Raw genomic sequence first — 115,343 nt, 5'->3', positions numbered from 1 at the left:
CCGATATCTCAAAATATGATAAAATAATTTTATCTCCGGGCCCGGGAATTCCTTCTGAATCAGGACTATTACTTTCTTTAATTGAACACTATGCTCCCACTAAATCAATATTAGGGGTATGTTTAGGAGAACAAGCTATTGGAGAGGCTTTTGATGCAGAATTATCCAATTTGCAAGATGTATATCATGGGGTAGCTACCCAAATAAAAATAATAGAGGACGATTATATATTTAAAGATCTTGGTCCCGAAATAGAGGTAGGAAGATATCATTCTTGGATTGTAAACAGTAACAATTTTCCGGACGATCTTGTTATAACAGCTATAGACGAAGATAAACAAATTATGGCATTGAAGCATAAACAGTACGATGTTCATGGAGTTCAGTTCCATCCGGAATCTATACTAACTCCTAACGGAAAAACCATTATAAAAAATTTTTTAGAAAATTAAGTTGATATGAAACAACTATTAAATAGACTGTTCGAACATCAATATCTTAACAGAGAAGAAGCAAAGGAGGTATTGACCAAAATGGCTGCTGACGAATATAATGAATCACAAATTGCAGCTTTCATCAGTGTATTTCTTATGAGGAATATTAGCATAGATGAGTTTTTTGGCTTTAGAGATGCTCTTATGGATCTATGTGCAGATGTTTCACCATTAGCCAAGTATGATCCTATAGATATTGTTGGTACCGGAGGAGACAATAAAAATACATTTAATATATCGACGCTTTCTTGTTTCGTTGTAGCCGGTGCAGGATATAAAGTGGCAAAACATGGAAATTATGGAGCTACCTCCGTAAGCGGAGCATCCAACGTAATGGAGCAACATGGAGTTCAGTTTACTTCAAATATCGATAAGCTTGAACGTTCTTTAGATGAAACGAATATAGCCTACTTACATGCTCCTTTATTTAACAATGCTATGAAAGTGGTTACACCGGTTAGAAAAGCATTAGGGGTACGAACCTTTTTTAATATGTTAGGTCCTGTAGTCAATCCTATCAAGCCTAAAAGAAATGTATTAGGAGTTTTTAACCTCAAAATGTCTCGCTTATATTATTACTTATATCAAAATACGGATTGTAATTATACTGTTGTACATAGTTTAGACGGGTATGACGAAATATCTTTAACCGATAATTTTAAAGTGGTAACTCAATACGGTGAACATATATATTCTCCGGAAGACATCGGGTTGGAAAAGTGTATACAAATTGAATTAGATGGTGGAAATACACCGGAAGAAGCCTCAAAAATTTTTGATAATGTAATCAGTAATCAGGCTACTCGAGCCCAAAAGAATGCAGTAATAGCAAATTCGGCATTTGCTATAAACAATATAAACCCAAGATTATCAATTGAAGAATGTATTAATCAAGCTCGAGAATCATTGGAAAGCGGAAAAACAAAGCAAACTTTTCAGAAATTTCTTGATATTAATAAATAGCAACATAAATTAAAAAACGCGAAAAAGTGAAAAAATTAATTCTTTTGAGTTTCATATGGTTCAGCATATTTTCTTATACACAAACTAAAGAAAGAGATAATAGATTAGTAGGTTCTTGGCAAGGATCGGAAAAAGGAAATCAAGAAGGAGTAGCCAAATATTGGGTACAGCAACGATATAACGATGGAACATTCCTTCTCTTATTTGTAGCTGTACCTGATGGGGAAGAAGGAAGTGCCGTTGTCGATAAAGGTGAATGGTGGACGGAAGACGGAAAGTATTATGAGCTACATTATAATACAAAATTTATAGATACCTATTTTTATGAAATTCTTGATGATCAACATGTAAAATTCAGACTTGTTCAATCGAGTAGAGATTTTAATAATTCGGAGTATGAATTTATAGATACTAAGCTCATAGATGGACTTGATTACCACAATTCACGAGATTAATTCACTATATAAAAACACTATTATGCCTACCATATTAGATAAAATTATTGCTTGTAAAAAGAAAGAATTAGAGAATTCAAAGCAGATAGTAACTATAGAAGGCCTTGAAAATAAAATTCAGCATATAAAAAATAGAAATTCATTAAAAAAATCCATACAAAATTCTTCTACCGGTATTATTGCAGAATTTAAACGCAGATCTCCTTCCAAAGACTGGATTTTTAAGGAAGCAAAAGTTAATGAAATTATCCCATTTTATTCTGAAAATGGTGCCAGTGCTATTTCAGTGCTTACAGATCTAGATTTTTTCGGCGGAACTTTACAAGATTTGGCATTTGCAGAAAAATTAACTCAAACGCCACTACTTCGTAAAGATTTTATGATTGATGAATATCAATTATACCAAGCAAAGGCTTATGGAGCTAGCGCAATTTTATTGATTGCTGCTGCTTTAACTGTAGAAAAAACCAAAGAGCTGGCAATGAAAGCAAAAAAATTGGGATTAGAAGTACTTTTGGAATTACATAATGAGAATGAACTGGATTATATTAATGAATGGGTAGACGTGGTAGGAATAAATAACCGTAATTTAAAAACATTTGTTACGGATGTACAAGTTTCTTTCGAGTTGAGTGAGAAAATACCTTTAGAATTTTTAAAAATTTCTGAAAGTGGTATTTCTTCTACACAAACAGTAAAAGAACTAATGCAAATCGGATATAAAGGTTTTTTAATGGGGGAAAATTTTATGAAAACTGAAGATCCCGGTAAAGCATTAAAAGAATTTATAAGCGAACTCAAATAATATAACTTTAAATAAATGAAAGTTAAAGTTTGCGGGATGAAACATCCTGATAATATAGAAAATTTGTCGTTATTGCCTGTGGATTATATGGGATTTATATTTTACCCTAAATCTTTACGATATGTTGGAGAATTATCTCCTAAACTAATACATTCAAGTACTACTCATATGATGAAAGTAGGAGTCTTTGTAAATGAGAATCAAGAGAACCTTTTCAATATTGTCGAAAAATATGATCTTAATGCAATTCAACTTCATGGAAATGAAACCCAGATGTATTGCAAAAATATTGTAAAAAATTTTCCGAAAATCAACGTAATTAAAGCTTTTAGTATACTAGGGGTTAATGATTTAAATCTAACAAAAGAATACGAAGAGTTCTGTGATTTCTTTCTTTTTGATACTAAAAGTCAGCAATATGGTGGTACAGGAAAAAAGTTTGATTGGTCAATATTAAATTCCTATAAAGGAGAAAAGCGTTTTTTTCTAAGTGGAGGAATTTCAATAGAAGATGTAGAAAAAATTAAAGAAATACAACACCCTAAATTATACGGTCTCGATATAAATAGCAATTTTGAAATAGAGCCCGGTAGAAAAGATATAGAATTAGTTAAGCAATTTATACAGCAAATAAAGTTATGAATAGAATAAAACAATTATTTAATAAAAAGCAAAAAAACATTCTTTCCATTTATTTTACTGCCGGTTATCCGAATCTTAATGATACAGGTAAAATAATAAAAGAACTCGAAAAAAACGGAATTGACTTAATCGAAGTAGGCATACCTTTTTCAGATCCTATGGCAGATGGACCTACCATTCAAGAAAGTGGTACTCAGTCCTTGAAAAACGGAATGAACCTAAAATTACTTTTCGAGCAAATTAAAGAAGTTAGGAAAGAAGCTGAATTACCATTAATAATGATGGGATACCTTAACCCGATTATGCAATACGGATTTGAAAAATTTTGTAAAAAATGTAAAGAAGTAGGAGTAGACGGGGCGATTATTCCCGATTTACCTTTTAATGACTATATTTCTGAATACAAGCCGATTTGTGATGCTTACGATCTAAAAGTTGTAATGCTGGTTACACCCGAAACCTCTGAGGAAAGAATACGTTTGATTGATGAAAATACAGACGGATTTATCTATATGGTTTCGTCTGCATCTACAACAGGAGCACAAAAAAACTTTGACGATAAAAAGTTGGAATATTTTAAAAAGATAAATTCCATGAAGTTGCGTAATCCTCGTTTAATCGGGTTTGGAATATCCAATAAAGAGACATTAGAGGCTGCGCAATCTAATGCCAACGGGGCTATTATAGGGAGTAAATTTATCTCTCTGTTGAAAACTAATGACTCAGTGGAAAAGGCAATTCAAGAGTTAAAGACATCTCTAAAAAGTTGATCAAATTTTAGTTATAAAAAATAGTTGTTAATTTTTCGGTTGTAGCATAAATAACAAATAGGATATTTTTGTATAAAAATTATATGATATGGAATCTTTTCAATTTGTAAAATCAGAATAATTTCTATAAAAGATGATGTATAGGTTCTTATAGTTAAGAAAAAAGCTTAATCTTTTTTTAAATGAAAATTATTATTTGTAAAAACTGATGATTCAAATCCTATTGATTTAAAAATACCCAGAAAAATGCTTCCTATGATGAACAGGATATATCGTTTTATAATTAATTATTGATAAAGATAGTGCGTTTGAAGGAACTTTTATCGTGGAAATATAAATTACAGGGACATTTTGTCGCCCTACTTGTTCTGTTCGAGAGCTTAGATTTGAAAATGTAGAATTTTTTTCATCAACCAAATAAACTATTGCTAACAGATGACCGCAAATGTAAAATTTGCCGTCTTGTGGAAAAAAATGGAGAGACATCTCAGTATGTACGTATTTTTATTGGAATTTCTGTAAGATCATATGAATATTAAATTAAAAGGTTATAATTTAAGAAAGAAAGGAATTGATTCTTAATAAAATAAGAAATGGTTTTCGAAAAAAAATCATGGAATAATTTTTCATATGTATCAGAAAATTTATAGGATTAATCAGGCGCTTCAAAATCATAAAGAAGGTGAATTTGTAGTCTATGCTGAATTTGATTCCGGATATGAGTTATTAAGTGGATTTATGGATTCATTAAAAAAATAACAGTAAATTCACCTAAAATGAGCAAAGATAAACAGTTGATTACACTTACTCGAATAAAAACTCCTCTAGGCACAATGATCGCTTGTGCTTCAGAAAATGGTATTTGTTTATTGGAATTTTCAGATTGTAAAATATTGGAAACAAAACTTAGAATGATTACTCAGGCTTTCAACTCACCCATAATACAAAGAGAAAGTAAATTTTTTAAACCCTTAAAACAACAATTGGATTCTTATTTCAAAGGAAATTTAAAAGAATTTGCAATTCCTCTGGATTGGGTTGGTTCAGATTTTCAAAAAGATGTATGGAAAATACTTCTTCAAATACCTTACGGTAAAACTTCCACCTATGCGATTCAAGCTCAGAAGATGGGCAAACCCTCATCAATTCGAGCTGTGGCTAAAGCTAACGGAATGAATAAAATATCGCTCTTGATACCTTGCCATAGAGTAATAGGTTCCGATGGGTCTTTAACAGGCTATAGCGGAGGGCTTTGGAGAAAGAAAAAGTTACTGGAATTAGAGTCAAGTTTTCCGTTACAATTAAAATTGTTATAAATAATAGATAAACCCTATATCGATAAATGGCTATATATCAATTTTTACATTTAAATTATGGGGCATAAATCTTTTCAATTATCAATTAATTCAAAATCTAATTGCTTTTTCTCCAGATTGGCTTTGATTACTTTTATGTAAACGGTATCTCCCAGTTGATATTGGTTACCTGTTCTTTGGCCAATAATTGAATATGATTTTTCATCATATCGATAATCATCTTCCCGAATATCTCTTATTTTTATCATTCCTTCTGTACCAAATTCCTTAATTTCCACATAAATTCCATATTCGGTAACTCCGGAAATAACTCCTTCAAAAGATTCTCCAATATGTTTTTCCATAAATTTTACCTGCATGTATTTAATACTATCTCGTTCTGCATCAGCAGCTAATTTTTCCATATTGCTGCAATGCTTAGCCTGCTCTTCGATGATCTCTTTATTGGCAGAAGGTTTTTTGTCTAGATAATCCTGTAAAAGGCGATGAGCTATAACATCGGGATACCGTCGTATAGGAGAGGTAAAATGACTATAATAATCAAAAGCTAGCCCATAATGGCCAACATTCTCAGTTGAATATTTAGCTTTTGACATGGTTCGGATAGCCAATGTTTCAATCATGTTTTCTTCACCTTTTCCTTTTACTTCGGTAAGTAGTTTGTTAATAGATTGATACGTTTTTTTCTTATTAGTAATATTTATGTCGTAACCAAGGGTATTTACAAACTGCTTAAGAGATAATAGCTTTATCGGATCTGGATCTTCATGAATCCTGTAAATAAAAGTTCTATCGGTTGGATTTCCTGTCTTATTGGTGCTCACGAATTCGGATACTTTTTTATTAGCCAAAAGCATAAATTCCTCAATAAGATGATTGCTGTCTTTTCCTATTTTAAAATAAACTCCAACGGGATTTTTATTTTCATCCAAATTAAATTTTACTTCAATTTTATCAAATGATATAGCCCCTTTTTTCATTCTATCTTCCCTTAGAAGTTTAGCTAGATTATTAAGGATATGGATTTCTTCTTCAAAATCCCCCTTCTTTCCTTCAATAATTTCTTGTGCTTCTTCATAGGTAAATCTTCTGTCAGAATGGATTACAGTTCGTCCGAACCATTGCTTTTTTACCATTGCTTTTTCATCCAACTCAAATAGGGCCGAGAAAGTATACTTATCTTCATTAGGGCGTAAGGAACACACATTATTACTTAAAACTTCTGGAAGCATAGGAACTACTCGATCCACTAAATATACAGATGTACTTCTTTCATACGCTTCTTTATCTAGCAAGGTTCCAGGTTTCACATAGTGCGAAACGTCTGCAATATGGATACCTATTTCCCAATTTCCATTATCTAATTTTTCAATGGAAAGAGCATCGTCGAAATCTTTTGCATCCACCGGATCAATGGTAAAGGTGGTTATTGTACGCATATCTCTTCTTTTGGAAATTTCTTCCTCAGAAATTCGAGTATCGAGTTTCTGTGCCTCATTTTCTACGTAATAGGGAAATTCATAAGGTAGTCCATAATCACTTAAAATGGCATGAATTTCAGTCTCATTTTCTCCAGGATCTCCCAATACTTCAATGATCTTACCGGTTGGACTATCTTCTTTATCTTGCCATTCTAGAAGTTCAACTACTACTATTTGGCCATTTTTAGCTCCGTTAAATTTTTCTTTCGGAATGAAAAAATCTGTATGTATTGAAGATTTGTTTACTACAGCAAAACCAAAATTTTTATTTGAAGAATATTCAAATTTTGCAACAAATTTAGTTTTGAAACGCTCAATAATTTCTATAACTTCTCCTTCTGGTTTCCTATTCTTAAATTGGTGTACAATAGCTTTTACTGTATCATTTTGTAATGCTTTTCCTGTTTTTCCTTTAGGAATAAAAATATCCTTTTCAAGTCCTTCAATAATTAGATAAGCATTGCCATTTTGACTGAAATCAATTTTACCTATCACATATTCTTTTTGAGAATTAATTTGATATTTTCCAATTTTGATCTCCAACAGTTGTTTTTCAGATACCAGGCTGTGAAGCACTTGTATTACAAATTCTCTTTGTCTGGGATTTTTATAATCAAGTATGGTGGCAATTTGTTTATAATTATATTGTTTATTTGGGTTTTTAATAAAAATATTAAGTATATTTCTTTTTAAATTTCGTAGTTTTTCTTTATGTTTAGAAGAAAATATTTTCTTTTTTTTAGTCATACTATTTAAATTTTAATTAAATATTCGCAGAGATAAATAATAACACGCTACACAAAAATGTGAAATGAGCTAGTTATTTTACGTAACAAAAAGTTAACCACAACGAATATTTATCCGATCCAATTCAAGAGATGAACAAGATACGGTGTTAATAAAGGAGCAAATATTGCAGTCAAAACTCCGTTTAGAGCCATTCCAAGTGCGCCATACGCACCAAATTTTTCTCCATTTTTCACAATTTCTGCTGTACCGATAGCATGTGCAGCTGTACCCATGGCTATTCCTATGGCCTTATGATCTTTAATTCCTAATTTCGTCAGGAAGCTCCAGCCGAATAAAGCTCCAATAAATCCGGTTATAAAAACGGTGGCAATAGTAAGAGAGGGAATTCCTCCCAACCCTTTCGATACTTCCATAGCTATGGGAGTAGTAACAGATTTGGGAGATAAAGAATAGGCGATAATATCTGAAGCTCCCAAAATTTTGGCTATAATTACAACGGAAATAATCCCGGAAAGACTTCCTGCAATCATAGCAAGGAACACTCTTACATAGCTTCCTTTTAAATGTTTTATATATAAATATAGAGGCAATCCTAAGGTGACTACAGAAGGCCCTAACCAAAATGAAATTAAGGAAGTGTTCTTATTGTAATCCTCATATGGGGTTTGGGTAATTTTTAAATAAACTATTAATAAGGCTATAGAAGTAATTCCCGGATGAAGAATTTTATATTTAAATTTATTATATAATAAATTACATAGCCAAAATATTAGTAAAGTTAAAGTTAAATGGAAAAGAGGAGTGTCTAAAAATTCCTTCATTCTTTCTTATTTCTTATAAGTAAACTCACTATTAACAGCACAATAAAGGTACTTAATATTATAGAGATAATAATTGCCAACCATTCTTTTGAAATGAGATCCCATTCAGAAGCTAGTCCAACGCCTAATGGGATGAATAAAATCAACATATTATTTAAAAAGAAGGTAGCAACTTCTTTTATATCTTCTACTTTTAGAATATTTAATTGTAAAGATACAAGTAATAGAAGCATTCCTATTATGCTTCCCGGAATCTTTATTTGTAGAATAAATACTATTAATTCACCGATAAAATATAATAGTAATATAATTCCTAATTGAGAAATCAATTTCATATAACAAAATTACTATATTTAAAACTAAATCAAATATTATTTTTCATAAGATATTATTTTGAAAAATTTTCAATTAATATTTTATTTATTGAAAATATAATAATTCATAGGCAAAAGCTATATAAACTTATACATTTTTCTCTAGCTTAATAGCTTTTTCTATAAAATCTATGGTATTGATTGCATTCTCAGCATCTATACGAGAAGGTTTCGAATTTTTTAATGATTGAACAATTTCTGTATACATTAGAGTATGTAGCGATTCTTTATTTAATGCTATATTTTCGGCAGGAAAATCAGCAACGTTATGAAATACTAATTGATCCATATATTGTCCTCCTATTTTAATAGTTCCTTTTTCAGCGATAAGGGTAATGGAAGAATCAAAATTTTTTTCAAAGGTGGATATAGTGTAAAACATGTTTCCTAAGGTTTTATCTGATTTGAATTCGATAATTCCACTATCGTTAAATTCAATAACTTTCTTATGAGTAAAGTTTGTTGCCAAGTTGGTTATTAATTCCAACTTTCCTAATAAATAATGTAAGACATCTATAAAATGTGAAAATTGTGTAAATAATACTCCACCATCTAAACTTTTTGTACCACGCCACAATGAATTTTCATAATAAGCATTATTTCTGTTCCAAAAACATTCAACTCTTATAAGGAAAATTTCACCTAAAAAATTTTTTTCAATTAAATTTTTCACATGATTGATTAGGTCAGAAAAACGTAGTTGTAATGAGGTAAATAATCGAACATTATTTTTTTTTGCCAAATTGATTAATTTTTCCGTTTGATCTTTGTATAAGGTTATTGGTTTTTCCACCAAAACATTTTTAGATAAATCTAAAATTTCTTTTGCCTGATCATAATGAAGTCCATTGGGAGAGGCAATTATATACAGATCTATATCCGGGAAATTAGTATGACATTCTGATATAGTTGAGAAGATGGAAACACTGTTATCTTCTACTACGATATCATTGGTATCTACTAATGCTACTAATTTTAAACTTTCATTTTGAGAGATGTTCTCAAAATGTATTTTTCCTATATGACCAAACCCTATAATTGCTGTTTTAAGAATGTTTTTTTTTAAAATCATTTAGATATTTTACAAATCCTATCAGGAAAATTATAGATAAAGATAATAAAAATCCATAAAAAGCATAAGCGTAGGTATTTTTTTTGACAAATAAAAATTTATTTTCATCCACAAGTTGTGGTTGTGAAAGTACTGATATAACCTGAGATTTTTTAACTTTTTCAATTTCTATTTCAGATAAATATCTTGTTCGATTCATTGCTGCAGTTAGTAAATCCATTTCAACATTATTTTTTGTGTTTCCATTTAAAAAAAGAGAAGTGGAAGTGGCAGATATTGGACTTTTAGTTCTTGATAATAGCAAAGAATCAATTATTTTTAGTTCATAAGTATATATTTTACTTCTAATATCTAATGACCTCAGATAAGATTCCTTCATTCTTGAACAATAAGGATCATTTTCAATGGGCTGTAAAATTTCACTTTTAATTTCTTCAGAAGATAGTTTCCTTTTAGACTTAATAGATATAGTATGTGTAGGGTAGTCAGTATCAACAAGTTTTTTTATAAAATTACTTATTTTGAATTGACTGGATAAGATGGTATCTCTATTGTTATCTTCATTATCATCTAAAATTTTATAGTAAATTTCAATTTCGTTAGTGAATGATTTTATAGGAAATATAGATATGGATTTTAAATCTTTATAAAATTCATTTTCTTTACTTCCTGAAAGCTTTTCATACGAATTAATTTGTTGGTATATTGTTTTTGTACTTTTAAAATTAGGCTCTATGATCATTTCATAATTGTATAAAGCCGGAGAAATCTCATCATTATAATAACCTATAGCACCTGAAATAATTACAAAAGCTACAATTAAAACAAAAAATCTTTTTAATAATATAAAAAAATTTATTAGAGCATTAAAAATGTTTGTAAAAAAATTACCAATACAAGTAAAAATTTTAATTATTCCATTTTTAAAATAATTTAATAAATCTAATATGTTAATTTCTTGTCTAGAGGTTGAATCTTGTCTTTCCATAACTCATAATTAGGTATTAATTCTTTAATTTTAAAATTTGTTCAAGAATTTTCTGAGTAATTAAGTATGTGGGTTTTACACCGGTCAAACCTAGACCTCCGGAGGCTAATGTACTTCCGGTTTCTAAAGGATTATCCGATGCATAATAGGCGTATCTTAGCTTTACATTTTCACCTATGTGATTACGTATTTTAGAAGCCACTTGAATTGCTTTTTGATAATGTGCTCCTTCCATCTCTAAACCGATTGCTTTCCAAGAAGTTTGCATAAAATAGGTTAAAACATTTTTGTTTTGTAAAGATGTACCTAATACAGTAATCATAGCACCTTTATATGCGTTGATATTATATCCTTCAAAATCTTTTAATGACAGTTCATTTTGAAATGGATAATTATCTGCTGTACCTTCAAATATATGAGCATCGGGTATCATGATATCTCCCTTATTGCCGACTAATATTCCGGCTTTTCCTAAGATAGAAATTGAGTCTACATTTAGATTTGCTTTTTCTTTTACTGTATTCAAAGGCCTTAATAATTCATCCATGATTTCAAAAGCTTGTTCACCAAAAGCATAATCGAAAACAATTAAAATATCTTCTTTATTTATATTCTTTATATCTTTAAATGGAGTGTTATCAAAATTTATCTTTGATAAATCAAAAATTTGAACATCAATATTCGAACCGCTGGTATCTTTTAAATATATCATACCGTTTTTGAGAGCATAACTTTTTACAGATTCTACCAAATCTAAATTTTTACTCAACTCTTCATATATTTTTAAGCCTTCATCTTTGTGATAGGTTTTATTTAAAGATTCAAATGCATACAGCATATTTTTAACACTATGCATATTAGAGCTGATAATGTGCAGTTTTTTATTGAGTAATTTATTTTTGACTAAAGTTTTTTTAACATTTTCCGCCCATTTTTCCCCAAAGAGATGATGACCTACTCTTTCTTTTAAGATAGAGCTAAAAAAAATTTCCCTTCTTCTTATCCCTAAAATATCTTCTTTACTTACTTTTCCTAAATTGTAAATAATTTTTATGAATCTATCCGGCTCATTGGCTTCCTGAAAATTTTTATAGGCAGTAATTACTTCATCAAAACTTCTTCCCAGCATAGTGGCAATATGAGCCAAAATAACTTCTCGTTCTTTTCTTTTTAACGGCTCTGAACTTAATGCAGCGTTTTCTACCGATATCCAAATTCTTCCTACTTTTCCATTAAAGTCATGTGTTCGTTTTCTAATTTTATCTGCTTCGTTATATAGAAAGGTGAGATGAGTAAGAATGTCATAAATTTCAGATCTACCTAATAAAACTTCAATGTTCATTTGATGATCATCTACTCTATAACAAGTTCTTCTTCTTTTTTTAGGATATATCGGGGCAAAAGAAGATTTGTCCAATCCCTCATTGGAAGTCAAATTTATGAAAGAACATTCCTCGATACCTTGAGGAAGCCTATCTAAAACATAATTCAGTCCATTTAGCTCAACTTTATCAGGATCAGCTATCGAGCCATATATTTCGGGATTTAACTTTAAAAGATAATTTCTTAATTCAAGACCAGATGTTCCTGTTGGTTTAAAACCGCCTCTATTAAAAAGATGCCTCATAGTTATGTATAATCTTTCTATGACATCTGTAGATTCTCTTGCTTTATATATTGTCATCTAGATAATTTTTAACAAAGATAAGACATTCTTCTATTGAGTATTTATTTGATGAATTAATGATGTTTGTTTTACGAAAGACTTAAACTAACATTAGCAAAATCCTAATTAAAATAAAGTTTTTTAATATTCAATTTTATATTATGGTTTAATAATATAAAAAAACACCAGTTAATATTCAAAGAATAAAAATAGGTTTTTAATAGCAAAAATTAAGCCAAACTGGTTAGAGGTGTATTATTTTCAGATTTAGGCAAAATGAAATATTTTAATTTAAGATTATCTAAAGATAAATAATATATAGTAATTTATTTTAAACTTACCATTTCAATTGAAAATTTCCTTACTTATCCAGTTTATTAAACGATTACTATAATTAAATTAAAGATTTGATTTTATGTAATTAGTCATTTTCTGATATAGATGAAATCTAGTATTTCCACCATATATACCATGATTTTTATCAGGATAAATGGCCATATCGAATTCTTTTCCCTCTTCAATTAAAGCATTAATCATTTCTGCGGAATTTTGAAAATGCACATTATCATCAGCCGTTCCATGTATTATCAAAAAATTGCCTTCTAAATTATGTGCAAAATTTATAGGAGAATTTTCATCATATCCTTTAGAATTTTCTTGCGGAGTTTGTAAAAAACTTTCCGTATAAATTGTATCGTAAAATTTCCAATTGGTAACCGGAGCAACGGCAATTCCCATTTTAAACAAACCATTAGATTTAGTCATACATAATGAAGTCAAATAACCACCAAAGCTCCATCCCCATATGCCAATTCTGTGGGGATCGACAAATGATTGTAGCTGTAACCATTTTACAGCTGCAATTTGATCTTCAAGTTCTAACTTTCCAAGTTGTTTATAGATTAATTTTTTAAAAATTTCTCCTCTACCTCCAGTTCCTCTACCATCGACAGATACAATAATGTATCCCTCTTGTGCAAGCATTTGATGCCACCAATAATTAAAGGAATCCCAAGAATTATTTACAGTTTGAGATCCTGGTCCACCATATACGTACATTAATACGGGATATTTTTTTTCAGGATTGAAATTTTTAGGTTTTATGATATAAGATTTTAAAGATATTCCATTTTCGGTAGGGATATCGATAAATTCTATTTTATCTATTTCTTTTTGCTTGCTATAAGAAATTAAAGTAGAATTATCTTCTAATGTTTTTAGTATGTTTCCTAAATTATTTCTTAAGGTATATAAAGGAGGGATTTCTGTAGTACTGAATTTATCAATGAAAAAAGAAAAATCGCTACTAAAAGCTGCTTCATGCGTTCCTAATTCGGATGTTAAAATTTTATGTTTACCGTTTTTTATGTTAACAGTAGCTATTACTCTGTTATTAGGACCTTTTTCATTAGATTGAAAATACACTATACCATTTTTTTCATCGATTCCATATACTTTAGTAACTTCCCAATCTCCTTTTGTAAGTTGTTTGATTGGTTGCCCATTCTTATTATACAGATATAAATGATTATATTCGTTTTTTTCGGAATTTAAAATAAAGCTTCCGTCTTCTAAAAAATTAATAAAAAGATTGTGAGTATCAATCCATGTTTTAGAAGATTCTGTAACTAATATTTTAGTACTAAGTTTTATAGGGTTTATATTTAAATAATTTATTTTATTTTGTAATCGGTTGGAAGTTATAGCTATTAAATCGCCGGTTGAAGAAAATGCAATTTTAATAATATAATAGTTATCTATTTCATTTAACGGAATATTATGAGCATCTTTCTTATCTAAATTATAAAGGTATAAACTTACTTTCGAATTATTTTCACCAGCCTTAGGGTATTTATAAGAGAATGTTTTAGGATAAAGATTATTTTCGTAAAGTGAAATATTAATATTTTTTACATTGGATTCATCAAATTGAATAAAAGCAATGAATTTTCCATCAGGAGACCATTCAAAATTTCGAACATTTCCGAATTCTTCTTCATATACCCAATCTGAAATTCCATTGATAATTTTATTTATTTTTCCATCGTGGGTCACTTGCGTTATTTTTAAAGAAGGAAACTCCTGATAATAAATATTATTTTCGTAAACAAAAGATACTTTTGTACCATCGGGAGAAAATACAGGTTCTTGTATAGGTTTTTTATTAAAAACCTCATATAAAGTTTGTTTTTTTATATCATATAAAGTATATATACCGGTTTTAGAATGTCGATAAATTGATGAAGATTCTGATTCTAATAGCAAAAGATTTTCATTAGGGCTAAATTGATAATCGGTGTAATTCCCTGAAATTATGTTGCTTATCTTATTAAAGCTTTCATAAGAATATTTTTCAATTCCGTTTTTTGTTAAAATAGTGTATTGTTTTCCATTTTTCAAAGAATTTATTCCTGAAATACTTTTAGGATAAAATTTACCGCTCCATATTTCTTCTAATGTAATTTTTTGTGTATATAAATTTATTACTAATGTAAATGAAAATATAAACGGAAATAATTTTTTCTTTGAAATCATGTAGAATTTTTTATAAATTAAAATTTTTTCATAAAAATTACACCTTTTTATGAAACTTAAAATTGTCAACAAATATTGTTTACATTATATTTATATGATATGAAAAATTTTACAACAATGTTAATTTAGCGGGATAAATATTGTTAATTAATTATATGTATTTGGATCAAGGGCTTTAGGTGACCAATTTAATAAAAATTTTTCAACCTTTTTCAGGTCATAGCCTGAATTATTATCTTCTAAAAAATCGGATTGTTGAGTGTGGATTCTTTCACCATTTTCGTTTAAAATCACAAAAACGGGAAAACCAAAACGCTGAGGGAATCCTAGTTTAGCTAAAATTGCTTCATTTTTATTTTCTTTGGAATAATTTAAGTGATAAACAATAAAATTATTCATTAGACTGTTCCTTATATCATAATTATCTTGAGTTAGTTTATGGAAGCGAATACACCAAATGCACCAGTTTCCTCCTATTTGAAGTAAAATAAATTTCTTTTCTTTTTTAGCCTCTACAATGCAAGAATCTATTTTTTTTTGAGCATCGTCAGTAGGATTGTATATTGTCTTTTTATCTTGTGAATTAACATAAGAGATAATGAATAAAAATAGTAGTAAAAATTTGATTTTCATATTAATTAGTTTCAGAGAGTTCTTCCATTTTTAATTGGTTTTGCTGTTCTTTAGATAATTTGTTTTTTAAATGATTGATTACTCCATCATAAATATGCTGTAAAGCATTCGCATCAGCATAATAATAAACATAACTATCTTGAAAAATTTCTTTGGTTGTATGGTGCGCTTTAAATATTGAAACATACGTTTCGAAAGCAATTTCTTTACTTAAAGGTATATTGGATGGAGTTTGATTGTAAAGATATATATCGCTTAAGATAGCTATCATATCTGTTTTAGATAATAGTTTATCTGGTTTCTTAAGTGCATGTTGGCAAGAAAACAATGACAAAAACAAGAAAAAGAATATATAAAAGTAAAGTTTCATAATCTCCCTAATAAAGACATAAATTTCATTTTAATAACTCCAAATACAGCTTCACTGATGATGGCTCCACTCATTTTTGAGTGTCCCTTAGTTCTATCAGTAAATATAATAGGAATTTCTACAATTTTGAATTTTTTACAATAAGCTCGAAATTTCATTTCTATTTGAAAACCATACCCCACTAATTTAACTTTATCTAAAGGCAATTCTTTTAGTACCTTACTAGTAAAACAAACGAAACCTGCTGTAGAATCATTAATGGGTAGACCGGTTATTAAGCGCACATATTTAGAAGCAAAAAAAGAGAGTAAGACACGATTCATTGGCCAATTTACTACATTAACGCCTTGACAATAACGAGACCCTATAGATAGGTCGGCACCATTTTTACAAGCCCAATAAAGTTGTATCAAATCTTTCGGATTATGCGAAAAGTCTGCATCCATTTCAAAAATATAATCATATCCGTTTTTTAGAGCCCATTTAAAGCCATGAATATAGGCTCTTCCTAATCCGTCTTTATTAGCTCTTACCTCTAAAAAAAGTCTGTCTGCATAAGAATTATTAATTAATTCCTCTACCACAGAGCCTGTGCCGTCAGGAGAAGAATCGTCCACAATTAAAACATCAAATTTCTCTTCTAAACTAAATACATTTGAGATAATATCATTGATATTTTCAATTTCATTGTAAGTAGGAATTATAACTAATTTTTTGTCAGGCACAGCATGCTATATTTTAATAAAGTAAATTTATGTTTGTAATCACAAAGATAATTTAAAATTACAAGTTAGTTGGATAAAAAATATGAAAACATAAGTTCATTATCAGTTTCTTTTTCAGCTTCTTGAAAAAGAGTTATTAAATGTTTAAATTTTTCAAGTTTTTCTAAGTTTAAATTTTTAAAATTTATTCTTACAGGTAATCCTATGATGCCCGTAAGTGTATCCCAAAGTCCATCTAAATTATTTGCCATGTAAGCATCTAGCCCAAATTTTTTTTGAAATGCTTGATAAAAATTATTCAAATCGGAAATTGAATTAAAATCAAAAGAAATAGTTTTCATCTTTCTTGAAAAGTTTTATAATGATCATAGGTAACAAAAATTAGTCCATCATTGGAAAAAACGATACGATCAGTTCCTCTCATTCCGCATTTGTAATTTAAGTCAGCTTCCCACCATTGTCTGCCTTTTTTAGTGGGAATTTTATTTTCTCTGTTTTTGAAATTATCCCCTCCAATTATTTTTCCAGGAAGAATTTTGCACAAATTGCCTTTTTCGGGTTTCCATCCAGCTTTACGTGCCTCTGTTCTAGTGATATAATAATTGGGTAAAGAATGATGTTTTTTTATATAATTTAATACAATAGCTTCCGAACTTAATCGTTCTGTATTAAATTGATCAATGTTTAAACTTTTTGTTGATATGTTATAACTGAGAATTAATGCAATTATTAACAAAATACCAAATAAAAGGCTATAAAAAAAGGATTGTTTTTTAATTTTCATTCTAATATATTAAATATAATTAATAAAATTATCTAAATAATGAATAAGTTTTTTTACTTTTGCCAAATTTCATTTAAAAATGTTAATCGAAAGTAATAGAAACCCAAAGATAAAGAATTTAGTAAAGTTGTTAGAAAAAAGTAAAGAAAGGAAAAGTCAAAAAAGGTTTATTGTTGAAGGCAAAAATGAAAATTTTTTTGCTTTAAAAAATGGTTTTATTCCTCTTGAGTTTTATATACAACCGGATATCTTTCAGAATTCAATATCGTTGCCTTCTTCCATAATTTCCTATGAAGTTTCTCAAACTGTATATGAAAAGATAGCATACAGAAAGATGTCAGGAGGAATACTTGGAGTTTACGAATATAAAAATTATGAAATTAACCAAATTAAATTGCCGAATAATCCTTTTATTTTGATTATAGAAGCATTAGAAAAACCGGGAAATCTCGGTGCTATATGTAGATCTGCAGACGCATTTGGAGTAGACATGGTAGTGGTATGTGAGGAAAAAGCGGATCTATATAATCCAAATGTGCTTCGATCGTCGGTGGGAAGTTTTTTTAATATTCCTATTATATCGACATCTAACCAAAATATATATGATTTTGTGATAAAAAAAGAAATACCGATTTATGCTACTTATATGAATGAATCTTCTATTTCTATACAAAATGTTGATTTTACACAATCAGCAGCAGTTATTTTTGGTACAGAACATTCAGGAATATCAGAATTTTGGAAAAGTAAAATAACACAAAATGTATTAATTCCGATGCAAGGACAGATAGATTCTTTAAATGTAAGCAATGCTGTAGCAATTGTTTGTTATGAAGTAGAAAGACAAAAAATAATGTTTAACAATCTCTGATTAAAAATAATATTTGCAAACTTTATGTGTATTATAATATAAATATATTGTATTCTTGTTCTTTATTAATTAGAACTTATATCTTTGTATGAAATTTTTTACAAATAATAGAACATTATTACCTTATTATTTGTTAAAAATAATAAGTATAATGTAATTAGTTGGATAAATAACACTAAAAAACTAGCTAAAGTAAAACTAAAATTTGTACAACTATGTTTGAAATTTTTAAAGACAAATCAGGTGCTTTTCGATTTAGACTGAAAGCAAAAAATGGGCAAATTATCCTTGTAAGTGAAGGATATACCCAAAAGACAAACTGTCAAAAAGGCGTTAGTTCTGTAAAAAGAAATTCTAAAAACGAAGATCGTTTTGAATTGAAACAGTCAGCTAACAAAAAGTGGTTTTTTAACTTGAAAGCCGGTAATGGACAAATAGTAGGAACCAGTGAGCTTTATGACAATGAAACAAATGCTAAAAATGGTGTAAAATCAGTTATGAATAATGCGCCAACAGCAGAAACCTTTGATCTATCTAAATAGATAGATTAACTTAAGCCTAAATAAATTAGGTTTGAATATTTACTAAAAATAAAAGCTGTGAATTTTCGCAGCTTTTATTTTTATAATTATTATATAAACTATTTTAAGATAAAGTATTTTTAATTCTTTTCAAGGCCTCTATAAGATCTTCTTCTGAAGCAGCATATGATAATCTTATACAATTGCTGTCGCCAAAACATACTCCCCCCACTGTAGCAACATGTGCTTTTTCTAATAACATTAAAGCAAAGTCGTCAGAATTATTGATTGCATGACCTTGAATGGTTTTTCCAAAATAAAAAGAAACATCAGGAAAGAAATAAAAAGCGCCGGCGGGTTTATTTACTTTAAATCCGGGAATTTCATGTACTAAATTATAGACAAGTTCACGTCTTTTTTTAAAGCCGTCTATCATATAATTAATAGCTGAAGGATCAGCTTCTATTGCGGTTATAGATGCCATTTGCGCGATACAGTTAGCTCCTGAAGTCATCTGACCTTGAATTTTATCACAAGCATCCGAAAGCCATTTAGGACCTCCTAAATATCCAATTCTCCAACCCGTCATTGCATAAGATTTTGATACTCCGTTAATGGTAACTGTTTGTTCAAAAACTTCAGGAAACTGTGCTATGCTTTCATGCTTTCCTTCATAATTAATATATTCATAAATTTCATCGGAAATAATAATTATATTAGGATGCTTTGCAAATACTTTAGCTAGGGCATGCAATTCGTCCTTAGTATAAACTGTTCCTGATGGATTGCAAGGAGAACTAAATAAAAATGCCTTGGTTTTAGGTGTAATCGCTTTTTCAAGTTGCTCAGGGGTAATTTTAAAATCTGTGTCAATAGTAGTATTTACAACAATATTTTTACCCCCTGCAAGTTTTACCATTTCATAATAGCTAACCCAATAGGGAGCAGGGACGATCACCTCGTCTCCATCATTAATAATAGAAAGCAGCACATTAATTATGGATTGTTTACCGCCGTTGGACACAACAATTTGATCTGGCTTATACTCTAAATTATTGTCTCTTTTAAATTTATTGGCAATAGCTTTTCTTAATTCTAAATATCCGGGAACAGGAGTATAGGATTTTACTCCATTTTTAATCGCCTTAATGGCAGCTTCCCTTACAAATTCAGGAATTTCGAAATCAGGCTCCCCCAAAGTTAAACTAATAACATTGATTCCTTGAGCTTTTAATTCCCTAGCTTTATTAGACATTACAAAGGTTTGAGAATAGCTAAGACGATTAACACGTTCTGATAATAGATTCATTTTGGACTAATTATTATTTTTTATTTTTCTAAAATCAAAAATACAGATTTTTTTTATATAAAAATAGTTTTCATTAAGATAAAGGTATGGATTATGCAGTTCATTTTCAGTCTATACAGACTCTTTTTTATAAATACATTTTTTGTGTATTTTTGTAATCTTATTTTATATTCAGTAGTTTGAGAAGAAAAAAAAATATACAAATATCCAATTTGGTACTGATTTCTGCCGGTGCTAAGGGAGTTGCTATAGGAAAAACTGAAGAAGGAAAAACCGTATTAGTAGGTAATGCAGTTCCTGGAGATGTAGTTGATGTTCAGGTAATAAAGTCTAAAAAAAATTATTATGAAGCAAAAGTTTTAGACTTTATTAAATATTCTTCCGATAGGGAAAACCCAGAGTGTATACATTTCGGAATATGTGGAGGATGTAAATGGCAAAATCTTTCTTATGAAAAACAATTAGAGTATAAAGAAAAAGAAGTCTATAATAATATAAAGAGAATCGGGAAAATTGATAATTTTCAGGAATTGAGCATTATTCCTTCATCAGATAAATATAATTATCGGAATAAAATGGAATTTTCGTTTTCTAATGCACGTTGGCTAACCTCTGAAGAAATACAGTCAGAAATAAATGTAATTGATAAAGACGCCTTAGGTTTCCATATACCTCAGCAATGGAATAAAGTATTAGATATTCAAGAATGTTTTTTACAAAAAGAACCTTCTAATAAAATTAGAAATTCCATCAAAAGGTTTGCAATAAAGCAAAATATGGAATTTTACGACTTTAAAGAGAAAAACGGATTTCTAAGAACTTTAATGATTCGCTCAAATTCTAAAAATGAAATAATGATTTTACTTCAGTTTTTTAAGGAGGATAGTGAAAACATTGAAAAGATGTTGAACTATGTAAGAGATGAATTTCCTGAAGTTAAGACAATTCTTTATGCAGTCAATCCTAAAGGTAATGATAGCTTATATGATTTGGATATAAAAACATTCCATGGTACCGGGTTCTTGATGGAAGAAATAGGTAATTTAAAATTTAAAATAGGGCCAAAGTCATTCTTTCAAACTAACTATAAGCAAGCAGTTAAATTATATGAAATAACTCGAAATTTTGCCGAATTAAATGGAGAGGAAATAGTTTATGATCTCTATACAGGGACCGGTACTATAGCTCAATTTATTTCATGTAAAGCAAAATTGGTGGTGGGAGTTGAATCTGTACCCGAAGCAATAAGAGCTGCAAAGGAAAACGCAGAATACAATAATATTTCAAATTGTCGTTTTTATTGTGGTGATATGAAAGATATATTTACAGAAGAATTTATCTATGAAAACGGTTATCCGGATGTAATTATTACTGATCCGCCAAGGGAAGGCATGCATAAAAATGTGGTAAACACTATTTTACGTATAGCTCCGAAGAAAGTAGTTTATGTAAGTTGTAATTCAGCTACACAAGCTAGAGATTTGGAGATCATAAAAGAAAAATATGAAGTGATTAAAGTTCAGGCTGTAGATATGTTTCCACAGACTTATCATGTAGAAAGCGTAGCGCTTCTTAAACTAAAATAAAAAATGTTCCAGAAAAAATTAAATCTATTATTTGTTCTATTCTTTATGTGCATACTTGTATTTTCTTGTTTGGATGATGATGTATGTGATAAAGTAACCACTCCAAGATTGACGATTGAATTAGATAGTCTAGGAATTAAGTATAAGAAAAAGCGATTAATTGTAGATAGGAAAAAGTCGGATGGAAGTATTCAGTCAGAGGGAATTTTCGAAGGGAAAGACAGCATACAATTACCATTAAATTCTTTATCGGATGAAACAGTTTTTTATTTATATGATACCCCCCATACTCCGGATTCATGTAAAAATATTATTACTATAAAATATACTACTGAACAGCAATTTGTCTCCAAAGCATGTGGATTTAAAGTTGTATACAATGGCATAACCTATGATCCAACAGTACTCAAAAATATAAAATCCATATCAGGTCAAACCAACCAAATATATAATGAATCCTCGACGAATTTACATATTGCTTATTAGTATATTTTTGGGAATATTTGCTAATTCCCAAACAAAAAGCAAAGATTCTTTATCCGTGAATATTCCCAAACATCAAATGTTCATAGGAATAGATTTATTAAACCCTATTGTAGGATGTTTTGCAGATAAAAAAAATTATAGTAGCTTTATCACTTATAAAATTAAAAATAGATGGTTGGCAGTTTTTGAAATAGGTTATGAAAAAAATACCTATAATAAAAATAATTGGAATATTGATGCAAAGGGAGTTTTTGGTGAAATAGGAGTAAATTACATACTGACTAATAACTATGAAAAATCAGGAGAAGGATTTTATTTAGGAGCAAGATTTGGCTTCTCTCCATATAAGCAAAATATAAAAAAATATCCTATTAAAGGTATGAACTCCGAAGGACAAATACAACTAATAGGAGAAGGTTCTTTATCAGAAGCAAATGTAAATTCCGGCTGGTTAGAAGCAGTAGCTGGAGCAAAAGTACAAATTGGTAACTCACCGTTTTATATTGATTTCATGGTTCGCCCAAAATTTATTGTATATTCTAGTAAGCAACAGGATGTTAGTAACTTAGTTGTTCCTGGGTATGGAAAAGATAAGGGGGCAGCAAATATTTCTCTTTTCTGGGGATTAACCTATCGGTTATTTTAAATATATTGAAAGAAACTATTTTTACAATAAATAATAATAGATAAGAAAATAAATAAATTTTAAATTATATTTTTGTAAAATATTTAAATATATGAATATTACAATTGTAGGAACGGGATATGTTGGGCTGGTATCTGGAACCTGTCTTGCTGATTTAGGGCATAGTGTACATTGTGTTGATATAAATGAAGAGAAGGTATCCATGATGAAAAATGGTCGAGTACCCATTTATGAGCCGCAATTAGAGGAAGTATTTCTAAGAAATATAAAAGGGGGGCGTTTATTCTTCACAACTGATTTGAGTGAAGCCATGAAAGTTTCAAGCGTTATTTTTCTGGCATTGCCTACTCCTCCTGGTGAAGATGGTTCCGCCGATTTGTCTTATGTTTTAGACGTGGCCGGTAAGATAGGGAATCTTATGACAGATTATACACTAATTGTAAATAAAAGTACGGTTCCGGTAGGTACATCCGAGAAAGTTAAAAATCTAATAAAATCAAAAACACAAAAACCATTCGATGTTGTTTCAAATCCTGAATTTTTACGTGAAGGATATGCAGTTGAAGATTTTATGAATCCGGAAAGAGTAATAGTAGGAGCTAGTTCACAAAAAGCCTTTGAAATAATGGATAAAATTTATTTACCATTGACAAATGCCGGAGCTAAATTGATAAAAATGGATGAAAAATCTTCCGAGCTGACTAAATATGCTTCCAATTCTTTCTTGGCAACTAAAATTACGTTTATGAATGAAGTTGCTAATTATTGCGAGAAAGTGGGAGCAGACGTGGATAAAGTAAGATTAGGTATGGGATCAGATGAAAGAATTGGCAATAGGTTTTTATTCCCAGGTGTGGGCTATGGAGGAAGTTGTTTTCCCAAAGATGTAAAAGCTCTATTAAAAAGTGGTAAGGAAGTTGGGTATACATTTGAAATTCTTGAATCTGTAGAAGAAGTTAATCAAAGACAAAAAACTATTTTAGTTCCAGAAGTAGAAAAATATTTAGGCACCTTAAAAAATAAACAAATAGCAATATGGGGGCTGGCTTTTAAAGAGAATACTGATGATATACGTGAAGCGTCTTCTCTTGAAATAATCGAGATGTTGTTGGATAAGGGAGCTAAAGTAAGAGCGTATGACTCAATTGCATCGAAAAATGTGAAAAAAATTTTAGGCGATAAAATAGAATATGCGGAAAACATGTATGAATGTGTAGAAGGATCAGATGCTTTAATTATAGTAACAGAATGGGGAGAATTTAGAAATCCGCATTTCGATATTTTAGAGAAAAAAATGATTAATAAGGCAATTTTCGACGGACGAAATCTTTATAATTTAGATGAATTACAAGCTCAAGGTTTTTATTATAAAAGTATAGGAAGAAAATTAATTAAAGGATAGATAATTTTTAAAAATAAATGAAAAAATTAGTAATTACAGGTGGTGCTGGGTTTATCGGCTCGCATGTAGTAAGAAGATTTGTAAATCAATATCCGGAATATATGATTCTAAATCTTGATGCATTGACATATGCGGGGAATTTAGAAAATTTAAAAGATATAGAAGACAAACCTAATTATCAGTTTATAAAAGCCGATATCACTGATGAAAAGCAAATAACAGAAATATTTTCAGAATTTGATCCGGATGGAGTTATTCATTTAGCAGCCGAGTCCCATGTTGACAGGTCTATAACCACACCGTTGGAATTTGTAAAATCAAATGTTATTGGAACTGTTATTCTTTTAGATGCAGCAAAAAAAATATGGAATAAAAATTATGAAGGTAAAAGATTTCATCATGTTTCTACTGATGAAGTGTATGGAACTTTAAATGAAACCGGTTTTTTTACAGAAGAAACTAAATATAATCCTCATTCTCCGTATTCTGCCTCAAAAGCATCTTCAGATCATTTTGTAAGAGCCTACGCAGATACCTATAACTTGCCGGTTGTTATTACTAATTGTTCAAATAATTATGGTCCTAACCATTTTCCTGAGAAATTTATTCCCTTATTGATTCATAATATATTAAACAATAAGAATTTGCCAGTATATGGCGATGGGAATTATACCAGAGATTGGCTTTATGTAGTTGACCATGCTATTGCAATTGATTTGGTATTCCACAAAGGAAGGAACAAAGATAATTATAATATAGGAGGATTTAATGAATGGAAAAATATTGATTTGGTTCATTTAGTCTGCAAGTTGATGGATAAAAAATTGGGTAGAAGTGAGGGAGAAAGTGCAAAATTAATTACATTTGTCAAAGACCGTCCTGGACATGATTTACGTTATGCTATTGATGCGAGTAAAATAAATAAGGAGTTAGGGTGGAAGCCTTCAGTAAATTTTGAAGAAGGGTTAACAAGAACTATTGATTGGTATATGGATAATCAAGATTGGTTGAACCATGTAACGAGCGGCTCTTACAGAAAATATTATGATGAGCAATATGATTTAATTTAGGTATGACTATAAATAAAATAAAAATATTTATATTCTCATTATTAATTATAATTATTTCCTGTACAAAAAATAAAGAAAATAACACCAAAGCTACGCAAGCTTACCAAAAAGAAGGTTTATCAATTGATTTACCTTTTTATTGGAAGGTAAAAGATGATTACTTAAAAGAGGGTAACAGATATATAGAATTAGACAAATACGCTAATTACAGCGTAGAAAGCACAATGGCTATAAGTATTTTTAAGCAAAAGTTATCTGTGGATTCAATATTGAACAATCAAATCAACCAACTTCGAACGTTTTATCAGAAAGTAAATTTTAAAGTTACAAATGAAAATAAGTTTATACGTTTAGGTAAATTTGATTGTATATCAACCTTTTATGAGGCTGATGATACTAAGAATAAAATATATGGACAAGTGGGTGTCATACAATATGAAAATAAAACAATTACGGTACAAATAATAGAAAATAAAAACAATGCCGATATGTCCGATTATAATTTTATGTTTAATACATTTATAATAAAATAATTATATGAAAGGAATAATATTAGCCGGGGGGTCAGGGACCCGATTATACCCACTTACTATAGCTGTAAGTAAGCAACTAATGCCTGTATATGATAAACCAATGATCTATTATCCATTATCAGTCTTAATGGATGCAGAGATTAAAGATATTTTAATAATTACTACCCCTCATGATCAAGAAGCATTTAAAAAATTACTGGGAGATGGTTCTGACTTTGGATGTAATTTAACTTATGAAATTCAACACACTCCTAATGGTTTAGCTCAAGCATTTATAATAGGTGAAAAATTTATAGGTGATGATTCGGTAGCATTAATCTTAGGAGATAATATTTTTTATGGATCAGGATTAGGTAAATTATTAAGATCTAAAACTAATCCAAAAGGAGCCATAGTTTTTGCTTATCATGTAAATGATCCTGAAAGATATGGAGTAGTAGAATTTAATGGAGATATGAAAGCTATTTCAATCGAAGAAAAACCATTAATTCCTAAATCCAATTATGCAGTACCCGGCTTGTATTTTTATGATAATCAGGTAGTAGAAATAGCTAAACAATTAAAGCCGTCAGCTAGGGGAGAATACGAAATAACAGATGTAAATAAAGTATATCTAGAAAAAGGAGAATTAGAAGTAGGAGTTATGGACCGAGGTACCGCATGGTTAGATACAGGAACTTTTGATTCTTTGCACGATGCGACAGAGTATATACGTGTTATAGAAAAAAGACAAGGTATAAAAATTGGGTGTATAGAGGAAACTGCATATAAAAGAGGGTTTATTACAATTGAAAAATTATACGAAATTGCTAATAAATATGGAAAAAGTGGTTATGGAGAATACCTTAAAAATATTACCTATTATAAACGTTAGTATCTAAAATTAAATGGAAGAAAAGCAAAAATGGACTGAACAAATTAGTGCAAAACATTCCCTATTCGATTTTAAGCTAAAAGAAGTTTGGAATTATAGGGATTTATTATTTCTTATGGTTAGACGAAATTTTGTTGCCAATTATAAGCAGACCATCCTAGGACCTCTTTGGTTTTTTTTTAATCCAATACTAACATCTTTGATGTTTACAGTTGTTTTTGGTAGTATTGCCGGTATAAAGACAAATGGAATACCAGGAATTTTATTTTATTTATCAGGATTAACTCTTTGGAACTATTTTCAAGATTGTTTAATTGGTACCTCTTCAGTATTTAGAGATAATGCAAGTATTTTTGGAAAAGTTTATTTTCCCCGTTTAATTATGCCATTATCAATAGTTATTGGCAACTTGCTGAAATTTGGAATTCAATTTATCTTATTTATAATTTTTTTATTATATTATTTAGTTATAGGGGTACAAATAAATAGTACTATATATATTATTTTACTTCCTTTTTTACTTATACTTATGGCTGGAATTGGATTAGGTCTCGGTATGCTCATTAGCTCACTAACTACAAAATATAGGGATTTATCTTATTTGTTATCATTTGGAATATCATTACTTATGTATGCTACCCCAATTATCTATCCTATAACTATGATTTATAATAAATTACCGGAAAAATTTCATTGGATAGCTATGATAAATCCAATTTCTCCTATTATTGAAGCTTTCAAATATGGATTTTTGGGAGAAGGAGTCTTAAGTTGGGGCGGATTATTATATAGTACAGTATTTGCTTTTTTAAGCATATTTTTTGGTATTTTAATATTTAATAAAGTGGAAAGAAGCTTTATGGACACCGTGTAAGTATCTCTCAGAGAAACATAGTAGTCTTAATTATAGTTCTTTTAAAAATCATGAATTAAAATATGAATAACATAGCAATAAAAATAGAAAATATATCAAAGCTATATAGATTAGGCCAAGTAGGCACAGGAACCTTACAACAGGATATAAAAAGATGGTGGTGGAAAACCATGGGAAAAGGTGATCCTTTTACTAAGATTGGTGAAACCAATGATAGAACAACAAAAGGTTCTTCAGATTATGTATGGGCATTAAAAGATATAAATTTTGAAGTAAAACAAGGTGAAGTATTAGGTATTATAGGAAGGAATGGAGCAGGAAAATCAACCTTATTAAAAATATTATCTAAAACGACTTCGCCCACTTCAGGTTGTATAAAAATTAATGGAAGAATAGCTTCCTTATTAGAAGTTGGAACAGGGTTTCATCCCGAATTGACAGGAAGAGAAAACATATTTTTAAATGGAGCCATTTTGGGGATGACAAAAAAAGAAATACGTTCTAAATTTGATGAAATAGTAAATTTTTCCGGTGTTGAAAGATACATTGATACCCCTGTAAAAAGATATTCTTCCGGTATGTATGTTCGCCTTGCGTTTGCCGTAGCGGCACATTTAGAACCCGATATTCTTATAGTAGATGAAGTTCTAGCAGTTGGAGACGCAGAATTTCAAAAAAAATGTTTAGGTAAAATGAAGGATGTAAGTGTTAATGATGGAAGAACCGTACTATTCGTGAGTCATAATATGGCAGCTATTAAAACTCTTTGTAATGAAGGGGTAGTTATGCAACATGGAGGAATTTCTTACATAGGTAGAGCGTTAGATTCTGTAGAATATTATCAAAAATTAACTAATATTTCTTCTTATCTTATACATGAAGGCGATATTGAAACTGCTCCAGGGAATGGAAATATAAGAATAATAAAATTTTTGACTAAGCCTATTAAAGGAAATTATTTAACAATTTCCTCTGGGGTAGAGTTTGAATTAATTTTTTATAACAATAAAATTGGTATAAATTTAGATGTTACTTTTGAATTGAGAAATTCTGATGAAATAACCATCTTTCATACAGGAGAACTAATAACAATAAATAAAGATTCAAAAAGGGGGATATATAAAGTAATAGGACAAATTGAGCCTAATTTATTAAATGCTGGGATTTATAAATTTAATTTGATTTTTGGTGAAGAGCAAAAGTATCCTCTATATATTCAGAATGAAGTAATTCAATTTGAAATATTAAACGAATCTTTAGGATCTAATAGTAACTTACTTCCAGGAGTAATACGACCGGAACTTAATTTTTCGAATAAATTTTATGGATAATATTGGGAAACCACATATAGTTATACTATCAAAGATAGGGTCTTCAGCTTTAGGGTATATAACTGTTGCGGAAGAAAATCTGAATATACCTTTTGAAATAAAAAGAGTTTATTGGACTTATTTTACTCCTCAGGATATACAAAGAGGTGGTCATGCCCACAAAGAGCTTAAACAAATGATATTTGCTGTTTCGGGAACAATTGAATTTAAAACAGAAGACATATATGGAAATAAAGAAACGTTTATTTTAGATTCTCCTGAAAAAGGATTATTTATTCCTAGTAAAATTTGGAGAGATATTAAATTTTCTCATAATGCTGTATTATTGTGCTTAGCCTCTGAATTTTATTTAGAAAATGATTACATAAGAGACTATGACGAATTTAAAAAATTAAGCAAATGATTAGAATTCATCCTACCTCTGATGTACAAACTCAAAATATAGGGGATAATACATTAATTTGGCAATTTTGTGTAATTTTAAAAAATGCTGTAATTGGAAAAAATTGTAATATTAATTTTAATGTATTTATTGAAAATGAAGTTACAATAGGAAATAATGTTACTATAAAGTCAGGAGTTCAGATTTGGGATGGGGTAATTATAGAAGATAATGTATTTATTGGTCCTAATGTTACTTTTACAAATGATTTAATTCCACGTTCTAAATGCTATCCAAGTGCTTTTGAAAAAACAATTATAAAAAAAGGAGCCTCTATAGGAGCTAATTCAACGATAATAGCAGGCCATACTATAGGCGAATATAGCCTAATCGGAGCAGGAAGTGTAATAACAAAAAATATACCGCCCTTTACAGTATGGTATGGAAATCCTGCAATTCAAAAAGGGATAATCACTAAAGAAGGAAAGATTCAAAAACTATGATAAAGTTTTTAGATTTACAAAAAATAAATCTCCAATATCAACAAGAAATAGAAGAAGAATTAATTAATGTTTTTCGATCAGGTTGGTACCTCCTTGGAGATAGAGTAAAAACGTTTGAAAATAATCTTTCAAATTATATAAAATCAAAATATGTAATTGGGGTAAGTAATGGCTTAGAGGCATTACGCTTGATTCTAAAAGGGTATTTAGAGCTAGGAGTTATGGAGCATGGAGATGAAGTAATAGTTCCTGCAAATACCTATATAGCTTCGGTATTATCAATTTCAGAAAATGGTTTAATTCCTGTTTTTGTAGAACCGGATCCATATACTTTTAATATCGATATTTCAAAAATTCAAGAAAAGATTACATCAAAAACTAAAGCAATTATGATTGTTCATCTATATGGGCAAGTAGTTTTTTCTGAGGAATTAAAATCATTAGCTAAAAAATATAAACTAAAAATTATTGAGGATAATGCTCAAGCTATAGGAGCAGAATGGAAAGAAAATAAGACAGGTAATTTAGGAGATGCCGCGGGGTTTAGTTTTTATCCTGGAAAGAATTTAGGGGCTTTAGGAGATGCCGGAGCAGTAAGCACTAATGATGCTGAATTAGCGCAAGCAATAAAAGCTTTAGCAAATTATGGGTCACAAAAAAAATATATAAATAAATATCGAGGAGTAAACAGTAGATTAGATGAAATCCAGGCAGCTGTGTTAAATATTAAATTAAAATATATAGATCAGGATAATCAAAAAAGAAGAGAAGTTGCCAATTACTATTTACAAAATATAAAAAATTCAAAAATTGAATTACCAAAAATTGAAGATTGCTTGAAAAATAAAGAGCATGTTTGGCATTTGTTTGTTATAAGATCGAAATATAGAGATAATTTACAAGGATATTTACAAAACAATAATATACAAACCTTAATTCATTATCCTATCCCTCCTCATAAACAAGAAGCCTATTCAATATACAGTCAATTACAACTTCCGATTACAGAAACATTAAGTAGAGAAGTATTAAGTTTACCAATAAGTTCACAAATAACACAAGAAGAACTTACTAAAGTAATTATTCATTTAAATCAATTTTAAGGCAGATTTGAAAAAAAAATTTCCATTGGTGAGTATTGTAGCTATTAATTATAATAATAGTAAATATGTTATAGAAACATTAGATAGTATAGCTCAACAAACTTATGAAAATATAGAGCTAATAATTGTAGATGATTGTTCTACTGATGATAGTATTGAAAAAATTGAAAAATGGTTACTTACTTTTAATAAACCCTATAAATTTATAAAACATACTAAAAATAAAGGCGTATGTGCCACGATTAATGATGGATATAGAATAGCAAAAGGAAAATACATTTCCTCTATAGCCACTGATGACATAATGTTACCCCAAAAAACTGATACACAAGTACAGTTATTAGAAAATACAGATGATAAAACAGGAATGATTTTTTCTGATGCTTATCTTATAGATGAAAACTCGCAACCAATATCAGGAAAATTTATACAAAAATATAACTCAGATTTTTCTTATCTTACGGATGGTATTACTTATGAAAAATTATTAAAAGGTAATTTTATACCGGCCATGACCATAATGATAAAATCTAAAATTTTATCAGAAATAGGATATTTTGATGAAAGTTTAAATTATGAAGATTACGATATGTGGCTAAGAATAGCTAAAAACTATAAAATTCAGTATTCAGAATATATTTCAGCAAAATATAGATTACATAAAACAAGTCTTACACAAACCTTATTAAAAGATAAGTGGGTAGTAGATGATATTAAAATATATAATAAACATAAAGATGATTCTCCATTAGCAAAAAGTTTATTTTACAATTTAATACAAGAATCATTCATAAATGATAATAAAAATTTATATTATTATCTGAAAAGTAGTAATATAAACAAGAGGCTGATATTAATGTATAAGATATGGGGTTTAAGCTACCTATCACATAAAAAGAAAATAAAATTATATAATAAAATAATTAATATATGGGCATCTTATTATAAAATAAGTGCTTTATTAAGAAATAAAAATGGATAATTTGGTAATTATAATTATTCCAATATATCGAGAAAAATTTACAAGTTTTGAGGAAATATCCTTAAGGCGAGTTTTAAAAGTATTAGGAAAAAAATATCCTATAAGCTTTATATGTCCGGAAAATCTATCATTAAAAGAATATCATAAAATAACACAAAGTAACACTTTATTAAATTTATCCCATAAAAGGTTTCCTGCAAGCTATTTTGAAAGCATACAATCGTATAATAGATTAATGTTAAGTTCTAATTTTTATAAAGAATTTTTAAAATACGAATATATGTTAATATACCAATTAGATTGTTATATATTTAAAGATGACTTGGAATACTGGTGTCATCAGAAATACGATTATATTGGAGCACCTTGGTTTACCTATACCCTATATAATTTATCTAAATTTGAAAAACTAAAATTTTTTACTGAACAATATTTAGATAAAATTTTAAAAAAAGATATTTCGGAAAAATCACTATATTATCAAGTCGGAAATGGGGGATTTTCTTTACGAAAAATAAATAAATTTTATAAAATCTTAGAAAAATATTCCTCAAAAGTTATCAATAAATATATAGGAAATGATTCTACATCCCTTTATAATGAGGATGTTTTTTGGAGCTATGAAGTGAACAAAGGAATAGTGAATAAAATTAAAATTCCATTTTTTAAGAAGGCAGCTCATTTTTCATTAGATCCATGTCCGAGCATAGGTATGAAAATAATAAATCCCGATTTACCCTTTGGCTGTCACGCCTGGCATAAGAATTTATTATTTTGGAAAAATTATATAAAAGAAATATAAACCATTTCAATTGATGTATGAAAAAAATTCTAATACTTACACCTATTATACCTTATCCACTTTCCGAAGGAGGAATTGTTTCCCAGTATGCATTTGCAGATTATCTAAGAAAAAAAATTAAATTAATTTTTTTATTTATTTTAAGAAGAGAATCACATCTTAAAGCGGTTGAGGAACTAAGCAAATTATGGCCAGATGTTGATATTTACACTATCAATTGTATTCCCCAAAAGATTAATAAACCACGATTTCTTAAAATATATCATAAAACAAAATACCTTATATATAAATTTGTAGATGTATTATCAAATAAAAGTAATACTTCAATAAATAAAAATTTTAATATAGCTAATGAGGATATATTAAATTGTGTAAATTTTACAGAACCACTAAATAAAGAATATGTAGAAAAGATTAATGAAATATTTGAGAATGAAAAACCCGATATTATTCAAATTGAACATATAGGATTTTTGAATCTAATTTTTGCAATAAATAAAGGCAAAAAAATACTTACTATTTTTGTTAATCACGAAATATTTTTTGCAAGATTAGAAAATTCAGGAAAAATTAAAAATGATCATCAATCAGAAGAATATTTTCAATATATATATAATTTAACAAAGAATATTGAAAAAACAATGTTGAAAGAATATTCGGCTATATTTACCTTTAGCGATATTGATAAACAAAAATTACAAAATTTATTACAAAAAGAAAATATCTATACTTCTCCATTTCCAGTTTTAGACGAAGCTTTTACTTCTATTGAAAAAGAAGAATTTACAATTGAAAAGTTAATATTTGTTGGTTCAGATGTACACACACCAAATTATGATGGGTTAAAATGGTTTATAGAAGAAATATTTGAAAAAATTTATCAAAAAACGCAGTTGAATTTAGAAGTAATTGGAAAATGGACAGAAGAAAATCAAAAGCAATTTGAAAATTATAAACATATTAAATTTTTAGGTTTTGTAGAAGATTTAAATAAACACTCTCGTAATAGCATACTTGTAGTACCTATACGTGTAGGCAGTGGTATAAGAACTAAAATCTTATATTCAATGGCACAATTAACTCCCGTAGTAACAACAGAAGTGGGAATTGAGGGGATTCAGGTAGAGGACAATAAAGAAGTAATGATAGCTAAAGATAAAAATGAATTTATAAATAAAATAAATTATTTGTTTTTAAATCAAGAAGCAGCCTATCAGCTGGCTCAAAATGCCCAAAAATTTGTTAAAACCAATTATACACAGGAAGTACTAGGAAATCTTCGTATGAAAATATACGAAAAATTGCTTACTAAATAATATGAGAAATATATTTGCTATAATAGTTATTTATAATGGAATGCAGAAACATTGGATACAAAAATGTTTTGATTCATTATTAAAATCAACTTTAAAGATAAATATTATAGCCATTGATAATGTATCAACTGATGAAAGTGTGGATTTTATTAAAAAGAACTATCCAACAATAGAGCTTATAGAAAATAAATCAAATGAAGGTTTTGGGAAAGCGAATAATATAGGAATAAAAAAAGCTTATGATAGAGGAGCAGATTATTTCTTTTTACTTAATCAGGATGCATGGGTAGAATATAACACAGTGGAAATATTAGTTAAAAATAGCCATAAAAATCCGGACTACGGAATTATAAGTCCTTTGCATATGAATGGAGAAGGAAATCTAATAGATCAGGGATTTTATAACTGCATTAATCCTTTTAAATGTCGTAAACTTTATTCCATTTTAAGCAGTCAAAAAATAAGCGATGAAGTTATTTTGAATTTTGATTTTGTTCCAGCTGCTTGTTGGTTACTACCTAAAAAAACAATTGAGACTATTGGTGGCTTTAATCCGACATTTTATCATTATGCCGAAGATGATAATTATGTACATAGAGCACGATATAAATCTATGAAAATAGGAATTGTACCTTCGGTAAAAGTTTTCCATGATAGAGAAGAAAGACCTCCCCATACATATTATGATGCATTGTTAACTAAATATAAAAGAAAAATTATATTAGACATTTCGAATCCCCTACTATCAGGAAAGAGAAAAACTATAGAGTACAGAATATTATTTTCTGATTTAGTAAGGGCGATTCTTTTTTTAGATTATAAATCAATTAAATTGGTAGGAAATAAATTTAAAATATTAACAAAAATTCAAACAAAACCAATTTTAAAAAACAGAAAAATTTCGGAAAAAACGGGAATGAATTTTTTGCAATAATATTGTTTATTAGAAAATCAAATTTTGATTACGTTCTTAGAAATAACTGTTTGTTTTGAAAAGATAGTAACAATATAAATACCGAAAGATTTTTTTGTATATTAACATCAAAAATTATTTGTTCAGTTAAATTTCGTAGAAAAAAGAATTTCCCCATTAAGGTTTTAAATGTCAATAGTTCCTTCGGAGATATCTTTTAAGTAAACAAAAGTAGTCCATTGTTAAAATCAGGATAAATACGAATTTGTAGCTCTGATGCAATATCAACATTAAAAACAAAATTTATTCTTTGCACACAAATAATTAAATCTGCATTGTCAAAGAAATTTATCTATTGATCTTTTCTCCATAAGGGTAAATATAAATATTTTCGATCAATTGTGTTGCGTTTATATCAATATATTTTCATGTGAATTAGTTTTAATTTAAAAATAAATTTATTTAATATATACTATATATACGAATATTAAGGAAGATTAATAAAATTTTATTTATACATAAAATTATTTTCAAATATATATTTATATTAATGCCTATATTATGTAATTATTTGAAATTTATGATTTTATCCTGTAAAGATAAGATGTTAAATAAACTAAACAATTAATTTAATAAAAAATAAATATATAAAAAAATTGTTTTTATTTTACAATTATAAACTTTTAAACACTTAATGTGATTACTATAAAATAGATATGAATTTTATAATTTGTTTATTAAATAAATTGGGACTAAAACAATTTTAAATTTTATTTAAATATTTATCTAATCTAAATAACATAAACTTGTTTTTTGATAATTTTGTACGAAAAAGCATAATTATATTTATTTTTTAAATTAAACAGGGAATATATAAATTTATTTAATATGGATCAGCCTTTAGTTTCGATAATAGTGCCAACTTATAATGTCGAAAAATATATTGAGACTGGAATAGATAGTTTATTAAATCAAACGTATTCAAACTTAGAAATTTTAATTGTTGATGATTTATCTACGGATAGGACTGTTGACATAATAAAACATAAATATTTAGAGAATCGAAAAATAAATTTAATTCAAAAGTTAAAAAATACAGGTCCTGCCAATACTCGAAATATTGGTATTACACAAGCAAAAGGGAAATATATTGCATTATTGGATGGAGATGATTATTATGAGAAGGATAAAATTGCAAAACAAGTCCAATGGATGGAATCAAATCCGGATGTAACAGTATGTTCTACTTTTTTAAAAACCTTTGAGTTAGAAGAAAAAGTAATAAAATTTTCATTATTTCATTCAGAAATAAAAGATCAGGTATTGCTAGGATGTCCCATAGCCCATCCTGCATCTATGTTTAGAGTAACTTTTTTAAAAGAAAATAATTTATGGTATAATGAAAATTTGCGTTTCTCCGAAGACTATGAATTTTTTATTAGAATATTAGAAAAAGGAGGAAAATTGATGACTATTCCTGAAGTATTATACAATTATAGAATTACCGGAAATCAAGCTTCATTTAAAAAAAATAAAAATAAGATAATAAAAAATAAAAATCAAGAGGAAATTTCTAAATATTTTCATTATAAGGTGTTAAATAAATTAGTAGAAGAAAACTCCGAATTGTATAATCAAAAATGGATAGACGCTTTATTAGTGCATCAAGTTTTAAGAAATTTTAATGATTTAAAGGCATTTATTATTTGGGCAAAAAAAATAATTAAATATAATGAAGAAAAAGGATGTCCGTTTAATTCTAAATTTTTAGAAAAAACTTATAAGAGAAGTGTTTTGGGATATTTTCTTGCTCAAAAACAGTTATCATGGAAAGTGCTTTATCAATACATACTAACTTATCCTTATTGTGCTAAATTAAATTTAAATTATCAGATGAAATATATCATTAAATCTTTGTTGTTTTTAAAGCACTAATTATTAAACACTTATTCTCTTTCATATCTCCATTTAAATAATCTATATCCAATTGTAAGGGGTAAATTTTGGAAAAAATTTTTCTTCTTTTGATCTTTTGAAAAAAATGAAGAAAAATAATTAACAAATGATAGTGAAGGAGCTTTTTTTAATCGTTGATAATTTTGTTTCCAGTAGGTAGTATCGTTTTTCATAAATTTCCATTGCATAGAAAGGGTAGTTTCCTTAAAAGAAATGATGTGTTTAAGCATAAATTTTCTTCTTAATGGACCTGATTCCTTATAAGCTTTCGTAAAATATTCCATGATGGTCTGATGATTTTCAAAATTTCTTTTAGTTTTATTAAAAATTATAGATTCTCCATGTAAATAATAAAAATAAGTAATTTTATGTAAAAAGGCAATATTTTCAAGTTTTAATGCAGTGTGAAAAGACCATAGTTCATCCTGTGAATATAAATCTCTGATGAAATAGATCTTATTTTTTCTGAAAAAATCCACTTTAAAAAGTTTATTGCATGCACTAACAGGCCAGAAACCTTTACAGAAATATTCAAATATGTTTTCATTACCCTCAAGATAAGTAAGGGAATGAATAAAAGGGAAAATTTTATATTCAATATTTTTAAAAGTATTCTTTGCCAAAATTTCCCCTACAGCAATAGTGCAATTAGTTTTAGAAATTAACTCAAATAATTCTGTAATACAATTGGGGGAAATAGTATCATCAGAATCTAAAAAAAATAAGTATTCACCTTTTGCTTGATCAATTCCCGTATTTCTAACTATAGACAAACCTTGATTAGATTCGTGTTCAACAATTCGTACTTTGTCCTTATGCTTAGATTGAATTTCTTTTATAATATGAGAACTTGAATCATTTCCCTTATCATCTACCAATAAAATTTCTATATTAGGGTAGGTTTGTTGTAGAACAGAATTAATACTACGTTCAATATATTTTTCGCAATTATAGACAGGAATAGAAACTGTGATTAAAGGATACATCATAAAATTTTTTATAATCGGGAATCTACAAGATCTCTGTCTAAGAAAGATTTGCAATCATAAATAACAGAATTTTCTTTACAATATTTTTTGATATTTAGATCTTTAAATTCTTGATGAGGAACGGCTAATATTACAGTATCAAATTTTTGCGATTCAGGAATCTTGTTAAAGATATCTAAACCATATTCATATTTAACTTCTTCAGGATTAGCTAAAGGATCACATATTGATATATTTAAATCATATTCATGTAAGCATTTGACAATTGAAGCAACTTTAGTATTTCTTACATCAGGGCAATTTTCTTTAAAAGTAATGCCTAAAATCAAGATAGAGGAATTATTAATGATAATATCTTTTTTTATCATTAATTTAATTACTTCTGAAGCAATATAAGAAGGCATAGAATCATTTAGTCGTCTTCCGGCAAGAATGATTTCGGAATGATATCCGATTTCCATAGCCTTTTGCGCTAAATAATAGGGATCTACACCTATGCAATGACCACCGACTAATCCAGGTCTAAAGGGTAAAAAATTCCATTTAGTTCCGGCAGCTTCCAAAACTTCTGTTGTATCTACACCTAATAAATTAAATATTTTTGCCAATTCGTTTACAAAGGCAATATTAATATCTCGTTGAGAATTTTCAATTATTTTAGCAGATTCAGCTACTATAATACTACTAGTTTGATAAGTACCTGCAGTAATAATGGAACCATATAAATGAGTAACAAATTCAGCAACCTCCGGAGTTGAACCTGAAGTTACTTTTTTTATGTGGGTTAATGTGTTTACCTTATCTCCTGGATTTATTCTTTCAGGAGAATATCCGGCAAAAAAATCAATGTTATATTTCAGTCCTGATACTTCTTCAATAATAGGTATACATTTTTCTTCAGTACAACCAGGGTAAGTAGTAGACTCGTAAATAACAATATCTCCCTTTTTTATTACTTTTCCGACTGTAGAGCTAGCAGATAATAAAGGTGATAAATCCGGTCTATTAGAAGAATCTACAGGAGTTGGTACTGTAACAATATAGATTGTTGAATCTTTAATATGACAATTATCGTGAGTAGGGTAAAAGCCGTTTTTATTATCTAAGCTTTGTATGGAATTGACTAAAACTTTAGCTATTTCTTCTGAAGAGACTTCTAATGTAATGTCTTTATGGTTAATTAATTGAGAAACTCTATTAGAAGATATATCAAAGCCTATAACCTTATATTTTTTTGCAAATTCTAAGGCTAATGGCAATCCAACATATCCTAAACCAATAACGCAAATTTTTAAATTTTCAGTTGAAAAGCTCATAATCATTTCAGTTAAAAAGAATAAAATTCCTTATACCAATTAATAAAATTCCTAATACCTTCCTTAACAGAAACTTCGGCCTTGTAGCCCAGTGTTTCAGCTATATCAGTCACATCGGCGTAAGTAGCTGGAACATCTCCTGGCTGTATGGGAAGTAAATTTATATGAGCTTTTATCCCCAATTCTTCCTCTATGGTCTTAACAAAACTCATAAGTTCAACCGGTTTACTATTACCTATATTATAAATTTTATAAGGAGCCTTCGAAGAGGAAGGATCCGGATTTTTAGAATTCCAGTTTTTATTTCCTTTAGGAGGATTATCATTGACTTTGACAATCCCTTGTATTATGTCGGAAATGTATGTAAAATCTCGCTCCATCTTTCCATAGTTGTATACATCAATAGGTCTATTTTCTAAAATAGCTTTAGTGAAAATGAATAATGCCATATCAGGTCTACCCCATGGTCCATATACAGTAAAGAAACGTAAGCCTGTGGTTGGTATCCCAAATAAATGACTATAAGTATGTGCCATTAGCTCATTACTTTTTTTACTGGCAGCATATAAACTAACAGGATGATCTACATTATCTTTAGAGGAAAACGGCTGTTTTTCATTCAATCCATAAACGCTGGAGCTACTTGCGTATGTTAAATGCTTGATTTCATAATTCCGACAGCATTCTAAAATAGAAAGAAAACCAGTAATATTAGAATTGATATAAGCTTGTGGATTTATTAAAGAATATCTGACTCCAGCCTGTGCGGCAAGATTAATTACTTTGTCGAAATTTTCCTTTTTAAATAATTTTTCAATATTCTCTTTATCCTCAAGATTTAATTTTATAAAAGAAAAATTCCGAAATTTAGAGCTTAAAATTAGTTTATTATATTCAATGTCTGATTTTTCAATGCCTAAACTCTTAAGTCTTCCATATTTTATAGAAACATCATAATAATCATTAATGTTATCCAGGCCGATTATTTCATCTCCCCGATTAGCTAAAGACTCGGATAAATAAAAGCCAATAAAACCCGCTACACCAGTTATAAGGATTTTCATCTAAATAAATAATTATAAACTTCAACAAATATAAGTAATATTGCCTTTATCACATGATTCTTATATAAAAAGCTTTTTAAATTTCTAATTTAAGAAAAAATTAAATTTAAAAAAATAATCTAGATACTAAAATTAGTAGAATATATAAATAAAAAAAGGTTAAAATAATACTAAGAATGAATTTCTTATGTTTCATATAAAATTATATATTGTTAAATAAATAATAATCATATATAATAAAATCAAACGAATAAAATAATAATTTGGTGTCCAGAATATATATTGTGATTTTAATATAAGAAGTAAAGACAAAAAAATGGAAGGTATAAAGATAATTGTGACCAAAATAACTTCTTTTATAGTTTTTATTTTTAATAAGTAAATAAATGTAAAAATGTATAAATAAAAAGGCTATAAAAACAAAAAATATAATAATAAATGTGTAAAACTAAAACTGACATATTAAAGAATGAATTGAAAATGTATAATAAATTATAAAAACATAAATAGGGATTAATTTTTTCATGAATTGGAGCATTATAAATAATTATTAATAAAGAACTAATAAATAGACTTACAAATAGACTTACAAATATTGGGTGTATTAAATAATTTGATTTCTTTGTTAAAATAACGTAAGACAAAAACAAAAAATATCCCAGTAGAATAATTACACATGAATATTTAGTCAAACATAAAAAAATAATAAAAAGCTATTAAAAAAAATATATCGTTTATTCGAGATTTTATTACATAAAAATTTATAATTAATATAGCAAAACAAAATCAAAATTGGAAAGAGGATTGTTTCTTACCAGCTTATTGGTATTATCGAAAGAGTAACAGGAGATATTGATACAGTCCATATTTCTTTCCAAAAGGAATTTTTTAATCTTGAAAAATATAAAATAAAAGCCATGGATAATAAAGATCTTAGAAGTCGTAAAGTAATCAATATTAAACATATGAATAATCCTAATCGATATAGGATGTAAAATGGGAAAGATACTTTCCTTTATTTTATGATTGTCATGACCATCATAAAATATACTTTAGAATCGGTTGATATTGTATAGCAATATAAAGAGCAGTAACTTATTAGATTAAATAATAAGTTATTAAGACAATTAGGTGTATATATTTGACCTTAAACGTATAAAAATATTAAATATAATGCGTAGATTTAAATAAATGTAATATTACCTAAACATTAGAATTTGTTATTTTTGAAAAGTTTTAGGTTTATAAATATCATAAATATGAAAAAAATTCAAAAATTAATTCTTTTTTGCATTTTAATAGTGTTTATAATAAATTGCAAAACAACTAAATCAATAGGAATATTTAAAGCCTATCTTAATCAAGAAATAAATGATTCAATCAAGTCTGACTCTCAATATATACAATATATCTACCCTTATAAAAAACAAATGGATTCAATAATGAATCAACCAATTAGCTATGCAAGGGTAGATTTTACTAAGACCGGATATTCCAGTAACGAAGGTAATTTACTAGCCGATTTAGTATTAGATTATGCTAAAATATATGCAAAAAAGAATTCTATTCCTGATCCCGATTTTTGCTTGTTAAATATTGGCGGAATTAGATCTATTATCCCTAAAGGAGTGGTAACCGTAGAAAATATATTTGAAGTAGCGCCTTTTGAAAATGAATTGGTATATATACAGCTCGATGATTCACAAATGAAAGAAATGTTTGATTATATAAGAACAGAAAAGAAAGGACATCCTTTGGCTGGAATTAAGCTTATTTATAAAAATGACCAATTGTATACTGCGAAAATCGGAGGTAATGATTTTGACAATACTAAGAAATATTGGGTAGTAACAATAGATTATTTAATGAACGGGGGAGACAGAATGAATTTTTTTGTGAAGTCTGATTCTAAAAAAATAACGCATCTGAAATTACGAGATATACTTTTGGAACAAGTAAAAAAATACAAAGAATTACCGGAGCTAACGGATCAAAGATTAATTTATGAAGATTAAAATAATTTCATATGAAAAGAAGAGATTTTATTAAAACAACCATACTAGCAGGAGGGGCATTAAATCTTCCATCAATATCATTTGCTTCCCAAATTTTAAAGTCTGACAAAAAAGTAACTATACTGCATACAAATGATCAACATAGTAGGATAGATCCATTTCCTCCTACTTATGCTCATAGCTCAAATAAAGGTGGTTTTGCAAGAAGAGCGACCTTAATTGAAGCTATTAGACAGGAAGAACCGCAGGTATTATTGTTAGATTCGGGGGATGTTTTTCAGGGGACACCCTATTTTAATTTTTTCGGAGGAGAATTGGAATTTAAATTAATGTCCAAAATGGGGTATGAAGCATCAACTATGGGGAATCATGAATTTGATTACGGTTTGGAAGGATTTAAAAAGCAGTTGCCTCATGCCCAATTTGACTTCCTTTGTTCCAACTATGATTTTACAAACACTATATTAGAAGGGTTGACCAAAGATTATAAGATTATAAACAAAGGAGGAATAAAAATAGGAATATTCGGCATTGGAGTCGAATTGGAAGGATTAGTTGAAAAAAAGAATTATTTAGAAACTATATATTTAGATCCTATTGAAATAGCTCAAGATCGGGCCTATATGTTGAAAAAAGAAAAAAAATGCGATTTAGTTATTTGCCTTTCCCACATAGGATATAAATATCCGAATTTTCCAAATAAGGTATGTGATGTACAGCTTTGTCAGCAAACCTCACATATAGACTTAGTACTTGGTGGGCATACCCATACATTTTTTAAAGAGCCCGAAAAATATATAAACAAAGAAGGCAAAGAAGTACTTTTAAATCAAGTAGGTTGGGCCGGTTTATTATTAGGTAGAATAGATTATCTTTTTACTCAAAATAATAAATTAAAAGAAATTGCTTTCCAAACCATCCCGATTGAAGATTATACGGTGTAGTTTCGTTTTCCGAATAATTTAGATCCAATTCTAACCATGTTGCTTCCACATTCAATAGCAAGCAAATAATCATCGGACATTCCCATAGATAAAATTTCCAAGCCAAATTCTTTTTGATGCGTTTCATAAAATTTATGAAGATAAGAAAACTCAGCCTTAATTTGTTCCTTATTGTATGTAAAAGAGGCCATACCCATAAGACCTTTGATAGCAACATGTGGAAATTTTCCTTCCTTTTTAAAAGTAAGTAATTCAAGAGCCGAATCCAAAGTTAAGCCATATTTAGATTCTTCTTGCGCTATTTTTACTTGTAATAAAACAGCCAGAGGACGATTATTTTTTATCGCTTCTTTCTCAATGATTTCCAGCAATTCTAAACTATCAACAGAATGTATCAAATAGACAAAAGGAGCGATGTATTTCACCTTGTTTTTCTGCAAATGTCCGATCTGGTGCCAACGAATGCTTTTAGGTAATTGTCCATATTTTCCCATTAATTCCTGAACTTTATTTTCCCCGAAATCAATTTGCCCATAAGAATGCATTTCTTCAATTTCTCTTGCAGGATGCATTTTAGAAACAGCAATCAAACTTACCTCCGATGGTATTGTTTGTAAAGTGGTTTGTAAAGAATCTTTTAAAGGCATAAAATGAAAAATAAATTAAGATGGTAAAAGTACAAATTAATTTTTTCAAAAAATAAATCGAATAGTAAAGATTTTATATAAAAAAGAGCGGAAAAATAATTTATTTCCACTCTCAAAATCAAGTTTTATTTTATTTTTTATCTATTGGATTTTAAATCTTGAAAATTAAGATCGTTGTTAAGCACATTATTTACTTTTTCAACAATCAATTTATTAGGTAATGTAAAAGAAGAGGTTTGTTTACTGTTTAGAACGGAAGAACTGAATTCAATTTTATAAACTCCGGCATCAGCAATCCAGGCAGAAGCTAAAGGATTGAAAGAGGCTAAATCTTTAGGTTGTAGTTCAAAAAAGACAACTTGAGTTTCTCCTGGGTTTAACAATTTTGTTTTTACGAAACCTTTTAGTTCTTTTGCAGGTTTATCAACCCCTCCTCTAGGAGCAGAAAGATAGAGTTGTACAACTTCTTTTCCAGCAACACTTCCTGTATTTTTAACTTTTAATGATATCACCAGCTTTTGATTGAATTGAGAGGAACTTAAAACAGGTTCTGAATAATCAAATTTTGTATAAGAAAGTCCATATCCAAATTCATAAGAAGGAGTTACGTTGAAAGTATTAAAATATCTATATCCAACATATATCCCTTCTCTATAAGATACATCTGTAGGTTTTTCTGCAGGAACCCCATCAAAATTTGATGAAGAAGAAACGTCGGAATACTTAACAGGTAAAGTTTGAGTTAATTTGCCAGAAGGATTTACAGTACCTGAAAGTACGTCTGTTATAGCATAACCTCCTTCTTGTCCTGGAAGACTTGCCCATAAAATTGCGTCTACTTTTCCTTTCCAGCTGGAGGTTTCAATAGCACTACCGGAATTAACAATTACTACAACTTTTTTATTTAATTTATGGAAAGCATTGGATACTTCAGAAATTAAATTTTGTTCTTTTTCCGAAAGATCAAAATCGTCTTTTATTTTTCTGTCTCCTGATTCACCGGCCTCGCGTCCGATTGTGATCACAGCTATATCATTTTCTTTGGCACTATTTTCAATGACTCTTTCTTTAATGGTAGGCTGAGTTAAAATGGGTAAAATAGCTAATAATTTTTTCTTAAGTTCTTCAGTTTTTCTAAGTTCCTCTTTAACAAAAGAAGTATAGGTTTTGTCTAAATTTTTATCTATTTGAAAGCCGTTTTCTTCCAAGCCTTTAGGTAAAGAAATTACATAAGCTTTGTTAACATTTCCACTTCCGGTTCCCCCTGCAATAATATTATAAGACCCGCTTCCGAATAGTGCTATTTTACTTCCTTTGTTTAAAGGTAATGCTCCGTTATCATTTTTTAACAAAATCATTCCTTCAGAAGCTGCTTTTCTACTTAAAAGCCCATGACTTTTTAAATCAGGATTATTATATGGCACATAGCCGGCTACACGTGGAGATTTAAAGATAATTTCCAATACTTTTCTTACGGAATTGTTTACATCTTCTATAGATAATCTTTTGGAATCTATATATTTTTTTAATGTTTCGAATTGTATCTGAGTACCAGGCATTAATAGATTATTACCGGAATGAATTTGTTGGGCAAAAATTTTCTCTTCATATGAATCTTTACTTATACCGTCATGACTGGTATCACTAATAGCGGATACATCTGCATAACCTCCGAACCAGTCTGTAATTACAGTTCCTTTAAAGCCCCATTCGTGACGTAAAATGGTAGTTAATAAATCATAGCTTGCAGAAGTATAGGTGCCATTGATCTTGTTATAAGATGACATTATAGTGGCTGGATTAGATTCTTTAACAGCAATTTCAAATCCGCGAAGATAAATTTCTCTTAAAGCTCTTTGAGAAAGATGCACATTTAAACCCATACGGTTATTTTCGCTATTATTCGCTGCAAAGTGTTTAAGAGACACTCCTACACCGTTTTTTTGTATTCCTTGAGTGATAGCAGAAGCGAATTTACCTGCTATTAAAGGGTCTTCTGAAAAATATTCAAAGTTACGTCCACATAAAGGATTACGCATTATATTTAAGGCAGGAGCTAATTGAATATCCGAACCATATTTTAAAGCTTCGTCTCCTATGGCTTTTCCAATTTCTTCAGCCAATTCCACATCCCATGTGGTGGAAATAAGCGCACCAACCGGAAAGCCTGTAGCATAATAGGTATTTGATTCTCCTTTTCTGGTTGCAGAAATACGTACTCCTGCCGGTCCATCAGTAAATATTACTGCAGGAATACCCAATTTGTCAATAGGAGTGGTAGAACCTGCAGATCCAGGTATAAGGTAGCTAGGAATTGTTACGCCTTTTGGGTCAATTGCTTCAAAACCTTTTAACATTTCAAATCCAACCATTCCCGTTCCTAAAAGAAGATGTATTTTGTCCTCAACCGATAACCGAGAAATCAAATCATCAATTCTTTCATAATCTGATAATCGAGTATCTTCATAAGGTTGTAGTTTTCCGTCTCTGTTCCAATCAGAAAATTTTTGATTATTAACTAAAATCTGAGGATAAGTTTGAGCCTTGCTTAGATTAAATGCGCAAAATCCAATTAATGCACATAATACAAATCTCTTTTTCATCATATTATTTTTTTTTCTCATAAGGTACAAATTATTTATCATATATTGACATATACATGATATAAATTAGGTGTTTCATAAGTTGCTATTATTATACAATATTAAATTGTTGATATATAATAATAGTTATAATATAATTTTATATAATAAAAAATATGAAATAGTATTATAGTTGGATTTTCATACAAAAATAACTAATTAAAACAATATTTTATCTTATTTTTAATTGAATAATTTATCTTAAGAAAGTGCTATTTTTGTAAATAAATATAAACAAATGCGCAAAATTAAATTAGAAAAGTATTTTAATATAGCTTGTTATGCAGAATGTGTAAGTTGTTTTTTGCTTTTTTTGGTTGCCATGCCTCTGAAATACTTTTTACAAAACACCCTATTAATGATACCGGTTGGAATGATACACGGTTTATTTTTTACAGTTTATATTATTTTATCCTTTAGGGTTAGAAAAATCTATAAATGGGATGATGAAGATTTTGTTTTTGTGCTTATGTCGGCATTTTTCCCGTTTGCAACCCTATGGGTTGAAAAAAAATTGGCAAAAACGAATAGAAAATAAAAAAGTATATAGGACATATTTGTTTAAGATTTCAAATATGAAACCTTACTATATAATTGAATATTTAAGGTGTTATGAATAATATTAAAATATATAGGATAAAAAAAGAAAGTTTCTTATAGACATAAGAAACTTTCAATCTTTATATATGTAAAATTCTAATTTATTGCATTCTGTAGCTCTTCAGTAATTTCCATATTATGAAATACTTGTTGAACATCATCATCATCTTCAAATTTTTCAAGCATTTTTAATATAGTTTGAGCTTGTTCCAATGGAAGTGATTTCGTAGTATTAGGTAATCTTTGTAGTTCTGCACTTTTAGGTTCAATACCCAATTCCTCAAATTTATGATTGATAGAACCAAAATCTTCAAAGGAAGAAGTAATGATTACTTCATTATCATCTTCTTCAATTTCTTCAGCACCTGCATCGATCATTTCCAGTTCAAAACTATCCCAATCCATGGTGAGAGATGATTTATCTAGGGTGAAAATTCCTTTTCGATCAAATAAAAAAGTTAATTCCCCATTTTTTCCTAGGTTGCCATCAAATTTATTAAATATTGCTCGTACGTTAGCTACAGTACGGGTAGGATTATTGGTTGTACATTCCAAAAAAATAGCAATTCCTCCGGGGCCATACCCTTCATAAGTTATTTCATCGTATTGTTCTGCATCTGCTCCGGAAGCCTTTTTTATAGCTCTTTCTACGTTGTCTTTAGGCATATTGGCTCCTTTGGCATTCAGTAGACAACGACGAAGCGCCGGGTTAGATTCAGGATTAGGACCTCCGGCTTTAACAGCTATTGCAATTTCTTTCCCTATGCGGCTGAATTGTTTGGCCATTTTGTCCCATCTAGCTAATTTTGAAGCTTTTCTATATTCAAATGCGCGTCCCATAATCAAGTTTAATTTCTAAAACAAAAATAATAATTGAATGAATTATAGAAAAATAAATTATTAATTTTTAATACTTTTTGGATAATTTACAGGCTTTATGACTTAGTATTTAAAGATTATATTATAAAATAAAATGATAAAAATATCATTAATAGTATGAAAATAATTTAATTTTCTATGTTAATTGGAAATTTATATAAATTAATTTACCATGATTAATTATAAGTAATTTATTTGTAAAAGATTTATTGTTATCTTATTAAACTATAGAAATTTTATAGAGAATTATTCCAGTAATTCTTTAGGTATTACACAAACAGGAATAGGTTCTATCTTATGTTGGGCAAGTTTATTCAACCTTTCATAAATATCAAAAACTTCGCGTTGTCTTCCTGAAAAGTCAGAAGCCTTATGGTCTTCATGTGCTTTCATAGCCCATTCCAATTCCGGATAGGAGGCTCCTATTTGATCTTCATCTGAACGGTCGTCAGTCCAAAGGCCATCTGTGGGTTTAGCTTTTTGAATTGATTCGGAAATTTTTAATTCTTTAGCGATTTCAAAAACCTGACTTTTTAATAAATCAGCAATGGGGCTAATGTCAACTCCACCATCTCCATATTTGGTAAAGAAACCTATACCGAAATCCTCTATTTTATTACCCGTCCCACAAACCAAATAGTTGTTAATTCCGGCATAATAATATAATGCCGTCATACGAAGGCGAGAACGTGTATTGGCTAAAGAAAGATTATTTTTTTCATGAGATTCGTCAGCATGTAAATCATATTTTAGAGCTTCAAAAGAAGAAGTAAGATTTATGGTTATTCCGGCAACATTTCCAAATTGTTCGGTTAAGAATTTTATATGTTCTCTTGCGCGAGTAACCTGATCTTCAGGTTGATGAATAGGCATTTCTAATAATAAAACCGGGCTGCCGGTTTTAGCGGCTAAAGTAGATACTACTGCGGAATCTATCCCTCCAGATACCCCAATCACTAATCCTTTTGCACCACTATTTTTCAGATAATCGTTTAACCAATTAACAATATAGGAAATTACCTTTGTTGTTTTCATAATATTGTATCTTTGCGCGTAAATTTATATATTTAAAACCAAGTGTAAAGATAATGAAGTTTATTAAATATCTGACGGTATTATTGGCAATACTGGGCTGTACCCAAAAAAATGATAAAGATACTTTAAACAAAAGATGGAAAGCAGATGTAAGTAAAGTGCAGGTAGAAATTGATATGAGCGATATTGCTAGTGATTTTTATAATTTAAAACTAACCGTAGCCGATATCAGAAAAAAATATCCATTTTATCTGAGTCAAAATACTCCGGATTCAAGATTTGAAAAAGATAGAAGAGATAGTACAGAGCTTAATATTTATGCAGAAATAAGGAAAAATGTTCCAAATGATAAGATCAAAACAGAACTCAAGGATCTTTTTAAGCATATAAAGTTTTATTATCCGAATTTTAAAGAGCCTAAAGTATTCTTATATTCCTCTTTTACATCCGATTATTTGAATCCAATCACTTATATTCCCCAAAATAATTATTTGCTTATTGCTACCGATTGCTTTTTAGGGTATAAGAATAAATATTATGATATGATGCAGATCGATAGGTACATACAAAGGACTATGAGTATGGAATACTTTTCATCAAAAGCTGCAAAAGAATTAATAAAAGAAATGAGGCTCATTCCCAGAGAAACTGATAGCCAATCGTTTGTTTCGCAAATGATTTATCAAGGTAAAATATTAATTTTAGAAGATGCCTTCCTTCCTGAAGTAAAAGATTGTTACAAAATCGGTTATACTGAAGATCAAATGAATTGGGCAAAAGAAAATAAATACGAAATATGGAATTATTTTATTGAAAATGGCTATGTTTTCAGTGATGATATTTCCCTTTCTGATCGATTCCTATCATTAGCGCCATTTTCTAAATTTTATACGGAAATTGATTCTCAAAGTCCGGGACAAATTGGCTGTTGGACAGGATGGCAAATTTGCAGAAAATATTTAATAGAAAATGATAAAGTTAGTTTGCAAGAATTTATAAAAGATACTAATCACGAACAAATTTTTGCAAAAGCCAAATATAAGCCCAATCCTCTTGATGATGAGGTCTATGAAGATAAAAAAGTAAAAAAATAAATATAAGATTTATATATCGAAAAGAATGAAAGAAACAGAGATCAATTTAAATATACAGTTAGATGAAAATCATATCCCTGAAAAAATCGTTTGGGCAGCGCCAGATGGCGGTATAATCGGAGCTGAAAGTAAAGCTATTTTGTTGTCTGTGTGGGATGACAAAACTAAAGAAGCTTTGAGGATTGATCTGTGGACAAAGGAAATGCCTGTAGATGAAATGAAACGTTTTTTTCATCAGGTATTGCTTTCTTTAGGAGATTCCTATCAAAAGGCAACAGATGAAGAAGAAATAGCAGAAGAAATTAGAAAATTCGCTGAATATTTTGCAGATAGAAGTGGCATAAAAATGTAGTAGATACTACTTTGATGTCGAATGTTACTTTTATTAAGAAATTGAAATACTTCATCTCAATATAAATGTATAATTATTTCAAAAACTTATCAAATGATTTCTTTAATGAGAATTTAATAACTGATTTAGTATGATAATTTTCTGACGAATTAAATTTTGAAAACATAAAAACAATAAATAACGATGATACTATATAATAGAAATAGAAGGTTAAGAGCGTCACAAGCTGTGAGAGATTTAGTGAAAGAAACTTTTCTAACCACAGATGATTTTATCATGCCTATATTCATTGCAGAAGGAGAAAATGTAAAAGAAGAAATATCATCTATGCCCGGAATATTCCGCCGGTCATTAGATCTTACAGTTAAAGAAGTAAAAGAATTATGGTCTTTGGGGGTAAAAGCTATAAATATTTATGTAAAAATCAGTGAAAATCTGAAAGATAATACCGGTAAAGAAGCTTGGAATAAAAATGGATTGATGCAAAACTCAATCAGGGCCATAAAAGATGCGATTCCGGAAATGGTAATCATGCCTGATGTGGCCTTAGATCCTTATTCTATTTACGGACATGATGGAATTGTTGAAGACGGAAAGATAGTTAATGATGCCACTGTAGATGCATTAGTTAAGATGAGTCTTAGCCACGCGGAGGTGGGTGCAGATTTTATAGCCCCTAGCGATATGATGGACGGAAGGGTAGCTGCTATTAGAGAAGCTCTAGAAGAAAATGGATTTCATGAAGTAGGAATTATGAGCTATGCGGCAAAATATGCAAGTTCCTATTACGGACCTTTTAGAGATGCATTAAATAGTGCTCCAGGATTTGGAGATAAAAAAACATATCAGATGGATTACGCTAATAGTAAAGAAGCTATAAATGAGGCGTTGAGAGATATAGAAGAAGGAGCTGACATTATTATGGTAAAGCCTGGGCTTCCTTATTTAGATATTGTTTCAAAATTAAGTCAAATCGTTGATGTTCCAATTTCCGTATTTCAGGTTAGTGGAGAATATGCGATGATTAAGGCCGCTGCAAAAAATGGATGGCTGGATAATGATAAAATAATCATTGAAAGTTTGACATGTATAAAAAGAGCCGGAGCCAGTCTAATTTCAACTTATTTTGCAAAAGAAGCAGCAAAATTGTTAAATCGATAAAATTTTAGTTGTTCACTATAATTGAAAATTGCCTCTTTTATTTTTAATAAAAGAGGCAGTTTTCATTCATATAGAAAAATTGTTACTTAATATGATGTTTATAAAGCTGTTTTATATTTTTTAAAAACCTCTTCTGAATATTTTTAAAATTTTTCAAACAATAAATTAGACGTGACGATGCATATAGACTTTTTTTAGCGAATGCATGGATACGTGAATTACCTAAAAATATTTTTAAAGATTATTAATTTTAATTTTATATAATTATAAAAATAAAAAAAGCATACTTAATTAGTATGCTTTTAGATATTTATAAATAAATATAATTATTTCTGTTGTTGATTTAGCAATATTCCCCTATAATCAGTAATATCAGCATCTTGATATAAGGATCTTAAAAATAAAGAAGGCATTTGTTGTGCATATTGATTCATCAATGAAGTTTTTAATTGTTTCTTATCTCCGATTTGACCTTTTGTAATCGATTTAGTGATGATTACATACACTCCGTTTTTTCCTTCAATAGCTTTAGATTGAGCTCCTTGTTTTAAACCAAAAGCAGCTCCTCCTACTTTTGGTTCAAATTCCCCGTTGATTGACGGATTATCGAAACTTAAAGAAGCACTACCTTTGGTGGTTTTAAAATCAACGGCTAAATTTTCCAATGATTTGTTGTCCTTATTTATTTTTTCAGCGATAGCTTTTCCCAGCTTTTCGTTTCTTACTACCGTTTCGATTTCATCTCTAACCAAAGAAGGATCTGCTAAGCCTTTACTGAATAAAGAAGAAACTCTAGCTACTATATAGCTTTGATCGCTAGTAGTAAATGTTTCAGAATCTCCGAGTTTTCGTTTGGAATCAAAAGCCCAAGCAATTATATCGGAGTCTTTATCTGTATTTAATCCATTTATCATAGAACCAAAACGTAAGATTCCTCTTTGCTGTTGAGGTTTGTAATTAGATTTTTTTGCAAGTTCAATGAATTCTTTAGAAGATTTTCCTTGAATTGATTGTATAAAATTGGTAGATTGTTTTCGAGCCGCCTCAATAGTTGCATTAGAAGGTTCTATTTTCTTTGCTAGATCTGCTAATTTATAGACAATTTCATCTGGTTTTCTTTGAGTGATCATTAGAACTAAGTATCCTTGCGGAGTTTCAATAACTTCTGCTTTATTGGAAGGAGAAGATTCTAAGAAACGTTGTAATTTTTTAGAAGAAGCAGAAAAATCTTGGGAAGTAGTTAATTTCATTACTCCATTATTTGATGAAATGCTCGGATCATCTGATTGATTAACTAGTGTTGAAAAATCATTAGGATTTGCATTTAATTTAGCAGCTAATTCTTCTGCTTGCTTTTTAGCTTGCTCTTTATTTCTAGCCGTTTTTGGCTGAATTTGCTGAGCTCCTGTATAGCTTATCAATATATTTTTTACCGTTAGGGAGTCTGTATTTTTTTTACCAATTAACTTGGATATAATAAAGTATCCATCGTCTTTGTATGCCGTTGAAATTTGACCTATTGAAGCATTTTTAACCCAACTTTGTATAAATCGAGGTAATTGTTTTTCACTTCTGTATTGTGAGATAAATGGTCTGTCAGCTATTTGTGCCGTATTAAGCTCACTTATATAAAGAGAATCGTTTTTTACGGAACTGAATGCTTGAATGGTATCTCCTTCAACAATAGATTTAGACAATAAGGCATTTAAAGAATTGAGAGTATTATTTTCATCCGAAGGAGTAGGTTTTGCAGAAAAAAACACATAATCTATGGTTCTATTTTCATCAATTTTAAATAAAGATTTATGTTTTTCAATATAGGCTTTTAAATCATCGTCAGAAACCTTCATCGGATTTGTTTTTTGGTAAGCATCATAATCAATTTTAACAAACTCTATGTTGGCTATATTTGATTGGTTTTGCGCTAAAGTTTCAATTTCCTTGTTGTTTGTTAACATTGCGGAACCGTAAGCTCCAAAATATTCTTTACTCATTGCCTGATAACCGAAATTTTTCTTCAGAGTCATCATGTTTTGGAAATATTCCCTAAATTCAGGGGATGCATTTTGATTTTCTTCCATTTTTTCGAATTCATCCTGAATAAGCTTAATATTGATGTTTCCGTTTTTATCTTTAAATTGAGGGCTGTTAAATATTGGTGAAGATTTAGCAATATCCCATATCATTTTATCAGTTAATAGTAAGCCGGATGAATTAAATTTTTGTTCAATTAATTTATTCTCAATTAATGAATTCCAAACTTGTCCTTCAAGTAAATTTTCCGGATATCGACCTTGGTATTGAAAAGATAAAAAACGTAATTGACTATAATATTCCTGTCGGGAAATAGCTTCTTTATTTACTTTTCCAAAAACATTGGGGTCTTTTTTGCCCAGCCGGCTCCAATCAATTCCTCCCAATAAAAATAACAATAATGCTACAGCAACAAAACCTATTAATAATCCGTTTCTTTTTCTTATTTGTCCAAGAATAGCCATTTATTCGTAAATTTAATTTATTTTAATTTACGAAATTACGGTTTCAACATGAAATATGAAAATAATATTTAGCATATACTGTCTTTTTTTAAATATAAAATCCTTGCAATAGCATTTTGCAAGGATTTTTATAATGAATTAAAAAAAATTTAGGTTTATTTATCTATTGACCCTAGTACTCGTTTCATAAATGCGTTTAAAGCATCTTTTTCATCCATACCTTCATTCATTAATTTAGCCACTTCAATAGCTCCATACATATTAGATATTACTTCTCCTAAAACATCTAATTCTTCATCTTTTATACCCGGAGCTTCTGTTAAATGTTCTAAAGTTTCAATAGTTTCATTGATATAATCTTCATCATTATTTACAATGAATTGAGTAAGATGTTTAATTATTGGTAACTTCATTTACTAACACTTGTAAAGGTTCTAATTTATTAGTCTGTATTTGATTCACTAATTTTCCGTCTTTAAAAGAAGCAAAAGTAGGCAAGTTGGTTACATTTGCTAATTTTCGAGATTCAGGGAATTTTTCCGCATCTACAATCAAAAACGGAATCGTGCTGTTTTCTTCCCCCAATTTTTTAAATTTTGGCTTCATAATTTTACAGTTTCCACACCAAGAGGCAGCATACTGAACCAAAACTACAGGAGATTCTTTTATAATATCACTTAAATTATCTTGTTCTAATTCTTTTACCATTTTCTTTATTTTTTTTATTAATTAATGAGAGGATAAGTATTCTGATACGCCTTTACGATTAGCGTTCATAGCATCTTTTCCTTCTTCCCAGTTAGCTGGACAAACTTCGCCGAATTTTTGAACGTGTGTATAAGCGTCAATAAGACGTAAGTATTCTTGTACATTTCTTCCCAGTGGCATGTCGTTGATACTTTCGTGAAAAACTTTACCTTCCTCGTCAATTAAGAATGTCGCTCTGTAGGCTACATTAGAACCTTTTAAAATAACTGTTTCATAATCTTCATCATACTCAGAAGATTCGATATCTAAAATTCCTAAAATATTGGAAAGATTGCGAGTACTATCTGCTAATAAAGGGTATGTAATCCCTTCTATGCCTCCATTATCTTTTGGAGTATTTAACCAAGCAAAATGAACTTCATTAGTATCGCATGAGGCACCTATAACGATTGTATTTCTTTTTTCAAATTCAGGTAGTGCTTGTTGAAAAGCATGTAATTCAGTAGGACAAACGAAAGTAAAATCTTTAGGATACCAGAATAATAAAACTTTTTTATTTTTTTTAGTCGCCTCCTCAAAAATGTTAATTTTTAAATCATCCCCCATGTGGTCCATGGCATCTATTGAAATGTTTGGAAATTTTTTACCTACTATAGACATAATTACTTTTTTGTTTATTAGATTATTGTTTCACTTTTACTTTTCAAAAGTATTAATAATTCAAGGATTGGATTTAAATAATTTATAATTCTTTTTTATTGAAGAATAAAAAAAAATTATATACAAATGAATAGATTCTTGGTGAAATCTTATTTTGATTATTAAAATAGCAAAAAAACTGTATAATATAACGAATGATATGAATTTTTGGAATGATTTCTATATAAGAATGTTGATTGCTTTTTTATAAGTGTAAAAGCAAAGGTTTTTCTATATGACTCTCAACAGGAATACATAGGTTTAACCCGGAAAAAGATATAGAGTGGTTATTGTAAGTTCTACAGCATTACTTATATAAAAAATTGAGTTAGGGTATATTTAAATATTTGTGGGTTTGTAATGAAATATGCCATTTAGGATTTCTCATTACATAATCAATGATTTTAGTAGTCATTTTATCCCTATTACTCCATTCCGGTTGTAAATATAGTATAGCGTTATTATTAGTCTTTGAAGCTTGTTCTTCCGCAAAGATAAAATCATGATTATTGTAAATAATTACTTTTAATTCATTTGCTTTAGCATAAACTCCTTCTAGAGGCAAGGAAGTTTTCTTAGGAGAAAGGCAGATCCAATCAATATGCCCTGATAAATTGTAAGCCCCTGAAGTCTCAATATGTATGGTGCATCCTAAATTTTTAAGTATGGCAGTTAATGGCTCTAGATTCCACATGAGAGGTTCCCCACCGGTCAATACGATAGTTTTAGATTTAGAAGCAGCCATTTTGGCAATTTCCTCAACTGAACTAACTGGATGAATGCTCGGATTCCAACTTTCTTTTACATCACACCAATGGCATCCTACATCACAACCACCAATCCTGATGAAGTAAGCAGCAGTACCTGTATGTCTTCCTTCTCCCTGAATGGTATAAAAATGCTCCATAATAGGTAATGAAAGCCCGGATTTTAACTCCTCGTTCATAAATTCTTTCATTTAATTATAATTTATTGCAAAAACAACTTGCAAAATTACAAAAAAGTAATTATTTGTAAAGATTACTTCCGTCAATGTAATGAAATACCTCCGGAGGAAGCATAGGACGTACATTTTTATTTTCTTTAATCATTGACCGTATTAATGTTGATGATATTTCAATGATAGGAGCAGGGATTTTATGTATGTTGGGATGACTAATGGCAATTTCTTTTTGTGTGCTATCCATACGTGGATAAACCAATATAGAATGATATTTTAGAATTTGATCATAATTTTTCCATTTATGGAAAGTAGTAAGGTTATCTTCTCCCATTAACAAAACAAAATCGTAAGATGGATACTTTTCCTTGAGGACAACCAAAGTATCGATAGTATAGGAGGGTTTAGGTAATGAAAATTCAATATTGGAGGACCTGAAATCAGGATATTTTTCAATGGCAAGATTTACCATTTCAAGTCTGTGGTGGTCTTTCAGTAAAGTAGACTTTTGTTTAAAAGGATTTTGAGGGGTAACAATAAACCAAATATTAGTAAGATCGGAATATTCAATTATGTAATTTGCAATAATTAAGTGCCCGATATGAATGGGATTGAATGACCCGAAAAATAAACCTACTTTCATTCTTCAAAGGTAGTTAATCCTCATAAAATTTAACATCTTTAATTTGTAGCTGATAAAAAGTCTTGCCTTGCCAATAATTTTCATATAAGGTAAAAACCATATCAAAAGGATATTTTTCAAATTTTGATAAAAGATGTCCCATTTTGAAAGCAATAGCTTCAAAAGAATTTTTGATAGTATCTTGAAAAACAATAATTTTTAAATGAGAACGATCTTTCCCCATAAGAGTATAATCTCCGGCAAAATGTACATTTTTGGCAAGAAAAACCGGACGTAAGTTAGCCGGACCAAAAGGAGCAAAATAGCTGATTAGTTTAAAGAAACGCCTATTAATGCTTGACAACAAAATTTCTTGGTCAATTTCAATGGTAGGAGTTCTTTGGCTTTCCTTAATAGTTTCTTTAACAACCGATTCAAATTTTTCTTTAAATGGTAGAAAATTCTCTTTTTTTATGGAAAGACCGGCAGCATACATATGTCCCCCAAATTGCTCCAGATATTCAGAGGTTCTCTCAAGAGTTTTATAAATATCAAATCCGGTAACGCTTCTTGCCGAAGCAACAAGGTCTTTATTTTTACCTTCAGTAAATACCAAAGTAGGCCTGTAATATTCTTCAATAAGTCTGGACGCAACAATACCAATGACTCCTTTATGCCAATTGCGATTAAAAACTACAGTAGAATAAGTATTGGTCTGTCCCGTTTTTATAATTTCTTGAATTGCTTCGGAAGTAATGTTCGCATCAAGTTCCCGACGTTCATTATTGAGTTCATTGATTTGAGTATAAATTTTCCTGGCTTCAATATCATTGGTAGTAATTAGAAGTTTTACTGCATTACTAGCATGACTGATTCTTCCTGCCGCATTAATTTTCGGTGCTATACCGAATACAATATTACTGACCGAGAAAGCTTCTCGAGTTTCTTTTGGTAAAAAAACCTTGAGCCCTACTCTGGGTTTTTCTAATAATTGTTTTATTCCGAAAGCTGTTAAAATCCGATTTTCTCCGGTTATAGGAACTATATCGGCAGCAATACTGATAGCAACTAAATCTAAATATGGATATATTTTTTCAGAGGCTATTTGTCTTTTTACTGATAATGCTTGTATAAGTTTAAAGCCAACCCCGCAACCACTTAAAAACTTATAGGGATAATTACAATCAGACCTTTGAGGATCTAAAATAGCAACCGCATCCGGTAAATCCTCATCCGGTAAATGATGATCACAGATAATAAAATCGATATTTTTTTCATTAGCATAAGAAATCTTATTCTTTTCCTTTATGCCGCAGTCCAAAGCTATAATTAATGAAAATCCATGAGCATAGGCAAAATCAATGCCCTGGTACGATATTCCATAGCCCTCTTCGTATCGATCTGGTATATAAAAATCGATATTTTTGTAAATTGAGTTTAGGAAAAGATACATCATTGATACAGATGTAGTTCCGTCTACATCATAGTCCCCATAGATAAGTATCTTTTCATCATTATTTATAGCTTGTTCAATTCTTTTAACAGCTACATTCATATCCTTTAAAAGAAAAGGATCATGAAGATGATCAAGCGAAGGTTTAAAAAAGGTTTTAGTTTCTTCAAAAGTAGAAACACCTCGTTGTAAAAGTAAACTGGTAATTTCCTTTGGAAATCCGAGTTCCTCAGCCAATTCATGCGCTTTATTAGATTCAGGTTGAGGTAAAATTAACCAACGATTTCTCATAGCCTACAAATGTATATAAATTTACTAAAAAAGAATAATTTCATTTTATCTTTTATATTTATATAAGTTTGACTCAAAAAGAGTTAAGTTTTTCTATATTTGATTAAAAATAAATTGTTTATGCGAAAATTAAGAATTTTATTATTGTTTATAGTTTTATTTACCTTATCATCTTGTGGACCCAATCCTGGAAAATTCAATGATAATTTAATAGAAAATCTAAATAAAGCAGACAGAGAATATACAAGATTCTACGCGTTGGCTGATCAGTACTCAGATAATGATAATTTTATCATTGTTACGGAAAAAGGGAAAGTAACAATAAAAGAAATGGAAGAACTAATTAAGCAGATAAATAAGTATAATACACCCAAGGAGGGTGATGATTTTAAAAATTTAACTGTAGAGTATATTAAAAATATGGTGAATTCAGTAAAAGGATTTACACAAGATGAAAAATTGACAAAAGATCAATTTGAAAAGGCTCTTGAAAACATGGATAAAAATGAAGTAAAATTAAATGAAATTGATAATAAAATCATAGAAGCACAAAAATCGTTTGCCAGCAAAAGAGGATTTGAACTTAAAGGAGTATCATCAAAAAAGTAGAGATTGCTCATTTCTATGGTTGTTACTAAGGTGTTAAATATAGTATGAATTTAATTTCGCTTATCTTTTCACAAACATTGAAAATTATTAATTTATTACCTTTGCTTAAATCAAAATAAAGATGATTAACAAAGAAAAATTTTTACTCAAGTCCTATGAATTGGGAATAATTAAGTTTGGTGAGTTTACATTAAAAAGCGGGATCCTTTCTCCTTTTTACGTAGATTTACGTCCCTTAGCCTCAAGCCCTGTATTATTAAAGGAGTTATCGCAATTGTTGCTGGGAATGATAAAAGACTGTAGACATGAACTTATATGCGGAGTTCCCTATGCAGCTTTACCTATGGCAACAGCAATGTCTTTAGATTCTAATATCCCATTAATTATAAAAAGAAAAGAGAGTAAAAATTATGGTACAAAGAAAATGTTGGAAGGAATTTTTGCTCAAGGTCAATATTGTATATTGGTAGAAGATGTAATAACTAGCGGCAAAAGCTTGCTTGAAACTATTGAAGAAGTTGAAAAAGAAGGGTTAAAAGTAAAAGACATAGTGGTTGTTCTTGATAGACAGCAAGGAGGAAAAGAATTATTAGAAAATAAAGGCTACCAAGTGCATACCTTATTCAGTATAGAGGATGTTATTGATATCCTTTACAATCACGAATTTTTAAACCAATCTCAGGTAATAAAAATAAAAGATTTTATTAAGGAAAAACCCAAGGTACAAGTTAGCATACCTCGATTGACATATGAGCAAAAATTGGAAATGCAAAAACATCCAGTTTCTAAAAAGTTAATTGAAATAGCTTTATCCAAAAAGACGAATTTAATTGCCTCATTGGATATCAGTAAAGCACAAGAAATTTTGAATTTGGCAGATAAAATTGGAGAATATCTAGTAGCCATTAAATTACATACAGATATAATTTCAGATTTTTCTGAAAATTTTATTCATGAATTAAAGAAGATATCGGCGGCCAAAAATTTCTTACTATTTGAAGATAGAAAATTCGCAGATATTGGAAATACGCAACAGATGCAGTTTAGCGGCGGAATCTATAAAATATCTGAATGGGCGGATCTAATAACCTCACATGTAATAGCAGGTGAAGCAAGTTTAGAAGTTTTTGGAGAATCGACAGGAGTGGTAACCATAGCGGAAATGTCTTCAAAAGGAACGTTAACTGATGAAAATTATAAAACTAAAGCAGTAGAGATTTCCAATAAAATAACTAATGTGATAGGATGTGTAGCCCAATCCAAATTACCGGCCTCTTTATTGTTATTTACCCCAGGGGTTAATTTAACCGAATCCGGAGATGAAAAAGGGCAGCAATTTAATACTCCTGAGAAAGTTTTCTCTGAATATCATACAGATTTTATCATTGTAGGAAGAGGAATTTACGGGGCTCTAGACCCTCAAAAATCAGCTAAAAAATATCAGGAGGAGGGCTGGAAAGCATATTTAAAAAGTATATAAGCACCATTTATTTTACACATTTTGACGGAAAGAATTATTATTGGGATCGATCCAGGTACTAATGTAATGGGATTTGGAATAATTAAGGTGGTAGGCAACAAAATGACATTGATATGCATTGATGAATTGATTCTTAAAAAGGTTGAATCACATGCGCTAAAGCTGAAAAGAATATTTGATAAAACCTTATCTCTCATTGATACCTATCATCCCGATGAATTAGCTATTGAAGAACCTTTTTATGCAAAAAATGTACAGTCAATGCTAAAGTTGGGAAGAGCGCAGGGTGTAGCTATGGCGGCAGGTTTATTGAGAGAAATCCCCATTACAGAATACTTTCCCAAAAAGGTAAAAATGTCAATCACTGGAAACGGAAATGCATCCAAAGAACAAGTAGCAGGGATGTTAAAAACTTTGTTGAATTTAAAAGATTTTCCAACAAAATATTTGGATGCTTCCGATGGATTGGCTTTAGCAGTTTGCCACTTTTTAAATAGTGGAACCAAAGCTTCTGGAAATGACACTAAATCTTATACAGGATGGAGCTCTTTCGTTAAAAATAATCCTAAAAGAATTGAAGGTTAACCGCTGACAATGACATGAGATGAATAAAAATAAGTATAGGTTTTTTATAAAAAACCAATGTTGGGTTTCACTCATGATTTCTTTATTATGTTTATTTTTCGGATTCTTACATCATTCTATACACTACAATAGAATAGGAATTGTTTTTTTATTAACATTATCAGCCTATAATTTTATCTGTTATCAAAGCTCATGGGCAGAAAATCGGTTTAAAAAAACATCTTTCTACCTGGTTTTCATATGCTTATTGTTAGTGGTATGTCTACTATATCAAGAAAAAGATATACGACAATTTATTCATATTTTGCTTGTTGGAAGTATCGTCATCATGTATAAATCGGACTTTGTAAAAGTATCGCTCCGAAATGTTCCTTTATTAAAAATTTTTCTTATTGCCTTTGCTTGGGCATATACAGTCTTATGGATTGGAAACGAGTGGGATGCTAATGATTTCACGGCGTTTATACTTATTTATTTATTTATTATCGGGATAACTATTCCTTTCGATATTTGTGATATGCATACCGATGCAATAATTACCTTACCTAAATGGTTAGGGATACGTACGAGCAAAGGCATATCTTGCATTTGTCTAAGTTTATCTGCACTATTGTTTATTTTGTCCTTTTACAATCAAATAGATATGCAATACGTCTGGGCATGGGTAATAACTTGTTTGTCGGCAATAGGTATGGTAGTTCTTATGGGGGAGAAGGATTTGTTCTTCTTTACGCGTTTTTGGATGGAAACCTGTTCTGGCTTGCCTGTTTTATTGGTAGTGTTACAAAAAATAAGAGTCGTTTTATTATAAAAACGACTCTTGCACTCATTAAAAGTTGTTATGAGTTTTAACGGAATCTATCTACTGATTTTATGAGCTTTTCATCCTTATTGATGTACTTATTTGCCATGGCAAGCAGAATAATCAGCAGAACCGGGACGAGTAGCTCAACACCTTTCTCAGAAAGCGAAATACTTTCTCCAGATGAATTTAGCAAATCATAAACCATAAAACCGATCAACACTAAGTTTATAATTATATTTATATAATTAATTTTTTTCTGTACATTTCTGCTTTTAAAGCAGAAGAGCGAAATAAAAGCCAAGAGACCGATACTGAATAAAAGTATCATATCTGTTAATTCATTAGGAATAAAATCAATTAAATATCCGACAATAAAACCGATAAAACCGGCTGCTGATAGATATATGCTTTGAATTCGTTGGATCAAGATTTCGCTTTTTTAAAAGCAAATGTATAAAAAATTAGCGTTTTAATAAAATTTTTTGTAATATTGCTGAATAATCTACTAAAGATTAGTGCATTATTTTTCATAAAGTTACTACTTTATTCTTTTATAAAATAATCAAAATCAATATTTTACGAAATTTTCGAGTAATTTTAAATCATACTAAACATAACCTATGTTTGAGGAACAAAAGCTTAAAGCAATGAAAGTGGCTGATTTGCAGTCTGTTGCTAATGAATTAAAAATTAAAAGTTCAGGATTAAAAAAATCAGAATTAATTGAATTAATTTTAGCTCATCAAAATAATCAAATTAACCTCAGTAATTCGGTAACTTCTACCGAAAAAGAACCCGTTATAACGGAAAAAAGACAACGAAAGAGAATACCTGCTAAACAGCAGAGAGAAACCATATTTCCTAAAGATGAGGAAATAGAGAAAAGTTCCCCTAATGTTGAGGATTTGACAGATGTGAATGGTAAAGAAACTTCGGAAAATGATGAAGATTTTAAGGTAGATATTCCTGTATATAGGAAACCACAGGTGATATTAAGAAAAAGTGCTGATAGTACACATTTTCAAAAAACTACAGCAACCAAGGATGATAAAAAGTTTTTTGATGATGAGCCTAAAAATAATTTTCAAAATCAGAAAAAAAATAATGCTAAAAACGAATACACAAACAAACAGCATACAAACGGGAATAAATACCGTTCTTCTGATTATGAATTTGAAGGAATTATAAAAACAGAAGGAGTATTGGAAATCACACAGGACGGCTATGGTTTTTTACGTTCTTCGGATTTTAATTATCTTTCTTCTCCAGATGATGTATATGTTTCACCTTCCCAGATTAAGCTTTTCGGGCTTAAGACGGGAGATACCGTTACCGGTGAAGTTCGTCCTCCTAAAGAAGGTGAAAAGTTTTTTCCTCTGGTAAAAATTATAGAAATTAACGGAAGAGATCCTTTATTTGTAAGAGATAGAGTTTCTTTTGAACATTTAACTCCTTTATTTCCTGAAGAAAAATTTAAATTGGCAGGAACAGGAGCCACTTTATCGACTCGTGTGGTAGATTTATTCTCTCCGATTGGTAAAGGGCAGAGGGGTATGATCGTAGCCCAACCTAAAACAGGTAAAACGATTTTATTAAAAGATATTGCCAATGTAATTTCAATTAATCACCCAGAAGTCTATATGATTGTCTTGTTGATTGATGAACGTCCGGAAGAAGTTACCGATATGCAGAGAAGCGTGAAAGGGGAAGTTATAGCTTCTACCTTCGATGAATCTGCGGAAAAACACGTGAAAGTAGCTAATATTGTCCTATCTAAGGCCCAAAGAATGGTTGAATGTGGGCATGATGTGGTAATACTGTTAGATTCTATTACCCGATTGGCTCGTGCTTATAATACGGTATCTCCTGCATCAGGAAAAGTATTGTCGGGAGGAGTGGATGCTAATGCTCTGCATAAGCCTAAACGTTTCTTCGGTGCTGCTAGAAATATAGAAGGGGGAGGTTCTTTGACCATCATTGCAACCGCATTGATTGACACAGGTTCTAAAATGGATGAAGTTATCTTCGAAGAATTTAAAGGAACAGGAAATATGGAGCTCCAGCTGGATAGGAAAATCGCCAATAAACGTATTTATCCGGCCATTGATTTGGTTTCGTCTTCTACACGTCGCGATGATCTTTTGTTAGATCAGGTTTCGCAGCAAAGAATGTGGATATTAAGAAATCATCTTGCAGATATGAATCCATTGGAAGCCATGGAATTCTTGAAAACGAGATTAGAACGATCTCTTACCAATGAAGAATTCTTGTTAACCATGAATCAATAATAAATAAAGATAGAAAAAGACTGTTTTTTAATAAACAGTTTTTTTATTTTATCTTCATAAAATTTATCTTGATAGGGGGATTATCCTTTATGATAAGTGAATTTTTTATTTAAATAAGGTTTTAACTCCGTATAAGACACAAATAAAGAAAAATATCCGTAAGAATAAGGAGTTAATTCATATATGTTATAGTGAAATGTAATCCCTTTGTCACTTAAAGTAAAATTTTTAGAATAAGAAATAGAGTCAGAAATAAAAATAGAATATTCCGGCTCATATAATTTTACATTAGCCGGAATATTATACTTTCTTCTAGCTTCCCTATCTAAAACTTGATTAATTTCTTTTTCATGAGTTAAATCCAATACATTATCTATACTAAGCCATTTTTTTGATTTTTTATCATAAGTAAAGAATACTTTTTCAAAAATACCATGAGCTCCTCCTTCATAATCATAAGTAGATAAAACTGTAACATAATAATTAGAATTATTGATGATAGGATATATATAGCTATAATGCTCATTAATAAGTGAATATAAATTTAGGTCAGTAGGATCATTTTCATTTAGAACAGCTTCTACATTTAATTTATAATCAGATTTAAAGTCAGAAATTGCTTTCTTTGTAAAAGATTCGAATTTTGTATACTTAGGATAAGAAAGTTGAATGAGTTCCTTTTGCAAGTTAACTTTACTAGGTACAAACCAGTTAAAAACCATAGACCATACAATAGTGTCTGATATAACAGGTATAAAATCCGCCGCATATAAATGAGAAACATCCGTAGCTTCCCCATTGTTGGTGTTTTTCAGTTCAAAATTTAGTGAGGACGATTCTTTTTTCCATTTTCCTATATAATTCTTACCATTAAAGGTTCCGGAAAATAATTCTTTTGCTACATTAGAATCTTGGTTTTCTTCAGTGGAAAGACTGAAGTTTTGTGAATTATTATCCTTAACTAAGTAAATAGGGGCATTTTGCGAGAGATAGTAATAGTTAGCAAAGCACTTACTGTCATCCTGGTTACAAATTAGTTCCATATTTACAGGATGGCTCCCTATTTTCCCCTCTAAATGATAATAATGGTTATAGGTAACTATTTGAGAATTTAGCGAACAGACAGTAAGTAACATCATATTAAATAATGTAACTTTCATAAGGTGAAATTTTATTTTTATCTCATAAACTTAGATCGATTATTCCTTACATTGGGATTAATCATGGAACTTTTAGAAACATTTACCCTTTTTAGTTGTTCCTTCATCATTTTAATTTGATCTCCCAGCATATTAGAAGAATCCAACCTTTTTGCTTCATTAAGGAGGCGATCTGCTTCATTTTTGTTTCCTCTCACCATAGCTCCTGCAGCTAAATTTAAAGTAGCCAATGCCCGGTCGTGTTTAAAACTTAATCCGTAATCCAATGCCGTTTTCATATAATTCTCAGCTTTGGCAGGATTTCCCTGAGCTTCTGTAATACCCATAAGATAGTTATAATATCCGTACTGTTTTCTAACCAATTGACTTTTTATATTGGTAACTTTATCGAGCCATGAACGTGCTCCTACAAGGTCTTGTTTACGCAGTTTCCAAAATGCTAGTAAGATATATTCATTTCTGAAAAATAATATAATGGGAATGGCTGAAAGAAATACCATTAAAATTCCGAATCCAATCTGACGATTAAACATTAGATAAATTCCGAATCCGATTATGATGGCTGCAATAACAAGTTTTATATATTTATTCATTGTAATTTCTTCAAGTTTCGACAAAGGTAACAATAACAGTTGAAAAAATCAGGGCAAAAACAATGGCAAGAGATTATTTTAGATGGAAAAATATAATTATGGATAATAAAATATATCATCCAGTAACATATCCGAAATTTTTTAAATCGCGATCATTCGATCTCCAATCTTTTTTAACTTTAACATAAAGATTTAAATAAATTTTTTTATTAAAAAACTTCTCTAAATCCAAACGTGCTTCTGTACCTACTTTTTGTATTTTTTGTCCTTTATGACCGATTAGAATCCCTTTTTGCGTATTTCTTTCAACATAAATTGTAGATTCAATACGAATCAGATGATCTTCTTCCTTAAAACTTTCAGTAACGACTTCTACGGAATAGGGAATTTCTTTTTGATAGTTGAGTAATATTTTTTCACGAACGGTTTCATTTACAAAAAAACGCTCGGATAATGTTGTAAATTGCTCTTTATCATAATAAGGAGGCATTTCCGGTAACATGCCTTTAATTTTTGGGAGAATTAACTCCGTGTTTAATGAATGTAAAGCTGATATAGGAAGGATTTCAGCATTGGGCAATTGATTATGCCAGAATTCTACACTATTTGAGATTTGAGAAGCCTCTTTTGCCTTGTCTACTTTATTTAGTAGCACGATGACGGGAACTTTTACTGAATTTAATTTTTTAATTAAAAATTCCGAAGGATTTTTTTCTTCTCCAAATTCGGTTATAAAAAGAATCACATCTGCATCATCAAAAGATTCTTTTACAAAATCGTTCATTTTTTCCTGTAGTTCATAAGCAGGATTTTGTATAATTCCCGGAGTGTCGGAAAAGATAATTTGCGTATTTTCATCGTTCCAAATTCCAAAAACCCTATGGCGAGTTGTTTGTACTTTAGGGGTAACGATGGATAGTTTTTCTCCGATTAGTGTATTTATCAAAGTGGATTTTCCTACATTGGGTTTTCCTACAATGCTGACAAATCCTGATTTATGTGACATGAATTTATTTTTTTGATAAAATTAAATTTATTTATTTTTTTGAGCGATATTTTTTAATGAGAGCTTGTAAAATTGCCCAAGTTTCAGCATCTACAATTCCGTCTGCTTTTTCCGGTCTGAAATGCCATTGAAAAGCTCTAACAGTAAGAAAGGTGTTTTTGTCCCATTCTCCGGAAAGGTTCAACTTATATCCGTATTTTTGTAGGGCTTTTTGAAATTCAAGGGGAGAGCTGTACGGATAAGTATCAGGAATGTATTGAGACAGAAAATATTCTTTATCATATTCTTCATACCACGCACCAATGCCGTATTGAGTATAAAGTTCTTTCCAAGGGAATAGAGGGCCGGGATCTTGTTTTCTTAACGGAGCAATATCGCTATGTCCCACTACATTTACCGGATCAATTTCATACCGGTCGATAATATTTTTTGACAATGCCGCAACTTTCTCTATCTGATAACTAGGAAATGGGGTAAAAATTAAAGAATCTTTTACTTTAATGTATCCTTTATTTACTATTTCAATACCGATAGAAGTGTCATTAAGATTTTCTGTTCCGTTCCAGGCGCTTACTCCTGCATGCCAAGCACGTTTATCTTCGCTTACTAATATATCAATGGTGTCATTGGGCTGGTCTGTAATCAAATAATGAGAGCTTACCTCTCCTTTTTTCGCTAATATTTTAACAGAGATAGGATAATCGGATACGGTATAATGTAAAACCAAAAATTTGACTCTTTCATTAAATGCAACTGATGGGAAATTTTCTTTAGAAATAACATATCCCGGAAGATTCGCTTCTGTGATGAAATGATATTTCGGATTTGTATTTGAGATATATACGGTATCTCGTATTATCTTGGTATCAACAATGATTTTTTTTTGTGAACCGCAACTTATTAATAATAAGAGTGTAAGGCACAATAAATTGCATTTTATTAATTGTATCATATATTTAAATAAGTATAACAAAGTTAAAAAACAGAGAAATAAATATAAGTTAAAAATTTTAAAAAAATACTTGCATAAGTAAAATCTTACTATTACTTTTGCACTCCAAATTAGTTCGAATGCAAACTAAATTTGGAGAGTTGCCGGAGTGGTTAACGGAGCAGTTTGCTAAACTGTCGACAGGAAACTGTCGCGTGGGTTCGAATCCCACACTCTCCGCATAAACACACAAGGTAAATTCGGGGTGTAGCGCAGGTGGTAGCGCATCTGGTTTGGGACCAGAGGGTCGCAGGTTCGAGTCCTGTCACCCCGACTTGATAAATCATCAGAAAGGGGTCGCGTAGCTCAGCTGGATAGAGCATCTGCCTTCTAAGCAGACGGTCAAAGGTTCGAATCCTTTCGCGATCACAAGATTGAGAACATAACCAACTCAGTGAAAATAAAAAAAACCTCTGTAATTGAGTACTACAGAGGTTTTTTATGTTTGAGTCTCATGGTCGGGTTTACCATAGTTAGATAGGATTCACTGAATTTATTTCCTTTTTAGTCTCCCCTTTTTATATTGATATAATATTTCCTGCAAGAGGCGGAAAATTATCTAAGTATCCTTGAAAAAAATAAAAACAAACAATACGATTTTATAGCTGAAATTGAAAGCTACAAGCACTTGGGTTATTCTCTTCTATCCATACTAAGGGTTTGCCATAGTGCTTTAGTAGCCAAAGAAGAAGATATACACTACCATACCGATATGGATATTTACAGCCTATTGGATTTAGCAAAAAGCTTAATCCCAGAATCCGAATTTGAATTTTTAGATAAATTGAAAAAAGAGATTGAAAAACGAAAAAGTAAAATAAACAGCAGAAAAATAAGTAAAAAACTAAAAATCCTTGAAAAACTCCTGGATAGACAGGATTTTTAAAAGCGTTTTCATGGTAATATTCTGCCCCGTCTCTACCCTCCAGTATTGTACCTGGTTCAATTCATACTCATTAGCTAAAGTTTCGTAGCTCGAAAATCCTTTATTAGAAGAATACAGACCAAAGGAGGAAGGAAAAGGTAATTGAAGAAGAAAAGTTACGGTTATCTTTGAGAAAATAATTAATAACCAAATACATTCAATATAAGCGACAAGACTGTCGCTTTTTTATTTATTAAAAAAGAAAACTATTTTTAGTTAAATTTGTTTATTAGATATGAAAAATAAAAAATTTGAAATATTAAAATCATTGCCTGCCTATGGTCCAATGTATATTCCTATTTCAGAGCAAGGGACACCTTTTTATTCTGAAGGATTTCCAGTCCGCTTTTATAAATCAGAAGGTGATAGCTGGGTTGCTAATTTTGAATTAGGACGAACTGATTTTTATGAAATTTTTGAATTAGATATACCTAGTTTATTAATTATTTCTGGAGGTCAGTGTTTTATAATGAATCCTGATGAACCGAAGCCTATTGAAATATTTGGAGGAGATTACATTAATTATCTAAAATCTATTGACGGAAGAATTATTTTATATAACAAAACCCATTTGACTGTTATTGATTCTAAAGGTAGTCATTGGGATTCTGAACAAATCTCCTTATATGGTTTGGGTGAAATGAAAATATCAGAAGATAATATTATTACAGGACTTTTTTATGAATTTGCATCTACAGAAGCAGATGATTTATGGATTCCTTTCGAGTATAATATTGATGCAAAGAGTTTAATGTACGACGATAGTTTACTTGAAACAGTTTATAAAAAATATTTACCTTTCTATAAAAATAATAAGAAACCATGGTGGAAATTTTATTATTCCTGAAGATATTTCAATAATTAAAAGATGTAAAGAATCCCGATAAACAGCTATTGCTGTTACTGGGAATAATAAAGAGAAGCCATGGAAAAAGAAGACAGGAGGTTTAAGCTTCTGCTTAAAAAATACATCAGTCAGCAGAAAAGGATAAAAGAGCTTGAAGAGATAATTCGGCAAGTCCAGAATATCCCCGAAAAAAAAGGAGTACCTGACTAAGAAAGAAGTATCAGAAGAATTCAATATCAGCGAAAGAACCCTTGACCGTTACAGAGTAGAAGGCTTAAAATACATACAAAAGACAAGGAACGGAAAAGTCTTGTTCCATAGGAAAGATATAGAGGAATATCTAAAAAGTAAAACACGATAGATAAGATAAAAATACAGTTGAATAATCTACGGTTTCTGCTGACAAAAGATAAAGAATTTAAGTTTTGGAGAAAACTCAAAGATGATGAAGGTACTTAATACTTTAAAAACATCTTCATAAATAAAGAATACAAGGTAAAATTACAAGTAGTCCTATATAAATTAAAAAAAAACCGGGAACCCCCGGATACTATTTGAAAGAAGCATCAGGAAATGGTACAAGGGAGAAAATAACCATATCAACCTGTTTTATAAACAATACATAGACTGTATTAATCAGATAAAGGAAAAAATAGGATTGGAAAAAAGGCAACCTTTGGGAAGTGAAGGTTAACAAGATTAAAATCGGCGTGACTACCGGACTATTCCAATTTAGGAGATTGTCAGCCATAGACAGGAATTTTTTCCTATGTATAAGTAATCATAAAAATCTGGGGTAAGGAGCTGTTTACCCTAATACAGGGGTAAAGTTCATATGAGAAAAGTACAGTGTTATTTTCTATGATAAAAACACTGAAATATTAAGAGACAGAGGAAAAAAAAGAAAAATAGGAGATAAAATCAATTGATATTTTTTTTCACTTTGCTATGAAATACAGATTAACAAAGTAAGCAATGTCAAATTATTCGGAGAAAAAATAAATACCCTGGCAAAAGTAAAAGAACATTGGGCAGAGATAGGGAAAGAATTAACAGAATCGCTGAACAAAACCCGGTATGTCAATGTTATTTCAGAAGAACAGGTAAAAACACTCGACAACTGCAATAAGAAAGAAATGGAAGAATACCTTATTTACAAAGGAATGGAAGCCATTATTCATGAAAATGAAAGCAGGAAGCCGAAGTAAAAGTAGGAATGCCTTCAATAAAATCTATGAAGAACATAGTGAAAAAGATAGAACAGCCTTGATAGAAAGAGTATTGAAAAAACTTAAATCAGATATAGCCCGGTTAATCTCAACCGCACCGGGGGGAGTATAATAAGAGACTCCTTCCTTCTAACCCTTAGATACCTTAAAGCCTTATATATACCTTACTGACTACTAAAGCCTGTATAAAGATAATAAAGCCTATATAAAGAAAAAAAAATTGCTATGGCAAAATTGAGCAAAAATAAAAAAATGAACCTGGCTGATTACAACTAAAATTTATCTTACTCTACAAAGCAAACATATTCCTTGTACAAGAATCCACAACTACTGGTGTAAGGAGGATACAAGGCAGGAACTCGTAAAACAAGGACACTACCAGAAAATAAATATGTTTGTAATGTTTGTAGTATTTAAAGGGAAGAATGAAAAATGACCATAGAATAAGACAAGCAAAATGTTTTGGTATTAGGGTTTTGGTCATACTGATAAAATGAAAAAGTAAAAATCTTAATAATTGGAATTAGGTTTTTTGTTTAAAATGGTAGGAATAGATTTAGAATCTGAAAACTACGGACTGACTTGAACCGGAATATCAAGATTAAGCTTTTAAATCTTTGATTTTATGGGTTTATTTTCGGTTTAAGCAGAATTACCGTCTGGGGTGCTGAAAGTGGATTAAATCGGTTTGTTTTGAATTATTATTTTTCTCCTTTCAAATATTCAATAAAATTCTTATATGTCTCATCTTTCTTTTGTTCAAATAAATCTAAAATTTTATTTTTAATTTCTGTTTTTTCTTTGGGTGTATAATCAGTACTATCATGTAAGCTAAAGTTGGAGATAGCTATTTCAAATTCTGATTTATCTTCACTATTTAAAAAGTCTTGAAAAGAAAAAATTACATTACAACTTCCTTTATAATTAGAATATTCGAAATCAAAAGAAGATTCAATTTCCCAAAATTGTAGATTTTTATGATATTTTTTTTTCCTGATAAAAAAAGTATTATGGATTTGATTTCCTTTTAATTTGAGTTCACTTTTGTTATTCATCCAATCAATTTCATCAGGAAGAGAGATTGAAGGATCAGGTCTAAATTCTGTATTTATAATATCTTTAAATTCAAAATAATCACTACTCATATTTGAAGATAGCCTATAAAAGAATACAATTCTATCTTCATTACTAAAATCACCAAATAAAATCTTTATTAACTCTTTATCTTTTTGTACGAAATTATTATTTTTAAAATGAATGAGTAATGATTTTTGTAAATTATCACCTACAAGATTGCTTTCGGAGGATGTATATGACTTTGTAATTTTTATTTCATTTTCTGATACTTTTTCAATTTCAATCTTACCTTTAAATATATTAGTTGATTCGTACCAACTTTTATTTAAGTCATTTCTTTCAATTTCATAATTAATGAGAATTTTATTAGGGTTATTATCTAAAATTGAAATTTGAGGTTCAGAATTAAACCAAAAATTAACACCTTCATTAGGAATTAAATTTTCAAAACTAAAATTATCCAATGTCTCTGAGATTGTTTTATTGGTATTCCATTCTAAACGACTGGTATTCTTCTTTGTATTATCCTCCCTAGTGTTTTGATAATCTCTTAAAATGTCAAATTCTGAGGGACTTAATAAAAGAGTAGACAAACAAGGAACTAAGTTTTCTTTTTCAGAATTATTAAAATATATTCCTCGGATTCTTAAGAAATTTTTTAAATCAGTTTTAGAAATATATGATTGATTTGCAAATCCTCTAATAAGTTCTCCAAAGGGTAAAATCTTATCAATATGTTGATGTTCTTGTTTCATTAGTGAGATTGTAGAGATTTAAAGCTATCATTATATGATTCAACTGAAATATTATGAGTTAAGTTACTATCTTCAAATACACTTTTAGCTGTTCTAACTTCCCCAGCATGTCTAACTTCGTTATAATCTGGAAAACATAATAAAATATTACTAGACCAAGATTTTGATAGTTCTTGAGATAAACTAATTAATCTTTTTAAGTCCTCAATTTCAAATGAATCGATAGTAAATAATGCTAAAGTTGTTTGTTTAGTAGTATTGTTTTCAATTCTCAAAGGTAATATGCTTGAATTTATGTATTCTACTGGTAATATTTTACCAAAATTCTTTTTTATTGTTGGGTTGATATTTTTTCCTGTATCAGGATAGAAAAAACTAACATCAGAATCTGTAAATTTTCAGTATGCAAATTTTAAGCTTAAGTAGATAAAGTCTATTCTTTTGTTGTCAACAATATAAATATTATCATAATTGTAATCAGCGGGAAGTATTGAGTTTGCTATTTTGGATATAAGGTCGGTGTATGTTTCAGGGTCATTACTAAGCCAAAATAACACTCCAATATCTTCTCCCTTCGAATAATTTTTAATAGGGTTTATTATTTCTTTATATTCAGGACTTGTTTTAAAACATTCTATTGTTGATGCTAAATCTTTGAAATAACCTTTAAATGTTGAGTTAGGAGAGTTTGGATATGGTTTGTCTGTAAATTTTACTGAAATATTGATTTTCTTTAAGACAAAGTCAACAAGGGGTGATTTGTAAGGAAAGAAAAAATCTAGTCCATGAGTTCCTTTTTCATGTTTTTCTTTATGGCAATTAAACTCAATGTTTCGAGGAGCTTCTCCCCATCCAATTAATTTGAGAAAATTCTCTACTGTTTTTTCTCCAAATTCTCCAATCATTTTGGATTTTTCCCCCATTATACTTTATAATTTGTGATTAGTTTACATTAATCAAAGATAAAAAATAATAAATACAAACTCTTAAATTTAATATAAGGTTTTTGTTAATAATCATTTTTTAGGACATAGAATAAGAGATTAACTTAGACCGGAATGGTGTTTTAAAGTGGTTGAACATCTGATTTTATAGATTTAATTTCTTTTTAGGGGTAATTAACCGATTGGAAAAAAGAAAGAAGATTAAATGAGTTTGTGCCTAAGATAAAAAATGAGACAAAATTTGTATATTTGAATTATCTTATATTATTATGAAATTAAAATATGTCTAATAAAAATCATTTTTTGAAACCATTTGATGATGGAACCAAGGCAAAATTAGAAATCTTTCGAAATTATTTCAAGGAATGGCTTCCTGTATTTATTTCATCTGATAAAAAAAAGTCTTGGGAAAATATTTTTATATATGATTTCTTTGCTGGTGAAGGGAAGGATTGTGAAGGTAATTATGGAAGTCCGTTAATAATTTTAGATGTATTGAATGAATGTGAGCATTTTGTATCTAAAACGCCTGTCAAAATAAAAATAATTTTAAATGAGATGGATGAAAAAAGATTTAATGCGCTAAAGAAAAATGTTAGTGATTTTAATTATAATAAAGAGAAAATAAACATTGCAATATTTAATAAACCCTTTCAGGATTTATTTTCTGAATTATATCCAAAAATGATTAATAAACCTGAATTACCAAGATTATTGATTTTAGACCAGTTTGGTGTTAAAGAAATTACTAATGATATATTTAAAAAGTTAGTTAGTTTTAAAAGGACTGATTTTATATTTTTTATTTCATCATCATTTATCAGGAGGTTTAGTGAACTACCTGAATTTAATAGCTATATTAAAATTACAAAGAAAGAATTCGAAGAATCTAAGCCATTTCATTCTCATAAGGTAGTTTTTGAATATTACAAATCTTTAATTAAAACGAATTATATGTTAGCTCCCTTTTCAATAAAAAAAGGAAAAAATATTTATGGTTTAATTTTTGGTTCTAACCATCCTTATGGCATTGAAAAATTTTTAAAAGTAGCGTGGAAAATTAATCCTTATACAGGAGATGCTAATTTTAATATAGATGAAGAAAAAATTATAGAAGGTCAATTTTCTATGTTTGAAGAAGATAATACAATAAAAAAATTAGGATTATTAGAAAAAGAAATTAAAGAGGAAATTTTTGATAAGAAAGAAAGATCATTATATAAATTATATTTAAAGACATTCGAATTTGGTTGTTTACCAAAACATTGTAATGAAATCCTAAGGAAATTGGAAATGGATAAGAAGATTGAGAAGGTTAAAACTTATAGCGAAAAAATCCATGACGAAAAAGTTAAATTAATTAAAATAAAATTAAAGTGAAGCGGTCAAAAATTGAATGGACAGATGCTACTTGGAACCCATCTACAGGATGTAATAAAGTTACTACAGGGTGTAAATATTGTTATGCTGAAATAATGGCGAAAAGGTTGCAAGCTATGGGCACTCCAGGATACGAAAACGGCTTCGAATTTACATTAATGCCCGAAAGACTTGAAATACCTAAGAATATAAAGAAACCCACTAAATTTTTTGTAAATTCTATGAGTGATTTATTTCATGAAAAAATGCCAATAGAATTTCTGGATAAAGTCTTTAAAGTAATAGAAGAAACCCCTCAACACCAATATCAGATTTTAACTAAAAGAGAAAAAAAATTAGATGAATATTTTAAGGATAAGAAAGTGCCAGATAATGTTTGGCTTGGTGTAACTGTTGAATATGCTAGAACTAAACATAGAATAGATGTTCTTAGAAAAATTGATGCAAAAATTAGATTTTTGTCTATAGAACCATTAATTGGAGCGATGGGCGATTTAGATTTAACTGGAATACATTGGGTTATTGTTGGAGGTGAAAGTGGGGTAAGAGCTAGACCAATGAAACCTATATGGGCTATTGATATTCAGAATCAATGTGATGAGCAAGATGTTGCTTTCTTTTTTAAACAATGGGGAACTTGGGGAGAAGATGGAATAAGAAGAAGTAAAAAAGCTAATGGTAGAATTTTGTTAGGACAGGAATGGAATGAAGAGCCCGAATATGAAATAAAAGATCTTGACGTATTAAAAAACAAATAAGCATGATGTTTTCATGAAATTAGAGTAACTTATGGCTAATTACTGGAAACTCGAAGGGATTCCCCATAAAGGTTGGACTTATGTTGATATTATTGATGTTCGTGAAGATGGAAGATCTGAATGAGAAACCGAATATGAAACCTGTATGATGTGCGGAAATGAAAAAATTCGTTATGTTCATATTGTAGAGCATAAAGAAGTAGGGAATATTTCAGGGTAGGCTTTATTTGTGCAGAAAAAATGACTAATGATTATGTAAACCTCAAAAAAGAGAAAAAAATTTAAGGAACCAAGCTAGTAGGAGGGTGAATTGGGTGAAAAAGGAATGGAAATTGAGTGTAAAGGGAAACTATTATTTAAATATTAATGGAAAGCACTTGTTAATTTATAGAGATGGGAAAACAGGAAAGTATAAAATTAAAATTGGGGAGGATTTCATAAATAAGTTGTTTGAAAATTTAAAAGATGCTAAAAATTATATTTTTGATAAAATATAAAATTAATAATCACCCTAAACATCAAAACTAATTCCTCGAATTTCTCATTTCTTGGTTTTTCTTCTTTTTAGGGTGGAATTATAGTTTAAAAGATTGGAACTGGCTTAAATAAGCTTGATTTATTGAAGGAAAATCAATCCAGACGTCGTATTCTGTTACCTTCCCATGACAAAAAATTCCTCTAAAAAAAGAAGACAAAACATTTTATCCAATAATGTGCAAAAAATAGTACATTTGAGAGATAAAAGCCCAAATAATATGAAAGGAGGGAAAATAGTTCGCACCATAGGGGGAGAAAGTATAAAAAGGGCAAAAGGCTCTATAACCCTTACAGCCAATGGAGGAGATCTTACTTTTAATGCAAAAAAGGTTACTATGGTAGGTAAGGATGGAGGAGTAAAATACCTAAATAATTATAAACCACCAGAATCCCTACGGGTAATTAAGTTGGAAGGTCCATTTAATGAAGAAGGAGAAAAGGTTACAGTATTGAAGAAAGGAAAGTCCTATAAATACAAAGTTACTGAATTTAATAGGGAGTTGCGTAATGAGATAGAATTAAAAAGAATAAAATGGTCTTTACAGAATAATGGTGAAAATCTTATATCTATATCTCAAGTAATGGGAAAAAAGGAGGTTACTCTTAGTGTTTCAGAGACTGAATCCTCAAAGAAAATTACTATTTATGCTTATTTTGAAAATCCAGAGGAAGAAGGAGTTGCTGAATCTAGCTTAGGGGAAGGCGGAATTCATACAAGGTTTTATGATGAACAAGGACAACAGGTATATGAAATTCCCGAAAAACTCCACAAGGCTTTTAATGAAGAATACGGTATAAAGATTGCCTATGACAAGGAAAATGAAATGCTGTATTATGAAGGGGAATGTACTCCGGCTTAAAAGACATCTCCTACTGCAATAAACCACTGGAAAAAGGAATTGAACCGGGAACAAATCTCTAAGGGTAAGTTACTTTTTGGGTATAGCTTTGGTTATGAAGCTTATTCTGCCAGTAAAGATAAGAATGGGAATACTTATGATAGAGATGGTGTTTTGATTGAGGATATATATGCAAAACAACCTGTAAATAGAGGAATAGTCCCGGGATATAGGAAAGAAGTTTATAAAAAATATGAGGATGGAAGTAAAGGATATGTAAAAGATACATTTATTGGTAATATAGCCTGTATTGATTTAGGGGATTTTGAAGATGATTTAATGGTTAAGTTTACATATTATGAATTACCTAGTTCTAGAGAGCTTCATTTTAAAGAATTTAATATACCATTACCAGAATTAACTCCTAGATATAGTGGTTTAACTAGAATATTAGAACATGAGTTTATAGGACATGTTTTATTGAAGTTGACAGATGATAGATATGAACTATTATCTAATGAATATAAGACAGAAGGGCCAACACAAGTGGAGGCTAAATTATGTAATGTAATAAGAAGAGAAATTGGAATACCAGAACGGATTTCTTACGGAGGAATGGCTACGAATTCATCAAGAGCTGGACGAAGTGAAATAGAATTTGGGTATCTTAATGGGGATAATGAGCGTTATAGTTCCAGTGTTGATAGTCGAGATACTAATTATCCTAGTCCACCTAGAAAATATCCTGAACGTCATGGGACAGCAATAATTGATGCACAAGATGTTAAAAAATTAGTTATAATAAAAAATATAATTAAAATTAAATATGATGTACAACAAGAAGGTTTTACTTTTTCTTAGTTTATTCTTTTTTGAAATAGCATTACTTAGTGGGCAAATTAAGGATAGTTGTTCTATGTATAGTATTTGTAATTCTAGAATAGATACAGTTAAATTGAATATTTATAAATCAATTCTTCTTTCTAAAGAACTGCAAAATAATAAAAAATGTCATATAGTGGGAGTTAATCCTATTTCTTTAGATATGAAATATTCGCCGGGCTATGGAGCAATGTTTTATGATATAAAAGAAATTGAGGATTCTACATCTATTAATAATTTGAAAAAATCTTTCCCTAAATCTTATAGATTTTATTCAATTAATGATAAATTATCTAATTCTTTGCAAAATAAAGAATATATATATTATTTAGAAAGATCAACAAAAAATGATGATGTTTATTCTTTATATTATTTTTATGATGAAATATGTGATAATAATTTTGATATAATAAAAATACAAGAACCTTTAGACAATTGGATTAGGATTTATGAAGCGAACATCTTATTAAATAAAGCAAATGTAGTAATCCCTGTTATTTATGAATCTTTTATAGATAAACCTAAATATCTTTTATATAAAATAGAATTATATGAAGGAAGTACAAAAGTAAAATCTGTGAAAACAGTAGAATTAGAGTAAACTAACATTTTATTAGTTCTCAAAATGTTACTAAATTATTTCTGGTCAAAAGTATAATTAAAATAAAATACGATGTACAGCAAAAAGGTTTTACTTTTTCTTAGTTTATTATTTTTATGTATAATAAGGGGTAATGGACAAAACAATTGCTCTTATTATGGAAATTTATGTCAGGCAGAGATAGATACAGTTAAGTTGAATGTATATAAATCTATTCTTCTTTCAAAAGAAATAAAAGGTGATGAAAAATGTCATATAGTTATTATTCAGCCTGTTTCTTTGAGTATGAATTTTGCTAGCCAGATAGGTTTTTTTAATATAAAAGATGAAAAAGATAGTGTATCTGTAATTAATTTAAGAAGCTCATTACCTAAGTCCTATTGGATTTATTCTATTGAGTATAAATTATCTAATACAATTCAAAAATATGAGCTTATTTCTAAATTACTAAAAATAGATAGTTTATATACTCCGAGATATTTACAGGAAGATATATGTGAAGATAGTTTTGATGTTATAAAAATACAAGAGCCTTTGGATAATTGGATGGATATCTACCAACAAAATATATTCAAAGGAAAAGCTAGCGTAGTAATCCCTGTTATTTATGAATCTTTTATAGATAAACCAAAATATCTTTTATATAAAATAGAATTATATGAAGGAAGTACAAAAGTAAAATCTGTGAAAACAGTAGAATTAGAGTAAACTAACATTTGCCACCACTTGGTCTTTATCTATTTTGTCTGATATTAAAAATAAGGGCTTAAAAAACACTAAATGAAAATAATTAAAAACAATTAAATTATTTTATCTAAAATGTAATTATTATTTTAAAATAATAACTAATATGATAAATTGAAATAATTCCCCCTATACGTACCCTTTACAATTTTAAAATTTGTTATATGTTGGAAATTAAGTATGTTACAAGATTGGGTTTCTATCCTTTCGCGATCACTGTATTAAATCGCAAGTAGTTAATTTTTAACTGATTGCGATTTTTTATTTCGTCCTTTAGACAACGAATTTAGTTTAAGAATTTTTATGGGGTGTAATTTTAAAATCAATCTTTAAAATATAATTTTTTATTACTAATTACTGTGGATTGTATAACTCCTTATTTTCAAAATTAACTTAAGATAATAAGTTTTGTATTTATTACCATATATCTATTCACCCGGTAAACTTTTAATTAAATTGTATGTAGTTAATTATATTTATATTAACTTTTAAATTATTATACTTTTTTTCTTTCCATTATTGCAAAAGATAAATTTTTTCCTTTTTCTCTGTGCCGTTTTGTGCTAATGTATTAAAATTTACCCATAGCCATTCTTATATACTGAATAATCAGTATGATAATAGTAATTACGGCTATGGTTACAGGAATCCACCAAAAAGAAATTTTATTTTCAGAGTTAAAAAAAAGAAAATAAGAGAGTACCAGTACAATCAGGTTAAAAATTCCCAAAATGTTAAATATGATCCATGCAATAGGAACATCGGCATGTCCATGTTTGTTTCCATAAAATAGAAACATATAGCCTGCAATTTGGAGAAGCAGAATAATAATAGGGATAATAATTAATTTACTCATAATCTGTTACGTTATTTTTGATATGCAGGTAATGAACCTCCGGCATTAACATTTTCTCTGTTAGGAACTATGGGATAAACGGTATTGCTCAGATAATATCTTAACGCCCGTAATACGCCTGCTTCTGAAGTAAATTTACCTTCTCTGTATTCTTTATAAAAATTTAAAATCTGTGTGGAGGCAGTTAAAGCATTCTGAGCTCCTTTGGAATGCCCATCTTTGTCCGGATGAGCATGTTTATCAGGATCTTGTGCATCATACCCCTGAAATTGTACAATTTGATTATTAGCGTCTCTTTGAACGTGAGAAAGTGAATAGGAATCCTGAACCATATGAAGAATTTTTCCTATGAAGAATAAACCATCATTTCCATCTTTCTTCCCGCTATAGGAATTTCCGATAGGGCTGTGAAACCATGACAGCTTTTTATTATTTTCAGGGTTAATTCCTTGTTTAAACCATTCTTCTGCCTGGTTAAGAATTAATTCTTTTACCTGTTGGTTGGTGTAATTTCCTGAAGGGGCCATAGAGTGCCAGTATTGCTTGGCACCATTATGACTTTCATAGGCAAGAGTTCCTTCTTTATTTAGATTTATCCATGTTTTTAAATAGCAGGTTTCAATGGAAGATTGATTTTCACAAGGTACATCCGGCCAGGCACTTCCTTCATCTAGCCGATAGTCATAAATTACCCCGGCTGCTTTTGCTGCCTGTTTGGTAATATTTTCATGGATGGCACCTCCTCCCCGGATTTTAAAGAATTCTACTTGTACTTCTTCCCCATTATCTAAAATTACAATTCCATGATCGTCTTCTTTCTTTTCTGCATAAAATAAGTCTTTTGATTTAATTTCAATATTCGGAATATTTTTTAACACTTTTGCGGTAAAGGTTCTGGTCTGTTTAATTTTATCTTCTATCTCAAATTCAGCAAATGTAAATTCTTTAAACAATAATCTATTATAATGAATAAAATCTATGGCAAACCTTGTTCCTTCATCTCCGGGTGCATCTCCTCCAATATCATCATACTTATTTCTGAGTAAGTCATCTATATAATGTCCGATTTCTTCAATCATTATCTGAAACAATAACCAGCTTTTTTCCGGATCATTTTCGGCTTCCAGAATTATTTTTTCATTAATATAAATGGTTTTATTCTTTTCATTATAAAACCCGCCCTGATAATTTGATAGAGGTATTGCCTTCCACTTTGGTAAGGGAACATTATTTGCCAATAAATCCAACATAAATTTTTTGGCAGCTGTATGTTTTATATCATCTCCGAAGATAGCCCTGATGCCGGCAATAAAAGGTTTTGAGCTTTCATAATTGAGAATTTTGGATATATCTAGGTAAGGTGTTTGTAATTCCTGAGAATTCCGTATATATAAGTCTGATTTGATGTTGATAACTCTTTCTCCTTCTCTTATATATTCTTCAGGATCTCCCAGTACAACTCCCTCTTGTTTTCCATTTTCAAATATCCTTCCCATAGATCTAGTGATTATATTCTCTTTGGAATACATATTATGATTGCCGTGGGTAATTTTAGTAATATTACCTTTTACATATCGGTCTCTACTCATGGCTAAAATAAATTGGATTTTTCTCCACTGTTATTATTAACCCGTATTTCAGCATTTTTGGAAACTTTTTCTTTACCGATGATCTCGAAGTTTTTCATGCTTACTTCGTTACGGGTTTGTTTGGCTTCGGAAACAAAGTCACCATCAATAAATTCGGAATATTTTCCGGTAACATTCACTGTATAATTGGCTCCGACAGTAAGTGAATTCATCTGGCCTATTGTAGTAGATTTATCAGAACCTACAAAAGTATGCATGTTTTCTCCGGCCTGTAGAATGATGTCTTTACCTGCCTTAACGGAAAAATTATTAGGCGCATTCACCTTTATATTTCCTTCTCCGTCCATAAACATTTTGTTACCGCTGGGATCTTCAATCAGGATAGAACCTTGCCCTTCCGCATCATTAAAGATAATTTTGGTTCCACTTCTTGTTTGTATCACCTTAATATCATTTCCCTCGGTGTAATAGGCAGCTATCTCACCTCCGTTATAAGCTGTTCCCAATACTACCGGATATTCCGCATTTCCTCCCTGAAAGGCCACTAGTACGGTTTCTCCTATCTCTGGGTTGATATAAGTTCCCTTATCTGCTCCTGCATGGGGTTGAATTATCTGTATCCAGGGAGTTTGCTGATTGTATGGCTTTTGCCATACAAACTGTACTCGGATTCTCCCCATCTTAAGCGGATCTTTGTTGTCCGTTACAGTGGCATGTTGTATATCTGCTTTGGGGTAATCGTTTTCATTATAATCAGCGGGTACTGATAAGTCCTTAGGTATTCCCACAAAGCTGTTGGTATAGCCTTCTCCATCTGCAAAAGTATGCGAAATGGAAATAATTTTGTACGATTCCACCGGGACCCGTCCAGACTTAAAGGTATTGTGTCCCGGCATCCAGGCCATCATTTTAACCACTGTACCTATTTGTAGTTCCGGATTATTGCTTGTGGCTTCCATATACACCAGATTCTGTCTTTTTCTTTTTTCCCTTTCCACCGACCTTTGAATATCTATCTGGTTGTTTGGGTTCTGTAGGTAATGATTTGTTGGGGAAACATTGTAGGCTTTTTCTGAAGCATTAATGGCAAACTGCTGAAAAGGGTTTTCTGAGGATTGTACTTGCTGGGAAGCAGAATCTACAGTATAATCTGCACTTTGCTTAGGATCATAAACGGTAGTGCTGAAGCCCTGGGGCTGAATTTCCATTTTAAGCTCATAATCAAATACATCTTCCCCTTCCATCAGTTCCACTATTTTAGCTCCCCAGGCTGAAAACCGGAAACGGTCGCCTGTATAATGGAAATTTTCCCCGTAACGATGGGATAATCTCTGAAGAAAAGAGAAATCGCTTTCATTCATCTGAACGGTATAAGGTAGTTTATTCTTGTAATTGGGATTTATGTCAAAACTGATTAAATCTTGGGGATAGCCCTTGTTTACTTCTTTAATGATTTGTTCAAAGGTTTGTTCTTCAAAACTACGGCAGTGAAGCCCGTTTTCCATAAGTATGGAAGGGGATTTTCCCCTGAGGATAATATGCTTGGAACCGTCTTTAATTCGTGTGGAGATTTGGGTGATAACCCCAATAAATTGGGAGGCTGTTTTTCCAAACTGTTTGAAAAAGAAAGTGATTCTTTTCCCCAGATGCTGACGGGAATTCTCCAACAGATAGGCTTTTCCTTCTCCAAACTCATCTGGATCTGCAGTAAGTTCAAAGGTATGATGTCCGTTAAAGTTTTGTTTGAGCTCCAGCCGAAGGTTGGTTTGAGTGAAATAATCAACTCCCTGAATTTGAACGCCTATTGAAACCAGAGAACCGTCCCCATACAGGTTGTCTTTCAGACCTCCGTACCGTGCATAAGTGCCGGTTTTGTTTATTTTTTCTATTTCCTGTTGTGATAATACTTTAAAGGGCTGATTTCCAAAGTTATCTGAATTAGATGAATTCATAAGGTATGAGCGAATATAAGGTTAATATTAGTAATACTATAATTTAAATAGATAAAGTAAAAGTACTGATTATTTTTTATATGAAAAATAAATTCAGCTAATTTTTATTAAAGATATAATATTGGATTTTTAAGTATGTATGAGATGGCTTAATCTGTATTTTTTATTTTAAAGTTTTTTGTATTTGTTAAGACAACTTTCTGTTCACAGATTTACCCAACAAGTAGGAAAGATCAAAAGAGGATATATATTTGGTAAGACATTCCCCGGTGGTGGAGGTATTTACCCCGTTGTTTACCTTCAGGTCGTATTCCCGGTTTTCAAAATCAAAAACTAAGTTAGATTTTGGCTAAATTTTTTAGGAAGATTAAACCCGAAATATTCAAAAATTCGTTTTCTTTTTATAGTTGTAAAGATGTTATCCGGACCTTGTGTATAAATTACAGGAGGAAGAGAGCTTTTTCTTTTTGGAATTTATTACTTTACGACCGGTTTTTTGAATATTTTACTTCCGTACTTGATACCCTCAATCAGACCCCTTTCCAGATTTTTTCAATTTCCGTATGAATTGAGCTTTGCGAGAAAGGACTATTTTACAAGGTATCTTCTCTTTATGTAACCAAGGTTCCGGCCATTCTCTTTTTAGAACCTCAACAATTTCTTTAGAAGCTGTGATAATAGGAAAATGGGGATTATGGGTTTTCCTATGGGGGGAGAAATTGCACTTCAAAGATTTGATTCTCACAAACTGGATTCTCTTTTTTCTTTGAAGCCACTTCTTCTACTTTTTCATACTCAAAGAAAAAGCGCGGAACATTCCGTTAGTCTATTTATTAAGGCTACTTGTTTTAATCGCCTTTACTGTGAGGTTTATAAAATGAGACTTTTTTCATGTTTTCAGGATGGGGATAGTATCGGTTGGCAAAGCTGCCTTGCATATGGGAGAATAAACGAATTATAATTTAAAAAAAAATTGAAAACGATTTAGATGAGCTTTCGTGTATTGAATTACATAGCCTTGACGTAGGATTCTGTTACCTTCCCGAAACAAAAAATCTCTGTAAAAGAATAAAATACAGGTATTTCATAAAAATAAAATTTATTTTATTTAACAATAAGCGAAAATAATTATATTTGGAGGATAAATATTTGCTTATTTTATAGTACAATGGACAACATTCCTTTATTTTTTACCCCTTCTTCCAATAATTTAAAAGAGCCTGTATTTAAGGCCGATTTTTCTTCTTTGTATCATAAGTATGAAGTCGTCATAGAAATAGAAAAAGAAAATACCAAGACTAAAATAGAATATAGGGCAGGAGTAAAGCTTGAAAGGAAATCGCCAAGTTCAAAAAATCCGATACTAAGCATACAAAAGCTAACCAAAGTTCTTATTAATGGAATAGAACCCGACCTTATAACAGAAAAAATATCTGCTCTGGTAGGAAGTATCTTCCAATCGTTACAAATAGAACTGGGCCCCCAAGGAGAAATTTTGAATATTTCCAACTATGAATCTATCCTGAAAAAATGGGAAGAGGTAAAGGAAAACCTACAAATGAATTATGCCGGGCAAACGTTGGATAGTTATATAAATAACATCAATCAAACGTTGAAATCCCCGGAACTGGTTTTAAAAAAACTAAAAAACGATTGGTTCCTCTCTTTATACTGTGTACCCCTGTATACTGAATATACGAATCCTCCGGAAAAAGAAAAATGGAAATTTCCTTCCCTGTTGAAAGGAGAGGCAACAAAAGAATACTCGGTTATTAAGTCTTCTGAAAATTTAAATGATTCAGAAAACTCTATTTTGATTTTTGTACAAGACTTAGATACCCCGGATACCTTTACCAGTATTTATACTTTGGATAATAAAACCAAGCTCATAAAAAACATAGAAGCAGTTATAACTGAAAAAGAAGGATATTCCATTAGAGCAGACATACAATGTATAGAAATCCATAAAAAAGAAAAAGAAAATACGCCGATACCCGCAAAAAAGAAAGATTTTGATGAACAAGCCGAATGGCAGAAATACCAAAGGAAGAAAAAAGGATTTTGGGGACGGTTGTTTGATTGAAAAAAAAATACCTGTAGGTAGCCATGATCGTTAAAAAAACTAAAAAAGAGATAGAAATCTAATAAAAAACCTATGAGTCAGAAATATTTTGTATGCCAGGGGGCTATTTGTAAATGTGATTTTGGAAGTACTCCTGATAAACTTTTAGTGAAAACCCAAACTTCTGTCTATTTAAATGATGGTGAAGGATTGTACAAACTGGCAGCTACAACCAAAGAATTAGGACAAACCTTTGAAAAAAATACCTTTGGGAGCTGTTCAAAGAAAAATGGAAATTCTTGTATGGCGAATGTAACCGGGTGGAAGGATTATAAAGATAATCAGAAAATAGTAGAAAATGATTCTTGTCTCTTACTGGAAGATAGTACGGCAGATTGCCCGTTAGGAGGAAGTGGCTGTATAAAGATTACTTTTCATGGCCAGGTTACCGATGTTCATTCTCTGCATTTTGAAAAATCAGATGAAACAGTATTACAGCAATTGATGCCTTTAACTAATTTCAATGAAATAATTAACGATACAGAAAATTGGGTAGAATGAGTAAAGTTGGAATTAAGAAATAAGGTGTAAAGCGTGAAATTCTTATGTCTTATCCCTTACTAACTAATAAAAAGATAAATCCATGCCTGAATATACTTACATCAACCATAAAGTAAAAAAAGGAGAAACCCTTTATGGAATATCGAGACAGTATACTGTAGAAGAACATAAAATACTGCAAGCAAATCCCGAAATAAAAATAACCCCCAAAGGAAAAGGGAAATATGAAATAGCTAACCTCAAAGAAGGACAGATACTAAGGATTCCCCAGAAAAAAAAGATTGGAAAACGAGGGGTAAAAGCCATAACCGGGAATACCACCCCCAAAGCGGGAATAAAAGAAAAGTACCGGGTAACAGAGTGGTATCCCGGAACACCTACAGAAATGAAAAACCCTGCTAATGTAAAGTGGGCAGTTTATTACAAAGAAAAAGGAAAATATATCTTGAAGTTTAAAAAAGAAATCGGAGAATTTACCTTTCATGAACAAGCCATAGGAAAAGACATAAAAATAGTAGGGTATTTATATTCACCTGAACTAGACAATGACAGTGCCTTATCTGTAAAAGTATCTCCCAATCAAAAACCCTCCCTTACCTCCCTTACCTTGTATGATGTAAAGAAAGACAAACCCTTGAGCCAGAATGCAAAACTGAAACTAGGACAGATTCTCTATGTAGTAGCCAATACAACGGGAAGCGTGGGAAAGAAAATAGAATTCACGTTACTAAAAAAAGAAGAAAAACAAGGGAAAACCGAATATAAAACCGTAACAAACACTACTGAAAAAGTAAGCACTAAAGGGACAGCAACTACTGCTTTTCCTCTGAATGACTATAAGCTTTTAGTAAACCCCATAAAGAAGCATGAGTATAAAGTTAAGGCCCAACTTGAAGAGGGGAACGCAAAAAAGGATAAGCCCAAACAACAGCCTAAAAAAGAAGAAAGTATCATTTATAAGGGAACTATTTTTTTAAAAGAAGGATGGAACAAATTCAGGGAGACATACAAGGAAATGATTACTTCGGAAGATCCCCAAATTCAGAAAGTGAGCTTATATATTCCTGGAAATAAGAGTAAAGTATCTTACGGGGGAAAACTGAAATTAAAGATTGAGGGCAAAAACCTGAAAGGACAGAGCATAGAATATACCGTTTATGAAGATGACTGGCCACTCAAAGACGAATTAGACAGCAGTATAGTCCAGATGAAAGCAGATGTTCAGGAACTGGATATACAGCTTACCAAAGAAATGTATAAAAAAGGAGGAACCAGTTGGCTGGAATTGGCAGACGGCAAACATGAAATCTATGTAGATGTAAAGCTAAAAGGGGAAATCTTAGCCAAGAGTACCAAAATCATAGAAGTAGATACCTCTACAATTAAAATGGAGCCCATACCCGGAAACCGGGCAGTTATGACCGGAGAGGATAAGAAGATTGAGAATTGTTTATGTAAACAATATGATTTAATTTGGGGAGCAAAAGTAAGTTGTGAATTTAGGAAAAAAGTAGTGGAGATTTGTAAAGAATTGTGGCCAAATGATTGGCAAAATACCGCAAATAATCTTATGGCAGTAATGGCATGGGAAACAGGAGAAAGTTTTTCTCCTTCTGTTAAAAACCGACAATCTTCAGCGACAGGTTTAATACAATTTATGAGAGATACTGCCATACAATTAGGAACTACAGTAGAGAAATTAGAAAAAATGACGGCTCTTGAACAATTAGATTATGTAAGAAAATATTATTACCCACAAAGAAATAAAAAATTAGAATTTGTAGATTTCTATTTACAAGTGTTATTCCCTGCATCTATGGGAAAACCTGATGAGCATGTAGTTTTTAGTAAAGATGGAAAAGGGCTTGATAAGAATGATAAAAATTATTCCTTAAGAATAAAAGCATATCCAGTAAATAAAGGATTTGACACTAATCCTAAATATGGCAATAATGATGGTATGGTAACAAAGGCTGAGATAAAAAAAGGAATACAAAAATATATAGATAAAGGAAAAATAAATAAAGCAACTACTTTCAGTTGTAAGGTTTTAGCTAAAAAAGAAGACAAAAAAGAAAGTATTGGGAAGTGGCATGATCCTGTAGATAATCCAATGAGAACTAAATATAATTCGTACGGAAATATTAAACCTGTAAATGGAGCTTATGGAGATGTTAGAAATGGTTATACTAAATATCATTCAGGATTAGATTTATTCGCATTGCCTTATATAAAAAATGAGTTTGATGGTACCAAAGTTTATGCTTGTTTAGATGGAATAGTAGAAGAGTCTGTTGCGGGTAATCAAGCAGGACAAACAATAAGGATAAAAATTTATAATGTAAAAGACTTACTGGAACAAGAGAAAAAAGTTAATTATTCATTAGAGTTTAAAAAAGGAGAAATCAAAGGGATTGACATTAAAGAATCTGATGAAGTATATTTAATATATATGCATTTAAGTAAAAGGTATGTTAAAAAAGGAGATAAGGTAAAGTCTGGTGATGTAATTGGATTGTCAGGAGTGTCTGGGAGCATAGCTAATAATATTCCTAGTCCACATTTGCATTTTGAAATCACAACAATACTAAATGCCTATGGGACAGGAAAAACAAGAAGAACTAATCCTGCAAGATTTGTTAAGTTAAATTCATATAATACGAAAGAACAGGATGAAGCCGTTAAATTTAAATATAATGAAAATGGACATAAAACAAAATGGAATGCTCCAAAACAAGATCAAACAAAAGATTAAAATAATAGTATATTTCTTTATATTATTAAATTTTAATTCATGCCAATCCCAAGAAAAGAATATAGCTTTAGGTATAACTTATAATAATATTACCAATTTTTCTGACGTAATTTATGATGATTACAGTGGGGTAGGAATTACTCAAATTAAATCTGAAAGTATTTCAAGCTTTCTAAACACTGAATCCAGATATTTTATTCTATGGAATGAAGAAAATATTTCCAATACAAATAATATTTCTTTTACAGAATTAGCCCTTATTAATTCTAGAGATGATATAAAATCTGGAAAAGAAAAAATAAGATACCTTTTTATAGAAAGGGAAAAAGGGAAAAATAAAGAATTAATAGATACTTTAAAAATACCAAAAGGCTTTGATTATTCTCAATTTAATTACAAATCTGGTAATGTTGATAAAACAGGTATTGCTATTGGGAAATATAGCAACAGTACAAAAAAAGAATCTTTTGAGTTATACGAACTTTATGGTCTAAGTAATGTAGGGAAATTAACTAGATTACCATTATCAACTATTATTTACGATTGCCCCCCCCCTACATACTATTTAAGAGAATATGAGCCAGAAGAATATACATATAAAACTAAGCAAGAATATAATAAAAACAAAATTATTTCAAGTAAATGGTTTGGAATATATCATGTGATCAGTAAAGAATCTAAAGATTGGAGGGAAGATAAAAGTATTACATTGAGTATTTCAAAAGATTCTATAATTTATGAAATAGCAGGTTATCAGATTTATCAAAAATATTTATTAACAGGAAAAGAAGTTGATAATAAATTATTATTGTCTTATTCAAAGTATTTAGATGGTAGTGAGAGTGCTATATTAGAAAAAACAAAAGATTTTGGAAATATATATTTTGATGGTAAAAAATATTTATGGGAATCTCCCTATTTAGATTTTTATTATGATAATAAACAATATATATTAAATAAAGTGCAGTAAATAATAATATGCATAATTAAAGCTCTGTTTTACATTAATGTTTTTTATCTAATATTAAAAAAGAGGGCTTTAAAAACGGTGAATAGGTATATTCAAAAACGTCGTGCTAAATTTATATAAATTAGGTATAACTTCGGAAGTAAAAGCTATTTATACAGGATTAATGACAACACAAAGTGATTTTAGAAAAGCTATAAATTCTGATAAAATAGATTTTGTTTCAGGAAGTAATAAATCAGATTTTAAACCAGAAAGAGGAGATATATTTGTTTGGCGAAAAAGTAATGGTGTTGGTCATACAGGCATAGTATATGAGTATGATGAATCTACAGATTTAGTAACTATTTTAGAGGCAATAGGAAGAACAGGGGCTGTAGGAGAATCTCAACAAGTTAAAAATGGTGGGTATTCTGGAAAAGGCTGTTCGAGAACGGCTATATATATGAGAAATAGTGGAGCATTATCTACTCATGATGGATGGAAAGGATATTTTAGACCCAAAAATTATACTAAAAAATTATAATTATGAAAATCAAATTAATATATATGACCTTAATTTTAATCTCATGTACTTTAGTTTCTTGTAAAGGGCAAGATAAAGAAAAGTCTTTGATTGGAATAAAAAATAAGGTAGATAATTATTCTCTTGATAACATATTAAAATGCGGAGATTTTTCCTTTGAAAATGGTTATTTTGTAACAGCTGATTATGGCTGTATTTATAATCCAAAAGAGAATAATAATTTAGGGAATATTCTAATTTATTATATACCTAAAAATGACATAATTTTAAATACTCAAGAATCTGTTAAAGAAATTAATGAGTTGTCTATTGATGAACTTAAAAATAAATTTAACATTTATGTTTTTCTGATTGAAAAAAAGTATTTAAACTATAATAAATCAGGAGATCCAATATATTATCAAAAAGATAACTATATGGAGAAATTATTTACAAATAATTCAAATGAATGGGAATTGTTAGATTCTATTAAAATACAGTCCTTAAATGAAAATAATTTAGAACAAGAATGGAGAGAAAATTTCATAGATACTAAAATTCAAAAATTAAGAGCTAATGATTTTATCGCAGTAAATAATATTTCTAAAAAATGGTATGGGAATTATTCAGTTTGGTTAGACTATGGAGATATAGGAGGGCAGAAAGCAGGTTATGAAATTATTTTAGATATAACAAAAGATAGTATAAAAGCAACAGGAGACGGTTTCCAAATGAGCTTTATAGACCTATTAACAGCTAAAGAGGAGGACAGTAAACTCGCTTTATATCATTCAAGAAATTTGTATGGATATAAACAAGGGGGAGATATGAATCCTGAATTTGTTTTAATTGAAGATAAAGGGAACTATTATTTGACAACCCAATGGATATCTCAAGATGTAATAACAAAACCTAAAAAACTAGGTTATGAAATTATAAAGAAAAAATAATCATGATATATAAAGTTCAATAAAATTACAATGGGCATGATTAAACACTACTCCGTATTTATCTTATTTTCTGTGCTTTTCAAAAAACAATAAAAATTAGGTCTAAAAAATGCTGAATACATATGTTTAAAAATACTACACTGATTTAGTCTAATATTTAAATAATTGTTAGCCCCTGATGATTATGAGGGAGATTTAATTCCATTACTGTATAAGAAAAGCTCATTTTTTTGCCCAAAGTATAGAAGAATCCGGGAGGGATTTATTAGGAGCATTAGAAGGAGAAGATTTTAAGCATTATACACCAAAAAGGTTGGTAGAAGTATTTGATACCTTTAGAAGTAAATACGAAGATTATGGACGAGGCAATAAACGAAATATTTATAAAGGGATGAATGACGAACGCTTAGCTTATGAGGATCGAAAAAAAGCAAAACCCATTGCGGAAGCTTATTTATACGGAAAAACTCAAGGGAGGGAAACCGCTTCAAATCCAATAGCCTTAGCTAATATTGCCTACAGTACTAAAAGCGATATAGGAAACCAAGGAGGCAATGACGGTTGGAATTTTAAAGGACGGGGATTGTTGCAAGTAACCGGAAGAGGGAATTATGAAAAAATACAGAAAGTAATAGATAAACTAGCACCGGAGAGTAAAGTTAATGTTTTTGATTCAGTACCAGAGAGTGGGTATACCCCACATCAGGCGGCTATTACCGGGATGGCTGAATGGGTAGAAAAATCTTTGTATGCCTTAGCGTCTCAATCCACCAAAAATAACGATGATAAAATTGTAAACAATATAGTGAATGAACTAAATGAGAAAACAGATTCCAGAGCAAAAAGGATTGTACATTACCGGGGTGGTAGTGCCACAGCTACTATATCAGGAAGCAGTAAAAAAGTAAATTATACAGCTCCAAAAGATAAAAATGGGAATCCGAAATACAAGTCTACCAAAGAAATATTTAAAATTGATGAATGTATTTTACTAACAGGAGAGAAAAAGGAGAAAAAAGAAGAGGGTAAACTACCTAAATGGGTTCAAATAGCAATAGCAGAAGAAGAAAAGGGTATTTCAGAATATAATAATTGTAAATATATAATAAGTACTTATCATAATAGTACAGATAATGTTAAAATGACAAGATGCGGAAGGGAGAAAGATATAAAGACAGGAAATCATGAATGGTGTGCAGCATTTGTAAATTATTGTTTAAAAACAGCAGGATATAAATCTCAAAATGATCCTGGAGCTAGATGGTATAAAGATGTTAATAAAGTATCAAGAAAGGGTGGAACACCTCACCACACAACGGAGGTATGGGCAAAACGGCATACTACAATGTATATAGGTGGGGTGGTTGTATGGAAAAGTAATACTCATACAGCTTTTATAGTCGGTATTGATAAGAATAATCCTAATAACTATATAATATTAGGCGGAAATCAAGATAATTATGTGCGTTTTTGGACAGCACCTAAAACTAAGGTATATTCGTATTGCCTTTTTCCTGATGATTATGAGGGAGATTTAATTCCATTAAAAGAAATAGAACCTAATGACTTAAGAAAAGGAGCTAAAAAATATACAGAAGGTTCTCGAAGTTAAAAACAAATATTATGAAGAAAACAATTATTTTTTTAATAACGTTGATAGGTTTTATATCATGTACTAAAAGTCAAAAAATATATACTAAAATTGAAAATAAAAAGAATATGTCTGATAACATAGAAAATATATTAAAAGAGCAAGTTTTAGCAGGATATTCAGAAAACGAACCTGGTTTGGATGGTGGTTCTACATACCTATATTCAGATAAAGATATGAAAGCATGCGTAGAATTATCAGAGAATATATTAAAAACTCAAGAGTATAAATTTCCTTCACAAGCAGAGTTTGAAAATAAAATAAAAGAAATTTTTAGGTTTAACAGCAAACAAAATATTGTTAATTTTCTTATAGAATATCCTTGTTCAAGAGATTCAATTGTTTATCAACTTGATATTAATTATGTTACAAGTAATAATTCTCCTTTATTTATTTTATTTGATAAAAAATTTATATTAGAACCTCTTTTTATTCCAGAACTGATAGATTATAAAAAAAAATATCCAAAAATTTTTGAGGAAGAAAATTCTATATCAGATAAAAGAATTAGTAAATATGGTTTTGAGGTATATGTTACAAAATGGAAAGATGTAAAAGATTTAAATGAAAATAGAAATAATAATATCCAAATTTTGGTCAACCGCAATAAATATTTATTTAATGATAGCAAGTCAAGCTTAGCATGGTTGAAAGTTAATGATGAATATTTTTTAGAATCCTTAGTAATTACCTTTGGTTATACTAAAGATAAGGACTTATTAGATTGGGTAATGCAGAGGAATCGTTCAAAAGCAGTAGAATTTATAAATAATTATGTATTTGTAAGGAATTGCAAAGGGGAATTAGAGATACGTGAAGATATATTAAAATATATAGAGCAGAAAACAACCGATGAAGAAAACACCCATGACTATGCCAAAGCTCTCTATCATTATGAAGTTTATGAAAACCCGAATAAATGGACAGAAAAGGAAGCCTACAAAATATTAGCATATAAATCAAATACCTACGATTATCTTTTTATGAAATATAAAAACATTAGAGATAACAATCGTTGGAACATATTAGGGAGTATATATTATTATTCAAATAGAGGAGATGAAAAAGAATGGAAGGAAATAGAAAAGAATTTTGAAATGAATAATTATTATAATTTACCTCATTTGAAGGAAGCCTTAGAATATGCTTATATTTTTGAATAGTTAGGGATTTAAATTAAAATAATATCTAGACAGTTTCAGGAACTAAAAATTTAACTACTATGAGATTAATTACAGTTATTGTATTCTTTTTATGTTTTTGTATGGATGCTAATACTGTTGTATTAACAGAAAAACAACTTAACGGAAAGAAAGATAATGATAATTCGAAATTTGAAACAATTGCTTTAAAATATTTAGGCTTAGAAGAAAATGATTGCGCTATGCATCTAATTGTTCAAAAAAAATTACCTTATGCAGATCAAACTGTTATTGTAATTCCCGAATATATCTCTGAAAGTCGTAATGAAGATGATGAATTTGATGTTAACTTACATATCCTTCTAATCGATACCACTAGTGAAAAAGTAATTTCCTATTACCCTGATGAATTTGTTGAAATTTCTGATGCCATTAAACTGGGTTCAATTTCAATAGATACCGGATTATTTATTTTGAATGAGGAATATAGGGCTTTTGGAATAGTAGTCCATCACAATAATTTCAGAAGGCATGGACATTATACTTCCTCTACAATATCTTTGTTTATTCAAAAAAATAAGACCTTGCAAATGGTTTTAGATAGTTTGATTACAAACTATACCCGAGGAGAATATTCTGGTTGTGAGGGAGATACAGAAACAATGAAATCTGTATTAATAATATCGGATAAACAAACTAATAATTTTAAAAATATTATTGTTAAAAATACTGAAAACCATACATTTTTTGAAAGGGATAAAGGTATAACAATAGAAGATGAATTTAAAGATTATCCTTGTATTGAAAGAGAAGAAAATTTTACAAATCAATATACTTTACAGTATGTTAATGGAAGGTATCAAAAAATAAATTAACGTTATCCGATCTTTATCCATTTATCTTATTTTTCAAAAAACAATAAAAAAGGGGTAAAAAACATCCAATAAACATATTCGAAAAAATCGCACTTATTTTATCTATTATTTAAATAATTGTTAACCACTAATGATTATGAGGGAGATTTAATTCCATTAGAAGAAATAGAGCCTAATGATTTAAGAAAAGGAGCTAAAAAACATAAAGAAGGTTCCGCAAGTTAAAAACAAATATTATGAAGGCAATAATTATTTTTTAATAATTTTGCTGGGTTTTACATCATGTATACTAAAAGTCAAAAAAAGATAATAAAATTAGGACACTTTTAAAGTATCTAGACATTGTAAAGATACTAATATACTTAATGTTTTCGATATTACTATCGAATTAGTAATTAATCCTAATGATTTTTATGATACAGTGAGGCTTCAAACACAAAAAATATTAATTATCATTTAAATAATAGTTCAATAACTTATGAAAAAAATAATTTTTATACATTTTGTTTTAATATTGTTATTTTTGAGTTGTTCCTTACCACCCAAAAATAATGATACAAAATATAATCCTAAAATTAGTTTAAATAATTTTGTTTTAGATAAAGACACAGTTTTAATAATCTATCCTAGCGCAAAAACCATAAATAAGATAAAAAGAATTAAAGGAGAAGATTTTTATATAATAGCAGATGATGCAAACTATTATAGGGCCGAAATTTATAATTACTTAGATTCTATAAATAAAACATACAAGATAATATCTGATTCGGTGCATATCATGTACAAAAACAAAAATAACAAATTAGTTCAGATAAAAAATCATGATAGGGATCTTTATTGGTATGTTATATTATATAAGAATGAAGAAAGGAAATATAAAACAATATCTGTCGTTGATTTTAGACAAGAATATACTAGATTTTTTAATGTAAAATAGTTTAAAAAATACCACAACTTCTAAGGAACTAGGAAATTTAATTTTTGAAAAAAATGTTATAGCATTAAAGCCTAGTACTCGTAATAGAATCCGAAAGGAGTTTATACCACTATTTAGGTTCATTATGATGTAAGGACTTTGAGTTTAGAAAATTTACAAGATAAATATTTTGTTAATTCCATGAATGGCGTTAATGGTAAAAGTATAGTAATTCTTGCTAAAGAATTAGGTTTTACCAATATTTGTAATTGTTTAGGAACAAAAAGAGGAGGTTTTTTATGATCGTGATTTGAAATTTAGGAAAGTATCCCCAATTATCTTAGAACATGAAAGGGAATATGTAAATGATTTTGATGATTTAAAAGAAGCTATCAATAAGGGAATAACATAAGTCATGGTGCGCATATGCAAAAGAAGATTTAGGAGTAGAACCTACTCTTAATAATCTTAAAAAATCACAAAACAAACTACAAAATTATATAGGAAATGATATATTGGTAGCCTAAGAGGTTTTGTAAAGTAAATGATGATAAAGTAGAAGTAATGATATATGACTGGACGATAAACTGAGGAGGGGAAAGAAGAGAAGTTCAGAAGTTATTAGTTAATGAATTTGAATAACCCATTATAATAGATGATGATATTATAAGAAATACTATAATATCGAAAAGTAGAGAGAATTATTAAATAGGATAGTGAAAATACGTAAAAACAATATTATAAATTCGGCTTATGATAAAAAGATAGAACGAACAAAAAATCTTAAATTTTTAATTGAGAGGTTAAACAGAATTGATAAATGAATTTAGAAACAATGAAAAACTTAGACTTGCATATATGTTTATTTATTTTACTATTTTTTAGCTCTTGTATAAAAATAAACGCTCAGAAAAACACACCTTATGAAAATAAAAATGAATTACTTGGAAAATGGGAAGAAAAAGGAAGTTCAGATAATACATTTTCAATTAATTTTAGCCAAATAAAAGGAGATAGCATATTTGGACAATATTGTGCTGTTGCTAAAGGGGGAAGAAAAATAGATTGTGATACTGATGAAATATTTAATATAAAAGGTATTATAAAAGATAATACTATTGAGGCGGTATTTAACAGTTTTTTTGATGCAAAAAATGGAAACGCTAAAATTGTTATTGTTGATGGTTTATTAAGATGGATGATTACAAAAGATCCTGCTGGAGAATATTACGCACCTAAAGAATCGACCTTATTTAAAACAAAAAATATATCCAAAAGTGTAAGTTTTAATGATTTTTATGAGTCATTACCTTATTTAAAATTTCCAATAGATACAAAAAGTTTGGAACTGCTTACAGGAAAAAAATGTGATGACATTTTTTTTAATTATGATTTTGATAAAAGTTATTTTATTATTGATACGTTGAAGGTTACAGGGAAATTTGAAATAAATAATTTAAAATTCATTATCTATAATTTTTCTCTACTAAGCGAAGGAGAAGCAGGCGAAAGCGATGTATATTTAGTAAACGCCTTTTCGGAAAACGGCAGTTATTTAGATAATTTGGTTATTTCTGGCCGATTAGGAGGAGAAGGGGCTGCGGATATTTATTCTGGAAAATTAACTTCAAGTGAATTTTTTATAAAAATTAAGGAGGCGCATTATGAGTCTTCAACTGGTTTAGATTATATTGTATCCATAAATAAGACAAAACAATATAGATTTAATTTTTCCACCCATAAATTTGAAGTATTAAATGAAAAATATGATTGTTCTAATCTAAATTTCAACTCTTTTTATGAACAAGTGAAAATGTCTTTTCAGCAATCAAATACAAATATTATTGTTGGAGATTATTCATTAAAAATAAAACCTTATTTATATTGTACTCCCCTCTCTTTCCAGAATGTTGATAAATATAATGATATTGCATATTATTTAGGGCAATCAGGAGCGTATCCAGAATCAATTTCTTTATTAGATATAATAACATGTCAATATCCAACAAGAGTTGTCGCATGGTTAAATTTAGCTGATGCTCAATGGGCTATGACGGATTATCAAGATGCTAAAAAATCATATCAAAAATATTATAAATTAATGAAAGAGAAAAAAAAGGATTTAAAAAAGATTCCTAAATATGTTTACGAAAGAATGAAAGAATAGTAAACATACTTCAACTGGTTTTATCTTACATTAAAAGATAAAAATAAGAACATCAAATGATCCTATTAAAAAATAGCATTAATTTTAATATAATACTTATAATGTTTTGCGAATAAAAGGCAAATAAGTATAAATGTAGTGGATAATAATTGAATTTGATAATTGTAAATAATTGCCCCTATACATACCCCTGGTCAATATAAAATTTGTTATATGATGGAAAATAAGTAGGTTACAAGGTTGGAGGTTTATCCTTTTGCGATTACTATATAAAAATGGAATGTGTTTAATTTTAATACATTCCATTTTTTATTTCCAATAGTTTACAAACTTTTTCCACACGAATTGAGTTTCAATTATTTTTCTTCTCTTTTTAAAACCTCCCCCTATATCCTGCTTTATGTTTTTCAACCCTGTTAAACGGCAAGGAATTTCAACTATAAAAAAAAACTAAAAACAAAAAAGAGGTTTTTAAACCCCTTCATTTATTTATCCAATAGTTTTTTTAAAAACTCATTTTTTTCCTTTTCTGATTTCAACATCCGTTCATATAATTCTACTACTTTATCTAAAGGATTGAAAGTGCAATTATAATTAGTATTTGTACCATGATTAACTGCATTATCATTAAAATTGTTGATGAAGTTAACCGTAGCTTCATCCGTCATATTCTTGATAGCTTCCGCAGGAACTTTCAATGCTTGCGCTATTTTTTGTATTGTTCCTTCTTCTATCTGTTCTTTATTCTCAAGGGCTGAAACAGCCTGTTGGGTAATACCAAGTTCTATGGCTATAACTTCCTGCTTTATGCCCAGCATCTCTCGTAGCCTTTTGATGTTTCTTCCGTGATGGGCTTTGTTAGGTTGTAGTTCTGTATTGATCATGGTAAGGTATATGATAGCAAATGTATGAAAAAATAGCAAAAAATTACAGCTTTTGTTATTTACAAGAATAGCTTGTTGAATATACGAATCGGGTTGTTGGATAAACCACCCTAACAGGTTAATTTTACTTTTGTAAAAGGACAAGCCAGAACTGAATATACAATCGGAAAATGTAGATAGTTTATCCTCTGCCTTGGAACATTATCTGTATATAAATAATTATCGTGAGTTGGGATATATTCTAAAGTCTCTTGTGAAAGTAGCACAGACGGCTTTGATGGCTGAAATAGAATCTCCCGATTTTATTGAACATGATAAATGGGATATATATAATTTACTTACTTTAATCAAAAACCTCATTCCGGAGGAAGAACTGGAATGGTTGGATAAGTTGATGGATAGGGATAAGTAGAATCGGTTTTTATTATACAGCTTTATAGCTTCAAGTTAATTATTTATAGATAATCAGATATCTGCTTATTTCTAGATATTTATTGGAGGGAACATCTGTTACCTTCATATTTTCGGAATGCTTTTCTTTTTTTCAGAAATCCTCCTCCGGATATTTTTACAATATTGTTTGCACAGGCACTTATTCCGAGTATTCCAATACATAATTTCTTAACGGCTATAAAGATCATACTGGTTTGCCGTTTTTATCTAACAGAGTGTAGATTTGCGTGGTATCTCTTTGCGTCTTTCTGCTTCTATTTTTTCCCAAAAAACCGCCTAACTGTATAAAATTCCCGTACGGACTGTTCTATGCCTTCATGGGCTAAGCTTATGGCTCGGGAGGCTTCGGAGATACTAGTATAATGTCCGACAAGTTGTCCATCCAGGGTGTATCAAAAATAGGGATCCCCCTGTCTTTATAAATCTTTGTCCTTGTTTTATGTAATAGCAAATACTTAATCTTGCAGCTGTGAATTTACTCATTCAAAAAAGTAGGTTTTTTCGGTTTATTTATGTCTTTGTCTTTCCAATGAACAAAATCATAAGGATAAAATTGATTATATCTTAAAATACCATCATCTAAACCTTTAACGTTTACTAAAGCTCCTGCTTCCCAACACCAGTATCCGTAGAAGTTTCTGCCATTTTCAAATTTATGCGTATTGTATTCATAATCTAAATTTTCAAGAGTGTAATAATATTTATCTAAATATATTTTTAATTTTTTAACTGCTTCGATTTTATCTTCGGTTTTTAATATGTCAACAAAGAAGTTTACAGATTTGTTATCATCTATTAGTAATTTTTCTCTTATGGGATAATCAGGTATTTGGCTATTTATAAAATAATCAATAACGAAGTCTTGAAATTTTTTTTCTTTTATAGTAGTTGCCAAATCCTCAAAATATTCTTTATCTACCTCTGCAAGTATGCCTAGAGAAATTATCTCTAACAGACTCATTAGATTCATATCTCCTCCATCAGAATAATCCATATTGGGAGACCAAAATTTATTTGCAACTTCCATAAGTATACTACAATCAGGAAGTATAGTTTTTATTTCATCCCCTTTACTATATTTAGCTCTGATTAAATGACTGTACTCTATATTAAAATCATTAAAATATCCTGAAAAATCGAAATTAGGTTCTTCTTTTTTTTTCTGGATATATTCTTGATTTAATTCATTAATATATTTTTCAGTTTTTTCAATTTGTTGGGTAAAGAAATTTTTGCTAGTTATAACCTTATCCCGAACTCCTTCTTTATCTTTACTATCTAATATCTGTTGTTGTTCCTGTTGCATTCTTTCTTTAAATGCCTGGTTAGGGTCTTTTCCGCTAAAAGCATTTTTTAAATCTTTCCAAAAACTCATTGCATTTAATTTATTTAGTTATTTTATATGAAATGTAAAGCATACATAGACTTAAAGGTAACAATATAAAAGTTTTTACTTCATAAATTTTTTCTTTACCAACTAGGATAAAAAAGAAAGCTAATGAAGCTCCAGCTAATATAGTAGTAATTAAAGGTAATTGTTTTTGAATGAAATTCAATACCTTGTATTTCATTGTTCTTTCTTTTTTCTCCCATATATGCTGTTCCTCTTCCCATTGTTTTTCAACTCTTATTATCCAATCATTATATATTTTAGAGTAGGAGGCAAACCTCTCTTCATAATATCCTACAATAAATATAAGATTTTCATTGTATTCACAATACAAATCATTTTGTTGAATAGGCTGTATTGTATCTAATAGAAATTTTGAGGTATCATCAGCGTTATCTGTATCCTGAAAAAAATCAAAGATGTTAATTAGAATAAAGTCATCTTTATTTTCAGGAGCTATAAACTCAATAAAATCTTTATATAAAGGTAAATAATCAGGGTATAATCTGGAAATATAATCTATACCTTTTTCTTTATTTCTTATAAAATTTTCTATTCCTATTTCTAATTCAAAATAAGGTATATTTTCCTCTGATGCATTAAAAATTTCATATTCTCCTTCCGATAATTTTTCAACATATTCCAGTTTAGGTTTAAGCTTGTTTATTACTTCCTCATTAAAAAGAGTAGCCCAAAATAAAGGTAAAGCAGCTCCTCCTTCAAATTCAAAATATCTTTCTGAGGAAATATTTCTATTAGGATATAATAAAGGTCTGTAACTCATGTTATTTTTACTACTTTTAAAACCAACTGGCAATCCATTTCCCTACTCCACTACCTACAATTGCACCAACTACCCCACCAACTATCCCCCCAACTACTACGCCAACGGGACCGCCTAATGCTCCTATAGTTGCTCCAATTTTAGATCCTGCAATACCTCCAACTAAAGCTCCCGAAGCACTACTTACAGCTTTTTTAGTTTTATCTCCTACTTCTCCTTCTTCCTGGTAAGCAGAATAAATATTGTAACCTTCAAAAACAATGCCCACTACGATTAATCCCCTACCTGTAACCTTTCCTACTTTAGCAATTGTATGAGCATTTTGGGTAAACCAACGGTTGGCAGAAGCGACCCCATTATTAGCCTGTATATTCCGCCCTACATTATTTAAAAAAATTGTAGCTTTACTGTTTCCCCTGTAAGTATTAGCAGCCCCTATATTTACTGGATTTCCTGTAGTTCCATTAGGATTTAATTGATATCGTGTTATATTTCCATTAGGTTCTACTTTGGTAATTACTTTTTGAAGTTGTGGAGAGTTATTTCTCATCTTACCTCGTATTCTATTGGCATCATTTGCCGACATAGAAACATTAAGTCTGTCTTGAAACCATCGAGTACTTCCCTGCCTTCCTGATCGTGTAGGTTTAGAATTGGTCTGAGGAATTCCGCTTCCACTTTTAAATTTGGTTTCATCTATTATATCCATACCGCTTTTAGGGGCATAAGCAGTAATATCAATAGGTTTCATTCTTGTACCTGGAATATTGCTTCCCACAGGATTTGTACTTCTAATCTGATACCCTTTTGCCTTATAATCTAACCGATTTTGCATTTCTCCAAAATCACCACTTATATTACGGATATTTCTAGCCCCCTGATTATTTAGATAATTATTTCTATGCGATTGAAATAGTCCAGCATCTGCTTTAAACTTATCAGCCAGGGTCATTCCTTGTTCATTTCCAATAGCTAATCCTAAAATCCAATGTTCTGGTTCTTTTAAAGATTCTGCCATTTCTTGTAAAATGCTTTGAGGTGTGTCAAAGTCAACAGTTATTTTACCTCCTTTTTTACACAGGAGACAAGCATTTTCAAATATAGGTTTAAATCCATTTATTTTAAACCCATCTTGACATTTATCCCAGTATATAGGTTCATATTTACATGTTCCGCTTATTTTACAACTACCAAAAGGTATGATATTTTCATTAGGTACTACATCTGCTTCGGTTACCCATTTTTGCCCATATAAATGTCCGTTTCCATTATGAGTTACTTTAATCTGGGTAATTAGAGAGCCTTTATCACAGGTAAGAAAACTTTTATCAGGCACATGTTTTAGTTTTCCCATAATTCTAAATTTAAAGTGTTTTTATGTTCTTCTTGCTCAACCAAACTTGTTTGATGAGCAGTAATAATATAATAAATATCAGGAACAGCAGTTTCTAAATATAAAGATGATTCTTTTATCTGCCCTTGTTCATTAAAAGAAAATATTTCTTCTAAATCAATAGTTAAATCAACTTTAAGATTATAGGTATGTGTAATATCTCTAATTAACTGAGTAAATTCTTTTTGTTTAAATAGTTCTTTATTTAGTATAGCAGTATTGGTAATATTATTATTTTCTTTTTTAGATTGTATAGTAAGCTCTAAATCTAATTGTCCAAAGTAATTTTTTAAAGATAATGAGCTTTCTGTAAGTTCTTTTACATTATAATACCCATGAAATAGTGTCCTAAGAAAACTATATCCAAAAAATTGTTGTTCAAATTCTTGTTTATTATACAATATCTGTTCTGTGTTTTCTATTAATTGACGGCTTCCTTCTTGAGTATATTTTTTAGTAAGAAAACTTTTAAATTCTGATTTCCATTTATTTTGAAGTTCTGAAATATTTTCTATTGATATAATATTTCCATATAAATCTGTTTTAAATAATAATCTGTTTTGTAATAATTCTAAATCTTTTGTCCATTGATGGATTAGGGCTGTTCCTTCCATTTTTTGATCAAGGAGTATATATTCAAAAATTAAACTGTTTTCTGTTTGTTTTAAACAATTTAGTTTAAACAAGCGAAAATGTCTAAATTCAGTAATTTTCTCGCCTAAAATAACTCGATTGGCGCTAACAGACTGATAAAAATCCTTTTTTAATTCGGAATTCATAATAAAAATAAGAAAAACATTTGTTTTTCAAATATAATTATTTTTTGTTCTTATCAGATAAAATAAAGGAAGTTGTTCTTATCTTATATTAAAAGATAAAAATAAGAACATCAAATGATCCTATTAAAAAATAGCATTAATTTTAATATAATACTTATAATGTTTTGCGAATAAAAGGCAAATAAGTATAAATGTAGTGGATAATAATTGAATTTGATAATTGTAAATAATTGCCCCTATACATACCCCTGGTCAATATAAAATTTGTTATATGATGGAAAATAAGTAGGTTACAAGGTTGGAGGTTTATCCTTTTGCGATTACTATATAAAAATGGAATGTGTTTAATTTTAATACATTCCATTTTTTATTTCCAATAGTTTACAAACTTTTTCCCCCCAAAAACCGCCTAACTGTATAAAATTCCCGTACGGACTGTTCTATGCCTTCATGGACTAAGCTTGTGGCTCGGGAGGCTTCGGAGATACTAGTATAATGTCCGACAAGTTGTCCATCCAGGGTGTATTCAAAAATAGGGATACCCCTGTATTTATAAATCTTTGTCCTTGTTTTATGTAATAGTAAATACTTAATCTGGCAGTTGTGAATTTACTATGGTTGTCAGATTTCTGTTTTATGGTTCTTATCAAGACGATCTTGATTTCCAAAGGGAAGAATATGTTGTTGCATTATTTTTTTTCAAGCGTTTTTCTTTAGCAATGTCCTTACTATCAATGAAAGTCTGCATTGGAGTTCTGACATAATAGTATTTTCCTAAAAGAGTTTTTTTATTGTTATAAATCATATCCAATTGTTTAGTACCTGATATATCTCATCTATATTTCTGTATATTTTCTTTCTAAAAGCTACGGTACAAAACTCTTCTTATATATTTCTATAGGGTCTTTCTCAGATTTCCTTTGTTTTTTTAGAATTTTCGCCTTTGTTTAAGTATGGCCGATATTTTTAATGGCAAGATATAACTGATACTCTTACTGCCCTCTTAATCCATAGTACTCGGTTCCTCTGTCAATTAATACATGAAATAACCTTAATTCATGCTCATCAAGGAATGTAATCGCCTGGTGCATTTAATATTTCACCAGTCACCAAAGATTACTTTCTGTCATAAAGCTGAGTAAGTATCAATAAATGTTTGCTTTGTTTGCTGATAAATATGTTCCCCCCTTTAAGGTTATTGTTACAATAAGTGTTCTGTGCACCAAATAATAATAATGAGGAGTTTCTATTTCTCCATGTGCTACTTTCTTTTCTTTCGTCTTTTCTAAGACTATAATTTGAGATTCAATCAGGATATAGCCCTCTTGGACAACTTTGGCTTCTAATGTTTTTAACGTAATTGGAAGATCTGTAAATTATGCCGGAGGAGTTAAAACTATGAACTCTGCCTACTGAAATAGAGAATCAGAATTTCATTTTATTTATCTCAAAACTAACCCTTATCTTACATAAAGCAAGATTATCAATAGCTAAAATTACTTACTACCTGGCTTTCAATAGATGTATTACTACTATTTTTAATAATAGATTTATGTCGAGTTCCTATAAGGCTAAGCTTCCGCCTTGTTCATATAGTTTTATAAAACGATAGGATCTACTTGGCTATAGCGCAAATCTTAGAGGCTTTTGAAATATTTCCTAATTGTTGGTCTAATCCTAAAACTTCTAATTTTTTCTTAATGATTTTTGTGATGTAATCATGATTTAATCTTTTTATAATGTTACTGTTTTTATTAGTAACTATTAAATTTAATTTTTACTATCTCATTTAATTAAATAAATGTTTTTTTTTGTGCGTTAATATTGTAAATTTTTATTATTATATAATAATTTTAATTTTATTTAAAAGTTTTTTTGCAATTAATCTGAAATTAATATTTTTGAATATGATTACAAATTTCAGATATGATATCTCTTTTTTAAGAGCTCTGTCAGTGATTTCAGTTTTATTTTACCATTTTAACTTTTCGATGTTTCGTGGCGGATTTATTGGAGTTGACATTTTTTTTGTAATATCAGGATACCTCATGACTAAAATTATCTTATCTGGTTTTAATTCTGATAATTTTAATATATTAAATTTTTATAAACGTAGAATTATTAGGATATTTCCGGCTTTATTATTTATGATTGTTTTTTTTTTAATGATTATATTTTTTCTTTTACCTACTCAATTTTTAGTTTATTTAAGAAGTGCCTTTTCCAGTAGTTTATTTTTTTCAAACATATATTATTATTTTAACAATGGATATTTCGACCAATCTTCACAATATAATTTTTTATTACACACTTGGTCGTTATCAGTTGAGTGGCAATTTTATTTGCTATATCCTTTAATTTTATTGATTTTTAAAAAAACTTACTTATCCAATAAATATAGATTTGCTCTTATTTTTTGCTTATTGATATTATTTTCATTCACATCTATGCTCTATCATAATATTTATAGTAATTCCTATTCATTTTATACATTTTATACTAGAGCATGGGAAATGATGCTGGGTGGGACAGCATTTTTGAGTGAAAAAACAATGAATAAAATATCGGATAAAATTAAAATTTTGATAATTACTTTATCTTTTATAGTGATAATATATTTTATTTGCGCAAAAGAGCATAAAGGAATTTGGCCTAACTTATTAACAGTTTTACCAGTAATGAGCGCTTCAACTATAATTTCATTAAATCATAATTGGGGTATATATAGAAATAAAATTATTGAAAAAATCGCATATTTATCCTATTCTATATATTTATACCATTGGCCATTTTATGTTATGAGTCTTTTTTTAGGACTAGCAACAAGATTAAGGCACAAATTTTTTTTTATTTTATTATCGATTATTTTTTCAATAATCTCCTATCATTGCATTGAAAAAAATAAATATGAAAATAAAGTAAAATACATACTATTAGGTAGTTTCATTATATTTTTTATTTCATTTATTTTGACAAGGATTGATGCAATGGTATATAGTAAGATTGGAAATTTGATAAATATTACCGATAAGTATAAATATAGTAATGAAGCCAAAGAGCAATATAACTTAGGTATAAAGCATCTTTTACATACCCAAGAATTTGAAGATTATAAAAAAGAATATCTTACTGTATCAAAAGATAAACCAAATGTTATACTTCTAGGGGATAGTCATGCTGGAATGTTTGCAAAAACTATAAACAACATCTTAGAAACAAATAATATACATTATATACAGGTAACAGCAGATGCTACTTATCCAATGTTACAATCAAAAGGTGAGTTTAAAGGTCCCATAGATTTATTTAATTATTTTTATACCGTATATATACCTAAAAATCATGAAAAAATTGATTTAGTTATAATAAGTTCTAATTACTCAGTTTCAAGAAAAGACTTAATTGAAAAAATTAATTTTACTAATACCTATTTTAATAGGTATAAAATTAAAATCCTATATTTAGGACAAACAGATATTTATCCAATAGATTATCCTACTTATTATTATCTAAAAAACACATATTCTATTTATAGCGAAAATTTAAAGGACAAAGAATATTTGTTGAATATCAATAACTTTTTAAAAAATTATTTAGGTAATAATTACATAGATTTAATGAATTATGAAATAAAAAAAATGTCGTCTAATTACATCCCATTTATGTATGACTCAAATCATCTAACTTATTACGGAACAGAACAATATAAGCCTATTATAAAAAAAAGAATATTTGAAGTAATAAACTAAGCATTTAAAAATACAATTAAATCAAAGTTTAATCTCTAATAAATAATTAATTCAAAAAGCTCAAAATATTATACTTCATGGTTAGCTTTCCATTGCATAAAAGGTGAATGCTTATTTAAGTATATTCCATAAATTGAAATCATAGGTCAAAATATGATATCTTGCAAGATTGTAAATTACTCCTTGTAAAAGAAAGTATGAAACTTCTCAATTTTCTTTTACCATCAAAATGTGGAATATAATATATAATTACATGCCGATTTATGATAGAGAAATAGCCAGAATATTAGAGTTTGTTAAATCTTAAATCCCTTCATTTGATAAAAAGTCGCAAATCTATATGAATCAATTCAAAATAATAAAAAATATATATACGGAAATTTTGGATAAACGCTTACTACCAAAAGAGGATATCTGCTATGAAGGGAAATTCAATAGATATATAATTGATGAATCAAAAAACTAGATTTTATTTTCTAATCTGCTGTTAAGTTAAGAGATAAAATTACATTCAAAAAAAGGAATAATTTAATTTTATGTATCAATTATAAATACATTTTGTCTAGTATATAATCATAATGATAGATTCTAGAATGGGTAAAAAATTATAATAAGAGTAAGATACGATTTTTACATTTATTTGAGTATGATATTATAATTAAATAATAGTAAATAAAAGAAGAGGGTTTTAATTAAAAATATTTTTTAAGCAGTGACAAAATATAGTTTTAACCATAAAATATAATAGTAAAATTGTATAAAAACACTAATTGTTACAATAAGCCATTTTACCTTTATCTTATAAATCGCACTACCCGTAATAATATAAAGAGGGAAAAGAATACAACTGTATCTAGGAATTGAACCAAATGTACCCGTTGATATAGGGAGTAATAAAGTTAATAAAATAAGCAACGTAAAGCTTAACTGATTTTTTTTAACATTTAGAATATAAACTATAAAAAATAGTAATAATATAAAAATAGGTATTCTAAAAATAGAAAAATCATGAGGTAGCCCTCCAGTTCTTCCCCAAGCCTTTTGAACCGTTATAAAAGCAAAAAAATCACCAGTCATATAATATTGATAAGCGCAATAAGCAAAAAATGTTAAAACAGGAGGAATGAAAAATAAGGATTTTAATATAGTATCTTTTATATTAAAAAGCGAAAATTTAAAAAAAACTTTGATTAATACTTTATTTTCTAAAAAAAAAAAAAAATACGGATTATACCCATTTGCCCTAACAAGTACTAATAAAGAGGATAATAGAGAGAAAATGAAATATTTTTCTTTATATATACACAAAAATGAAAATACTAATAGAAGTAAAAAAGTACTTTCTGTTAAAAATCCCGAAAAATAGAAGCTAAAAGGTAGGCATATGAAAAATAATGTGATAAATAATGATTTATTAGAATCTTTAAAATAATGAATACAAAACCAATATATGCCTATAAATGCAGTTATTGAAGAGAATATAGACCAGATAAACGCACTTGTGTTAAAACTAATTGAAAACAACTTCATTAATGTATAAATAATTCCGGGGTATAAAGGAAAAAATGCCCATATATGATCTTTTTCGACTAATAATTCAGGGTTTGAATGAGGGTATCCATTCATAACTAGAGAATAATATTTACGCGTATCCCATCTAAAAAATATATCTCCTATAAAAGTACTGAAATCGTTGTAATGAATAGTATTATTTAAAATTATTATAGCTATAATTAAATATACCACTTTTATGGTAAGGGCAGACAGTAATATAAAGTTTTTGTATTTTATTATTTGATTATTGTTGTATTAAAATCAAATATAATGAATTTTAAATATAATTATTATGTATAAAATAATTAAATAGCGTATATATTAAAAAATGTCTGATAAAAGGGGAATATATTACGGGAAACATTTTTTTGTAAATATGTATATAGAAAATAATAAGTCTAATTCAAGATAATTTAATTAGAAAGTATAAAATGAAATAAATTAAATGGATAATTGATATACACGATGAAAATAAATATATATCTTAAATTAGAAGAGAAAAATTTAATTAAAGAAAGGCGTTTTATTATAAAGGTGTAATATAAGAAATAAATATCTCTTAAAATTTTCTTAATAAAAATTTTAATGTAAATTTACTCTAATAATGATTATAATTATAACAATATTGTGTGAGATAAATTTTATGCCTTAATTTAATAATATGTACAGAAATAAAAATTTATATAGAACCCTATGGGGGTTCTTAAGTGCCTTATTGTTTATATTTACTGTAACCAGTTGTGAGTGTTATAGAAAAAAACAAGAAGAGTTAGAAAAACAACAATCGATGCAAGTAAATGAGGTAGGAAGAGTTATTGAAGGAACTTTCGATCCAGTGACAGGGAATTTCATTTATGCCACAGGAAATATATTTACAATAAAGCTTCCGAATGGTAAAGAAATAGTGGAAGTTGGTAACCATTCTACAGAAGCTAACTTATTTAATTTTTTAAACGATTCAAATACAAATGTTAATGAGGATAAGAGAAAAGGATGGATTACATTAGATCGTGTCTATTTCGATAGTGGAAAATCTACTGTAACAACCGAATCGGGAAAACAAATAAAAAATATCTCTGAAATTTTGAAAGCATTCCCGAATGCTAAAATAAAAATTGGAGGATACACCGATACCACAGGGACCGAAGAAACCAATAGAAAAGTATCTGAAGAAAGAGCAAAAACTGTTCAGGAAGAATTAATAAAATCGGGAATTCAAGCAGAAAGAATAACCTCAGAAGGATACGGATCGCAACATCCGGTTTGTGAAGCTAATGACGCACCTGAATGCAAAGCTAAAAATAGAAGAGTAGATATTCGTGTTTTTGAAAAATAAATTTCTAAATTTCTCTCACAATATTGTTATATACCTAGATTACTTCTCACAAATTTAATCTCATCATAAGAAAAATTATCACCTAATGATTCTTTTATAATTTTCAGCTCTTTAGTATTTAGCTCAATCAACTTTTTTTCAATCAAATCATACTTTTCCTTAGAAATAAAATCATAAACAGATACTTTATTTTTAGAGATAAGTTTAGCAATATGATTACTGATAGTAGAGTTCGTTAAGTTTCTCAATTTAGCTACCTCTGATAGATCATTTCCTTCCTGTAAAAGCTGTAAAGTTATATCTACCGTATCATCTTTTTTATGAGTAGAAGATACGGTCTGCGAATCAGAAGTAAAGACAAGCTCCCTATAAGTAAGCCGCTGATCAATAAGAGTAGTAGAAAGTATAAGTTTTATTTTTATTTTAACCTCGTTTTCAAATTCGGTAATAAACTTTATATATTGCGTTATCCGTGATTTAGATTTATATTCGAGATAATGGTCTTGTAATGGTTTCCATACCTTGCAAAAAAGTTCATCAGCAAAATACTCCACTGCATCCTTAGCTCTTTTTTCAATCGTTTGCCAAACTTCATTTTTAGTATCAGGAGTAGTAGCTTGAAAACGAGAAAGAATATTCCGTTGAAATTTTTGATTAACCAATAACAAAGAATGTAGACATTCATCAACCGATGAAATTATATCCAATACTTTTTGTCTATTAGGAATAGCCTTTTCTATAGTCATTTTTCGCCAATCCTGGATTTCAAAAGTCAAAGAATGAACAGATAAGGATTTAAAAAGAGTCTCAAGCCCGAAATTATATTTCTCTTCATTAAGTATATTTTCCAATTCATGAACATTCCACATTTGAGATTGAAATTCATTAATTTTTTGATCCTGGATAATGTTATGATTTCGAATCATTGATTTAAGAATAATTCCTTCCAATGTACGGCATCTACTTAAAGCAACATATACTTGCCCGGAAGCAAATGATTTCCCCGCATCAATAATAACTTTATCGAAAGTCAGACCTTGACTTTTATGGATTGTTACAGCCCAAGCTAGCCGAATCGGATATTGAGAAAACGAGCCTAATATTTCTTCAGTTATTTTTCCCGTTTCATCATTAACACTATACTTTATATTCTTCCAAACTTCATGTTCCAATAAAAAAGAATCTTTTTGATTTTCAAAGCGTACATAAATATCAAAATCTTCGATTTTTTCAATAATACCAATTTTACCATTAAAATATCTTTTATTACCCGAAGTATCATTCCTTATAAACATGATTTGAGTTCCTTCCTTTAATACAAGATCCATTTCCGTAGGGTAGGAAGCTTCAGGAAATATTCCATCTACAATAGCCTCAAAAAACTTAATAGGTTTTTCTAGTTTTTGTAATTCATTTTCATTAATCGAATTCGCAATTGAATTATGGGTGGTTAAAGTGATATATCCGGTCTCGTTCGGTACAAAATCAGGATTATATCTTTCATGAAGTAAATTAAAATCAATAGAATCAAAATCCTGATATCGAATGGAATTCAATAAATTTATAAATATAGGATCATCCTGCCTGTAAACTTTTTTAAATTCAATACAAACCGGAGGGTTCTTCTGTAGAGCCAACGCATCAAAAAAAAACAAGCTTTTATAATAGTTTTTTAAAAGATTCCATTGTTCGTCTTTAATTACAGGAGGAAGTTGGTACATGTCTCCAATCATTACCAGCTGCACTCCACCGAACGGAGCGGAATTCTTTCTTGTGTATTGCAAAGACCAATTTATGGCATCCAAAATATCTGCCCGAAGCATAGAAACTTCATCAATAATTAACAATTCAACTTCAGAAAATAATTTTCTCTTATCTTTATTATATCTGAAATGTTGATGAAGCTCTAATTTGGTAATAGCAATATTACGATCAATCCATGCATCATTAGAAGGAATAAAACTAGTGAGAGGAAACCCAAATAAAGAATGAATTGTTACTCCTCCTGCATTGATAGCTGCTACCCCTGTAGGAGCTACAACTATTGTATTCTTTCTTGTAGTTTCCTTTAATTCTTTTAAAAAAGTAGTTTTTCCGGTTCCTGCCTTTCCTGTTATAAATAAATTTTTATGAGTATAATTGGCTAAATCGAAAGCAAGTTTCTGTTCAATATTGACTACAGGATAATGGTTTGCCATATACTTTGGATTTTAACTACAAATATATAGTAATAGTAATTGATCAAAAAAATTAGAAAGAAAATTAAAACTAATATTTGATCAAATTATGATATATGTAATAAGTAAAAGAACAGGCTTTAGTAAGGCCTTATTTACTGTAATAAATAATATGAAAATAAATTAATAATAAAAAATATATAAATAATAATTAGAATTAAATTATCACTCACAGCCAAGTATGGAAATACTATAATAGTTATTTTATAAAGTAAAAGAAATTTATTCAGCTAAATAATATTATCATTATAAATATATATGTTCTAATTTTGTTACCCACTTATTTGTAATTGAAAAATGAAGAATAAAATTATAGAAGGGTTTTCTAAGCTAACAAAAGAGGAGAAAATAAACTGGCTAACTCAGCAATATGTCCAGGGTTCGAATGAACTTAAAAATATCTTAAAACAATATTGGAATCAAAAATCTGAATTGCAAAAAATTCATGATGAATTTACGGAAAATACGATTAGTAATTTTTATATACCGTATGGTATTGCTCCAAATTTTTTAATTAACAATGAAATATATGCCATACCTATGGCAACAGAAGAAAGCTCTGTAGTTGCTGCCGCTGCAAAGTCAGCAAAATTTTGGTTAAATAAAGGAGGTTTTAAAACAAAGCTTTTAGGAAATATCAAATTAGGGCATGTTCATTTCATATATAAAGGAAATAAAGCTAAATTACAACAATGGTTTCAATGCCAATTAAAAGAAGAGTTAATTAAAGAAAGCATTGATATTACAAAAAACATGCGAATAAGAGGAGGAGGAATAACCGATATAGAATTGGTAGATAAAACTGAAGAACTTGAAAGTTATTTTCAAATAAAAGGTTCTTTCAATACCCAAGATAGTATGGGGGCAAACTTTATCAATTCATGTTTAGAGCAGTTTTCCATTACTTTCAAAGAAGAATTCCATAAATCAAATATATTTAATGAAGAAGAAAAGGAAAATTTTCAAATAATCATGTCCATACTTTCCAACTATACACCAGATTGTATAGCAAGAGCAGAAGTGAAGTGTAAAATTGAAGATTTAAAAGACGATAGCGGAATATCTCCGAAAGAATTTGCATGGAAATTTAAACAAGCAGTAAAGATAGCAGAAGTAGAACCTTACAGAGCAGCTACCCATAATAAAGGAATTATGAATGGAGTAGATTCGGTTGTGATAGCGACAGGTAATGATTTTCGAGCTGTAGAAGCTTGTGCCCATACGTATGCATCTCATAAAGGTAAATATACGAGCCTAACCCATTGTGAAATTAAAAATGATGAATTTAATTTTTGGATAGATCTACCAATATCTTTAGGAATAGTAGGAGGGTTAACCAAACTTCATCCATTAGTTATCGCTTCCCTACAAATATTAAATAATCCTTCCGCAGAAAAACTTATGCAAATAGTAGCCGTTGCAGGCCTGGCACAAAACTTTGCTGCAATAAGATCATTAATCACAACAGGAATACAAAAAGGACATATGAAGATGCATCTCATAAATATAGTGAACCAATTAGGTGCGACAGAAAAAGAAAAGCAATATATCGTCAATATATTTAAAGACAAAACAATATCACATCACTTAGTATCTAGCGAACTTGAAAAACTACGTAACACCCCAAAATAATAAAGGAATAAGAGATAATATAAATATGAATGGGGGAGGAATTAAATGAAGGATTGAGTGGTGGGAGGAAAAAATTGAGTTATAAAAAAGGGAAATAAGAATAGTACTAAAGAGTA

General features: G+C 29.4%; 116 protein-coding genes and 3 tRNA genes (1 of these 119 running past the window's edge). 71 read left to right on the top strand and 48 right to left on the bottom strand.

Features of this window, described 5'->3' with window-relative positions; genetic code table 11:
- The 9 genes from Q0T35_RS03110 to Q0T35_RS03070 form a co-directional block, all read left to right on the top strand.
- On the top strand, positions 1-452 hold the 3' portion of the coding sequence (locus Q0T35_RS03110; RefSeq protein WP_293916835.1) for an aminodeoxychorismate/anthranilate synthase component II. Its footprint begins 115 nt before the window's first position; 452 of the gene's 567 nt are visible here — the last part of the coding sequence; the start codon falls outside the window, past its left edge; it ends in the stop codon at positions 450-452.
- Between the two features lie 6 nt (positions 453-458).
- Positions 459-1,457: an anthranilate phosphoribosyltransferase gene (trpD, locus tag Q0T35_RS03105; protein ID WP_295840931.1), complete on the top strand. Its 999-nt coding sequence runs from the start codon at positions 459-461 to the stop codon at positions 1,455-1,457.
- A gap of 26 nt (positions 1,458-1,483) precedes the next feature.
- Complete coding sequence (locus Q0T35_RS03100) at positions 1,484-1,912, top strand: hypothetical protein (RefSeq protein WP_295840930.1); 429 nt, start codon at positions 1,484-1,486, stop codon at positions 1,910-1,912.
- A 22-nt stretch (positions 1,913-1,934) separates the two neighbouring features.
- The gene (gene trpC, locus Q0T35_RS03095; protein ID WP_295840929.1) at positions 1,935-2,717 is read left to right on the top strand and encodes an indole-3-glycerol phosphate synthase TrpC; all 783 of its coding nucleotides are present in this window, start codon (positions 1,935-1,937) and stop codon (positions 2,715-2,717) included.
- 15 nt (positions 2,718-2,732) lie between these two features.
- Positions 2,733-3,359: a phosphoribosylanthranilate isomerase gene (locus tag Q0T35_RS03090; protein ID WP_293916828.1), complete on the top strand. Its 627-nt coding sequence runs from the start codon at positions 2,733-2,735 to the stop codon at positions 3,357-3,359.
- Positions 3,356-4,129 (top strand): tryptophan synthase subunit alpha, encoded by a 774-nt coding sequence (gene trpA, locus Q0T35_RS03085; RefSeq protein ID WP_295840927.1) that lies wholly within the window; start codon positions 3,356-3,358, stop codon positions 4,127-4,129. The genes Q0T35_RS03090 and trpA overlap by 4 nt, the downstream gene beginning before the upstream one ends.
- A 337-nt stretch (positions 4,130-4,466) precedes the next feature.
- On the top strand, positions 4,467-4,550 hold the full coding sequence (locus tag Q0T35_RS11110; RefSeq protein WP_366800043.1) for an Ada metal-binding domain-containing protein: 84 nt from the start codon (positions 4,467-4,469) through the stop codon (positions 4,548-4,550).
- 209 nt (positions 4,551-4,759) lie between these two features.
- Positions 4,760-4,888 (top strand): hypothetical protein, encoded by a 129-nt coding sequence (locus Q0T35_RS03075; RefSeq protein ID WP_293916822.1) that lies wholly within the window; start codon positions 4,760-4,762, stop codon positions 4,886-4,888.
- Between the two features lie 17 nt (positions 4,889-4,905).
- Positions 4,906-5,445 (top strand): methylated-DNA--[protein]-cysteine S-methyltransferase, encoded by a 540-nt coding sequence (locus Q0T35_RS03070; protein ID WP_295809088.1) that lies wholly within the window; start codon positions 4,906-4,908, stop codon positions 5,443-5,445.
- Between the two features lie 74 nt (positions 5,446-5,519).
- On the opposite strand, the gene rnr is transcribed toward Q0T35_RS03070, so the two are convergent.
- The 12 genes from rnr to Q0T35_RS03010 form a co-directional block, all read right to left on the bottom strand.
- Entirely contained in the window at positions 5,520-7,673 is a 2,154-nt protein-coding gene (gene rnr, locus Q0T35_RS03065; RefSeq protein WP_295840925.1) for a ribonuclease R, read from the bottom strand.
- 110 nt (positions 7,674-7,783) lie between these two features.
- Entirely contained in the window at positions 7,784-8,497 is a 714-nt protein-coding gene (locus tag Q0T35_RS03060) for an LrgB family protein (protein WP_295809083.1), read from the bottom strand.
- Positions 8,494-8,832 (bottom strand): CidA/LrgA family protein, encoded by a 339-nt coding sequence (locus Q0T35_RS03055; RefSeq protein ID WP_293916814.1) that lies wholly within the window; start codon positions 8,830-8,832, stop codon positions 8,494-8,496. The genes Q0T35_RS03060 and Q0T35_RS03055 overlap by 4 nt, the downstream gene beginning before the upstream one ends.
- 127 nt (positions 8,833-8,959) lie before the next feature.
- Positions 8,960-9,943 (bottom strand): Gfo/Idh/MocA family oxidoreductase, encoded by a 984-nt coding sequence (locus tag Q0T35_RS03050; protein WP_293916812.1) that lies wholly within the window; start codon positions 9,941-9,943, stop codon positions 8,960-8,962.
- Entirely contained in the window at positions 9,918-10,931 is a 1,014-nt protein-coding gene (locus tag Q0T35_RS03045; RefSeq protein ID WP_293916810.1) for a hypothetical protein, read from the bottom strand. The genes Q0T35_RS03050 and Q0T35_RS03045 overlap by 26 nt, the downstream gene beginning before the upstream one ends.
- Before the next feature lie 16 nt (positions 10,932-10,947).
- On the bottom strand, positions 10,948-12,615 hold the full coding sequence (locus Q0T35_RS03040) for a hypothetical protein (RefSeq protein ID WP_293916808.1): 1,668 nt from the start codon (positions 12,613-12,615) through the stop codon (positions 10,948-10,950).
- A gap of 381 nt (positions 12,616-12,996) precedes the next feature.
- Positions 12,997-15,132 (bottom strand): S9 family peptidase, encoded by a 2,136-nt coding sequence (locus Q0T35_RS03035; RefSeq protein WP_295840923.1) that lies wholly within the window; start codon positions 15,130-15,132, stop codon positions 12,997-12,999.
- Positions 15,133-15,279: 147 nt separating this feature from the next.
- Positions 15,280-15,765 carry a thioredoxin family protein gene (locus Q0T35_RS03030; RefSeq protein WP_295809071.1) on the bottom strand — a complete coding sequence of 162 codons (486 nt, stop codon included), beginning with the start codon at positions 15,763-15,765 and terminating at the stop codon, positions 15,280-15,282.
- Between the two features lies 1 nt (position 15,766).
- Positions 15,767-16,135 (bottom strand): DUF4296 domain-containing protein, encoded by a 369-nt coding sequence (locus tag Q0T35_RS03025; protein WP_293916801.1) that lies wholly within the window; start codon positions 16,133-16,135, stop codon positions 15,767-15,769.
- Positions 16,132-16,860 carry a polyprenol monophosphomannose synthase gene (locus Q0T35_RS03020; RefSeq protein ID WP_295840922.1) on the bottom strand — a complete coding sequence of 243 codons (729 nt, stop codon included), beginning with the start codon at positions 16,858-16,860 and terminating at the stop codon, positions 16,132-16,134. Before Q0T35_RS03020 ends, Q0T35_RS03025 begins: the two co-directional genes overlap by 4 nt.
- 65 nt (positions 16,861-16,925) lie before the next feature.
- On the bottom strand, positions 16,926-17,201 hold the full coding sequence (locus Q0T35_RS03015) for a barstar family protein (RefSeq protein ID WP_293916796.1): 276 nt from the start codon (positions 17,199-17,201) through the stop codon (positions 16,926-16,928).
- Positions 17,198-17,644, bottom strand: coding sequence for a ribonuclease domain-containing protein (locus Q0T35_RS03010; protein WP_295840920.1), 447 nt, complete (start codon positions 17,642-17,644; stop codon positions 17,198-17,200). The genes Q0T35_RS03015 and Q0T35_RS03010 overlap by 4 nt, the downstream gene beginning before the upstream one ends.
- 79 nt (positions 17,645-17,723) lie before the next feature.
- Here Q0T35_RS03010 and Q0T35_RS03005 point away from each other — a divergent pair, with 79 nt between their 5' ends.
- Positions 17,724-18,515, top strand: a complete 792-nt coding sequence (locus Q0T35_RS03005) for an RNA methyltransferase (RefSeq protein WP_295840919.1) — start codon at positions 17,724-17,726, stop codon at positions 18,513-18,515.
- 215 nt (positions 18,516-18,730) lie between these two features.
- Positions 18,731-19,057, top strand: a complete 327-nt coding sequence (locus Q0T35_RS03000) for a YegP family protein (protein WP_293916792.1) — start codon at positions 18,731-18,733, stop codon at positions 19,055-19,057.
- A 103-nt stretch (positions 19,058-19,160) separates the two neighbouring features.
- Here the strand turns inward: Q0T35_RS03000 and Q0T35_RS02995 are convergent, their stop codons facing one another.
- Complete coding sequence (locus Q0T35_RS02995) at positions 19,161-20,345, bottom strand: pyridoxal phosphate-dependent aminotransferase (protein WP_293916790.1); 1,185 nt, start codon at positions 20,343-20,345, stop codon at positions 19,161-19,163.
- A 179-nt stretch (positions 20,346-20,524) separates the two neighbouring features.
- Here Q0T35_RS02995 and rlmD point away from each other — a divergent pair, with 179 nt between their 5' ends.
- From rlmD to Q0T35_RS02910, 17 genes are all read left to right on the top strand, one after another.
- Complete coding sequence (gene rlmD, locus Q0T35_RS02990; protein ID WP_295840918.1) at positions 20,525-21,931, top strand: 23S rRNA (uracil(1939)-C(5))-methyltransferase RlmD; 1,407 nt, start codon at positions 20,525-20,527, stop codon at positions 21,929-21,931.
- Positions 21,932-21,976: 45 nt separating this feature from the next.
- Positions 21,977-22,417, top strand: a complete 441-nt coding sequence (locus Q0T35_RS02985; RefSeq protein ID WP_295840915.1) for a DUF6452 family protein — start codon at positions 21,977-21,979, stop codon at positions 22,415-22,417.
- 7 nt (positions 22,418-22,424) lie between these two features.
- Positions 22,425-23,063, top strand: a complete 639-nt coding sequence (locus Q0T35_RS02980) for a DUF6048 family protein (RefSeq protein WP_295840914.1) — start codon at positions 22,425-22,427, stop codon at positions 23,061-23,063.
- A gap of 91 nt (positions 23,064-23,154) precedes the next feature.
- Complete coding sequence (locus Q0T35_RS02975) at positions 23,155-24,465, top strand: UDP-glucose/GDP-mannose dehydrogenase family protein (RefSeq protein WP_295840913.1); 1,311 nt, start codon at positions 23,155-23,157, stop codon at positions 24,463-24,465.
- A gap of 17 nt (positions 24,466-24,482) precedes the next feature.
- The gene (gene rfbB, locus Q0T35_RS02970; RefSeq protein ID WP_295840912.1) at positions 24,483-25,535 is read left to right on the top strand and encodes a dTDP-glucose 4,6-dehydratase; all 1,053 of its coding nucleotides are present in this window, start codon (positions 24,483-24,485) and stop codon (positions 25,533-25,535) included.
- 2 nt (positions 25,536-25,537) lie between these two features.
- Positions 25,538-26,068, top strand: a complete 531-nt coding sequence (locus Q0T35_RS02965) for a hypothetical protein (protein WP_295840911.1) — start codon at positions 25,538-25,540, stop codon at positions 26,066-26,068.
- A 4-nt stretch (positions 26,069-26,072) separates the two neighbouring features.
- Positions 26,073-26,942, top strand: coding sequence for a glucose-1-phosphate thymidylyltransferase RfbA (gene rfbA, locus Q0T35_RS02960; protein WP_295840910.1), 870 nt, complete (start codon positions 26,073-26,075; stop codon positions 26,940-26,942).
- A gap of 13 nt (positions 26,943-26,955) precedes the next feature.
- On the top strand, positions 26,956-27,816 hold the full coding sequence (locus Q0T35_RS02955) for an ABC transporter permease (protein WP_295840909.1): 861 nt from the start codon (positions 26,956-26,958) through the stop codon (positions 27,814-27,816).
- Positions 27,817-27,878: 62 nt separating this feature from the next.
- A complete protein-coding gene (locus Q0T35_RS02950; RefSeq protein ID WP_295840907.1) occupies positions 27,879-29,147 on the top strand; it encodes a polysaccharide ABC transporter ATP-binding protein in 1,269 nt (422 codons plus the stop codon).
- Positions 29,140-29,550: an FdtA/QdtA family cupin domain-containing protein gene (locus Q0T35_RS02945; protein ID WP_295840906.1), complete on the top strand. Its 411-nt coding sequence runs from the start codon at positions 29,140-29,142 to the stop codon at positions 29,548-29,550. The genes Q0T35_RS02950 and Q0T35_RS02945 overlap by 8 nt, the downstream gene beginning before the upstream one ends.
- Entirely contained in the window at positions 29,547-30,032 is a 486-nt protein-coding gene (locus tag Q0T35_RS02940; protein WP_293919385.1) for an acyltransferase, read from the top strand. Before Q0T35_RS02945 ends, Q0T35_RS02940 begins: the two co-directional genes overlap by 4 nt.
- Complete coding sequence (locus Q0T35_RS02935) at positions 30,029-31,135, top strand: DegT/DnrJ/EryC1/StrS family aminotransferase (protein WP_295840904.1); 1,107 nt, start codon at positions 30,029-30,031, stop codon at positions 31,133-31,135. The genes Q0T35_RS02940 and Q0T35_RS02935 overlap by 4 nt, the downstream gene beginning before the upstream one ends.
- A gap of 28 nt (positions 31,136-31,163) precedes the next feature.
- Positions 31,164-32,117, top strand: a complete 954-nt coding sequence (locus Q0T35_RS02930; protein ID WP_295840902.1) for a glycosyltransferase — start codon at positions 31,164-31,166, stop codon at positions 32,115-32,117.
- Positions 32,110-32,919 carry a DUF5672 family protein gene (locus Q0T35_RS02925; protein WP_295840900.1) on the top strand — a complete coding sequence of 270 codons (810 nt, stop codon included), beginning with the start codon at positions 32,110-32,112 and terminating at the stop codon, positions 32,917-32,919. The genes Q0T35_RS02930 and Q0T35_RS02925 overlap by 8 nt, the downstream gene beginning before the upstream one ends.
- A 17-nt stretch (positions 32,920-32,936) precedes the next feature.
- Entirely contained in the window at positions 32,937-34,235 is a 1,299-nt protein-coding gene (locus Q0T35_RS02920) for a glycosyltransferase (protein ID WP_295840898.1), read from the top strand.
- 1 nt (position 34,236) lies between these two features.
- Positions 34,237-35,169 (top strand): glycosyltransferase family 2 protein, encoded by a 933-nt coding sequence (locus Q0T35_RS02915; RefSeq protein WP_295840897.1) that lies wholly within the window; start codon positions 34,237-34,239, stop codon positions 35,167-35,169.
- A gap of 867 nt (positions 35,170-36,036) precedes the next feature.
- Positions 36,037-37,083 carry a glycosyltransferase gene (locus Q0T35_RS02910; RefSeq protein WP_295840896.1) on the top strand — a complete coding sequence of 349 codons (1,047 nt, stop codon included), beginning with the start codon at positions 36,037-36,039 and terminating at the stop codon, positions 37,081-37,083.
- Between the two features lie 11 nt (positions 37,084-37,094).
- Here the strand turns inward: Q0T35_RS02910 and Q0T35_RS02905 are convergent, their stop codons facing one another.
- The 3 genes from Q0T35_RS02905 to Q0T35_RS02895 are packed head-to-tail and all read right to left on the bottom strand — an operon-like array spanning position 37,095 to position 40,473.
- Positions 37,095-38,090: a glycosyltransferase family 2 protein gene (locus tag Q0T35_RS02905; RefSeq protein WP_295840895.1), complete on the bottom strand. Its 996-nt coding sequence runs from the start codon at positions 38,088-38,090 to the stop codon at positions 37,095-37,097.
- 11 nt (positions 38,091-38,101) lie between these two features.
- On the bottom strand, positions 38,102-39,409 hold the full coding sequence (locus Q0T35_RS02900; protein WP_295840893.1) for a nucleotide sugar dehydrogenase: 1,308 nt from the start codon (positions 39,407-39,409) through the stop codon (positions 38,102-38,104).
- 11 nt (positions 39,410-39,420) lie between these two features.
- Positions 39,421-40,473 (bottom strand): NAD-dependent epimerase, encoded by a 1,053-nt coding sequence (locus tag Q0T35_RS02895; RefSeq protein ID WP_295840892.1) that lies wholly within the window; start codon positions 40,471-40,473, stop codon positions 39,421-39,423.
- A 1,259-nt stretch (positions 40,474-41,732) separates the two neighbouring features.
- Between Q0T35_RS02895 and Q0T35_RS02890 the strand changes: the two genes are divergently transcribed.
- Both Q0T35_RS02890 and Q0T35_RS02885 read left to right on the top strand, forming a co-directional pair.
- On the top strand, positions 41,733-42,488 hold the full coding sequence (locus Q0T35_RS02890; protein ID WP_295840891.1) for a 5'-nucleotidase: 756 nt from the start codon (positions 41,733-41,735) through the stop codon (positions 42,486-42,488).
- Positions 42,489-42,499: 11 nt separating this feature from the next.
- A complete protein-coding gene (locus tag Q0T35_RS02885; protein ID WP_295840890.1) occupies positions 42,500-43,432 on the top strand; it encodes a metallophosphatase in 933 nt (310 codons plus the stop codon).
- Here Q0T35_RS02885 and Q0T35_RS02880 read toward each other — a convergent pair.
- Both Q0T35_RS02880 and Q0T35_RS02875 read right to left on the bottom strand, forming a co-directional pair.
- Complete coding sequence (locus tag Q0T35_RS02880; protein WP_293917612.1) at positions 43,420-44,079, bottom strand: YggS family pyridoxal phosphate-dependent enzyme; 660 nt, start codon at positions 44,077-44,079, stop codon at positions 43,420-43,422. The two genes, Q0T35_RS02885 and Q0T35_RS02880, sit on opposite strands and share 13 nt — an antisense overlap.
- Positions 44,080-44,216: 137 nt before the next feature.
- Positions 44,217-46,682, bottom strand: coding sequence for a glycoside hydrolase family 3 C-terminal domain-containing protein (locus Q0T35_RS02875; RefSeq protein WP_293917610.1), 2,466 nt, complete (start codon positions 46,680-46,682; stop codon positions 44,217-44,219).
- 277 nt (positions 46,683-46,959) lie between these two features.
- On the opposite strand from Q0T35_RS02875, the gene Q0T35_RS02870 reads away from it, so the two are divergent.
- Positions 46,960-47,259 carry a DUF3817 domain-containing protein gene (locus tag Q0T35_RS02870; RefSeq protein WP_293917607.1) on the top strand — a complete coding sequence of 100 codons (300 nt, stop codon included), beginning with the start codon at positions 46,960-46,962 and terminating at the stop codon, positions 47,257-47,259.
- Positions 47,260-47,417: 158 nt separating this feature from the next.
- Here Q0T35_RS02870 and Q0T35_RS02865 read toward each other — a convergent pair whose 3' ends face one another.
- The gene (locus tag Q0T35_RS02865) at positions 47,418-48,161 is read right to left on the bottom strand and encodes a YebC/PmpR family DNA-binding transcriptional regulator (RefSeq protein ID WP_293917605.1); all 744 of its coding nucleotides are present in this window, start codon (positions 48,159-48,161) and stop codon (positions 47,418-47,420) included.
- Between the two features lie 285 nt (positions 48,162-48,446).
- Complete coding sequence (gene nadE, locus Q0T35_RS02860) at positions 48,447-49,235, bottom strand: NAD(+) synthase (protein ID WP_295840889.1); 789 nt, start codon at positions 49,233-49,235, stop codon at positions 48,447-48,449.
- Between the two features lie 53 nt (positions 49,236-49,288).
- Between nadE and Q0T35_RS02855 the strand changes: the two genes are divergently transcribed.
- The 3 genes from Q0T35_RS02855 to hemB all read left to right on the top strand — a co-directional run bounded on the left by Q0T35_RS02855 (position 49,289) and on the right by hemB (position 51,842).
- Positions 49,289-50,329, top strand: coding sequence for a hypothetical protein (locus Q0T35_RS02855; protein ID WP_295840888.1), 1,041 nt, complete (start codon positions 49,289-49,291; stop codon positions 50,327-50,329).
- Positions 50,330-50,354: 25 nt separating this feature from the next.
- Positions 50,355-50,681: a gliding motility protein GldC gene (gene gldC / locus Q0T35_RS02850; protein WP_293917598.1), complete on the top strand. Its 327-nt coding sequence runs from the start codon at positions 50,355-50,357 to the stop codon at positions 50,679-50,681.
- 183 nt (positions 50,682-50,864) lie between these two features.
- Positions 50,865-51,842 (top strand): porphobilinogen synthase, encoded by a 978-nt coding sequence (hemB, locus tag Q0T35_RS02845; RefSeq protein WP_295840887.1) that lies wholly within the window; start codon positions 50,865-50,867, stop codon positions 51,840-51,842.
- A 326-nt stretch (positions 51,843-52,168) separates the two neighbouring features.
- Here the strand turns inward: hemB and Q0T35_RS02840 are convergent, their stop codons facing one another.
- The 7 genes from Q0T35_RS02840 to recJ form a co-directional block, all read right to left on the bottom strand.
- Positions 52,169-54,340, bottom strand: a complete 2,172-nt coding sequence (locus Q0T35_RS02840) for a SurA N-terminal domain-containing protein (RefSeq protein ID WP_295808979.1) — start codon at positions 54,338-54,340, stop codon at positions 52,169-52,171.
- 155 nt (positions 54,341-54,495) lie between these two features.
- On the bottom strand, positions 54,496-54,753 hold the full coding sequence (locus Q0T35_RS02835) for a hypothetical protein (protein WP_295808977.1): 258 nt from the start codon (positions 54,751-54,753) through the stop codon (positions 54,496-54,498).
- A complete protein-coding gene (locus tag Q0T35_RS02830; protein ID WP_293917590.1) occupies positions 54,734-55,048 on the bottom strand; it encodes a thioredoxin family protein in 315 nt (104 codons plus the stop codon). The genes Q0T35_RS02835 and Q0T35_RS02830 overlap by 20 nt, the downstream gene beginning before the upstream one ends.
- Before the next feature lie 21 nt (positions 55,049-55,069).
- Positions 55,070-55,708 (bottom strand): peroxiredoxin, encoded by a 639-nt coding sequence (locus Q0T35_RS02825; RefSeq protein WP_295840886.1) that lies wholly within the window; start codon positions 55,706-55,708, stop codon positions 55,070-55,072.
- A 367-nt stretch (positions 55,709-56,075) separates the two neighbouring features.
- Complete coding sequence (locus Q0T35_RS02820) at positions 56,076-56,705, bottom strand: 7-carboxy-7-deazaguanine synthase QueE (protein ID WP_293917586.1); 630 nt, start codon at positions 56,703-56,705, stop codon at positions 56,076-56,078.
- Positions 56,706-56,754: 49 nt separating this feature from the next.
- Positions 56,755-57,330, bottom strand: a complete 576-nt coding sequence (gene nadD, locus Q0T35_RS02815; RefSeq protein WP_293917584.1) for a nicotinate (nicotinamide) nucleotide adenylyltransferase — start codon at positions 57,328-57,330, stop codon at positions 56,755-56,757.
- A gap of 13 nt (positions 57,331-57,343) precedes the next feature.
- On the bottom strand, positions 57,344-59,053 hold the full coding sequence (gene recJ / locus Q0T35_RS02810) for a single-stranded-DNA-specific exonuclease RecJ (protein ID WP_293917582.1): 1,710 nt from the start codon (positions 59,051-59,053) through the stop codon (positions 57,344-57,346).
- Positions 59,054-59,173: 120 nt separating this feature from the next.
- Here recJ and Q0T35_RS02805 point away from each other — a divergent pair, with 120 nt between their 5' ends.
- The 4 genes from Q0T35_RS02805 (at position 59,174) to Q0T35_RS02790 (ending at position 62,538) form a co-directional block, all read left to right on the top strand.
- Positions 59,174-59,662, top strand: a complete 489-nt coding sequence (locus Q0T35_RS02805) for a hypothetical protein (RefSeq protein WP_295840885.1) — start codon at positions 59,174-59,176, stop codon at positions 59,660-59,662.
- A 121-nt stretch (positions 59,663-59,783) separates the two neighbouring features.
- Positions 59,784-61,142 (top strand): orotidine-5'-phosphate decarboxylase, encoded by a 1,359-nt coding sequence (gene pyrF / locus Q0T35_RS02800; RefSeq protein WP_295808972.1) that lies wholly within the window; start codon positions 59,784-59,786, stop codon positions 61,140-61,142.
- Between the two features lie 18 nt (positions 61,143-61,160).
- The gene (gene ruvC / locus Q0T35_RS02795; RefSeq protein ID WP_293917620.1) at positions 61,161-61,727 is read left to right on the top strand and encodes a crossover junction endodeoxyribonuclease RuvC; all 567 of its coding nucleotides are present in this window, start codon (positions 61,161-61,163) and stop codon (positions 61,725-61,727) included.
- Between the two features lie 73 nt (positions 61,728-61,800).
- On the top strand, positions 61,801-62,538 hold the full coding sequence (locus Q0T35_RS02790) for a hypothetical protein (protein ID WP_295840883.1): 738 nt from the start codon (positions 61,801-61,803) through the stop codon (positions 62,536-62,538).
- 37 nt (positions 62,539-62,575) lie between these two features.
- Here the strand turns inward: Q0T35_RS02790 and Q0T35_RS02785 are convergent, their stop codons facing one another.
- A complete protein-coding gene (locus tag Q0T35_RS02785; RefSeq protein ID WP_293917573.1) occupies positions 62,576-62,959 on the bottom strand; it encodes a DUF4293 family protein in 384 nt (127 codons plus the stop codon).
- A 193-nt stretch (positions 62,960-63,152) separates the two neighbouring features.
- Here Q0T35_RS02785 and rho point away from each other — a divergent pair, with 193 nt between their 5' ends.
- A complete protein-coding gene (gene rho, locus Q0T35_RS02780; RefSeq protein WP_293917571.1) occupies positions 63,153-64,820 on the top strand; it encodes a transcription termination factor Rho in 1,668 nt (555 codons plus the stop codon).
- A gap of 80 nt (positions 64,821-64,900) precedes the next feature.
- On the opposite strand, the gene Q0T35_RS02775 is transcribed toward rho, so the two are convergent.
- From Q0T35_RS02775 to Q0T35_RS02760, 4 genes are all read right to left on the bottom strand, one after another.
- Positions 64,901-65,980 carry an RsiV family protein gene (locus Q0T35_RS02775; protein ID WP_295840881.1) on the bottom strand — a complete coding sequence of 360 codons (1,080 nt, stop codon included), beginning with the start codon at positions 65,978-65,980 and terminating at the stop codon, positions 64,901-64,903.
- 17 nt (positions 65,981-65,997) lie between these two features.
- A complete protein-coding gene (locus Q0T35_RS02770) occupies positions 65,998-66,573 on the bottom strand; it encodes a DUF2892 domain-containing protein (RefSeq protein WP_293917566.1) in 576 nt (191 codons plus the stop codon).
- A gap of 115 nt (positions 66,574-66,688) precedes the next feature.
- Positions 66,689-67,579, bottom strand: coding sequence for a GTPase Era (gene era / locus Q0T35_RS02765; protein ID WP_293917564.1), 891 nt, complete (start codon positions 67,577-67,579; stop codon positions 66,689-66,691).
- Positions 67,580-67,610: 31 nt separating this feature from the next.
- Positions 67,611-68,531 (bottom strand): N-acetylmuramoyl-L-alanine amidase, encoded by a 921-nt coding sequence (locus tag Q0T35_RS02760; protein WP_293917562.1) that lies wholly within the window; start codon positions 68,529-68,531, stop codon positions 67,611-67,613.
- Between the two features lie 134 nt (positions 68,532-68,665).
- Between Q0T35_RS02760 and Q0T35_RS02755 the strand changes: the two genes are divergently transcribed.
- From Q0T35_RS02755 to Q0T35_RS11105, 7 genes are all read left to right on the top strand, one after another.
- Positions 68,666-68,750 (top strand) — tRNA-Ser (locus Q0T35_RS02755).
- A 21-nt stretch (positions 68,751-68,771) separates the two neighbouring features.
- Positions 68,772-68,844, top strand: a tRNA-Pro gene (locus tag Q0T35_RS02750).
- Positions 68,845-68,865: 21 nt separating this feature from the next.
- A tRNA-Arg gene (locus Q0T35_RS02745) sits at positions 68,866-68,939 on the top strand.
- Between the two features lie 259 nt (positions 68,940-69,198).
- Complete coding sequence (locus Q0T35_RS02740) at positions 69,199-69,456, top strand: hypothetical protein (protein ID WP_295808957.1); 258 nt, start codon at positions 69,199-69,201, stop codon at positions 69,454-69,456.
- A 274-nt stretch (positions 69,457-69,730) separates the two neighbouring features.
- A complete protein-coding gene (locus tag Q0T35_RS02735; RefSeq protein ID WP_295808955.1) occupies positions 69,731-70,342 on the top strand; it encodes a hypothetical protein in 612 nt (203 codons plus the stop codon).
- Between the two features lie 78 nt (positions 70,343-70,420).
- Positions 70,421-70,552 carry a hypothetical protein gene (locus Q0T35_RS02730; protein ID WP_295808954.1) on the top strand — a complete coding sequence of 44 codons (132 nt, stop codon included), beginning with the start codon at positions 70,421-70,423 and terminating at the stop codon, positions 70,550-70,552.
- Positions 70,521-70,703 carry a helix-turn-helix domain-containing protein gene (locus tag Q0T35_RS11105; protein WP_366937723.1) on the top strand — a complete coding sequence of 61 codons (183 nt, stop codon included), beginning with the start codon at positions 70,521-70,523 and terminating at the stop codon, positions 70,701-70,703. The genes Q0T35_RS02730 and Q0T35_RS11105 overlap by 32 nt, the downstream gene beginning before the upstream one ends.
- A gap of 189 nt (positions 70,704-70,892) precedes the next feature.
- Here Q0T35_RS11105 and Q0T35_RS02725 read toward each other — a convergent pair whose 3' ends face one another.
- Positions 70,893-71,093, bottom strand: a complete 201-nt coding sequence (locus tag Q0T35_RS02725; RefSeq protein ID WP_295840880.1) for a hypothetical protein — start codon at positions 71,091-71,093, stop codon at positions 70,893-70,895.
- A 434-nt stretch (positions 71,094-71,527) separates the two neighbouring features.
- Here Q0T35_RS02725 and Q0T35_RS02720 point away from each other — a divergent pair, with 434 nt between their 5' ends.
- Positions 71,528-71,683: a hypothetical protein gene (locus Q0T35_RS02720; protein ID WP_295840879.1), complete on the top strand. Its 156-nt coding sequence runs from the start codon at positions 71,528-71,530 to the stop codon at positions 71,681-71,683.
- A gap of 589 nt (positions 71,684-72,272) precedes the next feature.
- Here Q0T35_RS02720 and Q0T35_RS02715 read toward each other — a convergent pair.
- The 3 genes from Q0T35_RS02715 to Q0T35_RS02705 all read right to left on the bottom strand — a co-directional run bounded on the left by Q0T35_RS02715 (position 72,273) and on the right by Q0T35_RS02705 (position 74,326).
- The gene (locus tag Q0T35_RS02715; RefSeq protein WP_295840878.1) at positions 72,273-73,403 is read right to left on the bottom strand and encodes a hypothetical protein; all 1,131 of its coding nucleotides are present in this window, start codon (positions 73,401-73,403) and stop codon (positions 72,273-72,275) included.
- Positions 73,403-73,678 (bottom strand): hypothetical protein, encoded by a 276-nt coding sequence (locus tag Q0T35_RS02710; protein ID WP_295840876.1) that lies wholly within the window; start codon positions 73,676-73,678, stop codon positions 73,403-73,405. Before Q0T35_RS02710 ends, Q0T35_RS02715 begins: the two co-directional genes overlap by 1 nt.
- Positions 73,679-73,801: 123 nt before the next feature.
- The gene (locus Q0T35_RS02705; protein WP_295840875.1) at positions 73,802-74,326 is read right to left on the bottom strand and encodes a hypothetical protein; all 525 of its coding nucleotides are present in this window, start codon (positions 74,324-74,326) and stop codon (positions 73,802-73,804) included.
- Between the two features lie 303 nt (positions 74,327-74,629).
- On the opposite strand from Q0T35_RS02705, the gene tcmP reads away from it, so the two are divergent.
- The 6 genes from tcmP (at position 74,630) to Q0T35_RS02675 (ending at position 80,052) form a co-directional block, all read left to right on the top strand.
- On the top strand, positions 74,630-75,727 hold the full coding sequence (gene tcmP / locus Q0T35_RS02700) for a three-Cys-motif partner protein TcmP (RefSeq protein ID WP_295840874.1): 1,098 nt from the start codon (positions 74,630-74,632) through the stop codon (positions 75,725-75,727).
- On the top strand, positions 75,724-76,485 hold the full coding sequence (locus Q0T35_RS02695) for a phage Gp37/Gp68 family protein (RefSeq protein ID WP_295840873.1): 762 nt from the start codon (positions 75,724-75,726) through the stop codon (positions 76,483-76,485). Before tcmP ends, Q0T35_RS02695 begins: the two co-directional genes overlap by 4 nt.
- Before the next feature lie 662 nt (positions 76,486-77,147).
- Complete coding sequence (locus Q0T35_RS02690; protein ID WP_295840872.1) at positions 77,148-77,882, top strand: hypothetical protein; 735 nt, start codon at positions 77,148-77,150, stop codon at positions 77,880-77,882.
- Positions 77,883-77,921: 39 nt separating this feature from the next.
- Entirely contained in the window at positions 77,922-78,722 is an 801-nt protein-coding gene (locus Q0T35_RS02685; RefSeq protein WP_295840870.1) for a hypothetical protein, read from the top strand.
- Positions 78,691-79,344, top strand: a complete 654-nt coding sequence (locus Q0T35_RS02680; RefSeq protein ID WP_293918519.1) for a hypothetical protein — start codon at positions 78,691-78,693, stop codon at positions 79,342-79,344. Before Q0T35_RS02685 ends, Q0T35_RS02680 begins: the two co-directional genes overlap by 32 nt.
- 72 nt (positions 79,345-79,416) lie before the next feature.
- Positions 79,417-80,052, top strand: coding sequence for a hypothetical protein (locus Q0T35_RS02675; RefSeq protein WP_293918521.1), 636 nt, complete (start codon positions 79,417-79,419; stop codon positions 80,050-80,052).
- Positions 80,053-80,659: 607 nt separating this feature from the next.
- Here Q0T35_RS02675 and Q0T35_RS02670 read toward each other — a convergent pair.
- From Q0T35_RS02670 to Q0T35_RS02660, 3 genes are read right to left on the bottom strand one after another with little or no spacing between them, the layout of a single operon-like run.
- Positions 80,660-80,944: a hypothetical protein gene (locus Q0T35_RS02670; RefSeq protein ID WP_293918522.1), complete on the bottom strand. Its 285-nt coding sequence runs from the start codon at positions 80,942-80,944 to the stop codon at positions 80,660-80,662.
- A gap of 11 nt (positions 80,945-80,955) precedes the next feature.
- Positions 80,956-82,533: a hypothetical protein gene (locus Q0T35_RS02665; protein WP_293918524.1), complete on the bottom strand. Its 1,578-nt coding sequence runs from the start codon at positions 82,531-82,533 to the stop codon at positions 80,956-80,958.
- 2 nt (positions 82,534-82,535) lie between these two features.
- Complete coding sequence (locus Q0T35_RS02660) at positions 82,536-84,485, bottom strand: phage baseplate assembly protein V (protein WP_295840867.1); 1,950 nt, start codon at positions 84,483-84,485, stop codon at positions 82,536-82,538.
- Positions 84,486-84,669: 184 nt separating this feature from the next.
- Between Q0T35_RS02660 and Q0T35_RS02655 the strand changes: the two genes are divergently transcribed.
- The 14 genes from Q0T35_RS02655 to Q0T35_RS02590 all read left to right on the top strand — a co-directional run bounded on the left by Q0T35_RS02655 (position 84,670) and on the right by Q0T35_RS02590 (position 99,036).
- Complete coding sequence (locus Q0T35_RS02655) at positions 84,670-84,822, top strand: hypothetical protein (protein ID WP_295840865.1); 153 nt, start codon at positions 84,670-84,672, stop codon at positions 84,820-84,822.
- Between the two features lie 357 nt (positions 84,823-85,179).
- Complete coding sequence (locus Q0T35_RS02650) at positions 85,180-85,446, top strand: hypothetical protein (RefSeq protein WP_295840864.1); 267 nt, start codon at positions 85,180-85,182, stop codon at positions 85,444-85,446.
- 207 nt (positions 85,447-85,653) lie between these two features.
- Positions 85,654-86,568: a hypothetical protein gene (locus Q0T35_RS02645; protein ID WP_295840863.1), complete on the top strand. Its 915-nt coding sequence runs from the start codon at positions 85,654-85,656 to the stop codon at positions 86,566-86,568.
- A 72-nt stretch (positions 86,569-86,640) separates the two neighbouring features.
- Positions 86,641-87,108, top strand: a complete 468-nt coding sequence (locus Q0T35_RS02640) for a DUF4280 domain-containing protein (protein WP_293918532.1) — start codon at positions 86,641-86,643, stop codon at positions 87,106-87,108.
- Positions 87,109-87,190: 82 nt separating this feature from the next.
- On the top strand, positions 87,191-89,863 hold the full coding sequence (locus tag Q0T35_RS02635) for a peptidoglycan DD-metalloendopeptidase family protein (protein ID WP_295840862.1): 2,673 nt from the start codon (positions 87,191-87,193) through the stop codon (positions 89,861-89,863).
- Positions 89,811-90,833, top strand: a complete 1,023-nt coding sequence (locus Q0T35_RS02630; RefSeq protein WP_295840861.1) for a hypothetical protein — start codon at positions 89,811-89,813, stop codon at positions 90,831-90,833. The genes Q0T35_RS02635 and Q0T35_RS02630 overlap by 53 nt, the downstream gene beginning before the upstream one ends.
- A 103-nt stretch (positions 90,834-90,936) precedes the next feature.
- The gene (locus Q0T35_RS02625) at positions 90,937-91,356 is read left to right on the top strand and encodes a CHAP domain-containing protein (protein WP_293919247.1); all 420 of its coding nucleotides are present in this window, start codon (positions 90,937-90,939) and stop codon (positions 91,354-91,356) included.
- A gap of 2 nt (positions 91,357-91,358) precedes the next feature.
- The gene (locus tag Q0T35_RS02620) at positions 91,359-92,285 is read left to right on the top strand and encodes a hypothetical protein (protein WP_295840860.1); all 927 of its coding nucleotides are present in this window, start codon (positions 91,359-91,361) and stop codon (positions 92,283-92,285) included.
- Positions 92,286-92,598: 313 nt separating this feature from the next.
- Entirely contained in the window at positions 92,599-93,897 is a 1,299-nt protein-coding gene (locus Q0T35_RS02615) for a hypothetical protein (protein ID WP_295840859.1), read from the top strand.
- 11 nt (positions 93,898-93,908) lie between these two features.
- Complete coding sequence (locus tag Q0T35_RS02610) at positions 93,909-95,099, top strand: hypothetical protein (RefSeq protein ID WP_295840858.1); 1,191 nt, start codon at positions 93,909-93,911, stop codon at positions 95,097-95,099.
- A gap of 59 nt (positions 95,100-95,158) precedes the next feature.
- Positions 95,159-95,953, top strand: a complete 795-nt coding sequence (locus Q0T35_RS02605) for a hypothetical protein (protein ID WP_295840857.1) — start codon at positions 95,159-95,161, stop codon at positions 95,951-95,953.
- Between the two features lie 478 nt (positions 95,954-96,431).
- Positions 96,432-96,890, top strand: coding sequence for a hypothetical protein (locus Q0T35_RS02600; RefSeq protein ID WP_295840856.1), 459 nt, complete (start codon positions 96,432-96,434; stop codon positions 96,888-96,890).
- A gap of 138 nt (positions 96,891-97,028) precedes the next feature.
- Positions 97,029-97,172 carry a hypothetical protein gene (locus tag Q0T35_RS02595; RefSeq protein ID WP_295813032.1) on the top strand — a complete coding sequence of 48 codons (144 nt, stop codon included), beginning with the start codon at positions 97,029-97,031 and terminating at the stop codon, positions 97,170-97,172.
- Positions 97,173-97,689: 517 nt separating this feature from the next.
- Complete coding sequence (locus Q0T35_RS02590) at positions 97,690-99,036, top strand: hypothetical protein (RefSeq protein WP_295840855.1); 1,347 nt, start codon at positions 97,690-97,692, stop codon at positions 99,034-99,036.
- Positions 99,037-99,521: 485 nt separating this feature from the next.
- Here the strand turns inward: Q0T35_RS02590 and Q0T35_RS02585 are convergent, their stop codons facing one another.
- Positions 99,522-99,920 carry a helix-turn-helix transcriptional regulator gene (locus Q0T35_RS02585; RefSeq protein ID WP_295813025.1) on the bottom strand — a complete coding sequence of 133 codons (399 nt, stop codon included), beginning with the start codon at positions 99,918-99,920 and terminating at the stop codon, positions 99,522-99,524.
- A 253-nt stretch (positions 99,921-100,173) separates the two neighbouring features.
- Here Q0T35_RS02585 and Q0T35_RS02580 point away from each other — a divergent pair, with 253 nt between their 5' ends.
- The gene (locus Q0T35_RS02580; RefSeq protein WP_295840854.1) at positions 100,174-100,332 is read left to right on the top strand and encodes a hypothetical protein; all 159 of its coding nucleotides are present in this window, start codon (positions 100,174-100,176) and stop codon (positions 100,330-100,332) included.
- A gap of 79 nt (positions 100,333-100,411) precedes the next feature.
- On the opposite strand, the gene Q0T35_RS02575 is transcribed toward Q0T35_RS02580, so the two are convergent.
- From Q0T35_RS02575 to Q0T35_RS02545, 7 genes are all read right to left on the bottom strand, one after another.
- Positions 100,412-100,561 (bottom strand): hypothetical protein, encoded by a 150-nt coding sequence (locus Q0T35_RS02575; protein ID WP_295840853.1) that lies wholly within the window; start codon positions 100,559-100,561, stop codon positions 100,412-100,414.
- A 287-nt stretch (positions 100,562-100,848) separates the two neighbouring features.
- Positions 100,849-101,748, bottom strand: a complete 900-nt coding sequence (locus Q0T35_RS02570) for a PoNe immunity protein domain-containing protein (RefSeq protein WP_295840852.1) — start codon at positions 101,746-101,748, stop codon at positions 100,849-100,851.
- A gap of 10 nt (positions 101,749-101,758) precedes the next feature.
- On the bottom strand, positions 101,759-102,547 hold the full coding sequence (locus Q0T35_RS02565; RefSeq protein ID WP_295840851.1) for a hypothetical protein: 789 nt from the start codon (positions 102,545-102,547) through the stop codon (positions 101,759-101,761).
- A gap of 16 nt (positions 102,548-102,563) precedes the next feature.
- Positions 102,564-103,901, bottom strand: a complete 1,338-nt coding sequence (locus tag Q0T35_RS02560; RefSeq protein WP_295840850.1) for a PAAR-like protein — start codon at positions 103,899-103,901, stop codon at positions 102,564-102,566.
- A complete protein-coding gene (locus Q0T35_RS02555; RefSeq protein WP_295840849.1) occupies positions 103,889-104,719 on the bottom strand; it encodes a hypothetical protein in 831 nt (276 codons plus the stop codon). The genes Q0T35_RS02560 and Q0T35_RS02555 overlap by 13 nt, the downstream gene beginning before the upstream one ends.
- A gap of 455 nt (positions 104,720-105,174) precedes the next feature.
- Positions 105,175-105,369: a hypothetical protein gene (locus Q0T35_RS02550; protein WP_295813009.1), complete on the bottom strand. Its 195-nt coding sequence runs from the start codon at positions 105,367-105,369 to the stop codon at positions 105,175-105,177.
- A complete protein-coding gene (locus tag Q0T35_RS02545; protein WP_295840847.1) occupies positions 105,366-105,524 on the bottom strand; it encodes a hypothetical protein in 159 nt (52 codons plus the stop codon). The genes Q0T35_RS02550 and Q0T35_RS02545 overlap by 4 nt, the downstream gene beginning before the upstream one ends.
- 1,102 nt (positions 105,525-106,626) lie before the next feature.
- On the opposite strand from Q0T35_RS02545, the gene Q0T35_RS02540 reads away from it, so the two are divergent.
- Entirely contained in the window at positions 106,627-108,468 is a 1,842-nt protein-coding gene (locus Q0T35_RS02540; RefSeq protein ID WP_295840846.1) for an acyltransferase family protein, read from the top strand.
- Positions 108,469-110,683: 2,215 nt separating this feature from the next.
- On the top strand, positions 110,684-111,358 hold the full coding sequence (locus Q0T35_RS02535; protein ID WP_293919294.1) for an OmpA family protein: 675 nt from the start codon (positions 110,684-110,686) through the stop codon (positions 111,356-111,358).
- Positions 111,359-111,384: 26 nt separating this feature from the next.
- Here Q0T35_RS02535 and Q0T35_RS02530 read toward each other — a convergent pair whose 3' ends face one another.
- Positions 111,385-113,556, bottom strand: coding sequence for a helix-turn-helix domain-containing protein (locus tag Q0T35_RS02530; protein WP_293919293.1), 2,172 nt, complete (start codon positions 113,554-113,556; stop codon positions 111,385-111,387).
- A 336-nt stretch (positions 113,557-113,892) separates the two neighbouring features.
- Here Q0T35_RS02530 and Q0T35_RS02525 point away from each other — a divergent pair, with 336 nt between their 5' ends.
- The gene (locus Q0T35_RS02525; protein WP_293919292.1) at positions 113,893-115,227 is read left to right on the top strand and encodes a hydroxymethylglutaryl-CoA reductase; all 1,335 of its coding nucleotides are present in this window, start codon (positions 113,893-113,895) and stop codon (positions 115,225-115,227) included.
- The last annotated feature ends 116 nt before the right edge of the window (positions 115,228-115,343 follow it).

The sequence above is a fragment of the uncultured Apibacter sp. genome (assembly GCF_946479295.1).
In the GTDB taxonomy this organism is placed as follows: domain Bacteria; phylum Bacteroidota; class Bacteroidia; order Flavobacteriales; family Weeksellaceae; genus Apibacter.
The sequence above is the reverse complement of the archived record's forward strand: the minus strand, read 5'-3'. Positions and strand labels throughout refer to the sequence as shown.

Bases quoted from the DNA above. Each gene is read 5' to 3' on its own strand.
- trpD (WP_295840931.1), top strand. From the start codon at position 459: ATGAAACAACTATTAAATAGACTGTTCGAACATCAATATCTTAACAGA.
- trpC (WP_295840929.1), top strand. From the start codon at position 1,935: ATGCCTACCATATTAGATAAAATTATTGCTTGTAAAAAGAAAGAATTA.
- Q0T35_RS03090 (WP_293916828.1), top strand. From the start codon at position 2,733: ATGAAAGTTAAAGTTTGCGGGATGAAACATCCTGATAATATAGAAAAT.
- trpA (WP_295840927.1), top strand. From the start codon at position 3,356: ATGAATAGAATAAAACAATTATTTAATAAAAAGCAAAAAAACATTCTT.
- Q0T35_RS03075 (WP_293916822.1), top strand. From the start codon at position 4,760: ATGTATCAGAAAATTTATAGGATTAATCAGGCGCTTCAAAATCATAAA.
- Q0T35_RS03070 (WP_295809088.1), top strand. From the start codon at position 4,906: ATGAGCAAAGATAAACAGTTGATTACACTTACTCGAATAAAAACTCCT.
- rnr (WP_295840925.1), bottom strand. From the start codon at position 7,673: ATGACTAAAAAAAAGAAAATATTTTCTTCTAAACATAAAGAAAAACTA.
- Q0T35_RS03060 (WP_295809083.1), bottom strand. From the start codon at position 8,497: ATGAAGGAATTTTTAGACACTCCTCTTTTCCATTTAACTTTAACTTTA.
- Q0T35_RS03055 (WP_293916814.1), bottom strand. From the start codon at position 8,832: ATGAAATTGATTTCTCAATTAGGAATTATATTACTATTATATTTTATC.
- Q0T35_RS03050 (WP_293916812.1), bottom strand. From the start codon at position 9,943: ATGATTTTAAAAAAAAACATTCTTAAAACAGCAATTATAGGGTTTGGT.
- Q0T35_RS03045 (WP_293916810.1), bottom strand. From the start codon at position 10,931: ATGGAAAGACAAGATTCAACCTCTAGACAAGAAATTAACATATTAGAT.
- Q0T35_RS03040 (WP_293916808.1), bottom strand. From the start codon at position 12,615: ATGACAATATATAAAGCAAGAGAATCTACAGATGTCATAGAAAGATTA.
- Q0T35_RS03035 (WP_295840923.1), bottom strand. From the start codon at position 15,132: ATGATTTCAAAGAAAAAATTATTTCCGTTTATATTTTCATTTACATTA.
- Q0T35_RS03030 (WP_295809071.1), bottom strand. From the start codon at position 15,765: ATGAAAATCAAATTTTTACTACTATTTTTATTCATTATCTCTTATGTT.
- Q0T35_RS03025 (WP_293916801.1), bottom strand. From the start codon at position 16,135: ATGAAACTTTACTTTTATATATTCTTTTTCTTGTTTTTGTCATTGTTT.
- Q0T35_RS03015 (WP_293916796.1), bottom strand. From the start codon at position 17,201: ATGAAAACTATTTCTTTTGATTTTAATTCAATTTCCGATTTGAATAAT.
- Q0T35_RS03010 (WP_295840920.1), bottom strand. From the start codon at position 17,644: ATGAAAATTAAAAAACAATCCTTTTTTTATAGCCTTTTATTTGGTATT.
- Q0T35_RS03005 (WP_295840919.1), top strand. From the start codon at position 17,724: ATGTTAATCGAAAGTAATAGAAACCCAAAGATAAAGAATTTAGTAAAG.
- Q0T35_RS03000 (WP_293916792.1), top strand. From the start codon at position 18,731: ATGTTTGAAATTTTTAAAGACAAATCAGGTGCTTTTCGATTTAGACTG.
- Q0T35_RS02995 (WP_293916790.1), bottom strand. From the start codon at position 20,345: ATGAATCTATTATCAGAACGTGTTAATCGTCTTAGCTATTCTCAAACC.
- Q0T35_RS02985 (WP_295840915.1), top strand. From the start codon at position 21,977: ATGTGCATACTTGTATTTTCTTGTTTGGATGATGATGTATGTGATAAA.
- Q0T35_RS02975 (WP_295840913.1), top strand. From the start codon at position 23,155: ATGAATATTACAATTGTAGGAACGGGATATGTTGGGCTGGTATCTGGA.
- rfbB (WP_295840912.1), top strand. From the start codon at position 24,483: ATGAAAAAATTAGTAATTACAGGTGGTGCTGGGTTTATCGGCTCGCAT.
- Q0T35_RS02965 (WP_295840911.1), top strand. From the start codon at position 25,538: ATGACTATAAATAAAATAAAAATATTTATATTCTCATTATTAATTATA.
- rfbA (WP_295840910.1), top strand. From the start codon at position 26,073: ATGAAAGGAATAATATTAGCCGGGGGGTCAGGGACCCGATTATACCCA.
- Q0T35_RS02955 (WP_295840909.1), top strand. From the start codon at position 26,956: ATGGAAGAAAAGCAAAAATGGACTGAACAAATTAGTGCAAAACATTCC.
- Q0T35_RS02950 (WP_295840907.1), top strand. From the start codon at position 27,879: ATGAATAACATAGCAATAAAAATAGAAAATATATCAAAGCTATATAGA.
- Q0T35_RS02945 (WP_295840906.1), top strand. From the start codon at position 29,140: ATGGATAATATTGGGAAACCACATATAGTTATACTATCAAAGATAGGG.
- Q0T35_RS02940 (WP_293919385.1), top strand. From the start codon at position 29,547: ATGATTAGAATTCATCCTACCTCTGATGTACAAACTCAAAATATAGGG.
- Q0T35_RS02935 (WP_295840904.1), top strand. From the start codon at position 30,029: ATGATAAAGTTTTTAGATTTACAAAAAATAAATCTCCAATATCAACAA.
- Q0T35_RS02925 (WP_295840900.1), top strand. From the start codon at position 32,110: ATGGATAATTTGGTAATTATAATTATTCCAATATATCGAGAAAAATTT.
- Q0T35_RS02920 (WP_295840898.1), top strand. From the start codon at position 32,937: ATGAAAAAAATTCTAATACTTACACCTATTATACCTTATCCACTTTCC.
- Q0T35_RS02915 (WP_295840897.1), top strand. From the start codon at position 34,237: ATGAGAAATATATTTGCTATAATAGTTATTTATAATGGAATGCAGAAA.
- Q0T35_RS02910 (WP_295840896.1), top strand. From the start codon at position 36,037: ATGGATCAGCCTTTAGTTTCGATAATAGTGCCAACTTATAATGTCGAA.
- Q0T35_RS02905 (WP_295840895.1), bottom strand. From the start codon at position 38,090: ATGTATCCTTTAATCACAGTTTCTATTCCTGTCTATAATTGCGAAAAA.
- Q0T35_RS02900 (WP_295840893.1), bottom strand. From the start codon at position 39,409: ATGAGCTTTTCAACTGAAAATTTAAAAATTTGCGTTATTGGTTTAGGA.
- Q0T35_RS02895 (WP_295840892.1), bottom strand. From the start codon at position 40,473: ATGAAAATCCTTATAACTGGTGTAGCGGGTTTTATTGGCTTTTATTTA.
- Q0T35_RS02890 (WP_295840891.1), top strand. From the start codon at position 41,733: ATGAAAAAAATTCAAAAATTAATTCTTTTTTGCATTTTAATAGTGTTT.
- Q0T35_RS02885 (WP_295840890.1), top strand. From the start codon at position 42,500: ATGAAAAGAAGAGATTTTATTAAAACAACCATACTAGCAGGAGGGGCA.
- Q0T35_RS02880 (WP_293917612.1), bottom strand. From the start codon at position 44,079: ATGCCTTTAAAAGATTCTTTACAAACCACTTTACAAACAATACCATCG.
- Q0T35_RS02875 (WP_293917610.1), bottom strand. From the start codon at position 46,682: ATGAAAAAGAGATTTGTATTATGTGCATTAATTGGATTTTGCGCATTT.
- Q0T35_RS02870 (WP_293917607.1), top strand. From the start codon at position 46,960: ATGCGCAAAATTAAATTAGAAAAGTATTTTAATATAGCTTGTTATGCA.
- Q0T35_RS02865 (WP_293917605.1), bottom strand. From the start codon at position 48,161: ATGGGACGCGCATTTGAATATAGAAAAGCTTCAAAATTAGCTAGATGG.
- nadE (WP_295840889.1), bottom strand. From the start codon at position 49,235: ATGAAAACAACAAAGGTAATTTCCTATATTGTTAATTGGTTAAACGAT.
- Q0T35_RS02855 (WP_295840888.1), top strand. From the start codon at position 49,289: ATGAAGTTTATTAAATATCTGACGGTATTATTGGCAATACTGGGCTGT.
- gldC (WP_293917598.1), top strand. From the start codon at position 50,355: ATGAAAGAAACAGAGATCAATTTAAATATACAGTTAGATGAAAATCAT.
- hemB (WP_295840887.1), top strand. From the start codon at position 50,865: ATGATACTATATAATAGAAATAGAAGGTTAAGAGCGTCACAAGCTGTG.
- Q0T35_RS02840 (WP_295808979.1), bottom strand. From the start codon at position 54,340: ATGGCTATTCTTGGACAAATAAGAAAAAGAAACGGATTATTAATAGGT.
- Q0T35_RS02835 (WP_295808977.1), bottom strand. From the start codon at position 54,753: ATGAAGTTACCAATAATTAAACATCTTACTCAATTCATTGTAAATAAT.
- Q0T35_RS02830 (WP_293917590.1), bottom strand. From the start codon at position 55,048: ATGGTAAAAGAATTAGAACAAGATAATTTAAGTGATATTATAAAAGAA.
- Q0T35_RS02825 (WP_295840886.1), bottom strand. From the start codon at position 55,708: ATGTCTATAGTAGGTAAAAAATTTCCAAACATTTCAATAGATGCCATG.
- Q0T35_RS02820 (WP_293917586.1), bottom strand. From the start codon at position 56,705: ATGAAAGAATTTATGAACGAGGAGTTAAAATCCGGGCTTTCATTACCT.
- nadD (WP_293917584.1), bottom strand. From the start codon at position 57,330: ATGAAAGTAGGTTTATTTTTCGGGTCATTCAATCCCATTCATATCGGG.
- recJ (WP_293917582.1), bottom strand. From the start codon at position 59,053: ATGAGAAATCGTTGGTTAATTTTACCTCAACCTGAATCTAATAAAGCG.
- Q0T35_RS02805 (WP_295840885.1), top strand. From the start codon at position 59,174: ATGCGAAAATTAAGAATTTTATTATTGTTTATAGTTTTATTTACCTTA.
- pyrF (WP_295808972.1), top strand. From the start codon at position 59,784: ATGATTAACAAAGAAAAATTTTTACTCAAGTCCTATGAATTGGGAATA.
- Q0T35_RS02790 (WP_295840883.1), top strand. From the start codon at position 61,801: ATGATTTCTTTATTATGTTTATTTTTCGGATTCTTACATCATTCTATA.
- rho (WP_293917571.1), top strand. From the start codon at position 63,153: ATGTTTGAGGAACAAAAGCTTAAAGCAATGAAAGTGGCTGATTTGCAG.
- Q0T35_RS02775 (WP_295840881.1), bottom strand. From the start codon at position 65,980: ATGAAAGTTACATTATTTAATATGATGTTACTTACTGTCTGTTCGCTA.
- Q0T35_RS02770 (WP_293917566.1), bottom strand. From the start codon at position 66,573: ATGAATAAATATATAAAACTTGTTATTGCAGCCATCATAATCGGATTC.
- era (WP_293917564.1), bottom strand. From the start codon at position 67,579: ATGTCACATAAATCAGGATTTGTCAGCATTGTAGGAAAACCCAATGTA.
- Q0T35_RS02760 (WP_293917562.1), bottom strand. From the start codon at position 68,531: ATGATACAATTAATAAAATGCAATTTATTGTGCCTTACACTCTTATTA.
- Q0T35_RS02735 (WP_295808955.1), top strand. From the start codon at position 69,731: ATGAAAAATAAAAAATTTGAAATATTAAAATCATTGCCTGCCTATGGT.
- Q0T35_RS02730 (WP_295808954.1), top strand. From the start codon at position 70,421: ATGGAAAAAGAAGACAGGAGGTTTAAGCTTCTGCTTAAAAAATACATC.
- Q0T35_RS02725 (WP_295840880.1), bottom strand. From the start codon at position 71,093: ATGGCTGACAATCTCCTAAATTGGAATAGTCCGGTAGTCACGCCGATT.
- Q0T35_RS02720 (WP_295840879.1), top strand. From the start codon at position 71,528: ATGAAAGCAGGAAGCCGAAGTAAAAGTAGGAATGCCTTCAATAAAATC.
- Q0T35_RS02715 (WP_295840878.1), bottom strand. From the start codon at position 73,403: ATGAAACAAGAACATCAACATATTGATAAGATTTTACCCTTTGGAGAA.
- Q0T35_RS02705 (WP_295840875.1), bottom strand. From the start codon at position 74,326: ATGGGGGAAAAATCCAAAATGATTGGAGAATTTGGAGAAAAAACAGTA.
- tcmP (WP_295840874.1), top strand. From the start codon at position 74,630: ATGTCTAATAAAAATCATTTTTTGAAACCATTTGATGATGGAACCAAG.
- Q0T35_RS02690 (WP_295840872.1), top strand. From the start codon at position 77,148: ATGACAAAAAATTCCTCTAAAAAAAGAAGACAAAACATTTTATCCAAT.
- Q0T35_RS02680 (WP_293918519.1), top strand. From the start codon at position 78,691: ATGTACAACAAGAAGGTTTTACTTTTTCTTAGTTTATTCTTTTTTGAA.
- Q0T35_RS02675 (WP_293918521.1), top strand. From the start codon at position 79,417: ATGTACAGCAAAAAGGTTTTACTTTTTCTTAGTTTATTATTTTTATGT.
- Q0T35_RS02670 (WP_293918522.1), bottom strand. From the start codon at position 80,944: ATGAGTAAATTAATTATTATCCCTATTATTATTCTGCTTCTCCAAATT.
- Q0T35_RS02665 (WP_293918524.1), bottom strand. From the start codon at position 82,533: ATGAGTAGAGACCGATATGTAAAAGGTAATATTACTAAAATTACCCAC.
- Q0T35_RS02660 (WP_295840867.1), bottom strand. From the start codon at position 84,485: ATGAATTCATCTAATTCAGATAACTTTGGAAATCAGCCCTTTAAAGTA.
- Q0T35_RS02650 (WP_295840864.1), top strand. From the start codon at position 85,180: ATGGGTTTTCCTATGGGGGGAGAAATTGCACTTCAAAGATTTGATTCT.
- Q0T35_RS02645 (WP_295840863.1), top strand. From the start codon at position 85,654: ATGGACAACATTCCTTTATTTTTTACCCCTTCTTCCAATAATTTAAAA.
- Q0T35_RS02640 (WP_293918532.1), top strand. From the start codon at position 86,641: ATGAGTCAGAAATATTTTGTATGCCAGGGGGCTATTTGTAAATGTGAT.
- Q0T35_RS02635 (WP_295840862.1), top strand. From the start codon at position 87,191: ATGCCTGAATATACTTACATCAACCATAAAGTAAAAAAAGGAGAAACC.
- Q0T35_RS02630 (WP_295840861.1), top strand. From the start codon at position 89,811: ATGGACATAAAACAAAATGGAATGCTCCAAAACAAGATCAAACAAAAG.
- Q0T35_RS02620 (WP_295840860.1), top strand. From the start codon at position 91,359: ATGAAAATCAAATTAATATATATGACCTTAATTTTAATCTCATGTACT.
- Q0T35_RS02610 (WP_295840858.1), top strand. From the start codon at position 93,909: ATGAAGAAAACAATTATTTTTTTAATAACGTTGATAGGTTTTATATCA.
- Q0T35_RS02605 (WP_295840857.1), top strand. From the start codon at position 95,159: ATGAGATTAATTACAGTTATTGTATTCTTTTTATGTTTTTGTATGGAT.
- Q0T35_RS02600 (WP_295840856.1), top strand. From the start codon at position 96,432: ATGAAAAAAATAATTTTTATACATTTTGTTTTAATATTGTTATTTTTG.
- Q0T35_RS02590 (WP_295840855.1), top strand. From the start codon at position 97,690: ATGAATTTAGAAACAATGAAAAACTTAGACTTGCATATATGTTTATTT.
- Q0T35_RS02585 (WP_295813025.1), bottom strand. From the start codon at position 99,920: ATGATCAATACAGAACTACAACCTAACAAAGCCCATCACGGAAGAAAC.
- Q0T35_RS02575 (WP_295840853.1), bottom strand. From the start codon at position 100,561: ATGATCTTTATAGCCGTTAAGAAATTATGTATTGGAATACTCGGAATA.
- Q0T35_RS02570 (WP_295840852.1), bottom strand. From the start codon at position 101,748: ATGAGTTTTTGGAAAGATTTAAAAAATGCTTTTAGCGGAAAAGACCCT.
- Q0T35_RS02565 (WP_295840851.1), bottom strand. From the start codon at position 102,547: ATGAGTTACAGACCTTTATTATATCCTAATAGAAATATTTCCTCAGAA.
- Q0T35_RS02560 (WP_295840850.1), bottom strand. From the start codon at position 103,901: ATGGGAAAACTAAAACATGTGCCTGATAAAAGTTTTCTTACCTGTGAT.
- Q0T35_RS02555 (WP_295840849.1), bottom strand. From the start codon at position 104,719: ATGAATTCCGAATTAAAAAAGGATTTTTATCAGTCTGTTAGCGCCAAT.
- Q0T35_RS02545 (WP_295840847.1), bottom strand. From the start codon at position 105,524: ATGATTTATAACAATAAAAAAACTCTTTTAGGAAAATACTATTATGTC.
- Q0T35_RS02540 (WP_295840846.1), top strand. From the start codon at position 106,627: ATGATTACAAATTTCAGATATGATATCTCTTTTTTAAGAGCTCTGTCA.
- Q0T35_RS02535 (WP_293919294.1), top strand. From the start codon at position 110,684: ATGTACAGAAATAAAAATTTATATAGAACCCTATGGGGGTTCTTAAGT.
- Q0T35_RS02530 (WP_293919293.1), bottom strand. From the start codon at position 113,556: ATGGCAAACCATTATCCTGTAGTCAATATTGAACAGAAACTTGCTTTC.
- Q0T35_RS02525 (WP_293919292.1), top strand. From the start codon at position 113,893: ATGAAGAATAAAATTATAGAAGGGTTTTCTAAGCTAACAAAAGAGGAG.